Here is a 105,852-nt window from a genome sequence, read left to right on the forward strand (position 1 = left end):
AGACAAAACAGGCACCGCCCCTGTCCGCCGACCGTGTCCGCGCAGGCTGGCAGGGGCGTGGACGGGGTGGTGATAGCGGGGATCACCGCCACCGGCTTCTGGGGTCTGTGACCCCACGCCCCCGTTCCCATTTGGCAGCCAAGTTCCACGGCCAGGAGTCTCCCGCCCGCCCTGCTCGCGCACCCCCGGCCCCGGAACGAACCTGCCGATCACCGCGACGAACCGGATGACGCCACGCCCGCGCCCACGCCCACCCACACCCCCACCACCCGGCGGCCGCCGCCCCACCCGGCGTCCGTGCGAGACGCGACCGCGCCCCCACCCGACCCCACGGCGCGAACGCAGCCGACCCCGGGGCCCGTCACCGGCCCGGGCCACCGCCCTTCCGGGCCGCTCGCCTCGCTCCAGCCCGACACTGACCGAGAAGCGAGCGGCCCTACGGTCACCTGCGAACCGCGTCCACAGCGGCCGACGTCTCCTGGGCGGCCGGAGTCTCGTACCCCGCCACCACCCACCCCGCCGAACCCGAGCCCGAATCCGCCACACCTTCCCCCCGCCGGTCCACAGCCCAAGCCACGCTCGCGACGCCCAGGCCGAGGACCGCGAGGGCGGCGCCCGCCAGGGCCGGGGACGTCGTGCCGAAGCCCGCCGCGAGGGCGAGGCCGCCGATCCAGGCGCCGCCGGCGTTCGCCAGGTTGAAGGCCGCCTGGTTGGCGGAGGAGGCGAGGGAGGGGGCCGCGGCAGCCTTCTCCATCACCATCAGCTGGAGCGGCGAGCCGGTGATGAACGCCGCCATGCCGAGGAGGGCCACCGCGAGCGCCGCGCTCCACTCCGCCCGCATCAGCAGCGGGAAGAGCAGCAGGACGGCCCCGAGTGCGGCCAGGCCGCCGAACAGCGTGCCCCGCAGGGAGTGGTCCGCCAGGCGGCCGCCCAGGAGGTTGCCGGCCGTGGCGCCCACGCCGAACAGCGCGAGCAGCAGGGTCACGTTCGTCTCGGCGTAGCCCGCCGCGTCCGTCAGCATCGGGGTGACGTAGCTGTAGGCCGCGAAGAGCGCGCCGAAGCCCGCCACCGTCGTACCGAGGGCCAGCCAGACCGGGAGGGAGCGCAGAGCGGCCAGCTCGCCGCGCAGGCCCGTCGGAGCCGCTCCGTGCGCCCTGTCGTGCGGGATGAGCAGCGCCAGCGAGGCGATCGCGGCCAGGCCGATCACGCTCACGCCCAGGAACGTCGCCCGCCAGCCGAGGTGCTGGCCGACCAGCGTCGCCACCGGCACACCCGCGATGTTCGCAACGGTCAGGCCGAGGAACATCAGGGACACGGAGCGCGCCTTGCGCTCCGGCGGGACCATCCCCGTGGCGACGACGGCGCCCACGCCGAAGAACGCGCCGTGCGGCAGGCCGCTGAGGAAGCGGGCAGCCAGCAGGGAGTCGTTGCCGGGGGCGAACGCCGACAGCGCATTGCCCGCGACGAACAACGCCATCAGGGCGATCAGGACGGTGCGCCGGGACATGCGCGCGGTGAGCGCGGCGAGCAGCGGGGCGCCGATGACGACGCCCAGCGCGTACGCCGAGACCAGGTGCCCGGCGGCGGGGATGGAGATGTGCAGGTCGTCCGCCACGTCGGGGAGCAGCCCCATCATCACGAACTCGGTGGTGCCTATGCCGAAAGCGCCGACGGCCAGAGCGAGCAGGGCCAGGGGCATGGAGAGCCTGTGCCTTTCCAGGTCGGAGAGCGGAGTTCCGTACAGCCTATTCCATATGTTCAGCTACGGAACAAAGTCTCCCGGGCCCGGTATTCCAGCGGGTTACGACGACGTGTCGAGCTTCATACGGGCCGCCACCGGAAGGTGGTCGCTGCCGGTGCGCGGCAGGGTCCAGGAGCTCACCGGATCGACGCCCCTGACCATGATCTGGTCGATCCGCGCCATCGGGAACGACGCCGGCCAGCTGAACCCGAAGCCGCTGCCCGCCGCGCCCTGCGTGGAGCGCAGCTGGGAGGTGACGGCGTTGAGCGAGCGGTCGTTCATCGTGCCGTTGAGGTCCCCGAGGAGGACGACCCGCTTCAGGGACTCGTCGGCGATGGCCTCGCCGAGCGCGTCGGCGCTGGTGTCCCGCTGCCGGGCCGTGAAGCCGGCCTTCAGCTTCACCCGGACCGAGGGCATGTGGGCGACGTAGACCGCGATCGGACCCTGGGGGGTCGCCACGGTGGCCCGCATCGCGCGCTCCCAGCCGAGCTTGATGTCGACGGCCCTCACGTCGGTCATCGGGTACTGGCTCCACAGCCCGACCGTGCCGACGACCGCGTGGTACTTGTACGTCGGCGCCAGCGCCTTCTCGTAGACGGGTACGGCGGAGGCGGGCAGCTCCTCCAGGGCCAGCAGCTGGGCGCCCGAGCCGGCCACGTCGCGCGCGGTCGTGGCCGGGTCGGGGTTGTCGGCGTTGACGTTGTGGGTGGCCACCATCAGGTCGCCGCCGGAGCCCGTCTTGTCGGTGAGCAGCCCGCCGAAGAGGTTCAGCCAGACGATCGCCGGGAGCAGCACGGCGAGGACGGCGGTCGCCGACTTCCGGACCAGGCCGAGGACCAGCAGCACGGGGACGGCCAGGCCCAGCCAGGGCAGGAAGGTCTCCGAGAGGCTGCCGAGGTTGCCCACCCCGTTGGGGATGTGCGCGTGCAGGAGCATCACCAGAGCGAGCAGCAGGGCCAGTACGGCGAGGACGATGCCCCGTCGCCAGATGCCCGCGTCGCCCCGCCAGCCCGCCGCCAGGCGGCGTGTCAGGCGTCGAAGCCGGGATCCCGGACGCTCGGGCCCCGAGCCGCCGTCGTCCGTCTCCGTCATGTACGCCTGCTGCGCCATACCGTCTGCCTCACTGCCTGCCGTGCACACACCGTCGCCCCCGTGCCTCTTCCGACCCTAGGGGATGATCGGCTCCGTTCCGCCGTCCCATGACGGCCGTACGGAAGACGAGGACGAACGAAGCGGGGCTGGGAGTTCCGTTCCGCCGTGCGACACGTGAGGTCTGTGACGAAACGCGCACATACGTGCTACGAGGCTGTGGAGCTGACGGGTCGTAGGCCGGCCAGGACCGTGTCCACGATCTCCTCCGCCAGCCCCTCGGGCAGGTCGGCGTCGGGGCGCATCACGGTGCGGACGAGCATGGGGCCGATGAACAGGTCGTTGGCCAGCTCCGGGTCGATGTCCGGCCGCAGTTCGCCGCTGCGCTGCCCCCGGCGCAGCACCTCCATGGCGAGCACGCGGCGGGGCGTTATGACGCTGGCGTGGTACGCCGCCCAGATCTTGGGGCTGCTCTTCATCTGGGCGTACACGTTGTGCAGGATCACCGACGAGCGGCTGGCCAGGCCGCGTTGGCGCAGGGTCTCCAGCAGGGCGACGAGGTCGCCGCGCATGGAGATGCCGGGCAGCACGGGGTCGGGCGGTTCGGCGGCGCGCATGACGTCGACGAACAGCTCCTCCTTGCCGCTCCAGCGGCGGTAGATCGTGGCCTTGCCGACCCCCGCGGTCCGCGCGATGCGCTCGATGGAGAGTTCGGCGAGCGGGACGCCTTCCTCCAGGAGCTTCATCACGCCTTCCAGGATGGCGCGTTCCACGGCCTCGCTGCGGGGCCGGCCCCGGGCGGGGCCGACCGGGCGGGGCCGGCTGTCGGCAAGGCTCACGTCGTTTCCGTCCTTCCGGTGTGCTGCGGGGATTGTCCCGCAGCGACCTTCCTTTCCTCTGGACGCTCGCTGGACGACCGCTGGACGACCGCCGGACGCCTCAGTCCGCGGCGGCGACCAACTCGGCCTCCCGCTCGCCCTGCTGACCGGCCGGCGGCTTGCCCGGCAGGAAGAGGGCCGTCACCACGGCGCCGACGAGCGCGACGCCCACGCCGCACAGGGCGGTGACGTGCATGGCGTGCAGGAAGGAGGCGTCGGCGGGGTCGACGAGGGCCCGGCCGCGCGGGCCGAGCTTCTCGGCGATGCCGAGGGTGGCCTCGATGGACTCGCCGGCCTTGTCACGCAGGGCGGCCGGCAGCGGGCCGAGCTTGCCCTCGATGCCGTTGCGGTAGGCGGCGGACAGCACCGAGCCGAGGACGGCGATGCCGAGGGCGCCGCCGACCTGGCGGAAGGTGTTGCTGAGCGCGGAGGCGGAGCCGGCCTTCTCGCGCGGCAGGGCCTGCATGATGACGACGGAGGTCGGCGTCATGATGTGCGCCATGCCGGTGCCCATGAGGAAGAAGACGATCTCCAGCAGCCAGATCGGGGTGTCGGCCTCGAACGTGGCGAACGCGCCCAGCGTGGCCGCGATCAGCACCAGGCCGGCGGTGGTGGTGGCCTTGTTGCCGAACCGCTCGACGACCAGCCGGGCGCGCGGCGCGAAGATCATCTGGGCGGCCGCCAGCGGCAGCATCAGCAGGCCGGACTGCAGCGGCGAGTAGCCGCGCACGCTCTGGGTGTAGAAGACCGAGAAGAAGGTGACTCCCATCAGCGCGAAGAACACCAGCGCGATGGCGGCCATGGCGGCCGAGAAGACCTTGTTCTTGAAGTAGCCGACGTCGAGCGACGGGTGGTCGCTGCGCTTCTCGAAGACGACGAAGGCAGTGAGGACGACGAGACCGGCGGCGATGGTCGCGAGGACGGTCGTGTCGGTGAAGTCGGCCAGCTGGCCGCCCTTGATGATGCCGTAGACGAGCAGGACCAGGCCGACGACGGACAGGACCACGCCGACGGGGTCGAGGCGGCCCGGGTGCGGGTCGCGGGAGTCGGGCACCAGCCACAGCATCAGCGCGAGCGCGACGATCACGATCGGCACGTTGATGAGGAAGACCGAGCCCCACCAGAAGTGGTCCAGGAGCGCGCCGCCGGTGATCGGGCCGATGGCGATGGCGAGCCCCACGCCGCCCGCCCAGATGCCGATGGCCTTGGGCTGCTCCTCGCGCTCGAAGACGTTCATCAGCACGGCGAGGGTGGCCGGCATCACGAAGGCGGCACCGAGGGCCATCAGGGCGCGGAAGGCGATCAGCTGGCCGGGGCTGCTCGACTCGGCGGCCAGGGCGGAGCCGACGCCGAACACGGCGATGCCGGCGAGCAGCACCTTCTTGCGGCCGAGGCGGTCGCCGACGAGACCGGCGGTGAACAGCAGGCCGGCGAAGACGAGGGTGTAGGCGTTGATCGCCCACTCGATCTGGCTCTGGGTGGCGCCGAGGCCGGTCGGTGCCGGGGTGGAGATCGTCTTGATGGCGACGTTCAGGATCGAGTTGTCGAGCACCACGATCAGCAGGCTCAGCATCAGCACGCCGAGGATCGCCCAACGGCGCCGGTGCACAGCTTCCGGTATCCGGGAGGCAGGGACGGAGGTTGTCATGTGTTCGAGCGTACGACCATTCCGATACGATACCGTCTCGTATCTTAATTTCTTTACTCAGCCCTTACTACGGCTGGGTTTCACCGGTTCCGAAAGGGATCACAGGGGGCCCCTCTGGCCGTGACTGGCACGAGGTGCCACCATGGACTCGATCCGGGGACGCCGTCAGGGCGCCTCGAGATGACTGAAGGAGCCGTTGCCATGACGCAGCTTTCGGCTGCCCAGAACAAGCCTTCCGACGGCAGCAATGCGCTGTACGGGGGGAAGGGCACTCGCCGCATCACCGTCCGCGACATCGCCCTCGCCAAGGAGCGGGGCGAGAAGTGGCCCATGCTCACCGCCTACGACGCGATGACCGCGTCCGTCTTCGACGAGGCCGGGATCCCGGTGATCCTGGTCGGCGACTCGGCGGGCAACTGCCACCTCGGGTACGAGACCACCGTGCCCGTCACCCTCGACGAGATGGCGGTGCTGTCGGCGGCCGTCGTCCGCGGCACGACCCGCCCCCTGATCGTCGGCGACCTCCCCTTCGGCTCCTACCAGGAGGGCCCGGTGCAGGCGCTGCGCTCGGCGACCCGGCTGGTGAAGGAGGCCGGGGTCGGCGCGGTCAAGCTGGAGGGCGGCGAGCGGTCGCACGAGCAGATCCGGCTGCTGGTGGAGTCCGGCATCCCGGTGATGGCCCACATCGGGCTGACCCCGCAGTCCGTCAACGCGATGGGCTACCGCGTGCAGGGGCGCGGCGAGGAGGCGGCGCAGCAGCTGCTGCGGGACGCGAAGGCCGTGCAGGACGCGGGCGCCTTCGCGGTGGTCCTGGAGCTGGTGCCGGCGGAGCTGGCGGCCGAGGTGACGCGGGTGCTGCACATCCCGACCGTGGGCATCGGCGCGGGTCCGGAGACGGACGCGCAGGTCCTGGTGTGGACCGACATGCTCGGGCTCACCTCGGGCCGGGTGCCGAAGTTCGTGAAGCAGTACGCGAACCTCCGCGAGGTGATGACCGGCGCGGCCAAGGCGTTCGCCGAGGACGTCGTCGGCGGCGCGTTCCCGACGGAGGCGCACTCCGTCCACTGATCCACCGTCGCACCAAGGACAGCCCGCCGATCTTCCCCCGTCGGCGGGCTGTCCCTTTTACGGTCCCCTCACGTTCACGGCCCCCTCGCGGCCGGCCGGAGCGCTCTCGGAAACCCGAAGCTTTGGCCTCAACTTGCCTGTGATCAAAGGCAGTTGAAGTGAACCTCTTGTAACGGTGTGGCGTCGAAAACGCCAGGAGACCCACCAGGCCCCTGGGGCGGTGGTGCACTTGACGGTGTGGGACGTCTCACATCGGGGGGAACGTGCAATGGCCCAGACACAGACGATCTGTTCCGGATGTTCCACCGCCACCGTGCCCGGAGCGGCCTTCTGCGGCAGCTGCGGGAGCGCGCTGACCGTCGCCGGCACCGTCGGCGCGGCGCGCCCGGCACCGGGCCGGACCGTCCCGCGCTGGAGCGGCGGCCGGGACCTGACCCGGTACATGTGCGCGGCCGTCTACCTGGACCGGAGTTACGCCGACTCGCTCATCAGGGACGTCGCCGCCGAGCCGCACCTGGGCGTGGCACCGGCTCCCGGCTGCGACGTGCCGGTGGTGCTGCGGTACGCCTACGAGGCCAACGCCCGGCGGCACGCCCGGGACCTGCTCCTGGCGGCCGAGTTCCTGGTGCTGCTCGTCGGCCTGCTGGTGCTGGGCAGCGCCCTGACCGTGTTGCTGATGCTCGTGCTCGCCTGGCTGACGACGCTGGTGTTCGCGCTCTCCACCCAGTACGGCGAACGCCTCCAGCGGCTGCGCCCGGACCGGTTCGACCCCGCGCAGGCGCCGCCGCCGCCCAATGAGTCCGCCGCCGGCCGGCTGCGCCAGATCGACGAGTACGCCCAGGGCAACCTCAGCGTCTACAGCGGCTTCTCGCCCTTCACCGGATACGGCCAGGAACTCGACTCGTGGTCGCTGGTCTTCGACGTGACCAGCTCGGGCCGCGAGGGCGTCACCCCCGCGGAATTCGACGTGACCGACCTGTACGCGCATGTGGCGCGCCGGGTCGGCGAGCTGTCCCTGCCCTGTCTGGAGATCGAGGAGCGGGTCTTCGTGGAGGGGTCGGCGCTGCTCGGCGACCCCCGCTTCCTGCCGGACGCCCTCGGCCGCCCCTTCGCCCGGATCGGCGCCGAACGGGTGGAGGCGCTGAAGCGGGCCCCGGAGGAGACCGCCCGCGTCTATCTGGTCACCCATTCCTCCGGCTGGGGCGGCGAGCTGGTGACCTCGGTGTTCCTGCGGCTGGTGCGCTCGGACTCCAATCTGTTCGTCGAGGCCGTGCCGACCGTGCTGTGCCCGCTGCTGGACCGCTACCGGACCATCGACGGCCTCATGCCCAGCCCCTCACTACGGGAATTCCTCGCGATGATGTTCCAGAACGTCGCGAGCATGCCCTTCGTGCTGCTCGCCTCGCCGGTGCGGGCGGTCACGGGCTTCTTCCCCGACTTCCGGATGCGCAGCCGGCTGAAGAAGCAGCACCGGCAGATCACCCGGCTGAAGATGTTCGACTACGGGGCGCGCCACAGCGTGCGGCAACTGGCCTCCGGCACGGACCACCGGCGGTACTTCCAGAAGGCCGACTCCGGCATGGTCCTCAAGACCGTCGAACGGCGGATCCTGGACGCCCTCGTGGAGTTCGCCCTGGAGCACGACATCGACGCGGGCGACCTGATCAGGCGCCAGGAGACCATCATCAACAACGGCATCATCGCCACCGCGGGGGCGAAGGTCGAGTCGAGCGCGGTCGCTTCCGGCGACAAGTCCCGGATCCAGACCATCCTCAAGAAGATTCCGCTGCCCAACACGGACTGACGACACACGGACCGACGACACACGGCCCTACGACGACCGTGAACGAGAACGAACGGGGACCGGCATGGACGGACGCAGCAACGACGGCGTCATCGCCACGGGAAACGCCCAGGTGAGGAACGCGGTGGTCGCGAGCGGCAGCAACGCGCGCGTCGACTTCCGCGTCACGGAGCGACAGGAGGCCCCGGCCGCCGACGGCAGGCAGCCGACCCCGCAGGAGATCAGTGAGCTGCTGGCCCGGTTCGTGGAGGTCCTGCGCGGCTCGGACCACCCCGAGCGGGACGATCTGGCGGAGTTCGCCGAGGACGCGCGCGAGGAGCTGGCCGCGCCCGAGCCCCGTACCGGGAAGCTGCGCCGGGTCGCGAAGGCGCTCGTGGAGGCGGTGCCCGGCTTCACCGCGCTGGCCTCCCTCGCCGTGACGATCGAAGAAGCGATCCGCGGGCTCTAGGCGGAGGCGAATCCATGCACTTCTGCGTTCACTGCGGCGTGCGTATCGAGAACGCCGCACAGCAGGTCTGCCCGAACTGCGGGGCACCGTACCCGGCCGGGCGGCCGGCCGAGCCCGCCGACGGGGACAGCTTCGTGCGCGTGGGCGCCACGCGCCTGCCGACCTGGCTTCCCTGGGCCCTGGCTGCCGTCCTCGTCGCCGGCGGCGTGACGCTCGGGGTGGCCTTCGCCAACCGCTCCGACACCTCCTCGGCGGGCGACTCCCCGGCCGGTCTGGTGTCCCCGCAGACCTCGTACGGCGGCTGGAGCGTCACCCCGACCCCCTACGAGGACGGGTCCGGCACGGACGAGCCCTACCCCGGCGGCACCTACTCGTCCGACGACGGCGGCCCGGACACCGACACCCCCGGCCCCGCCGAGGAGACCTCGCAGGACTCCGAGGACGCGAGCACGGTCGTCACGTCCTACTACGACCTCCTCAACGCGGGGGACTACTCCGCGGCCTGGGACATGGGCGGCTCGAACCTCTTCAACGGCTCCTACGCGAACTGGGTGGCCGGCTTCCGCACCACGGCCCACGTCGACGTCACGACCTCCGACGACGGCTACGGCGAGGTCGGCGTCGCCATCCGGGCGACCCAGACCGACGGCTCGGTGCGGAGCTTCACCGGCACCTACAGCGTGCAGGACGGCAAGATCGTGGGCGCCCGCATCCGGGAGGGTTCGTAGCGTCCGACCTGCGCGGAGCAGGCCGCCGCCGGTGCCGTCCGGTGCGTGTCGGCGGTCTGTCGGTGGCCTGTCGGCGGCCTGTCGGCCGTTTGTCGGTGGGGGCTGGCACTGTCTTCCGCATGACGCGAATCGATGACAACCCCGCCGGCGCGAGCCACGCGGTGACGGTGCGGGGACTGGTCAAGCACTACGGCGAGACCAAGGCACTGGACGGTGTCGACCTGGACGTGCGCGAGGGCACCGTGATGGGCGTGCTCGGCCCGAACGGCGCCGGCAAGACCACCCTCGTGCGGATCCTGTCCACCCTGATCGCCCCGGACGCCGGACGGGCCACCGTGGCCGGCTACGACGTCGTACGGCAGCCGAGGCAGCTGCGCCGGGTGATAGGGCTGACCGGTCAGTACGCCTCGGTGGACGAGAAGCTCCCCGGCTGGGAGAACCTGTACATGATCGGCCGGCTGCTGGACCTGTCCCGCAAGGACGCCCGCGCCCGCGCCGACGAGCTGCTGGAGCGGTTCTCCCTGACGGAGGCGGCCAGGCGGCCCGCGAGCACCTACTCCGGCGGTATGCGGCGCCGGCTGGACCTCGCCGCCTCGATGATCGGGCGGCCCGCGGTCCTCTACCTGGACGAGCCGACCACCGGTCTCGACCCCCGTACCCGCAACGAGGTCTGGGACGAGGTGAAGGCCATGGTCGGGGACGGGGTCACCGTGCTGCTGACCACCCAGTACATGGAGGAGGCCGAGCAGCTCGCCTCCGAGCTGACCGTGGTGGACCGCGGCAAGGTCATCGCCACCGGCGGCATCGACGAACTGAAGGCCCGCGTCGGCGGCCGTACCCTGCGCGTCCGGCCGGTCGACCCGCTGGAGCTGCGCCCGCTCGCCGGCATGCTGGACGACCTGGGCATCACCGGGCTCGCGGCCACCACCGTGGACGCCGAGACCGGCACCCTGCTGGTGCCGATCCTCAGCGACGAGCAGCTGACCGCGGTGGTCGGCGCGGTCACCGCGCGCGGCATCACCCTCTCCTCCATCACCACCGAACTGCCCAGCCTGGACGAGGTGTTCCTGTCCCTCACCGGCCACCGCGCCAGTGCCCCGCAGGACGCCGAGCCCGCCGACGCCCGCCAGGAGGTCGCCGTATGAGCTCCCACCCGTCGCCCACCACCACCCTGAACGAGGCGCTTCGCGCCGCTCCCCCGACCACCGCCCCCGCCCCCACCGCCTCCGACGTCCGTATCCCGCTGCGCGGGCATCTGCGGCACACCGGCGCGCTGATCCGCCGCAACCTGCTCTGGATCCGCCAGGACCCGGAGTCGATGTTCGACGCGCTGCTCATGCCGATCGTCTTCACGCTGCTGTTCGTGTACGTCTTCGGCGGCTCGATCGGCCAGGCGCTGGGCGGCGGCCAGGAGCGTTATGTGCAGTACGTGATCCCCGGCATGCTCGCGATGATGAGCATGACCCTGTCGCAGGGCGTGGGCACCGGGTTCAGCCAGGACTTCAACAGCGGTGTGATGGACCGGTTCCGCACGCTGCCGATCGGCCGCGGGTCGGTGCTGTTCGCGAAGATCGCCGTCGAACTGGCGCGGATGCTGTTCGCGACGGTCATCCTGATGGTCGTCGCCGTCCTGGTCGGCTTCCACATCCACCACTGGGCGGGCCTGTTCGCGACCGTGGGCCTGTCCGCGCTGTTCGCCTCCTCGATCATGTGGGTGTTCCTCACCCTCGGTGTGATGCTGAAGAGTGCGCAGTCGGTGCAGGGCGTGGGCTTCCTGGTGCTGTTCCCGCTGCAGTTCGGCTCGTCGATCTTCGCGCCGACCAAGTCGATGCCGGGCTGGCTGCAGGCCTTCACCGACTACAACCCGCTGTCGACCCTGGCGGACGCGGCCCGCGGGCTGATGATCGGCGGGCCGGTGGCGCACGACCTGTGGGTGACCGTGGGCTGGTCGGTGGCGATCACCGCGGTCATGGCGCCGGTCGCCATCCACAAGTTCCGCACCAAGAGCTGACGTAACGCCGTGCCTCAGACCAGGGCGGTGGCCTCCGCGAGGGAGAGGCCACCGCCCTCGGCGTACGCGGCCCGGTAGGCCGGCTCGCCGAGGTTCTCGCGGATCCGGGCCTCGGTGAGGTCGTGGATCCTGCGCTCCACCCCGGACAGGACGTGGCCGGGCGGCAGCAGGGCGTCGGCGGCGCCCAGGCAGCGGGCGGCGTCGACGGCGCGGCCGCCGCCGTCGAGGCGGGCGAGGCCCGTCGCCGCGACCGTCAGGCAGATGGAGTCCAGGTGCGGGGCGATGGTCCGGCTCAGCGGGTCGAGGGCGAGGCGCAGCGCCTTCCGGCTCCGCTCCAGGGCGTCCTCGGCGCGGCCGTCGATTCCGTCCAGCCAGGCCTCCTGCACCAGGATCATGGCGTCGAAGACGACGAAGTGCGCGATCTTGAACTCCTCGCGCAGCCGGCGCAGCTGCTCCCGCGCCTCGGCGGTGCGGCCGGTCAGGCCGAGCCAGCAGGCGAGGAACAGCCGGGCGGCGGGCATGGACTCGTTGAGGTAGCCCTCCTGGCTCGCGATGACCTCCCGGAGCAGGCGCTCGCCGTCCTTCAGGTCGCCCGCCTCCATGAGGGCGTTGCCGAGGCGGGCGCGGAGGATGGCCATCTGGCCGCGGGCGCCGAGGCGTTCGGCGTGCTCCATGGCCGCCCGGTAGTCGTCGGCGGCCGCGCGGTAGGCCCCGCGGCGCTCGTGCGCCTCGCCGCGGGCGGACAGCGCCTCGGCGGTGCCCCAGCCGTCACCGAGGCGGCGGAAGATCTCCAGCGCCTCCTCGGCGTCCTGGGTGGCGCTGCCCGCCCAGTCGGCGCGGTTGGCGAGGAGGTTCGCGCGCAGCTGCAGCGTCACGGCCAGTTCCTGTTCGAACCCGGGGGTGTCGCGGCAGGTCTGGACACAGGCGTCGATGACGGTCCACATCTGCTCGGCGCCGCCGGTCAGCATGACGGCGAAGAACCAGAGCAGGCCGGGCACCCGGCAGGTCTGCGGCAGCCCGGGCTCGTAGGTGGCCACGATGGCACGCAGCTTTGCCTGCGCCGCGGGCGTCTGCCACGACTCCAGGTCGTGGTCCATGCAGGAGAGATGGGCGAGATGGACGCCGCGCCGGGCCTCGGCGAGGATCTCGCCGGTGTACGGCGGCGGGGCATCGGTGCAGCGCTGCCACAGGGGCGGGGCGGGCCGTACGGGTTCGGCGAAGGGGTCGGGGCCGAGCCCTATGACCTCCTCGCACCAGACACGGGTCTCGATGCGCTGGTCCCGCATCTGCCAGAAGATCACCATGGACAGCACCAGGCACAGCGCCTCCTGCTCGTCCCGCGCGGCGACGGCGTGCCGCAGGGCGGTGCGCAGGTTCTCGTACTCCAGCTCGAACCGGTCGATGGCGGTGCGCTGTTCGGGGCCGCGCAGCAACGGATCGGTGGTACGGGCGAGTTCGCGGTAGTACGTCAGATGGGCGTGCTCCGCGTCGGCGCGCCGGCCGGTCTCGTCCAGCCGCTCGCCCGCGTACTCGGCGACGGTCTCCAGGAGCCGGTAGCGCATGCCGCCCCCGGCGCCGCCGGCCGGCGAAGGCCCGGCCACCACCAGGGACTTGTCGACCAGGGAGCCGAGCGCGTCCAGGGCGGCCGGACCGCACACGGCCTCGGCGGCGGGCAGGTCGCAGCCGCCCGCGAAGACGGACAGCCGGGCGAGGACGTCCCGTTCGTCCGTGTCCAGCAGCTCCCAGGACCAGTCCACGACGGCCCGCAGGGTCTGCTGGCGGGGCAGGACGGTGCGGCTGCCGGAGGTGAGCAGCCGGAAGCGGTCGTCGAGCCGGTCGGCTATCTGGCGCGGGGTCAGCATGCGCAGGCGTGCCGCCGCCAGTTCGATCGCGAGGGGAAGTCCGTCGAGCCGCCGGCAGATCTCGGCGCAGGCGCCGGGGTCGTCGTCGGTCCGGAAGCCGGGCCGGGCCGCGGCGCCCCGGTCGGCCAGCAGCCGCAGCGCGACCGGTTCGGGCAGCGGTTCCACCGGGCGGAGCAACTCACCCGGCACGCCCAGCGGTTCCCGGCTGGTGGCGAGGACGGTCAGCTCCGGGCAGCGGGCCAGCAGGCGCTCGGCGAGACGGGCGGCCGCCTCGACGACGTGCTCGCAGTTGTCCAGGATGATCAGCATCCGGCGCCGGGCGCAGTGTTCCACGATCCGTTCGAGGGGGTCGTCGTACCGGTCGGCGACCGCGCGCATGCTCTCGGCGCCGGCGCCGTGCAGCACCGTCTCGCGGGCGCCGATCGCGGTGAGCACGGCCTGGGTCACGGCCTCGGGGTCGTCCACGGGGGCCAGTTCGGCCAGCCACACCCCGTCCCGGACGGTGGGCCGTACGGCCTCGGCGGCCTCCTGGGACAGCCGGGTCTTCCCGGCGCCGCCGGGCCCGAGCAGGGTGACCAGGCGGGCGGCGGCGAGATCGGCGCCGATGGCCTCGATGTCGGCTTCCCGGCCGACGAAGGAGGTGAGGCGGGCGGGCAGGTTGCCGAGGGCGGGCGCGGGCCGCGGCGCCGGGGGCGGTTCCTCGGCCAGCAGCTCGGCGTGCAGGGCGCGCAGCTCGGCGCCGGGGTCGGAGCCGAGCCGGTCCGCGAGGAGCTGCCGTACGTCCTCGTAGGCGGCGAGCGCCTGCGCAGGGCGGCCGGTGTCGCGCAGGGCGCGCAGCCGCAGCGCCTGCAGCGGCTCGTCGAGCGGGTGGCCGTCGCACAGGGCGGTCAGCTCGGGCAGCGACTGCTCGGCGTGCCCGAGGGCGAGGGCGGCGGTGTGCCGGGCGCGCAGGGCGTCGACGCGGCGGGTCTCCCAGCGGGCCGCCTCGGCGGTGTGCTCGGGCAGGTCGGCGAGGGCGGGGCCGCGCCACAGGGCGAGCGCGTCGTCCAGGACGACGGCGGCCTTGGCCGGGTCGCCGTCGCCGAGCGCGCGCAGGCCGTCGCCGGTCAGCCGCTCGAAGCGGCCGAGGTCGACGTCGTCGGGGGCGGCGGTGAGCCGGTAGCCGCCGTCGGCGGAGGCGACGGCGTCCGCGCCGAGGGCCCGGCGCAGCCGGCCGACGAGCGCCTGGAGCGCGCCTGCGGCGTCGGCGGGCGGGTCGGCGCCCCACACCTCGTCGACCAGCACGCCGACGGGGACGGTCCGCCCGGCCCGCAGCGCGAGCACGCTCACCAGGGCACGCAGCCGCGCCCCGCCGACCGGGACGGCCGTGCCGTCGGGGCGGAGTACCTGGGTGGTGCCGAGCAGGGAGAAGCGCACGGGGTCCATTGTCTCCGGAGCCGTCAGGGGCGGTCACCGGGTTCGTCCGGCGTGGCGCCGGGGTCGTCCGGGTCGTCGGGGTCGTCCATGTCGTCGGGGAGGTGGGAGATCCGCAGGACGTGTGCGGTGTCCGGCGCGTCCAGGGTGACGAGGGCTCCGCAGGTGCGGCGGACCCGGCCCAGGCCGTCCACCGTGCCGCGGTCCACCTCCTCGAACCACTTCGGGCAGCTCTCGACGGGCTCCAGCGTGACGGTCCCCGGTACCGCTTCGAGGGTGCGCCCCGTGCCCCGGAAAGCCAGCCCCTCCTCCAGCTGCACCGGTTCCGGAGCGGAGGCGGGCACGTGGAAGCTGTACTCCTCGTGGACCAGGTCGACGGCGCGGACCCGGCCGGCGGTGGGGCGGTCGGGACCGCCGTGGTTCTCCACCCACGCCTCCGCGCCGTACCCGTCGTTCTCCCGCCGGTCCTCCTCGGGGTAGGCGACCAGCTTCCAGGCCACCTCGTCACCCACCGTGAACGGTGTTCCGCAACAGCCCATCTGCCAGTCCTCGTAGAACACCCTCATCAGTGGCATGCCCCCAGCTTCCAGGAACCGAACGGCGATCGCGAGACGTTTCCCCCAGGAGTCCGCGGCCGGTACGGTCGCACTCCCGACCGTCCCCGGCCGCACAGGAGTACGTCCATGACCACCGCCACCACCCGTCACGGCGACCGGAGGGTCAGCCCCGTGTTCGTGGGCATCCTGGCCGTGACCGCGGTGACCGGCTGGGCCACCTGGACCGGGTTCGCCGCGCAGCCGGGCCTCGCGGTGTTCCTGTTCGTGACGGCGGCCTGGCTCGTCTCCCTGTGTCTGCACGAGTACGCGCACGCGCGCACGGCCCTGCACAGCGGTGACATCACGGTCGGCGCGAAGGGCTACCTCACGCTGAACCCGCTGAAGTACACGCACGCCCTGCTGAGCATCGTGCTCCCGGTGCTGTTCCTGATCATGGGCGGGATCGGTCTGCCGGGCGGCGCTGTGTTCATCGAGCGGAACCGCATCAGGGGCCGCTGGCGGCACAGCCTGATCTCGGCGGCGGGCCCGCTGACGAACGTCCTGTTCGCGGCGGTGTGCACGGCGCCCTTCTGGCTGCACGCCCTGGACGGGGTGCCGGGCGGCTTCCGCAACGCGCTGGCGTTCCTGGCCCTGCTGCAGGTGACGGCGGCGATCCTGAACTTCCTGCCGGTGCCGGGGCTGGACGGCTACGGGGTGATCGAGCCGTGGCTGTCGTACGGCGTGAAGCGGCAGGTGGAGCCGTTCGCGCCGTTCGGGCTGCTGTTCGTGTTCGCGCTGCTGTGGCTGCCGTCGGTCAACGTGGTCTTCTTCGACGGGATCGATGCGATCCTCCGGGCCCTCGGCGTGGACGACTTCTCACAGGCCTGCGGCCACGCGCTCTACCAGTTCTGGAAGGGCACCCCGGAGATCTGCACGATCAGCCCGTGACCGAGGTGTCCCGCCCGCCGGCGGCCCGGCCGCGCTTCACGTAGTACCAGGTCATGTTCGACGACAGGCCCGCCAGCAGCACCCAGACGATCCCCAGCCAGCTGCCCTGGGCGAAGGAGACGACGGCCGCGGCCACGGAGAGTGCGCAGACGGCCAGGGTGTAGAGGGCGATGCGGGGCATGGGGTCGGCTCCTTGCGGGGGACACTGCTACGGCGACCAGTGTCCCCCATCGGCCGGGGCGGCTCACACGTCGGTCAGGCGCAGCCCGGCGTGTGCCTTGTACCGGCGGTTGACGGCGATCAGGTTGGCGACCAGCGACTCGACCTGGTGGGCGCCCCGCAGCCGGCCCGCGAAGATCCCCCGCATGCCGGGGATGCGCCCGGCGAGGGCCTGCACGATCTCGACGTCGGCGCGCTCCTCGCCGAGCACCATCACATCGGTGTCGATCTGCTCGATCGCGGGGTCCTGGAGCAGCACGGCCGACAGGTGGTGGAAGGCGGCGGCGACCCGGGAGTCCGGCAGCAGGGCGGCGGCCTGCTCGGCGGCGCTGCCCTCCTCGGGCTTGAGCGCGTAGGCGCCCTTCTTGTCGAAGCCGAGCGGGTTGACGCAGTCCACGACGAGCTTGCCGGCCAGTTCCCCGCGCAGCGACTTCAGCGTGTCGCCGTGGCCGTCCCACGGTACGGCGACGATCACGATGTCGCTGCGGCGGGCGGTCTCGGCGTTGTCGGCGCCCTCGACGCCGTGGCCGAGTTCCTCGGCGGCGGCCCGGGCCCGCTCGGCGGCCCGGGAGCCGATGATCACCTTCTGGCCGGCCCGGGCGAGCCGGTAGGCGAGGCCCTTGCCCTGCGGTCCCGTGCCGCCGAGCACGCCGACGACGTACCCGGAGACGTCGGGCAGGTCCCAGGGGTCCTTGGCGGGGGCCTTGGCAGGGGTCTGTGCGCTGTCGGTAGAGGTCATGGGGCGACTCTACGTCCGTGTCCGGGGCGGCACCGGGTCAGGTGAGCAGGTGGACCGGCAACCGGCGGAAGGTGATCGTCTCGTAGGCGCCGAAGTCGCCGGTCTCGTAGAGGAGTCCGACCGTGTCCGTGTCGACGCGGACCAGGTCGGAGTAGGCGGCGGGCAGCCCGTCGACGGTGAGGGCCGTGCGCCAGGTCGTGCCGCCGTCGGCGGAGGCGCGGATCGTCATCAGGGCGCGGTAGGCGGGGTCGGCGGGGGCGGAGAACAGGAGCAGGTCGGGGTCGCGGAGCTGCAGGACGGAGGCCTCGCAGACGGGGGCGGTGAGGCCGGCCTGGGGGCGGAAGCGTTTGACGAGGGTCCTGCCGCCGTCCCCGGAGTGGGCGTCGGCGCGGTTGCCGGGGGCGGGCGAGTCGTTGCGGGTGTTGAAGTAGACGCGGCCGTCGGGGAGTTCGGCGGCCGTGGTCTCGTTGACGTTGATGTACCCGTCGGTGTTCTCGTCGAGGTAGCCGAGGTACCAGCTCTCGCCGCGGTCGTCGCTGAGCAGGCGGTGCCCGCTGTTGTACCTGGCCTCGGCGCCGGTGTCGGTGCCGGTGGGCGGCAGGGTGTGGTTGGCGGGGACGAGGACCCGGCCGCCGCTGAGCTGGAGGGCGTGCCCGGGGGTGGTGGCGTACCAGCGCCAGCCGGGTTTCCGCACCTGCGCGGTGATCTCCTTGGGCCGGGACCAGGTGCGGCCGTCGTCGTCGCTGTGCTGGACCCAGACCCGGCGGCCGTCGGCGTCCTTGACCTGGCCGCGCAGGATGGCGGCCTCGGTGGCGGAGGCGGCGGCCCGGACGTGGACGAGCAGGATCCGGCCGGTGTCGAGGACGACGGGGGCGGGGTTGCCGGCGAGGTTCGTCCCGTTGCTCGCGGCGACCTGGAGCGGACCCCAGGTGCGGCCGCCGTCCGTGGACCGCTTCAGCACGATGTCGATGTGGCCGTGGTCGGCCGCGGAGGCGACGCGGCCCTCGCAGAAGGCGAGGAGGGTGGGGCGCCGGGTGGCGACGACCGCGGGGATGCGGAAGCTCGCGTAGCCCTCGTGGCCCGCGCGGAAGGGGGTGCTGACCTCGGTCATCGGCGGCTCCTCGGCGGTGGGCGCGGATCGTACGGGGATCGGTGACTGTCCCCACGTCGGGCGAATTCGGGGTGAACTCCACGTCACAAGTGGCCGGTTGCGGCAGGATGCGGGCCCATGGACGCCGTACGGGTCGCGTTGCTGCGGGAAGTGCTGGCCGGAACGGAGTGGCTGGGGGCCACCCGGAGATTCGCGGGGGTGCTGCGCGGGTCGGTGGTGGCGCACGGGGGCGGGCTGCTGCTGGTGGGCACGCCCGCGTACGAGCCCTGGCATCTGGCCGCGCACCTGGTGGACGAGGCGGCGTGGTCGGGTACGCCGGAGCTGGCGCCGACTCTCGTGCGGCATCACGCGCGTCCCTCGGATCCCCCGCATCTGGCGGTCGGGCCCGGGCGGATCGAGGCGGCGCGCCGGGGCGAGACCCTGCTGGTCGTGGCGCCCGAGGAGCCCGCGGCGCTGCTGGAGCGGGTCCACTCGGCACGGCGGACGGGGGCCACGGTCCTGGCTCTGGGCCCGGGCGGCGGTGAACTCGCGGCCATGGCGCACGACATGCTGGCCGTGCCCGACGCGGCGGAGCTGGACCTGGACACCGTGCAGCACCTGGTCAGCGCGGCGGCAGGAGAGAACGCGGGCCCCCCGAGGGCCCGCCGGGGTTTCCGGGACCGTCTGGCACGGCTGGCGGAAGCCCTGACGGCACCACCGCCTGCCCCTTGGTGATCCCGCGGGGCGGGAAAACCGGTTGCCCGTGATCTGCGGGCGGCCGAGCATGCCTCAGTGAGCCGAGCCCTTCTCCCCGACCTCTCGCCCTGGAAGGCGTCCCTGGACTTCCGGCGGCTGTGGATGTCCGGTCTGATCAGCACCTTCGGCAGTTTCCTGACCTTCGTCGCCCTCCCCGTCCAGCTGAAGGACCTCACCGGCTCCGCGGCGGCGGTTGGCGCGATCGGTGCGGTGGAGCTGCTGCCGCTCCTCGTGTGCGGTCTGTACGGCGGTGCCCTCGCCGACGCCCTGGACAAGCGGAAGCTGATCGTCTGGACCGAGGCCGGCCAGGGCCTGCTCAGCGCCGCCCTGCTGCTCGACGCGCTGCTCCCGCACCCCGCGGTGTGGCCGCTGTACGCCGTCGCCGCCCTCTCCTCCGCCCTGGTCTCGGTGCAGCGCCCGGCGCTGGACTCCCTCTGGCCCCGGATCGTCGCCCACGACGACATGCCCGCCGCGGCCTCCCTGAACTCGCTGCGCTGGACCGTCGGCGGAGTCGCGGGACCGGCGGTCGCGGGCGTGGTCGTCGCCTACGCGGGCCTGGGCTGGGCGTACGCCGCCGACCTGCTGACCTTCGCCGTCTCGCTGGCGTACCTCGTGCGGATCGCCCCCTCCCCCGCCTCGCACGAGGCGTCGAAGCCCTCGCTGCACGCCGTCCTGGAGGGCGCCCGGTACGCCTGGAGCCGCAAGGAACTCCTCGGCACCTATGCCGTCGACCTCGCGGCGATGTTCCTGGCCATGCCGCTGGCGGTGCTCCCCTTCCTCGCCGACGAGCTGCACGCCGCATGGGCGCTGGGGATGATGTACGCCGCCGTCCCGGCCGGGGCCCTGCTGGTGAGCCTCACCGGCGGCTGGACCTCGCGGGTCCACCGGCACGGGCTGATGGTGGTGCTGTCGGCAACGGGGTGGGGTCTGGCGGTGGCGGCGGCCGGAGCGTGCGGGAACGTGTGGCTGGTGCTGCTGTTCCTCACCGTCGGCGGCGGCTTCGACATGGTCAGCGGGATCTTCCGGGCCGCGATGTGGAACCAGACGATCCCGGACGAGCTGCGCGGCCGGCTCGCCGGGATCGAGCTGCTGTCCTACTCGGTCGGCCCCCAGCTGGGCCAGGTCCGGGCGGGTGGCCTCGCCGCCCGGTTCGGGGTCCGGGCCTCGGTCTGGTCCGGCGGACTGGCCTGCGCGGGCGCGATGGGCCTGCTCGCGCTGTGCCTGCCGCGGCTGATGACGTACGACGCCCGCACCGACGAACACGCGGTGCGGATGCGCGAGCGGCGCGCCGCCGTGCGGGTGTGACCGCTCGTCACCCCTCGTCGTCGCCGTCGCCCGCCGCGGGCGCGTCGTGCCAGCGCGGGTCGTTCTCCCACTGGAGGTTGCGCTCGGCGGCGGTCTCCATCGCCTGCTGGGCCTCCTGCGGGGAGGCGTACGGCCCGAAGCGGTCCTTGCCCGGGCAGTCAGGGCCCTCCTCGACCTTCTTGTGCTCCAGGCAGTAGTACCACTCGCCCGGCTTGCCGACGGTGCGCTTCTTGAACAGGGCCATGGGCAGCTCCTCTCGCCACCGACATGTTCCCCCATGTCCGCTCGATAGACTCGTCGGCATGTCTGGCCAGTCGCTGCTCGTCCCAGGGGAGCTGTCTCCCACCCGTTCGGTACCCGGAAACATCCGCCGCCCCGAGTACGTCGGCAAGCCCGCGCCGACGCCGTACACCGGGCCGGAGGTGCAGACCCCGGAGACCATCGAGGCGATGCGGACCGCCGGCCGCATCGCCGCGCAGGCGATGGAGGAGGCCGCGAAGATCATCGCGCCCGGTGTGACCACGGACGAGCTGGACAAGGTCGCCCACGACTACATGTGCGACCACGGCGCCTACCCGTCCACGCTCGGCTACCGCGGCTTCCCGAAGTCGCTGTGCACGTCGGTCAACGAGGTCATCTGCCACGGCATCCCGGACTCGACGGTCCTCAGGGACGGCGACATCGTCAACCTGGACGTGACCGCGTACATCGGCGGGGTGCACGGCGACAACAACGCCACCTACCTGGTCGGTGACGTGGACGAGGAGTCCCGGCTGCTGGTGGAGCGGACCCGGGAGTCCCTCACCCGCGCGATCAAGGCGGTCAAGCCGGGCCGGCAGATCAATGTCATCGGCCGGGTCATCGAGTCCTACGCCAAGCGGTTCGGCTACGGGGTCGTCCGTGACTTCACCGGTCACGGCATCAGCTCGTCGTTCCACTCGGGCCTGATCATCCCGCACTACGACAGCCCGCACGCGACGACGGTCATGCAGCCCGGCATGACCTTCACGATCGAGCCGATGCTGACGCTGGGCACGCACGAGTACGACATGTGGGACGACGGCTGGACGGTCGTGACGAAGGACCGCAGGCGGACCGCGCAGTTCGAGCACACGCTCGTGGTGACGGAGACGGGTGCGGAGATCCTCACCCTGCCGTGACGCCACGCCCGGCCCGGGCCCGCTCTCCCCGGAGAGCGGGCCCTTTTTCCTGCCCCGGTTCCGGTTTCCTGCCCGGTTCCGGTTTCCTGCCCCGGTCCGGCCCCTGATGTTTTCCCGACGTCCCGTCGGTAAACTTACCGACAGGACGTCGGTATCGAGGAGTGTTCAGGAGTGCCCATGGAGTCGTTCTCGTCCCTGATCCGCACCGCCTCCCACGAGCAGCACGTGGCGGCGGAGACCTCGACGTTCATGAGCGACCTGCTCGGCGGCCGGCTGGGCGTGGACGCGTACACGCGCTACACCGAGCAGCTGTGGTTCGTCTACGAGGCGCTGGAGAGCGCGGCCGGGCGGCTGGCGCCGGATCCGGTGGCGGGGCCGTTCGTGCGGCCGGAGCTGTTCCGGCTGCCCGCGCTGGAGCGGGACCTGGCGCATCTGCGGGGGCCGGGGTGGCGGGCGGACCTGAGCGCCCTGCCCGCCACCCGGGCGTACGCGGACCGGGTGCGGGAGTGCGCCGAGCGCTGGCCCGGCGGTTACGTGGCCCACCACTACACCCGCTATCTGGGCGACCTGTCCGGCGGCCAGATCATCCGGGGCACGGCGGAGAAGACCTGGGGCTTCGCGAAGAAGGGCGACGGCGTCCGCTTCTACGTCTTCGAGGGCATCGCCAACCCGGCCGCGTTCAAACGCGGTTACCGGGAGCTGCTGGACTCGATAGCGGTGGACGAGCTGGAGAGGCAGCGGGTCGTCGGGGAGTGCAAGCGGGCGTTCGCGCTGAACACCGACGTCTTCCGGGCCCTGAGCGAGGAGTTCCCGCTCAGCGCCTAGAACCGGCACAGCGCGCCTGGCGCACCTAGCGCTCCAGGACGACCCGTCCGCCGACCTCCACCCAGCCGTGCGGCTGCGGGGCCGTCAGAATCTGGGAGCCCCGGCCCTGCCTGATGTTGAGGGCGCGGCCCAGCCGGTCGGTGAGGAGGAGGGCCGCCGCGCCGGTCGCCTCGTCCTCCTCGATGCCGTCGTCCCGGCCGGGGAAGGCGCGGGCGCGGATCCGGCCGGCCGCCTCGTCCTCCCAGGCCCAGGCATAGACCCACTCGCCGGGCGGGGGTACGTCGAGCGCGTCGACCTCGGCGGCGGTGGCGTACCGGCGCAGGGTGCGGGGCGGTGCCCACTCCGCCCGTGCCTCGATCCAGCTGAACTCGCCGTCGAGCCGGGTCCCGACGACCCCGGCCGGGGTGACCAGTTCGGGGACGTCCAGCAGCCAGGCGGTGCCGACGCAGGGGTGGCCGGCGAAGGGCAGCCGCAGGCTGGGCGTGTAGATGTCGATGACACCGCGCTCGGGATCGTCCACGAACACGGTCTCGCTGAAGCCGAGCTTGCCGGCCAGCGCCTGCCGGTCGCTCCGCTCGGGCAGGACCGAGCCGTCGCGGACGACGCCGAGTTCGTTGCCGTAGCCGCCGTCCGGTCCGCAGAAGACGCGGAGTACGTCGTAATCAGTCACCGTGAAATTGAAACATCGCGGCCCGCGCGAGCGCGTCCCAGGCGGGGGTGCCGCCGGTGAGGGGCGTCTCCTCCGTGCGGGCCGCGGCCACGCTTGCGGCGCCGGACGCGCCGAACGGTCAGCGCACGCGCCCCAGGTGGATGACGGTCACACGGACACGGCGGTCACTGATCTCGTACATCACCCGGTATACGCCGACGTGGATGCGCAGCAGATCCGGGCTCCCAGATGACCTCGTATCTCACGCCTCGCCCTCACCGAACACGCGCCGGTAGGCCTCGTCGTGCGGAACGCCGGCGTCCTCGGCCCGGGCCTGGCGCGCGCGGTAGGCGGCCAGCGCCCGCAACTCTTCCAGTTCCAGGGCGTCGGCGGGACTGACCAGTATCGCGACGCCCCCCCAGCCCGCACACCCGGCGTGAGACCTGAATCACCACCCCCCGGGGTATAGGTGAGGTAAGCCTCAGGTAAGTTAGGGCAGCCTCACCACACCAGATCCGCCAGGAGCCCGCATGCGAGCCGTCCGACTGACCGTCACCGCCGCCACCGCCGTGGCGGCTCTGACCGCCCTCTCGGCCTGCACCGCGAAGAGCGATGCCAAGGACGGTGACGCCATCCAGGTCACCGCGGCCGACTCGAAGTGCGACACCTCCGCCACGTCGGTCCCGGCCGGCCAGGTCACGCTGAAGATAGAGAACAAGGGCGCCAAGGCGACCGAGGTCGAGATCCTGTTCCCGGACGACCGGATCGTCTCCGAGAAGGAGAACATCGGGCCCGGCACCAAGTACACGCTGACCGCCGAGGTGAAGGCCGGCTCGTACGAGATCGCCTGCCGGCCGGGGATGAAGGGCCACGGCGTCCGGCAGAAGCTGACCGTGACCGGCTCCGGCACCGCGGCGAAGCGCGACCCGAGGCTGGACCGGGCCGTCGCCGAGTACCGGCAGTACGCCCAGGACCAGGCCGACGAGACGCTGCCGCGGGTCGAGACCTTCGTGAAGGCGGTCAAGTCCGGCGACCTCGACGCCGCGAAGAAGGCCTACGGCCTCTCCCGCCTCGGCTGGGAGCGCACCGAGCCGGTCGCCGAGTCCTTCGGTGACATCGACCCGAAGGTCGACGTCCGGGAGGACGGCCTGGAGGGCGGCCAGAAGTGGACCGGCTGGCACCGGCTGGAGAAGGCCCTCTGGCAGGACAAGAAGATCGGCGCCGAGGAGAAGGGCCTCGCCGACCAGCTGGTGAAGGACCTCAAGGACTGGCAGGGCCGGGTCGGCAAGGCCGAGATCACCCCGACCTCCATGGCCAACGGCGCCAAGGAGCTGCTGGACGAGGTCGCCACCGGCAAGGTCACCGGCGAGGAGGACCGCTACGCGCACACCGACCTGGTCGACTTCAAGGGCAACGTCGAGGGCGCGCAGAAGGCGTACGAGCTGCTGAAGCCGGTCGCCGCGAAGAACGACCCGGCGCTGACCGGCGAACTGGACAAGCAGTTCGCCGCGCTGAACACGCTGCTCGACAAGTACCGCTCGGACAGGACGGGTTACGACTTCGTCTCCTACGACAAGGTCACCAAGGGCCAGCGCAAGGAGCTCTCGGACGCGGTGAACGCGCTCGCCGAGCCCCTCTCCAAGCTCGCCGCCGCGGTGGTGAAGTGATCATGACCGACACCAACGGCAGCGGCAGTCCCTCGCGCCGGGCGCTGATCGGCTGGGGCGGTGCCGGGCTCGCGCTCGGGGCCGCGGCGGCCGGGGGCGCGGTGGCCATGGCCAAGGCGGGCGACGACGTGGACCCGGTGGCCGCCGAGGCGGGTGGCGCGGTGGAGTTCCACGGCGCCCACCAGGCCGGCATCGCCACCCCGGTGCAGGACCGGCTGCACTTCGCCGCGTTCGACGTGAAGACCGAGGACCGCGCCGAGTTCGTCCAGCTGCTCAAGGACTGGACCGCGGCGGCCCGGCGGATGGCCGCGGGCAAGCCGGTCGGCGAGGGCGCGTACGGCGGGCTCGCCGAGGCCCCGCCGGACGACACCGGCGAGGCGCTCGGGCTCAAGCCGTCCCGGCTGACGCTGACGATCGGGTTCGGGCCCTCGCTGTTCGAGAAGTTCGGCCTGAAGGACGAGCGGCCGGCGGCCCTGGTCGACCTGCCCAAGTTCCCCGGTGACAACCTGGACCGCTCCCGCACCGGCGGCGACCTGTGCGTCCAGGCCTGCGCCGACGACCCGCAGATCGCCGTGCACGCCATCCGCAACCTGGCCCGGATCGGCTTCGGCAAGGTCGCCATCCGCTGGTCGCAGCTCGGCTTCGGCAAGACGTCGTCGACCACGCCGGACGCGCAGACTCCGCGCAACCTCATGGGCTTCAAGGACGGCACCCGCAACATCGCGGGGACGGAGACGGACCGCCTGGGCAAGTTCGTGTGGGCCGCCGACGGGGACGGTCCCGGCTGGATGACCGGTGGCTCGTACCTGGTCGCCCGGCGCATCCGGATGAACATCGAGACCTGGGACCGGACCTCTCTGCAGGAGCAGGAGGACGTGTTCGGACGGGACAAGCGCGAGGGCGCCCCGGTCGGCAAGGCCAAGGAGCGCGACGAGCCGTTCCTGAAGGCGATGAAGCCCGACGCCCACGTCCGGCTCGCCCACCCCGACTCCAACGACGGGATCACGATCCTGCGCCGGGGCTACTCCTTCACCGACGGCACCGACGGCCTCGGCCGCCTGGACGCCGGCCTGTTCTTCCTGGCCTACCAGCGGGACGTGCGCCACGGGTTCATCCCGCTGCAGCGCAGGCTGTCCGCGCACGACGCGCTCAACGAATACATCCAGCACGTGGGTTCGGCGGTGTTCGCGGTACCTCCCGGTGTCCGGGACGCGGACGACTGGTGGGGCCGCACGCTGTTCTCGAAGGAGGCGTAGCCCGTGTTCTCCAACTACCTGATCGGCCTGCGCGAGGGCCTGGAGGCGTCGCTCGTCGTCTGCATCCTGATCGCCTACCTGGTCAAGACCGGCCGCCGGGACGCCCTGCGGCCGATCTGGACCGGCATCGGCATCGCGATCGCCATCGCGATGGGCTTCGGCTGCGCCCTCGAATTCGGCTCCCAGGAGCTGACGTTCCAGGCGCAGGAGGCCCTCGGCGGCTCGCTGTCGATCGTGGCCGTCGGGCTGGTGACCTGGATGGTGTTCTGGATGCGGCGCACCGCCCGGCACCTGAGGTCGGAGCTGCACGGCAAGCTGGACGCGGCCCTCGCCATGGGCACGGGCGCGCTGGTCGCCACCGCGTTCCTCGCCGTCGGCCGGGAGGGCCTGGAGACCGCGCTGTTCGTGTGGGCGTCGGTGCACGCGGCGTCCGACGGCACTCCGCGCCCGCTGGTCGGCGTGGCGCTGGGTCTCGCCACGGCCGTCCTGCTCGGCTGGCTGTTCTACCGGGGCGCGCTGCGGATCAACCTGGCCAAGTTCTTCACCTGGACCGGCGGCATGCTGGTCGTCGTCGCGGCGGGCGTGCTGGCGTACGGCTTCCACGACCTGCAGGAGGCCGACTGGGTGCCGGGCCTGACGCACCTGGCCTTCGACATCAGCGGCACCATCCCGCCGGACAGCTGGTACGGCACGCTGCTGAAGGGCGTGTTCAACTTCCAGCCCGACCCGACGGTGCTCCAGGTCACGGTGTGGCTGCTGTACTTGGTCCCGACGCTCGCCGTCTTCCTCGCCCCGGTAGGGTTCGCCTCCGGAAAGGGGAAGGTGAAGCAGCCTGATGAGCAGGGAACGCAGCCGTCGAAGGCTACGCGGGCGTGAGCGGAACGCACTCATAGCGGCCTCGCTGACCGCTTTGTCGCTGACGGCGAGCGGATGCGTGGTGGTGCACGGGGAGCGGGAAGTGCTCCCCGCCGCCACCCGCGCCGAGGCCGCCAGGGCGCTCACCGCGTTCACGGACGCCTACAACAAGGCCGACAAGGCCTACGACAGCTCCCTGGACGCGCCCTACGTCACCGGTGCGCTCGCCGACATCGACCGCGCCCGGCTGAAGGCGGGGCACGCCAACAGCCCGTCGGGCAACGCGAACCACACGCCGCTGAAGCTGACGGACGCGAAGTTCACGATCCCCGAGAAGGCCGGCTGGCCCCGCTGGTTCGTCGCCGACACCCGGGCGAACAAGGCCACCGGCTTCCGCTGGCTGCTGGTGTTCACCCGGGACGGCCTGGGTGAGCGGTGGCGGGTGGCGTACCTGACGCTGGTACGGCCCGACGCCGTACCGGAGTTCAAGACCGGCGCGAACGGCTTCGCCGAGGCCGTGCCCGCCGACTCGGCTCAACTGGCGGTACGCCCCGACGCGTTGAGCAAGAGCTACGCCGGCTATCTGAAGAGCGGCGGGAAGACCTTCGCGGACGGCGGGAGCACCAGCGCTCTGCGCGCGGACCGCAGGAAGCAGGCCAGCAAGCCCGGACTGGTGCGGCAGTACATCGACGAGCCGCTCGGCCACGGCGCCTACGCGCCGCTGGCGCTGCGCACGGCGGACGGCGGGGCGCTGGTGTTCTTCACCACGCACCACTTCGAGAAGCAGACCGCCGCCGCGGGCACCTCCGTACCGGCTCCCAACAGGGACGTGCAGGCCCTGACGAAGGGCGAGGTGACGCAGTCCCTCACCCTGGAGTCGATCTCCGCCGAGGCCGCGCTGGATCCGGTGGGCAGCGGCCAGGTGCGGGTGGTGGGGCAGGTCCAGGGACTGACCGCCGCCCAGGGCGAGTGATCCCGCGCCCCGGTGTTCCGTGCCGTGGGCGCTTTCGGTGCCGGGGGCTTACTCGGTGCCGCGGGCGCGCTCAGTGCCGCGGGCGCGCTCAGTGCCGCGGGCGCGCTCAGTGCCGCAGGGGCCAGGCCGCGCCCTGCTGCTCGGTTCCCGCTCCGGCGTGCCGGGCGCAGGCGTCGGTGAGCACCTCCAGCAGGCTCAGCGGATCGGGCAGCGGATGCTCGAGGCCGCGCGCCCAGCGCACCTGCCGGTCGTCGTCGCCGGGCAGCCGGGCGGGCGGTACGAGGACGTAGGAGCCCCGGCAGTGCCAGCGCAGGCCGGGGTGCTCGTCCATGGTCTCGGGGTGGCAGTCCAGCTCGCAGGGCCACCACTCGTCCTCGTCCTCGGGGGTGCCGCGGGTGAGGGTGAAGAACAGCATGCGCCCGTCGTCGCTCTCGGCGACCGGACCGACCTCGACGCCGGCGCCGAGCAGCCGGTCCAGGGCCTCCCGGCCGGCCGCCAGGGGGACGTCGAGGACGTCGTGGACCATGCCGGTGGCGGTGATGAAGTTGGCCTGCGGCTGGTGCCGGGCCCAGCGCTCGATCTGGGCGCGGTCGGTGGTGGACTGGGTCTGCCAGGCGAACGACACCGGGTGCCGGGCCGGGGTGGGACAGCCGACGCGGTCGCACGAGCAGCGGTAGCCGGGCGCGGGGTGCGCGGCGGGGGCGAGCGGCAGGCCCGCCGCGGCGGCGAGCAGCAGCAGGGATTCACGCCCGCCGGGGTCGGCGGCCTGCTTCGGACGGCGCCCCAGCAGCCACTGGGAGAGTTTGCCCTGCCGGCCGCTTCGGCCGCCGAACGTCGCGCTCATCTGTCCCCTCGGCCTGTTGTTGCCTCGCTGGTGTGCGGACAGCATGCCCTATCGTCCCATCTTCGTGTGCTTCGGGGGGTCGCGGGGCGGGAGAGCCGTCCCGTACCGCCACGTCGTCGTCACGAAGCGTCACGATCGGTCACGAAGAGGGGTCTTCCGGTGGCCATGCGTCACCCCAGTCGACGTCCCGGGCCGCCTTGTACAGGTCGCCGTGGCGCTTGGTGACCGTCGTCCGGCTCAGCCGCTCGTCGCTCTCGCACAGGTCGAGGAGGACCTGCCCCTTGCGGATCTGGGGGCGGCGGACCACGCGGGCGGGGGCCGGGCGGGCGGGCAGCCGGGTGGCGGCGACGTAGGAGAACTTCTCGTCCTCGTAGGCCAGGGAGCCGCCCTTGACCTGGCGGTGCAGGGAGGAGCGGCCGACCCGGGCGGAGAAGTGGCACCAGTCCTTGCCCGGTTCGATGGGGCAGGCGGCGCTGTGGGGGCAGGGGGCGGCGACGCGGAAACCGGCCCGGATCAGGCGGTCGCGGGCCTCGATGACCCGGGCGTAGCCGGCCGGGGTGCCCGCCTCCACGATCACGACGGTCCGGGCGGCGCCGGCGGCGGCGTCGACGAGGGCGGTGCGGTCGGCCGTGGAGAGTTCGTTGAGGACGTACGACACCGTGACGAGATCGGTGCTCTCCAGGGTGAGGTCGGCGCCGATCCGGGCGCGCTGCCAGCGGGCGTCCTTCAGGGCCGGGTTGGCCGCGGCGATCTCCCGGCCGAGGGCCAGGGCGGGCTCGGCCCAGTCCAGCACGGTGACGGCGCGCTCGCCGGGCCAGGTCGCCTCGACGGCCCAGGTGGCGGCGCCGGTGCCGCCGCCGACGTCGACGTGGCCGGCGGGGGACCAGTCGGGTACGGCGTCCGCGAACGCCGCGAGCGCCGAGCGGACCGCCTCGAAGGTGGCGGGCATGCGGTACGCGGCGTAGGCGGCGACGTCGGCGCGGTCGCGCAGGATGGGGGCGTGGGTGGGGGTCTCGCCGCGGTAGTTGGCGATCAGCCTCTCCACCGCTCCGGCGGCCTGCTTGGGCGGGAGTCCGTCGAGCAGCTCCGCGAGGGTGCTCCGGAGGGTGTCGTTCACCTGCCGATTGTATGGCTGGGCGGTCCCCCCGCCGGACCCGCCGGCCGGCCGCCGCGGGCTCAGATCACCGCCCTGGCCAGGTGGGTCGCCAGTGCCGCCCGCGGGGCGCTGTCCGGTGGCCGGCGCCTCGGGTGGACGGTGTTGGCCAGCAGCACCAGGAACGTGTCCGTCACCGGGTCGATGACCAGGGAGGTGCCGGTGAACCCGGTGTGGCCCGCCGCGCCCCGGCCCGCCAGCTCGCCCATGAACCACGGCTGGTCCACGGCGAAGCCCAGCCCGGGCGGGGTGAGGAGCAGCTCCACGAAGTCGGGGCCGAGGATGCGGGCCGGCCCGTAGGAGCCGCCCGCGAGCAGGGCCCGGCAGAAGACCGCCAGGTCGGGCGCGGTGGAGAACAGGCCCGCGTGCCCGGCGACCCCGCCGAGCGCCCAGGCGTTCTCGTCGTGGACGACGCCTCGCAGCATCCCCCGGTCCGCCTTGGCCCACGGCTGCCGCTGGTCCTCGGTGGCCGCGGCGCCCGGGCACGGTCCGAAGGCGGTGGAGGTCATGCCGAGCGGCCGGGTGATGCCGTCCTGGACGAGGACGTCGAGGCCGCGCCCGGTGAGGCGCTCCAGCACGCTCTGGAGCAGGAGCGTGTTCAGGTCCGAGTACAGGTGGGTGCCCGGCCGGGCCGTCGGCGCCTCGGCGCGCAGCAGGTCCAGCCGGGTGGCGTCGTCCGGGCAGTCGTACAGCGGGAGTTCGGGGCGCAGGCCGGAGGTGTGGGTGAGCAGCTGTCGCACGGTGATGCCGTGGGCGGCCGCGGCGTGGAAGTCGGGCAGGTAGTCGCCGACCCGGGCGTCCATGCCGAGGGTGCCGCGCTCGATCTGCTGCACGGCGGCGACGGCGGTGAACAGCTTGGTGAGGGAGGCCAGGTCGAAGGGTGTGTCGAGGGCGGCCGGGACGCGGGCGGCGGACGGCAGTTCGACACCGTTGTCGGTCTCGGGGTCGTAGCCGGAGTAGCGCACGGCCCAGCCCGCGGCCTCGGCCACGGCGATCACGGGTCCGCGGCCGGCCAGCACGACGGCGCCGGCCGCCCAGGGGCGTTCTCCGGCGGTGAGGGCGTGCACCTCGCCGACCAGGTGCGCGAGTGCGGCGGGGTCCAGCCCCGCCCGTTCCGGTGCGTCGGCGCGCAGTCTCGGTGCGCTCAGTTCTCGTCTCCCTCCGACCCCGCGCGGGTGTTCCCCCGCATATGCCAGGGACGGCACATTCCCACGAAGCAGGCCACCGCGACCAGTGCTCCCGCCAGCTGGACGACGGCCATGGGGACGGCGGTGTGCTCACCGGCCACCCCGACGAGCGGGGAGGCGACCGCGCCGACGAGGAAGGAGGAGGTGCCGAGCAGCGCGGAGGCGGCGCCGGCGGCGTGCCGGGTGCGCAGCAGGGCGAGGGACTGGGCGTTGGGCAGGGTGATGCCCATGGCGGACATCAGGACGAAGAGGGCGGCGGCGACGGGGACGAGGCCGACGTCGCCGAGGGCGCCGGTGGCGATCAGCAGCAGGGCGGTCGCGGCGAGCACGATCACCGTGAGGCCGGTGGCGAGGACCTTGTCCAGGCTGACCCGGCCGACGAGCACCTTGCCGTTGATCTGCCCGGCGGCCACCAGGCCGACGGAGTTCAGGCCGAACAGCAGGCTGAAGGTCTGCGGGGAGGCGCCGTAGATCTCCTGGATCACGAACGGGGACGCGCTCACGTAGGCGAACAGCGCGGCGAAGGCGAAGCCGCCGGCGAGCATGTAGCCGGTGAAGGGCAGGTCGGCGAGGAGGCCGCGCATCGAGCGGAGGGCCTCCCCCACGCCGCCGCGGTGCCGCTCGGCCGGGGGCAGGGTCTCGGGCAGCCGCAGCCGGACGAGGACGCCGAGCAGCACGCCGACCACCGTGAGCACGACGAACACGCCCCGCCAGTCGGTCACCCGCAGGATCTGCCCGCCGATCAGCGGCGCCACGATCGGGGCGGCCCCGGATATCAGCATCAGGGTGGAGAAGAAGCGGGCCATGGCCACGCCGTCGTACAGGTCGCGTACGACGGCCCGGGCGATGACCACGCCGGCGGACCCGGCGAGCCCCTGCACGAGCCGGAAGGCGATCAGGGTCTCGACGTTCGGGGCGAGGGCGCACAGGGCGGTGGCGAGGAGGTAGCCGGCGATGCCGGCGAGCAGCGGGCGGCGGCGTCCCCAGCGGTCGCTCATCGGGCCCACGACCAGCTGTCCCAGCGCGAGGCCGGCCATGCAGGCGGTGAGGGTGAGCTGGACGGTGACGGCGGGCGCGTGCAGGGAGCGGGTGACCTCGGGCAGCGACGGCAGGTACATGTCCATCGCGAGCGGGGTGGTGGCGGTGAGGCCGCCGAGGAGGAAGGTGACGAGCGGGCCGGTGGGCGGGCGTCCGGTGGCCCGTGACCGGGTGGAGGCGGCCGCCGGCTCCGCGCGAGGTGTCGGTGCCGCCGCGTGCTCGTGCATGCGTCCCCTCCCTTGTCTTCCCCTGCCTGAAACCGCCTGTCGGGCCCGGCCGGCACCTATGCTCTCAGCTCGTACACACTGCCGAGGCACAGTTGAACGAGGGCGGGGCGATGGCGGAGCGGAACGTGCGGTGGGGGATCCTGGCGACGGGCGGGATCGCGGCGGCGTTCGCGGCGGACCTGGTCGATCTGCCGGATGCGGAGATCACGGCGGTGGCCTCGCGCAGCCGGGAGTCGGCGGAGGCGTTCGCCGAGCGGTTCGGGGTGGAGCGGGCGTACGGCGACTGGGCGTCGCTGGCGGCCGACCCGGACATCGATGTCGTGTACGTGGCCGCCCCGCACGTGGCGCACCGGCCGGCGGTCGGGCTGTGCCTGGAGGCGGGGCGGAACGTGCTGTGCGAGAAGCCGTTCACGCTGAACCTGCGCGAGGCGGAGGAACTCGTCGCGCTGGCCCGCGAGCACGACCGCTTCCTGATGGAGGCGATGTGGATGTACTGCAATCCGCTGGTGCGGCGGCTGCGGGAGCTGGTGGCCGGCGGGGCGATCGGCGAGGTGCGCACCGTGCAGGCGGACTTCGGGCTGGCCGGGCCGTTCCCGCCGGCGCACCGGCTGCGGGATCCGGCGCTGGGGGGCGGGGCGCTGCTGGATCTCGGGGTGTACCCGGTGTCGTTCGCGCAGCTGCTGCTCGGGGAGCCGGACGGGGTCGCCGCGAGCGCGCTGCTCTCGGCGGAGGGCGTCGACCTGCAGACGGGCGTGACGCTGTCCTGGGAGAGCGGTGCGCTGGCGTCCCTGCACTGTTCGATCGTGGGCGGTACGGGCGGCACCGCCTCGGTGACCGGCTCCCGCGGCCGGATCGACGTGCCGGGGGGCTTCTTCCATCCCGAGCGTTTCGTGCTGCACCGCGACGGCCGTGACCCGCGGGAGTTCACCGCCGACCCCGCCGACGGGCCGCGCACCAGCCTGCGGCACGAGGCGGTGGAGGTCATGCGGGCGCTGCGGGCGGGCGAGAAGGAGTCGCCGCTGGTGCCGCTGGAGGGCACCCTCGCGGTGATGCGCACGCTGGACGCGGTACGGGAGCGGATCGGGGTGCGGTATCCCGGGGAGAGCGCGCCGGCCGGGCGGGCGGCTTCCGGTGAGGCTCTGGCAACCGTCGCCGGATAGCCGTATGGCGGACACCTGATTCCGCATGGCGGACTCTGCGCCTACGCTGCGGAGCCATGACTGACAGGCAATCGAAGATCGCGGTGGTGACCGGCGCCGGTTCCGGCATCGGCCGGGCCGTCGCCGTGGAGCTGCTGCGCCACGGCTGGTCGGTGACGCTGGCGGGCCGGCGGACCGGGACGCTGGAGGAGACTGTGGCGCTGGTGCCGGAGGGCACCGGGCTCGCCGTGCGCACGGACGTGTCCCGGCCCGAGGAGGTGGACGCGCTGTTCACGGCGGCCGTGGAGCGGTTCGGCCGGGTGGACCTGCTGTTCAACAACGCGGGCACCTTCGGGCCGGGCGGCGTCCCCGTCGAGGAGTTGTCCTACGACGCGTGGCGGCACGTGGTGGACACGAACCTCAACGGCGCCTTCCTGTGCGCGCAGGCCGCGTACCGGAGGATGAAGGAGCAGGATCCGCAGGGCGGCCGGATCATCAACAACGGCTCCATCTCGGCGCACACGCCCCGCCCGCTCTCGGTCGCCTACACCGCGACCAAGCACGCGCTGACCGGCCTGACCAAGTCGCTGTCGCTGGACGGGCGGCCGTACCGGATCGCGGTCGGGCAGATCGACATCGGCAACGCGGCCACCGACATGACGGCCCGGATGCAGACCGGCGCACTCCAGGCGAACGGGGAAGTAGCCCCGGAACCGGTGATGGACGTGGCCGACGTGGCACGCACCGTGCGGCACATGGCGGAGCTGCCGCTGGAGGCGAACGTGCAGTTCGCGACGGTACTGGCGACGACGATGCCGTACGTCGGGCGGGGCTGACTCCACTTCCACAAACGGAATTTCAACGTCCGCGGTATTGCGGCCGGTCGAGCACGTATGCTCAACTTTCCTCCACGAGAGCTTCACAGTTGGAGCACGTGGATTCCGGAGCCATACCGAGGGGGGAAGCGGCGGCCGTTCCACCGGACCGGAGTTGGGGGTGGACCTCGCGCGTGCCCGCGGGGTACACACCGGTCGAGGGAACGGCCGCCGCACAGCTCAACGGCGGTGCCTGCCGCCCGCCTCCGCCGGTTCCGCCGCCGCCTCCGCCTGGGGTTCCGTGGCCGTCACCCTGCGCCGCCGCTTCAGCGCCCAGGCCCCGGCCGCTCCCAGCAGCAGGGCCGTACCCGCCGCACCCTCCACCAGCCGCCCGGCCGAGGGGCCGCGGGGCGCCGAGCCGGGTGCGCCGGCCGCGGCGCGCGCCGTCGTCCGCTCCCCCGGCGCCGGACTCGCGCTCGCCCCGCCCTCGCTGAGCGGTTCGACCAGCGTGCCGACCGCCTGAGCCGTGCGCCCGCGTCCGAAACCCCAGTCGAGGAGCGCGGCGGTCTGTTCGTAGACGGCGTTGCTGCCGGCGACCGGGTGCATCACGGTGACCAGCAGGGTGCGCCCGCCCCGGCTGGCCGCGCCGGTGAAGGTGTTGCCCGCGTTGCTGGTGTAGCCGTTCTTCACGCCGATCAGGCCGTCGTACGTCTTCAGGCCCCACGCCCCGGTCAGCAGGCGGTCGGTGTTCTGGATCTGGAAGGTCTTCTTGCCGCCCGCCGGGAAGTCGGCGGTCCGCGTGCCGCAGTAGCCGCGGAAGTCGGCGTCCTTCAGGCCGTGGCGGGCGAACAGCGTGAGGTCGTACGCCGAGGAGATCTGCCCCTTGTGGTCGAAGCCGTCGGGGCTGACCACATGGGTGTCCAGGGCCTGCAGGTCCGCGGCCTTGGCCTGCATCTCGGCGACCGTCTTCGCGATGCCGCCGTTCATGTGGGAGAGCACGTGCACGGCGTCGTTGCCGGAGCGCAGGAACACGCCCTGCCACAACTGCTCGACGGTGTACGTGATGCCGGGCTTGATGCCGACCAGACTGGAACCGGACGGAACATCCGAAATATCGGCATCCTTGACCGTGTAGCGCTCGGTGCGGTCGAACTTCTTCAGCACCGTGTCCGCGAACAGCATCTTCAGTGTGGAGGCGGGCGCGAGCCGCCGGTGCGCGTTGAACGAGGCCAGCACCTCGCCGCTCTCACCGTCGGCGACGAGCCACGCGCGGGCGTCGAGCTTCTTGGGCAGCCCGGTGGCACCGCTCACCTGGACACCGCCCCGGGCGAGCCGTTCGCCTCCGACGACCGTGGCGGCGGAGGCCTCGGTGGCCGTGGACAGGGGAAGGGCGGCGGCCGTCAGTCCGAGGACGGCACGCCGGCTGAGCCGGGAACATTCGCGCACCCCGGGACCGTACACCGCGCCGAGCAGCGGTTTCCGCGACGTGGGCCACGACGGCCGGGAATTTGCCGCGTTATGAAAATCCGATGAGTTCCGCCGCTTTCTCAGGTTCGCCGACGAACCCACCGGCAACCTCGACGAGGGCACCCGCGACGACATCATGGCCCTGCTGGAGGGTCTGTGGCGGGAGCACGGGCCGCCCTTCGTCATGGTCACCCACGACTCCTCGATCGGCCGCCGCGCGCCGCGCCCGGCCACCATCGAGGCGGGGCGGATCACCCTGACCGAGCGGGGCGGCCGGCCGTACGCGGGGGTCAACTCCTCGGGTACGTGACGGAGTCCGGCACGCGCGCCGACAGACCGCGGGGGCGGCCGTCAGGCCTGCCCGGTCTCGAACCGCGAGATCCGTCCCTCGTCGTCGATCTCGAAGCGCCACCTGGTGCGCATCTCGCCCCAGGTGTCGTTGCGGTAGTGGGCGAGGAGGGCTCGGCCGCCGTCGGACTCGTTGTCGACGTCCAGATGGCCGTGGGAGGAGAAGATCTCCTGGTCGATCCACTCGGCGAGGTCACGGTCCTGGCCGTCGTCGGACATGGTCGCGCCCGGCGTCAGGAGGGACATGAAGCCGTCGCGGTCATGGGAGTTGACCGCGTTCACGAAGGCGCGGACGGCCGGTTCGCTGAGCTTGGCTGGCTGAATCGTCATGGCGTCAGGCTCACACCGCTCCCCCGGCCCCGCCACCCGAACGCCATCCAGGACGCGCCCGGCGGTGTGAGAGGTGCGACGGTGGAAACGCGGGAGGGACCTGTCCGCCTGTGTCCGCATCTGCCTGCAGGGGAGTCACCGTGAGCTGTTACGACCGACGTGATATGGGCCTGCTCCTGCTCCGGCTGGGGACCGGCGGGGTGCTGGCCGCGCACGGCGCGCAGAAGCTGTTCGGCTGGTTCGGCGGGCACGGTCTGGAGGGCACCGGCCAGTTCATGGAGTCCGTCGGCTACGCGCCGGGCCGGGCGAGCGCCACGGCGGCGGGCCTCGCCGAAGCCGGCGGCGGCACCCTGCTCGCCCTGGGCCTGGCGACCCCGGCGGCGGGCGCGGCGGCGGCCGGCGCGATGGCGGGGGCGGCGGCGGTCCACATGCCCAACGGCTTCTTCGCCCAGGAGGGCGGCTACGAGCACGCGGCGAGCCTCGGCCTCGCGGCGGCCGGCCTTGCCGTCTCCGGCCCCGGCCGTCTCTCCCTCGACCACGCCCTCGGCCATGTCTTCGACCGCGGCTGGATGGTGCCGGTGGCCCTCGGGGTCACGGCGGCGGCCACGGCCGTGGTGGTCGGGGCACGCAACCGGCGGTGCCGGGCGAAGCGGGAGGGCGAGCAGGAGGCGCTGTTCGAGGAGTTCGAGGAGTAGCCGACGGCCGTCCCCGACGGCATGGGACGCTGAGCCGCATGACCGACCGCGACTGCGACCGCGCCCCCGCCCTCTGGCCGACCGTCGACGACCTCTGGTCCCGCCTGGAGGCCGCCCAGCAGGACCGGGGCCGAGAAGGCGTCCTCCTCCGCGTCCTCAAGCTGTCGGAGGAGGTCGGCGAGGTCGCGGAGGCGGTCATCGGCACGATCGGCCAGAACCCCCGCAAGGGCATCACCCACACGTGGGAGGACGTCCAGGCGGAACTGTGCGACGTGGCGATCACGGCCCTGGTGGCTTTGCGCACGCTGACACCGGAGGCGCGGGAGGTGTTCGAGCGGCAACTGGAGCGGGTCCGGGACCGGCCGCTGGGGCCGCCGGCCTGAGGCGCGGATCCTCGGCAGTTCACAAAGACGATCCCGCAGAGGAATTTGCGTTCTGGTTCGACGGACCGGCGATACGGTAGAGGATCTTCGCGTACAGCATTGTGGCCGCGGCAATGACAGTAGGAACCACGGCCAGAGCAAGCACGCCAAGAAGCACAGGCCACTGGCGCATGCCGCTGTCGCAGGGACTGTAATCCTGGGCGGGATGGAACAGTGGCGCCCGGCACTCGACTCCGCCGGCCTCGTACCCGATAAGGAGTAGGTACAGAAACCAGCCCCACATACCCATCGTCACGAGCGCCCACGCAAGCGACCACTTTTCTAGTCGGTCGGCATCTCTCAGGCATTGCTCGTCGCGCGATTTTCCAGGTGGCGGTGGCACCTGCCTTTGCTCATTCACGGCCAGCCCCTTCCTTGCTCGCCAGCATGATTCTGGTGGACGTCACCCCAGGCCACCTAATTGGTACAGTGGAACTTCTTGGTTTCGCGAGGGACGAATTCGTTGACAAAGCTCTGGAGTTTCTTGTAGCCGGTGGGGGTGTTCTCGACGCGGTCACCGAAGAAGTCGACCCCGAAGGACATGTATGCGGTCCGAGACGTGCAGGTGGCCCGGACCACAGCGCCGTTGCTTCCGATCGCCGCATGCCCCGGAAAGGAGACGGCCCGCTCGGCGGCGTACTTGTACGGTGCCGCTGAGGCCTTCCAGTCCGCCGGGTCCGGGGTCCGGTCCCAGCGTGTGATAGCGACGAACAGCACCCGGTTGCCGCCGGCACTCAGGGCACAGCCCGCACCCTGCTGACCCTCCAAGGCCGTGTACGTCTGCTTCACGGATCCGTTGTCCGGAATGAGTGGTGACAAGGCCCTCTTCGGCACCGAGACCTTGCAGAAGTCCGCGGGGACGGTGGCGCGGGTGCTGCAGCCCACCGCCGCTGCCATGACGATGCCGCACAACAGTGCCGCCACCATGCGCCTCGTTGGCATCACTGAGCTCCTGCCCTGCCGCGGGCCAGGGCATTGCCGTTGTTGGCCGATGTGTTGATCTGGTCGTACATGCCCTGTCCGTGCGAGTAGTCGGTGTGGGTGTCGGCCCAGTGGGAGTTCGTCGCGTACCACTGGTTGGCAATGGCGTTGAGCTGGTTCTGGCGATGGTGGAAGGTCGCCTGACTGTCGCTCGTGAGCTTGTCCGCCTGATGCTGCTGTTCGTCCATGATCCAGGCAGTGGTAATGACGTCGGATCCGCGCTGCAAGGCGTCACCGTAGACGGGGACGAAGTTCAGCATTCCACCGGTGAGGTGGTAGCTCCATGCCTTGTCCCACGTGTAGTCGTGCTGGTCGCCCTTGAGTGCCAGGTACCGGCCCTCCTCCATGAAGCCGACCGCGGTGCCGGCCGCGTGGAGGGTGTCTTCCGGTTGTCGCGTAGGGTCGTGAATGTCGTCCATGATCGCGTAGTTCATACCCGTGTGAAGCAGGTTGTAGGAGTCCTGGCTCCGCGATATCTGCTTCGTCATCTCCAGCACCTGGTCACGGTTTAGGTTCGGGCCGTGGGAGGGATGCCGATCGCCACTCGGGTCACTCATCGCCACGTACGTCTCATGACCGTGATTGGTCATGATCTTCGCCAACTCAAGCTGGGGCTTGACCTCGTGCAGCGTGTCCGCCGCGTGGCCGAGCCATTTGCCCGCGTTCTCGCTGTAATCGCCCAAACTCACTGTGGTCAGCGCTGCTTGGTAGCACCAGGCCCGGAACGCTGCCCCACCCTCGCCCTCCCACTCGACCGCCATACTGTGGGTCTGCAGATCGCCGCCGATCTCCTTGATCGTCTTGGCGGCTTCCTTCAACAGCTCACCGAGACCACTGGCTGTCGGCCCGTCGGCCGACTCGACCATGGCCCACAGCTGTTCGGGGTCCTGGAGCAGGAACCGCTCCTGCTTGACCGTCTCCCACATGCGGCTGGCGAAGTCAGACATGGAGCCCCACCGCCTTCCCTGTCGAGACCATCCCGTCGCTCTGTCTCATAACCACGGACATCACAAGTCACCTGCCTGCGAGTCCGACGTGGAGCCGTGTCGGCCATGGCCGGGCACATCCGCCCTGCCGCCTCCGTGTCCGTTTGCTCCCGGCTGGGCGTCATCGACAGCCAGCTTGTCGGCCTCGACACGGATGCGGTGCAGGCGATCGCGAACGTCGGCGTCGAGATTGTGATAGTTGCTCTTCGACGCGTCGACCGTGACCATCAGCCCCTCGATCTGCAGCGCCAGCATCTTGGACAGGCGCTCCAGCTGGGAATGCACCTGGGTGTAGGCGCCGTGGAGAGCGTCGGCTTCATCGAAGTTACCCAACCGCCCCGTCGGCAGGGAGCCGTCCGCGATCCTGTGTGGGGCGGCCTTCGACTTCTCCAGCCGAGTCAGAAGATCGTTCACCCGGTTCTTGAAGGTAGTCAGAGTCTCGGCCTCGACCCGCAACTCCTTGGCCATGATGGCACCAGCACTTGCGATGGGGCCGATGCCGGACACAGCCAGCGCGCCGGCCGCCGATTCCAGCGCAGCCTCAGTTGCCTGCGGATCCCCCGTGTGGTCCGCCATCGAGTCCTCCCCCGTGCGGTCAGCTCTCAGCAGCACCTCGGCCACTGGCTTGTGGTGCCCCTGCCATCCCCATCCGTAACAGAAGCGACTCAGGGACGATAGTCGTGATCTTGCCTGGTCACGGAATTTTGACGCCGCCCGTAGCCCGCTACTGACCGGAATGCGACCATGCCGTACGTCACAGTCACGCCGCTGCCTCCGTCCAACTCCTTGTTGCACCCAGAAGCGGTGCAGGGGAGGCGTCCGCCGTCAGACTCAGGGGCGTCTCGCGAATGGCTGGTACGGAAGGAGCCCCTGCCTCCGACGGAGTTGGCTCGGTGGAATCCTCTGCTGGTGCCGCCCACCGGGACATGTCCGGCGGTGCATCACGAGCAGCCACCACAGCGAAGCCGATGGCCACCACGATCAAGGCGAAGCCTATGGAGTTTTGCGGGTGTACTCGTAGCGGTTCGTCCCCCACTTGCTCCGCTTGAAGACGGGCTCATTGTCGTCGAAGCGCACGGCTGCAACCGTATTGCGAGCGCTCGAAGCACTTGAGGGAGGGGGTCGATTGCACAGCGATGCGATGGCCATCGCCACCGGCCCCAAGTCAGAGGGGGGACTTTCCGTGCCTGACGCGGCAAGCCTTTCCCAGGCAAAGCCGCAGGGGGCGGCAGACGAGTCGGGCTGTACGCCGGGTTCTGTTCCGAGGGGGTCTCGCGATCCCCTCGGCGACGGCCATCCATCTAGGACCGGTGTTGCCACCGGTCTCGTGCGGTCTACCCGCGGACTCGGGTGGGCAGCCCTCGAACGTCCGCGCAGAAACACCGGGGTGTTTCCTTTTGACCTTGCTCCAGGTGGGGTTTACCTAGCTGCCCAGGTCACCCTGGGCACTGGTGGTCTCTTACACCACCGTTTCACCCTTACCGAGGACCGAGGTCCCCGGCGGTCTGCTTTCTGTGGCACTGTCCCGCGGGTCACCCCGGGTGGCCGTTAGCCACCACCCTGCCCTGTGGAGCCCGGACGTTCCTCGGGAAGCCCCCTAGGGGGACTCCACGCGGCCGCCCGCCCGGCTCGTCTGCCGTGCCGACCATGGTACCGGGCGGGCGGGACGTCGCGGACCGGCGGCCGTCGCCAGCACGGAGCCGGTCAGGATCAGGGCGAAGGCCACCAGGACCGTGGGGGTCAGCGGCTCGTTCAGGAAGGCGGCGCCGGCCGCCACCGCGACCGCCGGGTTGACGTATGTGATCACCGTCGCCCGGGTGGGGCCGGCCTCCTTGATCAGCTCCAGGAAGGCCACGAAGGCGACGGCCGTGCAGATCACGCCCAGGCCGGCCAGCGCGGCCAGGGCCGGGCCGGAGGGCACGGCGGACGGGCGGGTGAGGACGGCGACGGGGGCGTAGACCAGCGCCGCGAGGGTGAGGCAGGCCGCCGTCAGGTGCAGGGACGGGACCTCCTTCAGGCGGCGGGCGGCTATCAGCGGTGCCGTCGCGTAGCCCAGGACCGTCAGCAGGACCTCGGCCAGGGAGCGGGCGTCGCCGCCGGTCAGGTGGGGAAGGGTGAGGACCGTGACGCCGGCCAGGCCGAGGGCCAGGCCCGCGAGGCGGCGGGCTCCCAGGTGTTCGCTGCCGCCCAGCAGCCGTCCCGCGATCACGCCCACGATCGGCACCCCGGCGATCAGCAGGCCCGCCGTGGAGCTGGACAGGTGCCGTTCGGCATCGGTGAGGGTGAACCAGGGGATCAGGATCTCCAGGCACGCGAAGGCCAGCATGGGACGCCAGTGGGTGCGTACGGTGCGCGGCAGGCCGCCCTGGCGCGCGGCGAACGGGAGCAGCAGGAGCGCGCCGAGCGCACAGCGCGTGAAGACCACCACCGGCGGGGACACCTCGTCCACCGCCACCTTGATCATCAGGTAGGGGATCCCCCACACCACTCCCATGAGGGAGAACAGGAACCAGCCACGTGCAGTCATGCGGCGAGTGTCGGCCGGATCAACCCTGGACGTCTTGAACGCTGTTGCGGTAGGCCGCCGGCGTCACCCCCAGCACCCGGCGGAACCAGCGGGTGAGGTGCGCCTGGTCGGCGAAGCCGACGAGCGGGGCCACCTCGGCGGGACGCAGCCCGGCGGCGAGCAGCGCGCGGGCCCGGCTCACCCGGTACTGGGCGAGCCAGGCGTACGGCGGTATCCCCATGGTCGTACGGAAGGCCCGCAGCAGCTGGTAGCGGGACAGGCCCAGGTCGGCGGCGAGGCAGGCCAGCGGCGGCGGGTCGGTGAGTTCGTCGGCGAGGCGGTCGCGGACGGTCAGGGCGATCGCGCCGGCGCCGGGGATCAGGTCGGCCCCGGCCCGGGCCGTGGAGTGGCGGCGGGCCAGGGCCGTCAGCAGCCAGGGGATGCGGGACTCGGCCTCCAGCGGGTCGGGGCAGGCGCTGAGCTCGGTGTGGGCGCGGCGGAGGGCGGCGGCGAGCTCGGGGTCCTCGAGGAGGGGCTCGCGGAAGTACGGCAGCCCGCCGAGGATGCCGTCGGTCAGCAGGGACGGCTCGGCGTACAGGGCGCGGTAGGCGTAGCCGTCGGTGGCGTTGCCGGGGCCGCCGGTGTGCATCTCGCCGGGGTCGAGGACGACGATCGTGCCCGGCCCGGTGCGGATGTGGCCGCCCCGGTAGGCGATCACCTCGCAGCCGCCCACGCACACGCCGATCGTGTACTCCTCGTGCGCGTGCGGGGCGTACACGTGGCGTCGGAAGCTCGCCGTCAGCAGGTCGAGCGGGGGTCCGACGGGACCCAGTCGCGCCCTCGTCCACAGCGCCTGTTCCGCCATCGGGCACCCCCTCGCCTGTCGTCCGCCGACGGGTGCAACGCCGCCAGGGCCCGCTTCCATCCCCCTCCACCCCCGGGCCCGACCCGGCCCGGCCCGGTCGAGGAGGAGGCCGGGCGCGCGGAGGCCCGGCTCGGCCCGCGGCGGGGCGCGGGCGGCACGCCGTACGCTGTCGCGGAGGTCTACGTGAGGAGTACGTGTTGCTGGTCCTGCTGCCGCCCTCGGAAGGCAAGGCGAGCGCGGGGGAGGGTGCCCCGCTGGAGCTGTCGTCGCTGTCTCTGCCGGGGCTGACCGCCGCGCGGGAGGCCGTGCTCGGGGAGCTGGTCGAGCTGTGCGCCGGGGACCCCGACCAGAACGAGAAGGCGCGCGAGGTGCTCGGGCTGAGCGAGGGACTGCGCGGCGAGGTCGCGAAGAACGCCGGACTGCGCACGGCGGGCGCCCGCCCCGCCGGCGAGATCTACACCGGTGTGCTCTACGACGCCCTCGGCCTGGCCTCGCTGGACGCGGCGGCGCGGCGGCGCGCGGCGGACTCGCTGCTGGTGTTCTCCGGGCTGTGGGGCGCGGTGGGGCCGGCGGACCGGATCCCCTCCTACCGCTGCTCGATGGGGGTGAAGCTGCCGGGTCTGGGCGCGCTGGCCGGGCACTGGCGGGCGCCGATGGCCGAGGTGCTGCCCGAGGTGGCCGGGGAGGGCCTGGTGCTGGACCTGCGCTCCTCCGCGTACGCGGCGGCCTGGAGGCCGAAGGGCGAGGTCGCCGGGCGGACGGCGACCGTACGGGTGCTGCACGCGCCGACCCGGAAGGTCGTCAGCCACTTCAACAAGGCGACGAAGGGGCGGATCGTCCGGAGCCTGCTGTCGGCCGGGACCGCGCCCGAGGACCCCGCCGAGCTGGTGGAGGCGCTGCGGGAACTCGGGTACGTGGTGGAGGCGGAGGCGCCGGGGAAGGCCGGCAAGGCGTGGTCGCTGGACGTGCTGGTGGAGGAGATCCACTGAGCTCATTGCAGCATGTGCAACGTTCATTGCGTATGCTGTAGCTGCTGGGCACGATGAGGACATGACCTCGCCGCTGCCCTCGCCCTCCGCTGCCTCCGTGCTGGATCTCGCGCCGGTGGTGCCCGTGGTGGTGCTCGCCGACGCCGCCGACGCCGTACCGCTGGCGCGGGCGCTGGTGGCCGGGGGGCTGCCCGCGATCGAGGTGACCCTCAGGACGCCCGCGGCACTGGACGCGATCCGTGCGATCGCCGGTGAGGTGCCCGGGGCGGCGGTCGGGGCGGGTACGGTCCTCTCGCCGGAGCAGGTGCGCGCGTGCGCGGCGGCCGGGGCCCGGTTCCTGGTCAGCCCGGGGTGGACGGAAGGGCTGCTGGACGCGATGCGGGGGTCCGGGGTGCCGTACCTGCCCGGGGTGTCGACCGCCTCGGAGGTCGTCGCGCTGCTGGAGCGCGGGGTGCGGGAGATGAAGTTCTTCCCGGCGCAGGCGGCGGGCGGTACGGCCTATCTGAAGTCGCTGGCGGGACCGTTGCCGCAGGCCCGCTTCTGCCCGACCGGCGGGATCGGCCCGGCGACCGCTCCGGAGTACCTCGCCCTCCCCAACGTCGGCTGCGTGGGCGGCAGTTGGATGGTCCCGGCGGATGCGGTGGCCGCCCGGGACTGGGCGCGGATCGAGGAGCTGGCGCGGGGCGCCGCCGGCCTCAGGGGCGCAGGTGGGACGTGTCGTTGAAGAGGCGGACGCTCGCGTTGCCGTCGGCGTAGTACGCCACCGCCGAGAGGGAGGCGGCCGACAGCTCCATGCGGAACAGGGAGGCGGGCGGGGCACCGAGGGCGAGGCGGACGAAGGTCTTGATCGGGGTGACGTGGGTGACCAGCAGGACCGTGCGGCCCGCGTGGGCCGCGACCAGCTTGTCCCGGGTGGCCGCGATCCGGGTGGCCGTCTCGGAGAAGCTCTCGCCGCCGCCGGTGGGGTGCGCCTCCGGGTCGCCGAGCCAGGCGTTCAGGTCCTCGGGGTGACGGTCCCGGACCTCGCCGAAGGTGAGGCCCTCCCAGGCGCCGAAGTCCGTCTCGCGCAGACCGTCCTCGACGGCGACGTCCAGGCCGAGGCGGGCGGCGACGATGCCCGCCGTCTCGCGGGTGCGGGCCAGAGGGGAGGCGACGACGGCCTGGACGGTGCCGCGCCGGGCGAGCGCCTCGGCGACCCGGCGGGCCTGCTCGCGGCCGACGTCGGAGAGGGAGGGGTCGGTGCCGCCGCTGCCGGAGAAGCGTTTCTGAGGGGTCAGGGGGGTCTCGCCGTGGCGGAGGAGCACCAGGGTGGCGGGAGCGCCGAGGTCGGGGGCACTGCTCCAGCCCGGGGTGGAGACGCGCTGCTCCGTGGGGGCGTCGGTGGCCGGGCGCGGCTCGGTGGGGGCGGCAGGGCGGCGCTCGGTGGGCGTGGCAGGGGCCTGCTCGACGGGAGGTGCCGCCTTCTGCGGGACGGGCGCCGTCGTGGCGGCACGGCCGCCCGCGGCGGCGGCCGCGTCGGCCGCTCGTCCCTCCGCCAGCGCCGCACGGGCCCTGGCCGCGCCCGCCGCCGCGTCTCCCGGCGGGCCGGACGGCTCGGGAACGGCCGGCGGAGCGTCCAGGGCCGCCCTCGACTCCGCCGGGGACCACTGCCTGCCCTTCACCCCTGCGTCCATCGCCTCGTTGGCCAGGCGGTCCGCGTGCTTGTTCCGCTCACGGGGGATCCACTCGTAGGTGACCTGGGCCGACGGGAAGACCGTCCTCGCCTCGGCCGCCAGGGGCTTCATGTCGGGGTGCTTGATCTTCCAGCGGCCCGACATCTGCTCGACGACCAGCTTGGAGTCCATCCGGACGTGGACCACGGCGGACGGGTCCAGGGTGCGGGCCGCGCGCAGGCCGGCGAGCAGGCCCCGGTACTCGGCGACGTTGTTCGTGGCCACGCCGATGTACTCGGCGGACTCCACCAGGGTCTCCCCCGTCGCCGCGTCGCTCACCACGGCCCCGTAGCCCGCGGGCCCCGGGTTGCCCCGCGACCCGCCGTCGGCCTCGACGATGAACTCCCGCACCCCACAGGCCCCTTGTCTACCGACGTCTACAGACCGGACTCGGCCGTGCGCACCAGGATGCGGCGGCAGTTCTCGCAGCGCACCACGGTGTCGGGGGCCGCCGCGCGGACCTCGTTCAGCTCCGTGATCGCCAGCTCCTGGCGGCAGCCCTGGCAGGTACGGGCGTACAGCTTGGCGGCGCCGATGCCGCCCTGCTGCTCGCGCAGCTTGTCGTAGAGCTTGAGGAGGTCGGCGGGGACGGAGGCCGCGACGACCTCGCGCTCCTTCGCCACCGAGGCGGCCTCGCCGTCGATCTCCTCGAACGCGGCGGCCCGGCGGCCGCCCGCGTCGTCGATCTTCGACTGGACGGAGCCCACCCGCTCGGTCAGCTCGCTCACCCGCTCCTGCGCGGCCTCGCGGCGCTCCATGACCTCCAGGACCACGTCCTCCAGGTCACCCTGCCGCTTGGCGAGGGAGGCGATCTCGTGCTGGAGGTTGGACAGGTCCTTGGGCGAGGTGACCGCGCCGGAGTCCAGCCGCTGCTGGTCCCGGGCGGCGCGCTGGCGCACCTGGTCCACGTCCTGCTCGGCCTTGGTCTGCTCGCGGGCCGTGTCGCTCTCCTGGGTCTGCGCGGCCACGAGCAGGTCGCGCAGCTGCGTGAGGTCCTTGGTCAGCGACTCGATCTCGGCGTGCTCGGGCAGCGACTTCCGCTTGTGCGCGAGCTGCTGGAGACGGACGTCGAGGGCCTGGACGTCGAGGAGTCGGATCTGGTCGGCGGGCGCGGCGTTCAGTTGGGGGCTCCCAGGTTCAGCTAGAGGTGGTGGACGCCGCGTGGGCGGTCCAGGGGTCGGTGACCGTCTTGGAGACGTGGACGCGCAGGTCCCAGCCGTGACGGTCGGAGATCTCGTCGAGCTGGCTCGCGGCCAGCTCGCACCAGGGCCACTCGGTGGCCCAGTGCGCCGCGTCGAGCAGCGCGAGGGGGCTCTGGGCCACCGCCTCGGAGGCCGGGTGGTGGCGCAGGTCGGCGGTGAGGAAGGCGTCGACACCGGCCGCGCGGACCTGGTCGAAGAGACTGTCGCCGGAACCGCCGCTGACGGCGATCGTCCGGACGACGGCCTCGGGGTCGCCGGCCACCCGGATGCCCTGCGCGGTGGCGGGCAGCCGCTCGGCGGCGCGGGCGGCCAGCTCGCGCACGGTGAGAGGGTGGTCGAGTTCGCACACGCGGCCGAGGCCCCGACAGCCCTGCGGGTCGGCCGGGTCCGGCACGAGGGGGCGTACGACCCGGAGGTCGAGCGCGCCGGCCAGGGCGTCCGAGACGCCCGGGTCGGCCGTGTCGGCGTTGGTGTGGGCGACGTGCAGCGCGATGTCGTTCTTGATCAGCGTGTGCACGACCCGGCCCTTGAAGTGGGTCGCCGCCACCGTCGTCGTACCGCGCAGGTAGAGCGGGTGGTGGGTGACCAGCAGGTCGGCGCCGAGCTTCACCGCCTCCTCGACGATCTCCTGCACGGGGTCGACGGCGAACAGGACCCGGGTGACCTCCTGATCGGGGTCGCCCACGACCGTGCCGACCGCGTCCCAGGACTCGGCCCGCTCGGCGGGCCAGAGGTTCTCCAGCGCGGCGATGACTTCAGACAGACGGGGCACGGGGAAAAGGCTACCTGGCTGTTCGGCGGGGCCGCACCGGAACCGTCCGGCGTCCCGCTCAGCACAGCACCCCCCGCTTCCTCAGAGGAATCGCTTCTGCGCCACCCGTATGTGTGAAGTGGGCGACCGCCGGTCCCACGGCCGTGCGTACGAAAACTAGCTTCGTCGCCGGAGGTGACCGAACGATGACCGCCTGTGCGACCGAACCCCCGTCGACCGGTGCCGCGGACGGCTCGACGGCCTGCGCCATCACGGCGGACGGCGCGTACGCGGCCCGGCTCGCGCCGGCCGGTGACTGCTGGTTCCCGGAGCGCTGGACGCTGGACGGCCCGGAACCGTACGCCGTGCCGCTGCCCGGCAACCAGCCGGAGGAGCCGGGCACCGAGGTGCAGCCCATGGGCGACGGCCGGGTGCTGATCCACCGGCTGGCCGAGGGCCGGCACGTCTTCTCGCTGCTGTACCCGACCGGGCCCGGCACCGGCGAGCTGCCGCTCGGCGCGGTGCAGTGCCCGGAGCCCGGCGCCCGGCTGAGGCTGCTGCCGCCGGCGCCGGGGGGCGTGCGGGCGTACGCCCTCGCCGTCGGCCCGCGCTCCGCGACCGTCTGGCTGGTGGCGGGCGGGGCCCGCGGTCCGGAGCGGGTCGCCGAGGTGCCGGGGCGCTGCGCGGGCGGGGTCTGGCTGGACCGCGGCGGGCGGATGCTGGCGCTGGACCGGGAGCTGGGCGGCCGGACCAAGACGGTGGTGGTGGACCTGGAGCGCGCGGAGGTCTCGCCGCTGCTGCAGATCGCGGACGGCAGCGACGACCGGCTGCTGCTCGCCGACCCCGACAGCGGGCTGCTGCTGATCTCCTCGGACGCGCCCTGCCCCGGACGGGAACGGTTGGGCTGGGGCGTGCTCGGCAGCATGCTGCCGGTGCGCTTCCCGGAGTGTCTGCGGATGCCGGACTGCGCGGTGACGCCGTTCGCCGTCCAGCCGGGGCAGGTGCTGATGCCGGAGAACTGCGCGGTGGCGCTGCGGGTCGACGGCGCGTTCGGCAGCTGGGTCGGCATCTGGCGGCCGGCCGAGCGGCGGGTGCGTCATCTCCCGTCCCCCGAGGGGTGGTTGGCGGGGGCCGGGCTGTGGACGCGGGACGGGGTGCTGCGGCTGCCGTACGCGACGCGGGAGACTCCGTGCGGCGTGGCGGAGCTGCCGGTGCCGAGGGGGGAGACGGGGGCCACGGGGGCCGCGGGCGGTACGGCCGCCGCGGTGCCGGGGGAATCGGGGGGCGGGGGCCTGGGGGATCCGGTCCCGGACGGTACGGCTGCCGGGGTGCCCGAGGCGCCCCGGGAGGGGGCGGAACCGCATCCTCCGGAGCCTGCGGTGGCGCGTCCTGTGCCGTTGCAACAGGCACCCCTGGGACGTCTTGTAACGAAGTAGTGCCGGTTGGCGTGTGCGCCTGGATTCGGCCCGCGGTGTGCCGGTTACACTCGCCCGGCTGTACGAAAGATCATGTTGACGGGGTGAATACGTCCGATGAGCGACACCAGCACGACGGAGCAGCTGTCCGCCGATTCTCACGAGGCTGCCGGCCACGGCCGGCACCGGGGCGCGGTATCGGCCCAGGAGAACGAGACGGCTCCGCACGGCCGGCACCGCAAGCCGGCACAGGAGGCCGCAGAGGCGGCCGCCTGACGGTGGTAACGGAAGAGGGGGCGCCGGCCGGCGCCCCCTCTTCCCTTTCCTCCTCTTCCCTTTCCTCACCCGCGTTTCAACCCCAGCACCTCCGCCGCCGCGAAGGTCTCTCCCGGGGGCCGGTCCGCGTAGTGCGGGGTCAGCAGTGCGTCGAGTTCGTCGTACGTGAACGTCTCCTGCTTGCTGTCGAACTTCGCCTGCACCCGGGGACGTTCGACGATCGCCACCATGCCGCCGTGCACGACGAGCAGCTGTCCGTTGATCCGGGCGGCGGCCGGTGCGGCCAGGTAGCCGACGAGGGGGGCGACATGCTCCGGGGCCAGGGGGTCGAGGCCCTCGTCCGGCGCCCGCAGGCCGGCGAAGACGTCCTCGGTCATCCGGGTCCGGGCGCGCGGGCAGATGGCGTTGGCCGTGACGCCGTACTTGGCGAGGGCCAGGGCGGTGGACGTGGTCAGGCCGACGATCCCGCCCTTCGCCGCGGCGTAGTTGGGCTGGCCGGCGGAACCGGCGAGGAACGCCTCCGAGGAGGTGTTCACGATCCGCCCGTACACCGGCCCCCCGGCCGCCTTGGCCCGCTCCCGCCAGTGCGCGGCGGCGATCCGGGTCGTGTTGAAGTGCCCCTTGAGATGGACGCGGATCACCGAGTCCCACTCGTCCTCGGTCATGGAGAAGACCATGCGGTCGCGCAGGATGCCCGCGTTGTTCACGAGGACGTCCAGCTTGCCGAACGCGGCGATCGCCAGCCGGACGAGGTCCCCGGCCTGCCCGGGGTCGGCGACGTCCCCGGTGTGCGCGAGGGCCTCGCCGCCGGCCGCGCGGATCTCGGCGGCGACCTGTTCGGCGGGCCCCGCCGACGCCTCGCCGGACCCGTCCCGCCCGGGCTGCCCGTAGTCGTTGACGACGACGGCCGCGCCGAGCCGGGCGAGTTCCAGGGCCTCGGCCCGGCCGAGCCCGCGCCCGGCACCGGTGACGACGGCGGACAGTCCTTCGAGAGGCAGTGACATTCCGCTCCGCCCTCAGATCTCGATGCAGGTGCGCAGGGCCGTCCCGGACCGCATCCGGTCCAGGGCCTCGTTGATCTCCGCCAGCTGCACCCGGTGGGTGATCAGCCCGGCGAGGTCGACGCGCCCGGCCCGCCACAGGGCGATGGTGCGCTCGTAGGAGCGGATCACGTCGCCGCCGCCGTACAGGGAGGGCAGGATGCGCTTCTCGTCGAAGAACAGCTCGAACATGTTGAGCTGCAGGAAGTCGTCCATGGCACCCGCGCCGACCACGACGAGGGTGCCGCCGCGCCGGGTGTTCTCGTAGGCGGTGCGGGCGGTGGCCGACCTGCCGACCACCTCGAAGACGTAGTCGAAGCCCTCCCCGCCGGTGACCCGCTGCTTGGCGTCGGCCAGCTCCTGAGGGGCGACGGCCTGCGTCGCCCCGAACCTGAGCGCGGACTCGCGCCGGGAGGCGACCGGGTCGACGGCGACGATCTCGGCGGCGCCCTTCAGCCGGGCCCCCTGTACGGCGGAGATGCCGACGCCCCCGCACCCGATGACGGCGACCGACGAACCGGCCTCCACGTCGGCCGTGTTGAGGGCGGCCCCGAGCCCCGTGGTCACCCCGCAGCCGATCAGCGCGGCGATGTCGTACGGCACGTCGTCCGGGATGGGCACGGCGCAGCCGGCGTCGACCACGACCTCCTCGGCGAAGGTGCCGGTGCCCGCGAAGCCGAAGACGTCGCCGCCGGAGCGCCGGAAGTTCGGGGTGCCCGCGTTCATGAACCCGGCCAGGCACAGCTCGGTCTGCCCGCGCCCGCAGGCCGGGCAGGCCCCGCAGGCCGGCAGCCAGCACAGCACGACCCGGTCGCCGGGCTTCAGGTGCCGTACGCCGTCGCCGACCTCCAGGATCTCGCCGGCGCCCTCGTGGCCCGGCACGAACGGCGCGGGCTGCGGCAGCACCCCGCTCATCGCGGACAGGTCCGAGTGGCACAGCCCGGTGGCCCGCACCCGGACCCTGACCCTGCCGGGGCCGAAGCCCACCGCCTCGACGTCGTCGTGGACCTCCAGCTTCTCCTGGCCGATCTCGTGCAGTACGGCTGCGCGCATGCTGCGGCTCCCCTCAACTGCTCACTGGATCAAGAGTGTTCGACGATCGTGTCGGCGAGGACCGGCGCGTCCCGGCGCTCCACGGCGCTCACGGCCACCCGGACGCTCCCCTCCTGGCGCCACATGCGGATGCGCAGGGTCTCGCCCGGGTACACCACCCCGGCGAACCGGGTGCCGTAGCCGCGGACGCGGGTGACGTCGCCGCCGAGCAGCGTGTCCACGACCGCCTTCAGCGTGATGCCGTAGGTGCACAGGCCGTGCAGGATGGGCCGCTCGAAGCCGGCGAGCTTCGCGAACTCGGGGTCGGCGTGCAGCGGGTTCCAGTCGCCGGAGAGGCGGTAGAGGAGGGCCTGGTCCTCGCGGATCGGGCGCTCGACGGTCCGGTCCGGGTCACCGGTGGGCGGGTCCAGTCGGGTGGCGGGGCCGCGGTCGCCGCCCCAGCCGCCCTCGCCGCGGACGAAGATCTGCGAGTCGTTGGTCCACAGCGGCCCGTCGGGGTCGGCGACCTCGGTGCGCAGGACCAGGATGGCGGCCTTGCCCTTGTCGTACACGGCGGCGAGCCGGTTGGCCGCGGTCGCCGTCCCCTCGGCCGGGATGGGGCGGTGGATGCGCAGCGTCTGCCCGCCGTGCAGGACCTTGGCGAGCTCGACCTCCACGCCGGGCATCGACAGGCCGCTGATCACCCCGGGCGCGCCGGAGCCCGCGACGGTGGCGAAGCTCGGCAGGACGTGCAGCCGGGACTCCAGGGTGTAGCGCAGCTCGTCGGGGTCGGTGGCGGGGGTGCCCGCGCCGATGCCGAGGTGGTAGAGCTGTACGTCCTTCGTGGTCCAGGTGATCTCGCCGGTGCGTGGTTCGGCGGCGAGGGCCTTGGCTGCGTCGATGGGCATGGGACTCCTGGGGGATCTCAAGACCTCGGCACGACCGTCCGCACCGTCGGCCGCACCGAGGTCGTCCATGGGCGGATCTAGAACGCGTTCCATTCCGGCGCCCTCTGTATAGCCCAGTGCTCCGCACTTGGGAAGGCTCCTGACGCCGTGTCAGTTCGCGTCGGCGGTGACATTTGTCCTGCCCGAGTCCGTACATGCGCATCTGCCGGAGCCGGGGCCCGGCTCCGTAGGGTTCGGTTCGTACGCTGCGCCGTCGCACGACCGCACGGCGGGGACCGTCCGATCGGGGGGATCAGGAACATGACCTGGGCACGGAGAATCCGCTGCCACATACGGGCGCTGCGGGCCGAGCGGCGCCGGTGGCGGGCCGACATCGAGCGCTTCCGGGCCGCGCAACGGGCCGCCCGCAAGCAGGGGAAGCACCCGGACCTCGACCATCCGGGCCCGCCGCCCACCGGCTTCGCCCTGCTGCCCTGGCTGCTGATGGGGATGGGGGCCTTCTCCAACGTCCTCCAGGGCAGGACCCCGAACCCGTGGATCGGCGGCCTGGGCCTGCTCGCCTTCAACTCGCTCTACATCTACGTCACCTTCCGCTCCTTCGACCGGAACAAGCGCGAGGCGGTCTCCACCCGGGTGGCGCTGGCGCTGGCGGGCCTGCTGACCACGGGTCTCGCCCTCGGGTACGGCGGTGACTGGCTGATGTTCTTCCCGCTGCTCGGGCTGGCGGCGGGAGCCTCCCTGCGCGGCCCCTGGCTGGGCCGTACGGGCCTGCTGCTCTCGGTGTACGCGGGTGCCGTCTGCTACGTCCGCGACGGCTGGGGCACCGCGTCGAGCATCGGCTACGCCACCTTCATCTCCAGCATGGTGACCGCCGCGATCCTCGGCCTGTCCGAGGCCGTGCGGGAACTGCGGGCCGCCCGTGAGGAACTGGCCCGGCGCGCGGTGGAGAAGGAGCGGCTGCGCTTCTCCCGCGATCTGCACGACCTGCTCGGGCACACCCTGTCGGTGATCGTGGTGAAGTCCGAGGCGGCCCGGCGGCTGGCCGCGCGCGACCTGGACGCGGCGCTGGGGCAGATCACGGACATCGAGTCGGTGGGCCGGCAGGCGCTCACCGAGATCCGCGAGGCGGTGACCGGCTACCGGGAGGGCAGCCTCGCCACCGAGCTGACCCGGGCCCGCTCGGCGCTGTCCGCGGCGAGCGTGACACCGGTGGTGCGCGAGTCGGGCGCGCCGCTCGCACCGCAGACGGAGGCGCTGCTCGGCTGGGTGGTGCGGGAAGCGGTCACCAACGTCGTCCGGCACAGTGACGCCGGCCGGTGCGAGATCACCGTCGAGAGCGGCGGCGAGCGGGCCCGGCTCACCGTGACCGACGACGGCTCGGGCCGGGCCGCCGGCCGGCCCCGGGAGGGCATCGGCGGCACGGGCCTGAAGGGGCTGACCGAGCGCCTCGCGGCGGCGGGCGGCTCGCTCACGGTCGGCCCGTCGCCACGCGGCGGTTTCACGGTGACCGCCGAACTCCCGCACCGGTCGGCGGAGTCCGCCGAGGCGGTGACTACGGCGCCCAGGGCGGGGCGACCGCCCAGCTGACGTCGTCGGTCCACGACGTGGTGCTGTCGAAGTCGTCGGAGCCGCCGTCGCTCGCTATGTACAGGTTGTAGTCGTAGTGGCGCAGATAGCGCGTCGGGTAGTTGTACGAGGCGAACGAGGTGCCGGTGCCGCTCTTGCCGGTCTGTGGGCAGAAGGTGGCGTCGGCGCGGAACTGGGCGGTGCCGTCCATGGGCTGCCGGTGGAGCTTGTAGTCGTAGTGGCGCAGGAAGTCGCCGGGGTGGTTACGGGACTCGAAGGAGACGCAGGAGCCGCTCGCGAGTCCTCGGCGGACGATCCAGGTCGCGTCGCTCCTGTCCAGGCTCGAACTGCCCGACGTGATCGGGGAGAGCACGCCCGCGTCGTTCTGGTGGCGGACGTAGTCGGCGGTGCAGCAGGAGGTGGTGGCGCGCAGCGAGATCTCCGAGCCGGGGGTCAGCGTGCCGGTGCTGCCGGTGGCGCCGCCGTAGCCGACGGAGACGATGTCGGCCTGGACGGCGTCGTCGGCGGCGTCCGTCGGGATGCCGGAGGTCATGACGCCCTCGAAGAAGGAGCCGATGGAGCCGTTGCTGTTGTCACCGCCGGTGCCGAGGACGATGGCGCCCTCCTGGTGCATCGGCGCGTAGCCGCCGGCGGTCGGCTCGCCCCCGGAATAGGTGGTGGTCAGCCGGCCGGATTGGGCATTTCCATATTTCAGCGCGAAATGGTTCTGCCCGTTGTTCTTCAGCAACGCGGTCACGAACGGCAGCGGCCCGGTCCCCGTGTTCGAGGTGTTCCTGCTGTGTCCGGCGTCGGACTGGAACAGCCCGTTCTCCAGGTCGGCCTGCACCCAGGGGCCCTGCCCGTAGCAGGGCGAGAACCAGCACTCGGTGCCGAAGTTGATGGCGTCCATGTGACCGTTGCCGGTGTCCTTGTTGTTCGTCTCGGCGTTGCCGTAGTCGAAGCAGCAGCGGTTGTTGACGTGGGTGCCGGACGTCACCATGTACATCCCCTCGGCCTGCCCGTTCACGGCCACGCCCGAGGTGGAGTCGTCCCGGTAGCCCATTCCGGCGGAGATCTCCAGGCCGTAGACCTGGTGGCCGCCGACGGTCACCGGCAGCGCGTCGGCGGGGGCGCCGACGTCGGCCGCCCCGGCCCCGCCCGCGCCCTCGACCGTGAGGTCGTTGTGGCGCGCGGACTGGTCGTAGATCCCGGTGATGACGCAGGTCGTGCCGGAACAGAAGGAGTCCTGCGCGGCGGCGTTCGCGTAGCCGCCGGCGGACAGCAGCCCGATGTCCTTCGTGGCGCCGTCCGAGGCGCGCTTCACCTGGTAGAGCGAGCCGTTGTACGCGGAGTACAGCGCCCTGACCAGGCTGTGCGCGGCGACGCAGGGGGTGCCGGCGGCGCCGTAGACGTCACAGGGCAGCGCACTCGCGGCGGCGGCCGGGGATGCGCCGGTGCCGAGCAGCAGCCCGGCGAGGGCGGCGCAGACGGCGAGCACGGAGAGGACGGCGTTTCTGATCCGGCGGGGGCCGGAGCGGGGGGTTGTCGAGAGCACGGTGCACCTCGGGTTCGTCGGGGACAGCGTCCGTTCGGGTTCGCCTGTCCGATATCTCGGACGGCGTTCGATCGAAATACCGAACCAATTCGCCTGGTTGAATTACCGTGGATTCCTGGAAATGCACCGGAGATTGTTTTGGCACCGGCCGGTCCCGTCAACCCCCGGTGCGCCGAAAAGACGGAGTCTTGGCCGACGCCGCCTGCCGGCGCGCCCGCGGCCGTACTCTGAGCCCATGAACGAGATGCCCCGGGAGCACCGGCCCGCCACGTCCGTCCGGGTGCTGCTCGCCGAGGACCAGGGCATGATGCGCGGCGCTCTCGCCCTGCTGCTCGGCATGGAGGCGGACATCGAGGTGGTGGCCCAGCTGGCCTCGGGCGACGCCATCGTGGACTCCGTGCTCACCCACCGGCCGGACGTGGCCCTGCTGGACATCGAACTGCCGGGCATGAGCGGCCTCGACGCGGCGGCGGAGCTGCACCGGCAGGCGCCCGACTGCCGGGTGCTGATCCTCACCACCTTCGGCCGGCCCGGCTATCTGCGCCGGGCCATGGAGGCGGGGGCCGCCGGGTTCCTCGTCAAGGACGGGCCCGTGGAGGAACTGGCCGCCGCCATCCGGCGCGTGCTCACCGGGGAGACCGTGGTCGACCCGGCGCTGGCCGCCGCCGCCCTCAGCGCCGGGCCCAGTCCGCTGACGGCCCGGGAGTGCGACGTGCTGAAGGCGTCGGCCGACGGGGCGACCGTCGCCGACATGGCCGGCCGGCTGCATCTGTCCGAGTCCACCGTGCGCAACTACCTGTCCTCGGCGATCGGCAAGACCGGCACGAGGAACCGGGCGGAGGCCGTACGGGAGGCCCGGCAGCAGGGGTGGCTGTGACCTACCGGATCACTTCCGCGCCCTGGTAGGCGGTCCCCGCCGGCGCCGTGCACGCGAACCACTCCACCGGCGAGCCGGCCACCGCCTGGGGCTCGACCACCGTGCTGGTGCCGTCCTTCCAGCCGCACTCGACCTGCCGGGCGGTCAGGGCGACCGTGCCCACCACGAGCCGTTCGGGACCGTCGGTGTCCGCCGCGGCCAGGGGGACCGCCCCCGACATCATGTCCTTGCCGGTCAGGGCTTCCCACTTCTCGACCGTGTTGAAGATCATCGCCCTGAAGGGGTGGTCGCCGTAGTACAGGCCCGAGTAGTACGAGGTCTTCCCGACCAGGTGCGGGCTGTCGGGCAGCCCGTGCGACTCGATGCCGAACTTCCGCATCGCGGACCGCTGCACGGCCGCCTCCGTCCCGTCCCGCGGCGCTCCCCACACGGCCACGACCACCCGCCAGCGGGTGCCGTGGTCCGTGCCGCGCGCCAACTCCGTGACCTGCGGCTCGTAGACGTACCGTGCCTCGGGCGCGGACGGCCGCGTCGCCACGGGCCGCCCTGCGTCGCCGTGGCCGCCCGGCACCCCCGCCACCGCCAGGGTCGCCCCCGCCGACCCCGCCAGCACCAGGGCGGTGGTGGTCGCCATCGCCCAGCGGCGGGCCCTGCGCCGCCGGCCGCCGCGGATGACCGCCTGCACCGGGGCCGTGCCGATCTCGACCCCGTCCGCCGCGTCCGCGAGGAGGAGGGCGAGGTCCGTCTGCGTCATGTCGGTCATCAGGTGGTTCTCCCGGTCCGCGCTCATCACTTCCGCCCTCCGTACGTCACCGTGTCGGCCAGTCCCGGCAGGGCGCGGAGCTTGGCGATCCCCTTGGCCGCGTTGCTCTTCACCGTGCCGACCGAACAGCCCATCGCCTGAGCCGTCTGGGTCTCCGTCAGGTCCTCCCAGTAGCGCAGGACCACCGCCTCCCGCTGCCGCACGGGCAGGTGGGCGAGCGCCTGGAGCAGCGCGCCGCGGTCGTCGGCCTGCGCGATCCGGTCCCCCGTGTCGGCCACCTCGCGCACCAGGCCCGCGTCGTCCCGCGGGGCCAGGAACTCCTTCAGCCTTCTGCGGTGTCTGCGCGCATGCGCGTTGATCATCACCCGCCGTACGTACGCCTCCGGGTCGTCGGCGGCGCCGACCTTGCGCCAGGACGCGTAGACCTGTTCGAGCGTCGACTGGACCAGGTCCTCGGCGGCGTGCTGCTCCCCCGTGAGGAGGAATGCCGTACGCATCAGCCGCGGCCAGCGGCCGACCATGAAGCTCTGGAACTCCTCGTCCCGAGCCTTCTTCCCGTCCCCCATGAACACCTCCTTGATGTCAGAAGGAGTCCATGAGCGGCCCGGACCGTTGCCTCCCGTCACGGATCCGGCGCAGACGAGTTCTCGTCCGGCCCCCGGCCCACCAGCCGGGACAGCGGTCCCACCCGTGCGGGTCCCAGCCCTGGACGTACTCGCTGCCGCAGGCGACGGCGCAGCCGTCCGGGGCTGCCGCCGCGCCTCACTTCCGCGGCAGCCACACCCGGATCAGCACCGCGCCGGCCAGCAGCACCGCCGTGCTCGCGCGGAACGCCAGCGCGTAGCCGTCCGTCAGCGCCGCCGGGCCGTCGCCGCTGCCGGTGCCGGCCGCGGCGATCGTGGACATCACGGCGAGTCCGAGTGAACCGCCCATCGTACGGGAGGTGTTGATCAGGCCGGAGACCACACCGGCCTCGCCCGGTGCCGCCCCCGAGGTGGCCAGCGCGGCGAGCGGGGTCGCGGCCAGGCCCGCGCCGAGCATCATCAGCACCCCCGGGATCATGATCGCGGGGATGTACGCCTCGTGCGCGCTCATCGTGGACTGCCAGCCGAAGCCGGCCGCGGCCACCAGCGTGCCCCCCACCGCCACCGACCGCGCGCCCGCCGCCCGCATCAGGCGTGGCGCCAGCTTGGAGCCGACGACCACGGCGAGCGAACTGGGCACGAGGGCGAACCCGGCCTCCAGCGGTGTGTAGCCGAGCACGTTCTGGGCGTACAGCGTCATGAAGTACCACATGCAGAACATGGCCGAACCGGAGACGAACATGGCCGCGTTCGCCGACGCCACCGAGCGCACCCGGAGCAGGCCGAGCGGCATCAGCGGGGCCGCCGTACGCGCCTCGGCCAGCAGGAACGCGGCGATCAGCAGCAGTCCGGCGAGCAGCGGCAGCAGGGTCGCCGCCGCGCTCCAGCCCTGCGCCTCGGTCTGCGCGATGCCGTAGGCCAGCGCCGCGAGGCCCGCCGTCACCAGCAGCGCGCCCGGCAGGTCCAGGCGCCGCCCGTCCCCCGCCCGGCTCTCCCGGAGCCACAGCACCGAGCCGGCCAGCACCACCGCGCCCACCGGCACGTTGATCAGCAGCACCCAGCGCCAGGACGACAGGTCCACCAGCACCCCGCCGACCAGGCCGCCGGCGGCCCCGCCCCCGGCGCCCACCGCGGTCCAGGTGGCGATGGCCCGGGCGCGCGCCGGCCCCTCCGGCACCGCGGAGGTCAGCAGGGTCAGCGTCGACGGGGCCAGCACCGCGGCACCCAGCCCCTGTACGGCCCGCGCCAGCAGCAACTGCCAGCCGTCCTGGGCCAGTCCGCCGCCCAGCGAGGCCAGCGTGAACAGGGCGAGGCCGACGAGGAACATCCGCTTGCGGCCGTAGAGGTCGCCGGCCCGGCCGCCCAGCAGCATGAAGCCGGCGAAGGCGATGGCGTAGGCGTTCACCACCCACTGCAGACCGGAGGTCGTGAGCCCGAGGTCGGCCCGCATCGAGGGCAGGGCGACGTTCACGACGGACACGTCGAGCACGACGAGGAACTGACCGGCGCAGGCGAGGGCGACCACCAGCCAGGTCGGGGGTGCGGTGCGGCGGGATATGAGGGGTGGGGTGACGGCGGATTCGAGCATGGGTGTCATGGTCTCAACCCGCGGACGGTCCTGGCATCGGCATTTCGGACCAGCGCGGGATGGGCCGTACGGCCTACACCCGCCGCAGCACCGTCACCACCGCCGCCCCGCCCAGCCCGATGTTGTGCGCGAGTCCCACGCGCGCACCCGGCACCTGGCGCTCCCCCGCCTCTCCCCGCAGCTGCCACACCAGTTCCGCGGTCTGGGCCAGCCCGGTCGCGCCGAGCGGGTGTCCCTTGGAGATCAGCCCGCCGGACGGGTTCACCACCCACCGGCCGCCGTACGTCGTCGCGCCCGACTCGATCAGCTTGCCCGACTCGCCGGTCGCGCACAGGCCGAGCGCCTCGTACGTCAGCAGCTCGTTGACCGAGAAGCAGTCGTGCAGCTCGATCACGTGCACGTCCTCGATGCCGAGCCCGGCGCGTTCGTAGGCCTGCCGGGCAGCCTCCCGGGACATCGGCTGCCCGACGACGTCGATGCAGGAGCCGGACGCGAAGGACTCCTCGGTGTCCGTGGCCATCGCCTGCCCGGCGATCTCGACCAGGCCGTTTGCCGGCCGTCGCCCGGCGAACCGCTCGGAGACCACCACGGCCGCCGCCGCGCCGTCCGAGGTCGGCGAGCACTGGAGCTTGGTCAGCGGACGGTGGACGGTACGGGAGGCGAGGATGTCGCCGACCTCGTACACGTCCCGGAACTGGGCGTAGGGGTTGTGCGCGGAGTGCCGGTGGTTCTTGGCGGCGACGGCGGCGAGCTGCGCCTCGGTGGTGCCGTACCGCTCCATGTGCTCGCGGGCCGCGTCACCGAAGATCTGCGCGGTCGGCGGGGTCGCCTCGAAGCCGTGCCGGGCGGCCATGACGCCGTAGTGCCGGGCCACGGGGGAGGTCCGGAAGTCCCCGCCGTCCGCCCCGCCCCCGAGCGCGCCCTTCTTCATCTTCTCGAAGCCCAGCGCCAGCACGCAGTCGGCCGCGCCGCCCTCGACCAGCTGGCGGGCGAGCATGAGCGCGGTCGCGCCCGTGGCGCAGTTGTTGTTGACGTTGTAGACGGGGACGCCGGTGAGACCCAGCTCATACGCGGCTCGCTGACCGGCCGTCGAGGGCTGGAAGCAGTAGCCGACGGGAACCTGTTCCACATCGGCGTACGTGACGCCCGCGTCCGCCAGCGCCGCGCTCCCCGCCTCCCGCACCATGTCCCAGTACTGCCATGAACGCGTCTCGGGCTTCTCGAACCTGGTCATCCCGACCCCGGCGACATAGGCCTTCATGGCGCAGGAGACTAGAACCTGTTGCAGCAATGCACCAGACCCTCACCCAGATTCCTGACGTAACGTCAGAAACCCATGGGCCGGTCAAGAATCGATTAGAGGCCCGAAGCAACGGAATAGTTGCCTGTGCATACGAGGTTTACCCGGCACTTATGTTCACGGGAGGCCTCACTCAATGACTGACACGACGACCGATCAGCCCGCTCGGCGACCGAGCGGCGCCGTGGTCCCGGTGCTCGCCTTCGCGGGCATCGTGGTCGCGGTGATGCAGACCCTGCTCGTGCCGGTCATCAAGGACCTGCCGCAGCTGCTGGACACCGCCCCCTCCAACGCCACCTGGGTCCTGACCTCGACCCTGCTGTCCGGCGCCGTCGCCACCCCGATCATGGGCCGCCTCGGCGACCTGTACGGCAAGCGGCGCATGCTCATCCTCAGCCTCGCCGTGATGGTGGTCGGCGCCCTGGTCAGCGCCCTCACCAGCCAGCTGCTCACCATGATCGTGGGCCGCACCCTGCAGGGCTTCGCCATGGGCGCGATCCCGCTCGGCATCGGCCTGATGCGCGACATGCTGCCGCGCGAGAAGCTCGGCTCGGCCATGGCCCTGATGAGCTCCTCCATAGGCGTCGGCGGCGGCCTCGCGCTGCCCGCCGCCGCCCTGGTCGCCCAGCACTCGAACTGGCACGCCCTGTTCTACGGCGCCGCCGGCCTCGGCGCCGTCGCCATCGTCCTCACCCTGCTCGTCGTGCCCGAGTCCCCGATGCGCGCGGAGGGCTCCTTCGACCTGCTCGGCGCGATCGGCCTGTCCACCGGCCTGGTCCTCCTCCTGCTGCCCATCACCAAGGGCAGCGACTGGGGCTGGTCCTCGGGTACGACGCTCGGCCTGTTCGCCGCGTCCGTCGCCGTCCTCCTCCTGTGGGGCCTGTTCGAGCTGCGCGTCCAGGCGCCCCTGGTCGACCTGCGCACCACCGCCCGCCCGGCCGTGCTCTTCACCAACCTCGCCTCGATCATGGTCGGCGTCGCGTTCTACGTCGTCTCCCTGGTCCTGCCGCAGCTGCTCCAGCTGCCGAAGGCCACCGGCTACGGCCTCGGCCAGTCCATGGTCGTCGCGGGTCTGTGCGTGGCCCCGCTGGGCCTGACGATGATGTTCACGGCCCCGGTCTACGCCCGGCTGTCCGCCAAGTACGGCCCGAAGACCACCCTCATCATCGGCCTGCTGATCATCGCGCTCGGCTACGGCGGCGGCCTCGGCCTGATGGACGCGGCCTGGCAGACGATCGTCACCTCCGTGGTCCTCGGCGCCGGCATCGGCCTCGCCTACTCCTCCCTGCCCGCGCTGATCGTCGGCGCGGTCCCGGCCTCGGAGACCGGCGCGGCCAACGGCCTCAACACCCTGATGCGGTCCATCGGCACGTCGGTCTCCAGTGCCGTCATCGGCATGGTGCTGGCCAACACGGCGGACAACGTGGGCGGCATCGCCGTCCCGACCATGCACGGCTTCCGGGTCTCCTTCCTGATCGCCACGGCCGCCGTCGCCGCGGGCCTGCTGCTCGCGCTGTGCCTGCCGAAGGCCGGCCGGCCGGCTCGGCAGCAGCACACGCAGCTGCGGGCCAGCAGCGAGGAGGACGCTTCGCTGGAGCGGGCCGAGGAGGTGCTGCGGGGCTTCCGCGGCCGGGTGCTGGGTGCCGACGGTTCCCCGGTCGCCCGGGCCAAGGTGACCCTGATCGACCGGCGGGGCCGGCAGGCGGGGGCGGCCGTCTCCGACGAGGACGGCGGCTATGTGCTCGCCGTGCCGGCCGAGGGGGCGTACGTGCTGGCCGCGAAGGCCTCCGGCCACGGGCCGCTCGCGTCCTCCGCCACGCACTCCGGTGAGGAGCGCGCCGTCGAGCTGGACCTCTCCCTGCCCGGGGAGACTGTGCACGCCTAGAAGCTCCCCGCACCCCTTCCGCACGCACCCCCTGTCGAACACTCGGCGGGGGGTGCGGCAGCATGGGCGCTCACACCGTCGTACGACCGGAAGGCCCCCTGATGTCCGCGCCCTCCCCCAAGCCCGAGATCCTGGCCGCGTTCGAGGCGGCCAAGGGGTTCATGCCCGTGGACGAGGGGCTGGCGCTGTACGCGGCTGCGCTGGAGGCGGGGCGGCTCGGGCTGCCGCTGCTGGAGGTCGGCACCTACTGCGGGCGCTCCACGATCCTGCTCGCCGACGCGGCCCGGCAGGCCGGGGTCAGCGCGCTGACCGTCGACCACCACCGGGGCAGCGAGGAGCAGCAGCCCGGCTGGGACTACCACGACCCGCAGACCGTGGACCCCGAGGTCGGCCTGATGGACACGCTGCCCGCCTTCCGGCGCACGCTGTTCCGGGCGGGCCTGGAGGAGCACGTGGTCGCGCTCGTCGGCCGCTCCCCGCAGATCGCGGCGATCTGGAACTCCCCGCTCGGCCTCGTCTTCGTCGACGGCGGCCACACCGACGAGCACGCCACCGCCGACTACGAGGGCTGGGCCCCGCACGTCGCCGAGGGCGGCCTCCTCGTCATCCACGACGTCTTCCCGCATCCGGAGGACGAATTCACCGGGCAGGCGCCCTACCGCGTGTATCTGCGGGCACGCGAGTCCGGGGCGTTCACCGAGGTCACGGTGGCCGGCTCACTGCGCGTCCTGCGGCGAACGGGAGCGGGGATCTGAGGCCCCGGTTAGAGTCACAGACGTGTCGTACGTAGGCCCGGACTTCGATCCCCCGCAGCCGCGCCGGCCCCGGCGCGGCCCCCTGACCGTCGCGCTCGCCGCGCTCGTGCCCGGCGCGCTGCTCGGCTGGGTGGTGTACGAGGCGGTGGGCGGCGGTGGTTCCGGCGGCTCCGGCCATGCCGCCGCCACGTCGGCCGCGCGCACGACCGCGGCCCACTCGTCCCCGCCGGCCCGCTCCGCCTCGCCCACCGACGACGGCAAGCGGCCCCCCAAGGCGCCCGCGCCCACCGGATCCGGCCCGCTCAAGGGCAAGGTCGTCGTCATCGACCCGGGGCACAACCAGGGCAACTTCCGGCACACGGCCGAGATCGGCCGACAGGTGGACATCGGCACCAACCACAAGGAGTGCGACACCACCGGGACCTCCACCAACGCCGGTTACACCGAGGCCCGGTTCACCCTCGACGTGGCCCACCGGCTGCGCACCCTGCTCGAACAGCAGGGCGCCACGGTGAAGCTGACGCGTGACGGGGACAGCCCGCCCTGGGGGCCGTGCGTGGACGAGCGGGCCAGGATCGGCAACGTGGCGCACGCGGACGCCGCCATCTCCCTTCACGCCGACGGCTCCGCGGCGGGCAACCGCGGCTTCCACGTGATCCTGCCGGGGTCCGTGCACGCGGGTGCCGCCGACACCCGGCCGATCGTCGGCCCCTCCCGCGACCTCGGCACCCGGATCGCGGGGACGTTCCTGCGCGACACCGGTGAGCCGCCGTCCAACTACCTCGGCGAAGGTACCGGTCTCGTCACGCGTACGGACCTGGGTGGTCTCAATCTGTCAACGGTTCCCAAGGTGTTCATCGAGTGCGGCAACATGCGCGATAGCAAGGACGCGGCACTGCTGACCAGCGGCGCCTGGCGGCAGAAGGCCGCGCAGGGGATCTCTGAGGGAATCGTGAGTTTCCTGCGCGAGTCGTGACCGGCGGGCGGATGCGGCCGGACAACCGGATCTTACGGACGGTAGTGTCTAGCGACGACGAGACGACCTACGAAGGATCTGAAGTGAATATCCGCTCCCTCACTAGAGGCGACGGCGTGGTGATCGGAGCAGCGGTGGTGCTGTTCATCGCGTCGTTCCTCACCTTCCAGAGCTACTCCTTTCTCGGCTCCTCGGCCGACGGGAACGCATGGGACAGCCTGGGCATGGGCCTCGGCGTGTACATGGGCGCGGTGATCGGTGCCGTCCTCATCGTCGTCAACCGCTGCCTGCCGCAGCAGCGCAAGGTGCTCGGGCTCGACCTGGCACAGGTCGGTACCGCCTTCCCGGTCCTGACCGCCTGGGTGCTGCTGTGGTCGCTGATCGACACCCCGGACGGTGCGAGCGCCGGCGCCGGTCTCATCCTCGGCCTCATCGCCGCTCTCGTCCTCGCGGGTGCCGCCATCGCCACGCCCCAGGTCCCCGCGCTGCAGGCCGAGTTGATCCCGGCGCCGAAGCCGGCCGCCCCGCAGCCCTACGGCGCGCAGCCGCCCGGTGGTTACGGCTACCCGGGTGCGCAGCCGCAGCCGTACGGCGCCCAGCCGCAGCCGGGCCAGCCGTTCGGGCAGCAGCCGCAGCCCGCGCAGGGCGCCCCGGCACCGCAGCCGCCGGCCGGGGACTTCTCGCCGTTCTGGTTCGCCGTGCCGGTGACCCGCCCGCTGTTCGCGGAGGACGGCTCGCCGGCCCCGATCGCCGAACTGGCCCCGGGCACCTGGTACCTGGCCGTCGAGCAGCGCGGTGCCGCGCTGGTCGCGCAGACCCAGGACGGCCGTCGTGGCGTGCTCCAGGACACCTCCGGCATCCAGCGCGGCTGACCGCCCGCACCCCGCCGCAGCGACGGCCCCTCGCCCTTCCGGGCGGGGGGCCGTTGCCGTACAGTCGCCTCCCATCAGTGAACTGACGGTTCGTCAGGAGGCAGGCGCATGCGGCTCGGTCTCGCACTCGGATACTGGGGACGCGGTCCGGACGCCGGTCATGTGGCGCTCGCGCGGGAGGCGGAGCGGCTCGGGTACCACTCGGTGTGGACGGCGGAGTCCTGGGGCTCGGACGCGTTCACGCCGCTGACCTGGATCGCCGCCCACACGTCGACGATCCTGCTGGGTACGGCCGTTGCCCAGATGGCCGCCCGTTCGCCGGCCGCCACCGCGATGCACGCGCTCACCCTGGACCACCTGTCCGGCGGGCGGACGATGCTGGGGCTCGGCCTGTCGGGGCCGCAGGTGGTGGAGGGCTGGTACGGCCGTCCGTTCCCGAAGTCGCCGCTGACCGCGACCCGGGAGTACGTGGACGTCGTACGCCAGGTGCTGCGGCGCGAGGCGCCGGTGGAGGTGGACGGGCGGTTCCACCCCCTGCCCTACCGGGGTCCGGACGCCACCGGGCTCGGCAAGCCCCTGAAGCCGATCACGCACCCGCTGCGTCCCGGCCTCCCCGTCCTGCTCGGCGCGGAGGGCCCCCGGAACGTCGCCCAGACGATCCGCATCGCCGACGGCTGGCTGCCGCTGTACTGGGCGCCGAGCCGGCCCGAGGTGTACGGGGAGGCGGTGCGGAAGGTGCCGGAGGGGTTCCTGGTGGCGCCGATGGCCCGGGTGAAGGTGTGCGAGGACGTGGCCGAGGGGCTGCTGCCCGTGAAGGCCATGCTCGGCTTCTACATCGGCGGGATGGGACACGCGGCGCGCAACTTCCATGCCGACCTCATGGCCCGCATGGGGTACGAGGAGGAGGCGCGGCGGATCCAGGAGCTGTTCCTGGCGGGCCGGCGCATGGAGGCCGTGCTGGCCGTGCCGGACGCCTTCGCCGACGAGATCTCGCTCGTCGGGCCGCGTGAACGCATCGCCGAGCGGCTGCGGTTGTGGCGGGCGGGCCCGGTGACCGACCTGCTGGCCCTCTCACCGGACCCGCACACCCTGCGGGTGCTGGCGGAGCTGAACGCTTAGGGCCTTTCCTTCGGATCAGGCCGGCTCCGGCCGACGGGGCTTTCCGGCCGACCCCGCGATTCCGGCAAGATCCGAAGGAGAGGGCCTAGCTGCCCTTGGTGAGCTGGGAGGTCGTGGGCACCTTGTCCTTGACCGGGGCACCGGCGCTGTTCCCCGCGTCCTTCACCTGGTTGATGATGTCGTCGAAGGAACTGGCCGCGTTCTCATCGCCCTTGCGGAGCTTGGCGGGCAGGTCCTTCAGGGCCGCGATGCCCGCGCTGAGCGGTGCGAGGGCCTTGGCCAGCGTCGGGTCGCCCTGGGCGTTCTTCTTGGCCGCCTTGAGCCGGTTGTAGGTGAAGGCGCCGGCGAGAGCGGCCTTGACCAGAGCCGTCTTGCGGCCCTTGGCGCCCTTCTTGAACTTGCCCGCCTTCCAGGGCTTCACGATCCACTGGTACGTCGCGCCCGCGGCGAGGCCCGCGTCCAGCACGAAGCGGGTCTTGGCGAACTTGCGCTTCTCCGCGGACGTGGTCGGGCTGGGGGTGTCGGCGGCGGGCGCGGCCTGCGTCGCCGAGGCGGCCTTGGTGGTGCCGGTCGTGTCGCTGCCGCCGCACGCGGTGGAACCGGCCAGCAGGGCGCAGCACAGAGTGAGCGCCACGCAGAGGCGCCGTATGGGTACGGGCACGGGGTCCTCCGGACTTGTCCTCCCCGAGCGGTCTGCTTCCTCCGGAAGCCTCACCCGGGGCGGTCATCCGCGCCACCCGGCGGCAGCCGTACGGGTTTCACCGCGCGCCGCCCGGCAATCCGCAAGGTATGTCCCCTCGATATCGCAACGGTGCGAATCAGGCCGGCACGGTCGTCGCGGTCGTCGCCGACGTCATGGCTGTGATCCTCGGCCTGTGGATCCTGATGTACCTGCTGGACGCGAACCGGGCGAACAGCCTGGTCCAGTTCGTCCACGACGCCGCCGCCTGGCTGGCCGGCTGGTCCCGTGACCTGTTCACCTTCGACAAGGCCTGGGCCCGCGTGGTCGCCGGCTACGGCCTGGCCGCCGTGGTCTACCTGTTCATAGGCCACGCCATCGCCAACCGCATGCACCGCCACTGAAGCGCCCCGCAGGGGCGCGGGGAACTGCGCGGGCGGCCGCAGCGGACCCGCGGCCGGACGCGCGGTTCCCGCGCCTCGGCGGAGCCCTAGCAGCAGTCGGGGTCCAGGCCCGCCGGGAGGCCGGTCGCGCCGAAGACCGTGCACGTGGCCTCGTGGCCGCCCAGGGCGGCGACCGCCAGCAGCAGGGAGCCCGCCGTCCAGGTGGTGAGTTCGCGCGGCCAGATCGCGGCGTCCTCGAAGACGTAGCCCGTCCAGTACAGGCCGCTCTCCGGATCGCGCAGGTGCTGAATGGACTGAAGGATGTCCAGCGCGCGGTCCGACTCCCCCACCGCCCACAGGGCCAGGGCGAGTTCGCTGGACTCGCCGCCGGTCACCCACGGGTTGGGCACCACGCAGCGCACACCGAGGCCGGGCACGACGAAGCGGTCCCAGGACTCCTCGATGCGGGCCTTGGCCTCCGTCCCCGTCAGCGCCCCGCCGAGGACCGGGTAGTACCAGTCCATCGAGTAGCGGTCCTTGTCGAGGAACCGTTCGGGGTGGCGGCGGATCGCGTGCCGCAGCGCGCCGACCGCCAACTCCCAGTCCGGCTGCGGCTCTTCCCGCTGCTCGGCGATGGCCAGTGCGCAGCGCAGCGCGTGGTGGACCGAGGAGCTGCCGGTGAGCAGCGCGTCCGCGGTGGGCGTGCCGTCGTCCTCGCGGCGCCAGCCGATCTGACCGCCGGGCTGCTGCAGCCCCAGCACCCACTCCACGGCCGCGTACACGCACGGCCACAGGCGGTCCAGGAACGTGTCGTCACCGGTGGAGAGGTAGTGGTGCCACACGCCCACGGCTATGTACGCGACGAAGTTCGACTCGCGGGCCCGGTCGGTGACGTCGTCGTGGGCGCCGTCCAGATAGGCCGCGTACCAGGAACCGTCCTCGTTCTGGTGGCGGGCCAGCCAGTCGTACGCCCGCTCCGCCGCCTCGTGTTCGCCGGCCGCGTCCAGGGCCATCGCGGCCTCGGTGTGGTCCCACGGGTCCAGATGGTGCCCACGGAACCACGGGATCGCGCCGTCCTCCCGCTGCACGGCGAGGATGCCGCGGACGGTCGCGGCAGCCTGCTCGGCGGTGAGGACCCCGGGCAGGACGAGGTGTTCTGTCCGGGGAGTGGTCACTTGGCGGCCGCCTCGTCGGCGAGACGCGGAAGGTGCGGCTTGGTCGCGTAGACCACGAAGCTCTTGCCGATCAGCGGGTTCAGCGCCTGCTCGGCGACCCGCGTCGCGAGCGGCTTCTTCATGATGTCCCAGACCAGCAGCTTGTGGTACGCCCGCACCGGCAGCGCCTTGTCGTTGTCGACGCCGAACGCGCACTTCAGCCACCAGTACGGCGAGTGCAGCGCGTGCGCGTGGTGGCTGCCGTACGGCTTCAGGCCGGCCTCGCGGATCTTCCCGACCAGTTCGTCGGCCTTGTAGATGCGGATGTGGCCGCCCTCGACCTCGTGGTAGGCGTCGGACAGCGCCCAGCAGACCTTCTCCGGGCCGTAGCGGGGCACGGTGACGGCGATGCGGCCGCCGGGCTTGAGCACCCGCACCATCTCCGCGAGCACCCCCTTGTCGTCGGGGATGTGCTCCATCACCTCGGAGATGATCACGACGTCGAAGGACTCGTCCGGGAAGGGCAGCGCCAGCGCGTCGCCCTCCATGGCGGTCGCGGTGGCCCCCTCCGGTGCCTCCCCGGCCTCCTTCATCGCCGCGAACCACTTGGCGACCTCGCGGATTTCCTCGGCGTTCTGGTCGAGGGCCACGACCTGGGCGCCGCGCCGGTAACACTCGAAGGCGTGCCGGCCGGCCCCGCAGCCGAGGTCCAGGACACGGTCGCCGGGGGCGAGCGGGAACCGGGAGAAGTCGACGGTCAGCACGTGGCCCTGCTTTCGGAGGAGACGCCTGCAACACTTACCGGGGCCGCGGAGCGGCCGGGAGTCTGGGCCGCGGAGCGGCTGTCGGCCGCCGCGGCCCGGCGGGGGCCGGCGGAGCGGGCGATGGCCTCGCGGTAGCGGGCGACGGTCCCCTCGGCGGCGCGGGCCCACGTGAAGTGTCTCAGCACCCGCTCACGGCCCGCGCGGCCGAGCCGCACCCGCAGCTCACGGTCGCCGAGCAGCCGGCCGAGCCCGGCGGCCAGCGCGCCCGCGTCGCCGGGCGGTACGGCCAGGCAGGTCTCCCCGTCGCGGCCGGCGACCTCGGGGATCGCGCCGCCGGTCGTGGCGACCAGCGGGGTGCCGGTGGCCATGGCCTCGGCGGCGGGCAGCGAGAAGCCCTCGTACAGGGAGGGCACGCAGGCGACCTCGGCCGAGCGGATCAGGTCGACCAGCTCGGCGTCGGAGATGCCCTTGACGAACTCGACGGCGCCTTCGAGGCCGTAGCGCTCGATCGCCGTGGCGACCGGACCCTCCGTGGGCCGCTTGCCGACGACGACCAGGTGGGCGGCCGGGTGCTCGGTGCGCACCTTGGCGAGCGCCTCCACGAGGAAGACCAGGCCCTTGAGGGGCACGTCGGCGCTGGAGGTGGTGACGATCCGGCCCGGCACCTCGGACACGGCCGGATTCGGCGCGAACAGATCGGTGTCGGCGCCGATGTGGACGACGTGGACGCGGTCGTCGCGGACGCCGAGGTGGTCCACGATCTCCTGCCGGGAGCTGCCCGAGACGGTGAGGACCGAGGGCAGCCGGCGGGCGACGCGCTTCTGCATCCGGGTGAAGGCGTACCAGCGGCGCACGGACAGACGGCGCTGCCGGCCCTCGGCCGCGTCCAGCTCCAGCTGCCGGTCGACGGTGATGGGGTGGTGGATGGTGGTCACCAGCGGGGCGCCGATGTCCCCCAGCAGCCCGTACCCGAGGGTCTGGTTGTCGTGGACGACGTCGAACTCACCGCTGCGGGCGCGCAGATGGCGGCGGGCGCGGAGGGAGAAGGTGAGCGGCTCGGGGAAGCCGCCGGTCCACATCGTCGCCACTTCGAGGGCGTCGATCCAGTCCCGGTACTCGTCCCGTCGCGGGGTGCGGAAGGGGTCGGGCTGGCGGTAGAGGTCGAGGCTGGGCAGCTCGGTCAGCTTCAGCCGGCCGGCGTGGTCCACGCCCTCGTCGAGGACGGGGTACGGCTGGGAGCCGATGACCTCGACCCGGTGGCCGAGGCGAGCCAGCTCACGCGAGAGGTGCCGTACGTAGACACCCTGACCGCCGCAGAACGGGTTCCCTTTGTAGGTGAGGAGCGCGATGTCGAGCGGTCGCTCGCCGTCGGACGCGGGTTCCTCCTGGGCACCCGCTTCCCGGGCCTCAGCGGTCACTCCGTGCCCCCTTCTGCCTGCACTGTCCCGCGAGACTACGCGGGACGCTAATCTAGAACAAGTTTCAGACTTGATCGTTCAAGAGGCTCTGAATCTACCGGCAGGTAAGGGCGCTGTGAGCGGTGGATCGGGTGATTCGCGCCACGGCGCGCGCCCCTGCCATGCTGTCTGATCACGTGCCCTACAGACGCCCTCACAGACTGTCACGGAACGGGACCCATGCCTGCGGAATCGAAGGTCGAAGCCAGCACGGTCCGGCCCACGCCGTCCCCGGCGTCTCCGCTCACCGAGCGGCAGGAGGCCCGCCGCCGCAGGATCCTGCACGCGTGCGCCCAGCTGGCCAGCCGGGGCGGTTTCGACGCGGTGCAGATGCGTGAGGTCGCCGAGTCCTCCCAGGTCGCCCTCGGCACCCTCTACCGCTACTTCCCCTCCAAGGTGCACCTGCTGGTCGCGACCATGCAGGACCAGCTGGAGCACATGCACGGCACCCTGCGGAAGAAGCCCCCGGCGGGCGACCGGGCCGCCGAGCGGGTCGCGGAGACCCTGATGCGGGCCTTCCGGGCGCTGCAGCGCGAGCCGCACCTGGCCGACGCGATGGTCCGCGCGCTGACCTTCGCCGACCGCAGCGTCTCGCCGGAGGTCGACCAGGTCTCGCGGCAGACGACCCTGATCATCCTGGACGCGATGGGCCTGGACGACCCCACCCCCGAGCAGCTCTCGGCCGTCCGGGTCATCGAACACACCTGGCACTCGGCGCTCATCACCTGGCTGTCGGGACGGGCTTCCATCGCCCAGGTGAAGATAGACATCGAGACGGTCTGCCGCCTGATCGACCTGACGGAACCGGGCGCCGCGCACTCCGCGCGCTGACGCCCGGCCGTCGGTTCAGTCCTCGGGCGGGAACACCGCCTCCCCGCTGTCCGGCAGCGTGATCACGATCGCCTCCACCGGGCAGCTCTCGGCCGCCGTCAGGACGTGCTCGCTCGCGTCGGTGTCCGGCTCGACCGGGTGGGACTGGCGGGCGGAGTCGAGGCGGAAGCCGTCCGGGGCGTGGTGGAGGCACTGGGCCGAGCCGATGCACACGGACCGGTCGACCTCGACGTGCCAGCGGTCGCCCATGGCCTACGCCCCCGCCGGCAGGTGGATCATCTTGTGTTCGAGGTAGGCGCCGTACCCCTCGGGGCCGAACTCCCGCCCGAGCCCGGAGTTCTTGTAGCCGCCGAACGGGCCCAGCATGTCCAGGCTGAAGGTGTTGACCGAGTAGGTGCCGGTGCGCACCTGCCGGGCGATCTCGACGCCGCGTTCGAGGTCGGCGGTCCACACGCTGCCGGACAGGCCGTAGTCGGAGTCGTTGGCGATCTTCACGGCCTCGGTCTCGTCGCCGTACGGCAGCAGGCAGATCACCGGGCCGAAGATCTCCTCGCGGGCGATCCGCATGGAGTTGTCGACGTCGCCGAAGAGGGTCGGTTCGACGTACCAGCCCCGCTCCAGGCCCGCCGGACGGCCGCCGCCGGTGAGGACCTTGGCGCCCTCCTCCTGGCCGATCCGGATGTAGTCGAGGTTGCGCCGCTGCTGCCGCTCGGCGACCAGCGGGCCGACCTGGGTGGCCGGGTCCAGCGGGTCGCCGACCTTCAGCGCGCCCGCCGCCTGCGCGAAGGCGTCGGCGAACTCGTCGTAGCGGGCACGCGGGACGAGGATGCGGGTCTGGGCCACGCACGCCTGTCCGTTGTTCATCCAGGCCGCCGGGACGATGCCGGCCACGGCCGTCTGCAGGTCCGCGTCCGCGAGGACGAGCGCCGCCGACTTGCCGCCCAGTTCGAGCGTCACGCGGCTGAGGTTGCGGGCGGCCACCTCCATCACGCGCCGGCCGGCCGCCACCGAGCCGGTGAAGGAGATCTTGTCGACGCCGGGGTGGCCGACCAGGTACTCGCTGACCTCCCGGTCGGCGGGCAGGATCGACAGCACGCCCTCGGGCAGCCCGGCGTCCCGTGCGATCTCGCCCAGCAGATAGGCGTCCAGCGGCGACTCCGGGGACGGCTTCAGTACGACCGTGCAGCCGGCCAGCAGGGCGGGCGCGAGCTTGGCGGCGGCGACGAACTGCGGGACGTTCCAGGGGACGACGGCCGCGACCACACCGACCGGTTCCCGGCGGACGAGCAGCGGGCCGAGCACCCCGTCCCGGCGCTCCTCGTGGTTGAAGTCGCGAGCGACCGTGATCGCCGAGTCCCACACCATCATCGCGCCGAGCGCCTGGGCGAGGACGCTCCAGGAGTACGGGGAGCCGTTCTCGGAGGAGATCACGCGGGCGATCTCCTCGTGCCGGGCGGCGATGCCGTCCTTGATGCGGGTGACGACGTCGATCCGCTCCCCGAGCGAGGCGCGCGGCCAGGGCCCCTCGTCGAACGCGCGGCGCGCCACGGCCACCGCCCGGTCGACGTCCGCCCGCGAGGCGTGCGGCACCCGTCCGATGGCCTCCTCGGTGTGCGGCGAGATCACGTCGATGACGTCCGTGCCGAGGGGATCGGTCAACTCCCCGCCGATGAACAGCTGTCCGTGTTCCACGAGCTGGGTCATGGCCGCCCGCCTCCCGCCGTTACGGTTTCTGACGCTGTTTCAGAACTGATATCAGTTCTAGTTATCGGGGGCAATGGCCGGCACCCCGTGGGCGCACCCCGTGTGACAGCGGCGTACGGAACCTGTCACAGGGCTCGTACCGCCGGGGGCCGTCGCTTCCCCAGCGCCCCGGCAGGTGGGACATTTACCGGCCTGAGCGGCCCGCGACGGGCCGTGGGGAGGGAACGGGGTGGACACCTTGACGCACCGACAGCACCGCACGGGCAGAACCGCCGACGAGATCGAGGAGACCGAAGAGGTCCGGAGAACCGGCAGGGCCGGCACGCCCGGCACTTCACGGGGGCGCCGGGCGGCGGTGTCCGCCGCCGTGCTCGCCATGGCCGTACCGCTGACCCTCGGCGCCGCGGGGGACGCGGGTGCGGCGGGGGACCACTCGATCGTGTTCGCCCGCTACACCGCGGCGGCGCCCGTCGAGGACCTCTACGCGATCTCCCCCGGCGGGGGTACGCCCGTCGCCCTCACCCACACCCCCACCGTCAGCGACGTGATGCCCACGTGGTCCCCGGACGGCAAGCGGGTGGCCTTCGTGCGCTACGGATCCGGTGGCGCCGTCGACGGCATCTGGACGATGAAGTCCACGGGCGGCGGCCTGAAGGCCGTCCCCGGCACCAAGGGCGCCTCCGACCCGGCGTGGTCGCCGGACGGCAAGCGGCTCGCCTTCGCCAAGCCGGTCGGCACCCAGCGCGAGATCTACGTGGCCGACATCGACGGCACCCCCGCCACCCGGCTCACCCACGACGCGGCGGACGACCTGCACCCGACGTGGTCCCCGGGCGGCACGTACCTGGCCTTCAACCGGGCGGACTCCGGCGGACACAGCAGGGTGATGCGGATCCGGCTGTCCACCCTGGCCCAGACGGCGGTCACCGGACCCGGCTCCCACGACTGGACGCCCGACTGGTCGCACACCGACCGGATCGCCTTCAGCCGCGTGGACTCCTCGGGCTTCGCCCACCTCTACGTCGTCCGTCCCGACGGCACCGGAACGCACCGCATCACCGCGGCCCGCCTCAACGACAAGAACCCCTCGTGGTCCCCGGACGGCGGCCGCCTGGTCTTCACCCGGGGCGGTGCCGACGACGGGGACCCCGAGCACCTGTGCCTGGTACGGGCCGACGGCACCGGCCTGAAACAGCTCACCAAGACCGACTCCCACGACCTTCAGGCGGACTGGCGCCCGTAAGGGCCGGGGTGTGGGTCAGCGGCAGTAGCGGTGGTAGGCCGTGCTGTAGCCCTGCTTGTAGCCGTCGACGTATCCGTGCGCCCACGAGGAGTCGTGGCCGCGCGCGTAGCCGGATCCGTAACCGCCCCGGTGGCAGTCGGAGCGCGCGTCGGAGAAGCCGTCACGGAAGCCCTGCCGGAAGCCCTGGCGGTAGTGGTTCTCCGCCGGGGCGACCGTCGCGGAACTCACGTGCGTCGCGGGAGGGGACGCGGACGCCGGCTGGGCGCTCAACGGCATGAGGGCGACGCCGGCCGCCACCAGGGTGGAGCCGAGGGCAGCGGCCCTCTTGAAAGTCCTTCGCTGCATGAGCTCTCCCCAAGTACGCCTGTATACCGTAATTCCACCCTAACGGGCTGAAAGAGTGATGCAACCTGACGCCCCATGCGCGGACGGAGGTGGCAGGGGCCGCGGGGCCCGCCGATGGCCGACGGCTTAAAGTCGCCCCCATGGGTGGGGAGACCGGGGCGCGGAGCGCTCGAAGAGCCAAGCGCCGTACGTGCCTGAAGTGCGACGGGCCGCTGCCGGAGAGCACGCGGCCCGTACCGCGCCTGTTCTGCTCGTGGCGGCATGCGGCATCGGGCGCGCTGATGAGCGTGTTCATCGCCGTCGTGCTGATCGCGCGGCTGTCCCACTTGTGGGCGCTGTTCGACTGAGGCGGCCGGGGCCGAGCCCTCCTCGCACTGTCTGACGCAGAGTCAGTTCGGCTTATAGTGAGCAACGGCCGTGCGGCCGTGGGGCGGAGGAGTCATGACGAAGACGCCGGGAACGTTCGATCACGGCGGGGGCGTGCGGTCCGTGCGGGTGCCCATCCCGGACAACCCCCTCGGACACACGCTGGTGTACGTCGTGGACACCGACCGGGGTCCGGTGCTGGTCGACACCGGCTGGGACGACCCCGCCTCCTGGGAGGCGCTGGCGGCGGGCCTGGCGGAGTGCGGTACGTCGGTGGGGGAGGTGTACGGGGTCGTCGTCACCCACCACCACCCCGACCACCACGGGCTGTCTGCGCGGGTGCGCGAGGTCTCCGGCGCCTGGGTGGCGCTGCACGCGGCGGACGCGGCGATCGTGCGCCGGGCGCGCGAGACCCGGCCCGAGCGGTGGTTCGCGTACATGGCCGCCAAGCTGACGGCGGCCGGTGCGCCCGAGGAGCACGTGGCGCCCTTGCGCGCCCCGCGCACCGGCCGCACCCTGCCCGGCCTCTCCCCCGCCCTCCCCGACCGGGAGATCGTCCCCGGTGAACTCCTCGACCTGCCCGGCCGCCGGCTGCGCGCGATCTGGACCCCGGGTCACACGCCCGGCCATGTCTGCCTGCACCTGGAGGAGGAGCACCCGGGCCGGCTCGGCGGCCGGGGGCGCCTGTTCAGCGGCGACCACCTGCTGCCGCGGATCACCCCGCACATCGGCCTGTACGAGGACCCCGACGACGCGACCGTGACCGACCCCCTCGGCGACTACCTCGACTCCCTGGAGCGGATCGGCCGGCTCGGCCCCGCCGAGGTCCTCCCCGCGCACCAGCACGCCTTCACCGACGCGCCCGGCCGGGTACGGGAGTTGCTCGGCCATCACGAGGAGCGCCTGGCCGGCCTGCTGGCCCTGCTCGCCGAACCCCTCACCCCCTGGCAGCTCGCCGAGCGCATGGAGTGGAACCGCCCCTGGGCCGACATCCCGTACGGCTCGCGCAACATCGCGGTCTCGGAGGCCGAGTCCCACGTGCGCCGCCTGGTGAAGCAGGGCCGCGCGGAACCGGTACCGGGGAGCGAGCCGGTGGCGTACATCGCGGTGTGATCCGGTCGCGGCCCAGGAGACGCACCTGTCAGACAGGCCCCATGGACCCTCTGAGCAGTCTCGTCGCCCAGCACGCCTGCGAGCGCCTGATCGTGGACTTCGTGCACCGGCTGGACCTCGGCGAACCGGCCTCCGTGGCCAGTCGATGACCCGGGGCCCGTCGGGGGTCAGCATCACGTTGTCGGGATGCGGATCGAGATGGAGCACCCGGGCATCGGGGGCGGACACGTCCCGCCCCGGCACGGCGTGCAGTTGCCGCAGCAGCCGGGCGAGCAGCGCACCCGCCTCCTGGGGTCCGGTCCCGCCGGAGGCGAAGGCACTCAGCAGGGTCGGCCCGGACAGCCGCTCCAGCACCAGATCGGTGCGCGAGCCGGAGGGCCGCCCCCGGGGCGCCGGATACCCGTGCCGTCCTACGTACGTCATCACGGCCCCCTCGGCGGCCGCCCCCTCGCGGTCCCGGCGCAGCACCCACGCGTCGTCGATCTCGTACACGTCGGCCGAGCGGCCCGAACCCAGCAGTCTCCCCGTCGTCATGGGCGTGACCCTGGTCACCGCCGCCATGTGCCCACAGCCACCCGTCGGGCCGTCGGCGGCTGCCGGTAAAGTGGCGGCGTCGTCATCACACCCGTACGGGGGGAAGCCGGTGCAATTCCGGCGCTGACCCGCAGCCGTGAGCCGCCGCAGGGCGGTGAGCCGGAACGCCCCGGGCGGGACGTTGACCGGCTCATGTGCGTCGGCGGCCCGCCGCGCACCGCACCGTCGAGGTCTACGGAGCCGAGCCGCCCGGGGTGACCCGTGCGCTGCCCGGCTCCCCGCAGGAGAGGCAGTCGCCGACCATGAACGTCCGCCGCAGTGCCGCGGCTCTCGCCGCCATAGGCGTGCTGGCCGCCGCCGCACCCGCCATGGCCGCCGGCCCGTCCCCTTCGCCGAAGGTCGCGATCCCGTCCGGGCTGTACGGCAAGAGCGACCCGACCTACGACGGCGTCTGGCGGCAGTCGCTGACCCTGATCGCCCAGCGCACCCTCGGCTACCGCCCGGCCGCCGAGGCCGTGGACTGGCTCACCGGCCAGCAGTGCGCGAGCGGCGCCTTCGCCGCCTTCCGTGCCGCCCCCGCCAAGGCCTGCGACGGCAAGGTCATGGTGGACACCAACAACACGGCCGCCGCCGTCCAGGCGCTGCACGCGGTCGGCGGGCACGGCGCCGCCGTCGAGAAGGCGGTCGCCTGGCTGAAGTCCGTGCAGAACAAGGACGGCGGCTGGGGCTACTCCCCCGGCGGCGCCAGCGACACCAACTCCACCGCCGTCGTGATCGGCGCGCTGACCGCCACCGGCGCGAACCCGGCGGACGTCCGCACGGCGGGCAAGTCCCCCTTCGACCTGCTCTCGGCCATGTCCGTCCCCTGCGACCACCCCGACGGCGGCGGCCTCGCCTTCCAGCCGGACAAGAAGGGCAAGCTGTACTCCAACGCGGACGCGACGGCCGCCGGAGTGCTCGGCGCGCTCGGCAAGGGGTTCGTCGCGGAGGCCGGCAAGGCGCCCGCGGGGGGCAAGTGCGCCGCCGGCGACCACCTCACCGCGGCCCAGGTCGCGGACAACGCGGGCGCGAACCTCGTGCGGGCCGTCGCGCACACCGGCCACCTGGACTCCACGCTGCCCGGCGCCGAGGACCAGCCCGACTTCGGCAACACCGCGGACACGGTCGTCGCCCTCGCCGCGAACGGCCGGACCGAGCAGGCGAAGACGTCGTACGCCTGGCTGGAGAAGAACGCCACGCAGTGGGCCACGCAGAGCGGCCCGGCCGCCTACGCCCAGCTGATCCTCGCCGCGCACGCGGTCGGCGCCCAGCCGGGCGACTTCCACGGCACCAGCCTGGTCAGCTCCCTCAACTCCCTCGGCCCGGCGCCGCACATGGAGCAGGCGGCCGAGCGGAAGGCGAAGTCGTCCGACGACGGCAAGAACACCGGTGTCTGGTGGATCGTCGGCATCGGCCTCGTCGCGGGCATCGGCGTCGGCTTCCTGTTCAGCGGCCGGAAGAAGCGGCAGCCGTGACCGCCGTCCGCCGTGCCGCGCCCCTGCTGCTCGCCGCGCTCGCCCTGCTGGCCGGCGCGGCCGGCGCGCACGCCACCGGCTACCGGTACTGGTCCTTCTGGGAGCGGTCCGGCGGCCACTGGACCTACGCCACCCAGGGCCCGTCGACGGCACGGCCGGACGACGGCGCCGTGGAGGGCTTCCGGTTCGCGGTGAGCGCGGACTCGGCGGACGCGAACCGGCCCCGCGGCACGGCGGACTTCGGCACGATCTGCGCGGGCACGCCCGCCGAGCCGGGCAGGAAGCGGGTGGCGCTGGTGCTCGACTTCGGCACCCCGGGCGACGCACCGTCCGGGGAGACCCCGCCCGGCCGCCGCACGGCCTGCGCGCGGGTCGCCTCCGACGCGACGACCGCGCAGGCGCTGGCGGCGGTGGCCAAGCCTCTCCGCTACGACACCAACGCCCTGCTGTGCGCGATCGCCGGGTATCCGGAGAAGGGGTGCGGGGAGCAGGTGTCGACGGGGACGACGGGAAGGACGGGGAAGACGGGTGATTCCGACGGCCCCGCGAGCTCCGCGAACTCCGCCGCGCACAAGGGCGGTTCGGACAGCGGGCCGTCCCTCGGTCTGCCGATCGGCGCGGGGGTGGTCGCCCTCCTGGCGGGCGCGGCGGTGTGGCAGGCCCGACGGCGACGCGGTGACTCCGTCTAGCCGGGGCCCGGCGGGAGCCGGTCGCCGTGGTTCCGTCCACCCCGGCGCCTGGTGGCTCTGGGCGCTCTGTCTCGGGACCGCGGCCACCCGCACCACCAACCCCCTCCTGCTCGCCCTGCTCATATCCGCGTCCGCCTACGTCGTGGCGACGCACCGCTCCCCCACCCCCACCGCCCGGTCCTACACCGCCTTCGTCAGACTCGCCCTCGCCGTCCTCCTCATCCGCCTCCTCTTCGCCACGGCGCTCGGCTCGCCCATCCCCGGCACGCACACCCTCCTCACGCTCCCCGAAGTGCCGCTCCCGCACTGGGCCCAGGGCATCCGTCTGGGCGGCGAGGTCACCGCGGAGGCGCTCCTCTTCGCCGCCTACGACGGCCTGAAACTCGCCGCGCTCCTCATCTGCGTCGGTGCGGCCAACGCCCTCGCCGCCCCCGCCCGCCTGCTGAAGTCCCTCCCGGGCGCGCTGTACGAGACGGGTGTCGCCGTCGTCGTCGCCCTCACCTTCGCGCCCCACCTCGTCGCCGACGTGCGGCGGCTCCGTGCCGCCCGCCGCCTGCGCGGCCGCCCCGACCGGGGTCTGCGGGGCCTGCTCCAGGTCGGGCTGCCGGTCCTGGAGGGCGCGCTGGAGCGGTCGGTGGCGCTCGCCGCCGCGATGGAGGCACGGGGGTACGGCCGTACCGCCGAGGTCCCCGCCCGCGTCCGGCGTACGACGACCGCCCTCACCCTCGGCGGTCTGCTGGGCGTGTGCGCGGGAACGTACGGGCTGCTCACCGCGGAGGGCGGCACGTACGGGCTGCCGGTGCTGCTCGCGGGTGTGGCCGCCGCGCTCGCGGGGCTGCGGCTGGGCGGCCGGCGTTCCCTGCGCACCCGGTACCGGCCCGATCCCTGGGACGTGCGCGCCTGGCTGGTCACGGGCTCGGGTGCCGCGGTCGCCGCGCTGCTCACGCTCGCCTCCGCCCGCGACCCGGAGGAGCTGCACCCGGGTGTCGTCCCGCTCGTCGCGCCCACGCTGCCGCTCTGGCCCGCCGCGGCCGTCCTGCTCGCCCTGCTGCCCGCCTTCGCCGTACCCAAGCCCCCCACGGACCTCAAGGAGCCGTCGTGATCCGCTTCGAGGACGTCGGCGTGACGTACGACGGTGCGGCCGGTCCCACCGTCCGGGGCATCGGCTTCGAGGTGCCCGAGGGCGAACTGGTGCTGCTCGTCGGCCCGTCCGGGGTCGGCAAGTCGACCGTGCTCGGCGCGGTCAGCGGGCTGGTCCCGCACTTCACCGGCGGCACCCTGAGCGGACGCGTCACGGTGGCCGGCCGGGACACCCGTACGCACAAGCCGCGCGAACTCGCCGATGTCGTCGGCACAGTGGGGCAGGATCCGCTGGCCCACTTCGTGACGGACACCGTGGAGGACGAACTCGCCTACGGGATGGAGTCGTTGGGGCTGGCTCCGGAGGTGATGCGGCGCCGGGTCGAGGAGACCCTGGACCTGCTGGGTCTCGCCGGACTGCGCGACCGCCCGATCGCCACCCTCTCCGGCGGGCAGCGGCAGCGCGTCGCGATCGGTTCCGTGCTCACTCCGCACCCCCGGGTGCTGGTGCTGGACGAGCCGACCTCGGCCCTGGACCCGGCCGCCGCGGAGGAGGTGCTGGCGGTGCTGCAGCGGCTGGTGCACGACCTGGGGACGACGGTCCTGATGGCCGAGCACCGCCTGGAGCGCGTGGTCCAGTACGCCGACCGGGTCGTGCTCCTGCCGGCGCCCGGCGAGCCCCCGGTCGTCGGCACCCCGGCCGAGGTGATGGCCGTGTCCCCCGTGTTCCCGCCGGTGGTGGACCTGGGGCGGCTGGCGGGCTGGTCCCCGCTTCCGCTGACCGTGCGGGACGCCCGCCGTCGCGCCGGTGAGCTGAGGGAGCGCCTCGCCGCGTCGGCACCCGCGGGGCCGCGGGGGCCGGTCGCACAGTCCCCCGCGCCCCTCCGGGAGGCCGTCCGCCGCCCCCTGTTCCGCCGCCGCACCACCCCCGCTCCCGAACCCCGGCGCGCACAGGCCGCCGAAGTCCACGCCCTCTCCGTCCGCCGCGACGGCATCACCGCCCTGCGCCGCCTGGACCTGACCGTCACCCCGGGCGAGACCATCGCGCTCATGGGCCGCAACGGCGCCGGCAAGTCCACCCTCCTCGGCTCCCTCGTCGGACTGGTGCCCCCCACCTCCGGCACCGTCACCGTCGGCGGAGCCACCCCCCACCGCACCGCCCCCCGGGACCTCGTACGCCGCGTCGGTCTCGTCCCCCAGGAACCACGGGACCTCCTCTACGCCGACACGGTGGCCGACGAGTGCGCGGCGGCCGATCACGACGCGGGAGCCGCACCCGGAACCTGCCGGTCCCTCGTCTCGGAACTGCTCCCGGGCGTCACGGACGACACGCACCCCCGCGACCTCTCCGAGGGCCAGTGCCTGGCGCTCGCCCTGGCCGTCGTGCTGACCGCCCGCCCACCCCTGCTGCTGCTCGACGAGCCGACGCGGGGCCTGGACTACGCGGCCAAGGCGCGCCTGGTGGCCGTGCTGCGCGAGCTGGCCGCCGAGGGCCACGCGATCGTGCTGGCCACGCACGACGTGGAGCTGGCCGCCGACCTCGCGCACCGGGTGGTGCTGCTGGCCGAGGGCGAGGTGATCGCGGACGGGCCGACGCAGGAGATCGTGGTGTCGTCGCCGTCCTTCGCACCGCAGGTGACGAAGATCCTCGCCCCGCAGCGGTGGCTCACCGTGGCCGACGTACGCGAGGCCCTCGCGTGAGCGCCCCCCGGCTGCACGCCGTCCGTCTCGGTCCCCGCGCGCTCGCCGCCCTGGTGCTGGTCAGCGCGGTCGGCGTGGTGGCGTTCGGCTGGCCCTTCCTCGCCCCGCCCTCCTCCGGGCTGAGCGCGCACGCGCAGGACGCGCCGTGGCTGTTCGCCGGTCTGCTGGTGCTGCTGGTCGCGGTGGTGGCGGCGACCCTCTCCGAGTCCGACCTCGGGCCGAAGGCGGTGGCCATGCTCGGCGTGCTGGCCGCGACCGGGGCGGCGCTGCGCCCGATCGGGGCGGGGACGGCGGGGATCGAGCCGATGTTCTTCCTGATGGTGCTCAGCGGCCGGGTGCTGGGGCCGGGCTTCGGGTTCGCGCTGGGCTCGGAGACGATGTTCGCGTCCGCGCTGCTCACGGGCGGGGTCGGGCCGTGGCTGCCGTTCCAGATGCTGGCGATGGGCTGGTTCACGATGGGCGCCGGGCTGCTGCCGTGGCCGGTCCGGGCGCGCGGCCGGGCGGAGCAGGTGCTGCTGGCCGGGTACGGCTTCCTGGCGGCCTTCGCCTACGGCACGATCATGAATCTGGCCGGCTGGCCGTTCCTCGGTGCCGCGGCCTCGGACATCTCCTTCGACGCCCATGCCTCGGTCCCGTCGAACCTGGCCCGTTTCGTGGCCTACTGCGCGGCCACCTCCCTCGGCTGGGACCTGGGCCGGGCGGTCTGCACGGTGGTGCTGACCCTGGCGCTGGGCCCGGCGGTGCTGCGGGCGCTGCGCCGGGCCACGCGACGGGCCGCGTTCGAGACCACGGTCACGTTCGACCGCCCCGAGCGGCGACCGCTGGGTGAGGACGCGGCTTCGCACGGTGAGCGGGCCGGTGAAGCGCCCCACATGACCCAGGTCACCTACGACGCCGGATCGTAGCCCCCTTTGCCCGATATGCACCTTCTAACACCGCCGCTGACCTGCGGTTGGAGAGCCACGTCACACGGCCGAGGTGCGCCGCCGATCCGGCCACAACTAGTAAAAGGGGGCATTGCGGACGGATTTCCGGCCTGCTTGTCTGGACGACGTCGCCAGGCGCCACGAGCCCACAGGGCCGCGGCGCCGACGCATGCGGCCACAGCACGTGGTCCTTCCCTTGCGGGCGATCCCCTGTCCCCGACGCAAGAGGTTCTCCGTGTCCGTCTCCTTCATCCGTCGCATCGCCGCCCCGAAGAAGGCCCTCACCACCGTCGCCGTGGCCGCCGCCACCGCCGGTATGGCACTGACCGCGGCGCCCGCCCATGCCGCCGCCCCTGCCACGGCCTCCTCCGCTCAGGCGATCGCGCACAAGATGATCCCGGACGCCGCGCAGTTCAACGCGTTCAGCAAGATTGTCTCCCACGAGAGCGGCTGGAACCCGTCGGCGACCAACAGCTCCTCCGGCGCCTACGGCCTGGTCCAGGCCCTGCCGGGCTCCAAGATGGCCTCGGCCGGCTCCGACTGGAAGACCAACCCGGCCACCCAGATCAAGTGGGGCCTGGACTACATGAAGTCCCGCTACGGCAGCCCGGCGAAGGCCTGGAGCTTCTGGCAGGCCAACGGCTGGTACTAATCCGCCCCTCCCGCCCGGCCGCCGCCGAACCAGCGCGCGATCCCGGCCAGGGCCGCCCGGTACGACCCGTTGTGGTCGACGGCCCCCATGTCGAGCACCCGCACCCTCGCCCCCCGTTCGGCGAGGGTGCGCGCGCATGTCCGGGCGTTGCCGATCGGCACGTCGGTGTCGTCGTCACCGGCGTACAGCCGCACCGGCACGTCCGGCTTCCAGTCGCAGGTGTGGTCGTTGGCGCGCGTGGCCTCGAGCAGCCCTCCGGTCGGGTGGGCGAGCTGGCGGTAGAAGTCGTCCGTCAGCAGTGCCTTCACGTTCGGCGCGAGCTGCCGGACGATGTCCTCGTCCTCGTGCCGCCCGTCGAAGAGGCCCTCCACGCGCGCGGCGTAGGGCTGCCGGAACACCTCGGCCGGGTCCTTGTAGATGGGGTGCAGCCGGTTCTGCGCGACGAGGAAGTAGGAGAGGTAGAACACCCCGCTGATGTCGTTGACGCGCCCGTCGGTGAGCGCGGGCAGCTCGGTGCCCCGCAGGTCGTACGGCCCCGCCACCGGTGCGACCGCCTTCAGCCGGAAGCCGGGCGCGTCCCCGCCCTGCACCGCCCGCGCCACCGCCATCGCGACCTGCCCGCCCTGCGAGAACCCGGTCACGTACAGATCGTGGTTCACCGTGCGCCCCAGCCGTCCGGCCGCGGTGCGGGCGGCCCGGAGCATGTCCACGGAGGCGGTCACCGAGGAGCGCGTGTCCATGTACGGGTGCAGTCCGGGCCCCTCGCCCAGCCCGAGGTAGTCGGGGGCCGCCACGGCGTGCCCGGCGGAGGCGAAGAGATACGACTGGGCCCGGGCGTCCTCGGCGACGGAGGGGGCGTAGGCGCGGTCGGACATGGTGCCGTGCGTGTCGGAGACGAGTCCGAGGCTGCGCCCGCCGCCCACGGGGAGGGTGAGCAGCCCGGTGGCGGTGGTGGGCCGGCCGTACGGGTCCACCGTGCGGTACGTCACCCGGTACGCCCGGACGCCGTGGCGCAGCGAGTCGGTGCCGATGTGCTGGGCGGCGAGCTGCCGGGCGATCTCCGCCTTGCTGTGCGCGGCGACGGGGACGACGGAGACGACCTCGCCTCTCCCGCCCGCCGGACGCCCGTCGGCGGCGAAGGCCGCCGGAGCCGCGCCGGCACCGACGAGCACCAGGGCGGCGAGCCCGGCCGCCATCCCCTTGCGTACACCCCAACTGGACGTCCGTGCCGTTGACTTGAGCGTGTCCTGTGTCATGTCCCGAACGCTACGGAAGACACGCTCGGCGGGAACATCCGAGATCCCCCCGCGCCCGTGGTGGAGTTGTCACCACCCTGTCCGTCGGGCCAGCCGGAGGAACGATGCCCACGCCGCCCACGCCGCCCGCGCCCGCGACCCCGGACGAGCACGAGCGCGGGGTGCGGCTGGTGGCCGTCCTGCTGATCCTGACCGTGGTGAGCGGGCTGATCGACGCCGTCAGCTATCTGGGCCTGGGCCGGGTCTTCACGGCCAACATGACCGGCAACGTGGTGGTGCTGGGCTTCGCGGCGGCCGGCGCGCCGGGATTTTCGGTCCCGCACACCGCCACCTCCCTGGTCTGCTTCCTGCTGGGCGCGGTGGTGGGCGGCAGGGTCGCGGCCCGCTTCGGCGGAGGCTCCCGCCGCACCTGGGCGCGCCTGACCCTGGCGGCGGAGGCGATCCTGGTCGGCGGCTCGGCGGCGGTGGCCTTCGTCTGGCCGGGCACCACCGGCACCCGGTACGCCCTCATCGCGCTGACGGCCTTCGCGATGGGGCTGCGCAACGCGACGGTCCGCAAACTGGGCGTCCCCGATCTGACCACGACGGTGCTGACGATGACCCTAACCGGCCTGGCCTCCGAGTCCCGGCTCGGCGACGCCACCGGCCACCGCTCCCCGCGCCGCACCGCCTCGGTGATCGCGATGCTCGCCGGCGCCTTCCTGGGCGCCTGGCTGGTCCTGCACCAGGGCCTGGCCCTCCCGCTGCTGCTCGCGGCCCTGGCGTCGGGGGTGCTGGCACTGGTGGCGTCGGGGCGGGAGTGAGGGGCGTGGACCTCGGGGGAGGCAGGAACGGGGCGTGGGGAACGAGGGCTCCTGCCTCCCTCGGGGTGGGCCGGTGCGGTCAGCCGGCGGTGACGCGGAGTTCCTTGACGCCGTTGATCCAGGCCGAGCGCAGCCTGCGGGGATCGGCGGCCAGTGTGAGGCCGGGCATCGCGTCCGCGAGGGCGTTGAAGATCAGGTCGATCTCCAGGACGGCCAGGGACTTGCCGAGGCAGTAGTGGGGACCGCCTCCGCCGAAGCCCAGGTGGGGGTTGGGGTCGCGGGTGATGTCGAAGGCGTCGGGGTCGGGGAAGACCTCGGGGTCGTGGTTGGCGGAGGCGTAGAACAGGCCCACGCGGTCGCCCTTGCCGATGTGCACGCCGCCCAGTTCCGTGTCCTGGGTGGCCGTGCGCTGGAAGGCGTTGACCGGGGTGGCCCAGCGCACGATCTCCTCGGCCGTGGTGGCCGGCCGCTCGCGCTTGTAGAGGTCCCACTGGCCGGGGTGGGTGAGGAAGGCGTGCATGCCGTGGGTGATGGCGTTGCGGGTGGTCTCGTTGCCGGCCACCGCGAGCATCAGCACGAAGAAGCCGAACTCGTCGGAGTTCAGGTTGCCTTCGTCCTCCGCCGCCACGAGCGTCGTCACGATGTCGCGGGCCGGGCACCGCTTGCGGTCGGCGGCCATGTTCATGGCGTAGGCGATGATCTCGGCGGCCGACTCGGCGCCGACCTCCTCGGTGATGGCGTACTCGGGGTCGTCGTAGGCGATCATCCGGTTGGACCAGTCGAAGATCTTCGACCGGTCCTCCTGGGGCACGCCGATCAGCTCGGCGATGGCCTGGAGGGGCAGTTCGCAGGCGACCTCGGTGACGAAGTCGAAGGGCCCCGAGCGGCTCCGGGCGCCCGCCACGATCGCCTCGGCACGGGCGCGCAGCCGGTCCTCCAGCGCACGGATCGAGCGTGGCGTGAAACCCCGCTGCACGATCTGCCGGACCCGGGTGTGCTCGGGCGGGTCCATGTTCAGCAGGATCAGCCGCTGGGCGTCGATCGCGTCCCGCTGGATGTGCTCGTTGAAGCGGATGATCGCGGTGTTGAGGGTCGAGGAGAACAACTCCGGGTGCGTGGAGACGTACTTGACGTCGGCGTGCCGGGTCACCGCCCAGTAGCCCTCGTCCTGGAAGCCGGCGGCGTTCCCCGGCTGCGGTATCCAGCGGACCGGTTCGGTACGGCGCAGTTCGGCGAACTCCGGCAGGGGCACGCGGCGGTGCAGCAGATCGGGGTCGGTGAAGTCGAACCCGTCGGGCAGCGCTGGACAGGGCATCGGCGGTCTCCTGCCATCTGACGGACCATCAGCGGGTGCCGTGAACGTAGTAACGGGTTCTACAACTCGCAAGAGGTACGGCACGGCCAATCCACTGCAAGACCCTTGCGGTGACGGACGTCACGTCAGCAGACTGCACCCAGAACTAGAACGCGTACTAGTTCTGGAGGAGAGCCCTCTCGGAGAGGACCCGCACCCATGGCCGCCGAACCCGTGATCGTCGAAGCCGTACGGACCCCGATCGGCAAGCGCGGCGGCGCGCTCGCCAATCTGCACCCCGCCTACCTCCTTGGCGAGACCTACCGCGAACTCCTCGGCCGCACCGGCATCCCCGCCGACGCGGTCGAGCAGATCGTCGGCGGTACGGTCACCCACGCCGGCGAGCAGTCCATGAACCCCGCGCGCACCGCCTGGCTCACCATGGGCCTGCCCTACGAGACCGCCGCGACGACGGTCGACTGCCAGTGCGGCTCCTCCCAGCAGGCCTCGCACATGGTGGCCAACATGGTCGCCGCGGGCGTGATCGACGTCGGCATCAGCTGCGGGGTCGAGGCCATGTCCCGCGTCCCGCTGGGCTCCGGCTCCAAGCACGGGCCGGGCAAGCCGTTCCCCGACGAGTGGAACGTCGACCTGCCCAACCAGTTCGAGGCGGCCGAGCGGATCGCCCGCCACCGGGGCCTCACCCGGGAGGACGTGGACGCCCTCGGCCTGCGCTCGCAGGAACGCGCCGCCCTCGCCTGGGCCGAGGAACGCTTCAAGCGCGAGACGTTCGCCGTCCAGGTCCCCACCACGGAGGACGAACAGCACGCCGGGCAGGGCATGTGGCGCCTGGTCGACAAGGACGAGGGCCTCAGGGACACGTCACCGGAGGCGCTGGCCGGCCTCAAGGCGGTGATGCCGAAGGCGGTCCACACGGCGGGCAACTCGTCCCAGATCTCCGACGGCGCGGCGGCGATCATGTGGGCGTCGAAGCGGATGGCCCGCGCCCTGAAGCTGAAGCCCCGGGCGCGCATCGTCGCCCAGGCGCTGGTGGGCGCCGACCCGCACTTCCACCTGGACGGCCCCATCGACGCGACCCGGGCGGTGCTGGGCAAGGCGGGGATGTCGTTGAAGGACATCGACCTCGTGGAGATCAACGAGGCGTTCGCGTCGGTGGTGCTGAGCTGGGCCCAGGTCTTCGAACAGGACCTGGACAAGGTCAACGTCAACGGCGGTGCGATCGCCCTCGGTCACCCGGTGGGCGCGACCGGCGCCCGCCTGATCACCACCGCCCTGCACGAACTGGAGCGCGTGGACAAGGAGTTCGCGCTGATCACCATGTGCGCGGGCGGCGGACTGGCTACCGGGACGATCATTCAGCGCCTGTAGCGGCCCAGTGCACGAAGGTGGAGAAGGCGGCGGGGTCGAGGGTGAGGATCGGTCCCGCCGGGGTCTTGGAGTCGCGCACGGCAATGGCTGCGGCGGTTTCGGCCACCTCTACGCAATCACCGCCCTGGTCGCCGCTGTAGCTGGACTTACGCCACTTGCTCTCCATAGCGGTCCTCCATCACCCGTCGGATCAGCCCCGCCGAGTCCTTGATCGAGAGCGCGGCGGCTCGTAGATGATCGTAACGGAGCGAGCAGTCCTTGACGGTGTCCGGATTCGCGGTCGGATGCCCGCTGCTGTAGCCCTCGGTGTAGACGATGCTGGGGTCGTCGGCGAACCGGTAGACATTGAACGAGCCTTGCAGACCCGGGTGTTCTCCGATCGCGTACGGCAGGATCTGCACGTTGACCCGTGGGTCCTCCTCAAGGGTCAACAGGTGAGCGAGTTGCTCACGCATGACCTCCCGACCGCCGATCTCCTGGTGCAGCGCGGCCTCACTGAGCACCATCCAGAAGACCGGCGGCTCCTGCTTCTCAAAGATGCGTTGGCGAGCGAGCCGAACGGCCGCCCGGTCCTCCAGATTGTCCTGGTCCAGCACTCCGAGCACCGCACGGACATAGGACGGAGACTGCAGCAGGCCATGGACCATGTGGGTCTGGAACGTGCAGATCTCCACTGCTCGCGCCTCCAGCTCCGCCACCTGCCGAAACCAGGCCGGAAGTTGACTTCGCATCACCAGCGGATGGAGCCGGGACAGTAACCCGCCCGTCCCCAGCGCCGCGTCCGCCCGTTCGCTGAAGTCGAGCGTCGGCAGCTTCCGGGCGGTCTCCACCTGGCCGACGAGCGACCCCGTGAAGTTGATGATGTCCCCCAGTTGCCGCTGGGTCAGCCCCGCCGCCTCCCGGCACCGCCGCAGCTCGAAGCCGTAGTAGTCGAGCGGTGAGGCGCCCGGGTCGAGGGTGTTGATGTTCACCACGGCAAGTCCCCTCTCGGACCCGTTGTGTTCAGAACGTAGCCCAGCGTAGTGATCCGAGGTCAGCCTCGTCCTGTGAACCTGGACATTCCCCACACCCCCCAGTACCGCCTGCACCTCACCGTCGGCGAGCACTCGGTGCACCACATCCGCCGCATCGTCCGCTCGCTGCTCCACGAATGGGAGCTGACGGAGCTGACGTTCGCCGTGGAGCTGGGCGTGAGCGAGCTGGTCACCAACGTCGTACGGCATGTGCCGGATCGCCGCTGCACGGTCCTGCTCGCCCGGCAGACGGCGGGCGTTCGGGCCGAGGTGGCCGACGGCTGCGCCCGGATCCCGCTTCTCGACCTCGACGTGGACCAGGACGCGGAATGCGGTCGCGGCCTAGCCCTGCTGGACGCCGTGGTCGACAAGTGGGGCGTCTCGCCGGCCGGGAGCGGAGGCAAGGCGGTCTGGTTCGAATGCGGGACGGGCTGACGCCCGCCGGGTGCGGAACGAAGGAGCCCCCGCCGGCGGGCAGGGGCTCCGTGCGCCGAGAGGCACTCAGGCCATTTGCCCGGCGGGCGTCTGCAGGGTCTCCTGGGGGACGGTCTGCGTGCCCTCGTTGTTGGGCGTGGTCTGAGTGCCCTCGTTGTTGGGCGTGGTCTGCGTGCCCTCATTGTTGGGCGTGGTCTGCGTGTTCGGAGGGTTCTGCGTGTTCGGCTCGTTCTGTGTGTTGGGTGCGTTCTGCGTGTTCGGCTCGTTCTGTGTGTTGGGTGCGTTCTGAGTGTTCGGCGCCGTCTGCGTATTCGGTGCGTTCTGAGTGTTCGGCGCCGTCTGAGTGTTCGGCGCCGTCTGTGTATTCGGCGCGTTCTGCGTATTCGGCGTGTTCTGCGTGCCCTGGTTGAACGACCCGTTGATGTTTGTGTTGGTGTTCGTGTTATTGGTTATGTTACTGACGTTGTTGGTCGTCTGGTTGACGACTTGATTCACCACCGACGCCGGCAGACCGAGGCTCTGCGCCTTGGCCTGTGCGGCCGCCACACCCTGTTGCTTGGCCTGCTGCGGGGTGGCGCCCCGGTTTATGGCCGCTTGCGCAGCGGCCGATCCGGCCGACACGGCCTCGGACGCCTGTGCCGAGTTCCCGGAGGCGGACGAGGACCCGCCCGTGCCTCCCGCGCACGTCACGGAACCTATGGAGAAAGGCCCTGTTCCCGAGACGGACGTCGGTCCGATACTGCCGCTGGAAGACGAATTCACGCTCTCCCCGCCGGGCGAGACGGTGAAACTTCCGTTGTTGGCGAAGCCGTTGCCCGTCAGGCTCCCCCCGGATACCTGACAGCTCTGGGCCGGGACAGCGGAGGCCGACTCCACCGTGCCGACCGTCATCCCTCCGACCAGCACAGCCATGGCGGCGGCGCTCAGTACTGCATTCCTTCGCATGAAGCTCTCCTTCGCTGGGGCCATATTTCAGCGACCGGAGACGTTTCCGTCCGGATAACAGCACGCTAACTCCGCTACCCTGCCGGTGCATCTAGGGTTGCAGGCACCAGTGGCGGGTATTAGCCTGCCTCAACTCGCGTCATGGCGGCCCGTTTTCTGTTTAGCGCACAATTTCCGGGCCCAGCCGAAGTGCAGGGAGGGCATCGCCGCGTACTGGTTGGTGAGCGCGGGTGAGCGAGCCGTAGTCCGGCTTGGCGAAGTCCTGGACGCCGTGGACGGTGCCGATGACGCCGAGGGCGGGCATCAGGCGCGGCGGCGCCAGCGGGAAGAGCCAGAAGCCGATCAGGGCGAGGAAGGTGGCGAAGCCGAGGCAGGTGCGGGCCCAGCGGTAGTCGGCCGGGCGGCGCCAGTAGAGGACGGCGAGCACGGTCAGCGGGACGACCAGGTGCAGGGACTCGTAGGAGAAGTCGAAGAACCCGCGCAGCCGGCCGATCTTCGCCACGGCGTGGTTGACCGCGTGCTCGACGTCGATGTGCAGGACGCGTTCGAGGCCGAGGACGAGGCGGCCGTGGTACTCGGCGGTGGACCGGCCAGCGGCGGTGGTGCCGCCGCCGGCCGCGTGCCGGACCTGCTGGTAGACGGCGTACGTGACGCGGATCAGCAGCAGCTCCAGGAGCAGGTTCGGGCGGGTGAGCGCCCGGCGGAGGAAGGGCAGGAGGGGCACGCGGCGGAAGCGGGCCGGTACGGCCGGGGCGTACTGCGTGGGGATGGGGTCCCGGCAGTACGGCGAGGTGCGGGACAGGAAGGGGACGAGCAGCACCCACAGCGGCTGGTGCTGCCAGGCGGCGGGCGAGACGAGGACGACGGCGCAGCCGGTGACCGCCACGGCGAGCAGGAGCCGGCCGTCGTGGGCGAGGCGCACCGCGCGGCGCAGGGCGTGGGCGGCGACGGCGGTGCCCAGCAGCAGGAAGAGGGCGATCTCCAGAGGGCCGGTGAGGCCGAGGCGGAGCAGGACGCCGTGCAGGGACGGGCTGCCGAAGGCATCCATGGGGTGCACCCAGTGGATGCGGGCGTCGTGCGGCAGCGCGGCCGGCTGGAGGGCGGCGGCCAGGCCGAGGCTGACGGCGACCGCCGTCGCCGTCGGGAACGCGTCCGCCGGTCGCCCGCCGTACCCAACGAGGCTTTTTGCACCTTTTATTCGGATAACAGTAGCCGCAGACGCGGGCGGTTGCGCATCCGGGGCGCGACAAGGATCACAGCGGAAGGCGCGAATGATCTGCTCGAAGTGGGCAGACGTCCCTGCATACACGGCATTTAGCTGCACTATGCATCGAAGTGCCTACGCGACGTAACAGGCAAAACACTGTCTATGGTCGCTTTTCGGCCCGTCGCACGCCACCGCCGCCGTCCGGGTCGCGTCCCTGTCCCCGTCGAAAGGCAGGCGAGCTTCGTTTTGGCCACCGCCACAGCCGTCACCCCGCATCTGAAGACCCGCCGGGCCACCAAGGCCCGCGACGTCACCGTCACCGACCCCGCGCTCGTCAAGCGTGCCGTCAAGGCGGCCGCGCTCGGCAACGCCATGGAATGGTTCGACTTCGGCGTCTACAGCTACATCGCGGTCACTCTCGGCAAGGTCTTCTTCCCTTCCGGCAACCCGACCGCGCAGCTGCTGTCGACGTTCGGCGCCTTCGCGGCGGCGTTCCTGGTCCGCCCGCTCGGCGGCATGGTCTTCGGTCCGCTGGGTGACCGCGTGGGCCGCCAGAAGGTCCTCGCCCTCACCATGATCATGATGGCGGCGGGCACCTTCGCCATCGGCCTGATCCCGTCGTACGGCACGATCGGCGTCGGCGCCCCGCTGCTCCTGCTGGCCGCCCGCCTGGTGCAGGGCTTCTCCACCGGCGGCGAGTACGCGGGCGCCTCCACGTTCATCGCCGAGTACGCCCCCGACAAGAAGCGCGGCTTCTTCGGCAGCTGGCTGGAGTTCGGCACGCTCGCCGGCTACATCGGCGGTGCGGGCCTGGTCACGGTGATGACCGCCCTGCTGTCCTCCGGCGACCTCACGTCCTGGGGCTGGCGGATCCCGTTCCTGGTGGCGGGCCCGATGGGCATCATCGGCCTGTATCTGCGGATGCGGCTGGAGGAGACCCCGGCGTTCGCGGCGGAGATGGAGAAGGTCGAGGCGGCCCGTCCCAAGGTGCCGCTGCGCGAGATGATCACCGGGCAGTGGAAGTCCCTGGTCATCTGCATGGGCCTGGTGCTGGTCTTCAACGTCACCGACTACATGCTGCTGTCGTACATGCCGAGCTACCTGACGAGTGAGCTGAAGTACGACGAGACGCACGGCCTGCTGGTCGTGCTGGGCGTGATGGCCCTGATGATGATCGTGCAGCCCTTCGCGGGCGCCCTGTCCGACCGCGTCGGCCGCCGTCCGGTGATCGCGGCCGGCTGCGCGGGCTTCCTGCTGCTGTCCGTCCCGGCGCTGCTGCTGATCCGCCAGGGCAGCCTGCTCGCCGTCGCGCTGGGCATGGGGGCGCTGGGTCTGCTCCTGGTCTGCTTCACGGCGGCCATGCCGGCCGCGCTGCCCGCCCTCTTCCCGACGCGGGTGCGGTACGGGTCCCTGTCCATCGGGTTCAACGTGTCGGTGTCCCTGTTCGGCGGGACGACTCCGCTGGTCGTGACGGCGCTGATCGGGGCGACCGGGAACATGATGATGCCCGCGTACTACATGATGGCCGCGGCCGTCGTGGGCGGGTTCGCGGTGTGGCGGATGTCGGAATCCGCTGGACGGCCGCTGCCCGGTTCCGCGCCCTCCGTGGAACAGCGCTGATCGTCGCAGGGACTCCTGCGGGGCGCCAGGAACCGTTTACAGGTTCATGCCGTCTGTTGCCCTGTGAAACGCGCCCGCATCCTGACCCTGGTCCTCGGTCTCCTCGGTATTCAGCTGAGCTGGCTCATCGCCCCCGCCTACGCCTGTGGGTGCGGGGCGATGCTGCCGGACCCGGCCCGCCGGATCGCCGTCTCCGACGAGCAGTCCGTGCTCCGCTGGGACGGGCGCCAGGAGCAGATCGTGATGCGGCTGACGGTGAACGGGGACGCGCGGCACGCCGCCTGGATCATGCCCGTCCCGCACCGGGCGACCGTCCGCCTCGGCGACCCCGCCCTCTTCGACCAGCTGGCCGACGCCGTCGCCCCCGTGCACCGCACCCGGTACCACTTCTGGCCGGGGAACGGCGACTGGCCCTTCGCCGACGGTGCCGCGGCCGGTGACGCGGCGCCGCCCCCCGCGGCAGGCAGCGTCGGCGTGGTCGACCGGCAGCGGCTCGGCCCGTTCGACGTGGCCCGGCTCACCGCCACCGACCCCGCCGCCCTCGACCGCTGGCTGCGCGCCCACGGCTTCACCTTCCCGGACCGGCTCAGGTCCGCCCTGCATCCGTACGTCGACCAGCGCTGGGAGTACGTCGCCGTCCGCCTCGCCCCGAAGACGAAGGACACGCCGCTACGGGGCGCGCTGCAGCCCCTCCGCCTCGCCTTCGCCGCCGACCGTCCGGTCTACCCGATGCGGCTGTCCCGTCTCGCGAGCATGCCGCAGTCCCTCGGCCTGTACGTACTCGCCGCGCACCGGATGCGGACGCGCACGGCCATCGGAGGCCTGCCGCCCGAGACCCTCTTCGCGGGCCGCCTCGACACGCGCAAGGGCGCCCTCGGCGAGCTGGCCGCCGGCACCCCGTACCTGACGGCCCTCACCCAGCGGTTCCCCTACCCCGACCGCATCTCCGGCGACCACGAGCTGCGCCGGGCCCCCGCCGACACCCCGGTCCGGCAGGTGATCTACGACGACGAGCTGCGCCGGGTCGCCGGCATCCCGGCGTGGGTCCTGACGCTCGGCGGCGGCCTGCTGCTGGTGGTCGCGGCCGTCGCCGTGGTCGTCGTACGACACTCCCGGCGGCCGGTGACTCCCCCGCCGCCCGTGCAGCCGCCGCCTCCGGTCACCCCGCAGACGCCCCTCGGCTGAGACGATGCAGGGGGACAGGCAGACACTCGGGAAAGGCAGCAGGCCATGAGCGGGTCGCAGCAGCTCTGGGACGACGTCGACGACTACTTCATCAGCCAACTCTCCCCCGACGACGACACGCTGCGGGCGGCCCTGCGCGACAGCGAGGCCGCCGGGTTGCCGCAGATCGCCGTCACGGCCGCCCAGGGCAAGCTGCTGCACCTGCTCGCCCAGCTGCAGGGCGCGCGCACGGTCCTGGAGATCGGCACGCTCGGCGGGTACAGCACCATCTGGCTGGCCCGTGCCCTGCCCGAGGACGGCAGGCTGATCTCACTGGAGTACAGCGCCAAGCACGCCGAGGTGGCCACCCGCAACCTCGCCCGGGCGGGCATGGACCGGGTGGCGGAGGTGCGGGTGGGCCCGGCACTGGAGTCGCTGCCCAAGCTCGCCGACGAGAACCCCGCCCCCTTCGACCTGGTGTTCATCGACGCCGACAAGGCCAACAACGCGCACTACGTGGAGTGGGCGCTCCGGCTCACCCGCGCGGGCAGCCTGATCGTGCTCGACAACGTGGTGCGCGGCGGCCGGATCGCCGACGCGGGCAGCGGCGACCCGGACGTGGTCGGCACCCGTGCCGCCCTCGAACTGATCGCCACCCACCCGCGGCTGACCGGCACGGCGATCCAGACGGTGGGCGCCAAGGGCTACGACGGGTTCGCGCTGGCCCGCGTGCTCGGCTGAGCATGCTCGGCCGGGCGTCAGGCCTCGTGGTAGAAGCCGACGTTGACGCTGCGCGGCGCGGTGCGGTCCTGGACGATGATCTCCCCGGACCCGCCGCGCGGCAGCGCCACCACCCCGCCGTACGGCACGGTCTGGGCGTACTCGCCGACGATCAACCGTACTTCGGACGCCGGGTCGGCCTGCGAGCCGCGCAGCCAGGACAGCTGCCAGCCGCCGTCCTGGCCGCACAGGAACTCCAGGTGGACGCGGGAGACGAACAGCCAGTCCTCCGGGGTGACCAGCCGGCACACGGCCGCGTCCCGGCCGACCCGCAGCGCGGCGCCCGGCTCGCTCGGGGCCTCGGCCATCGACATGCCGGCCGTGGCGCCCGCGTCGGCCCCGGAGACGGTGGCCATGGTCAGTTCGAGCACGCGTGTTCCCCCTGTGACGTCCTTGCACGGTGGCTGGATCGCCGTACCGCCGCCGCATGATAAAACGCCCGGCCGGGTGGCGTCCGGCACAATGGGTTCATGACCGAGCGAAAGCCACCGGGGGTGCCGTTCGAGTCCTGGGTGGACAAGCAGATACGGGACGCACAGGCGCGCGGCGAGTTCGAACGGCTGACCGGCGCGGGTGAGCCGCTGCCCACCGAGCTGGAGACCGGCTACGACGAACTGTGGTGGGTGAAGCGGAAGATGGCCCGCGAGGGGCTGGCCGTGCTGCCGCCCGCGCTGGCCCTGCGCAAGGAGGCCGAGGACGCGCTCGTGGCGGCGTACGCGGCCCCGTCGGAGCGGATCGCACGGAAGATCATCGAAGAGGTGAACGTCCGGATCCGCGACATGATGTTCAAGCCGCCGCCCGGCCCGCCGCTGGGGAAGAAGCCGTACGACGTCGAGGAGGTCGTGCGCGAGTGGCGGCAGCGCAGGGCTGCCGCCACGGGTGAGGTGCCGGGGTCAGAGGTGTAGCAGACGCCCGGCCAGTTCCCGGTAGTCGCGCAGGGCCAGCCGCAGCTGCTCGGTGTCGGTCTCCGAGCCCGGGCCGCGGTCCTCGGTGCCCTCCCAGGACCTGCGCAGGGTGCGGCGCCGCCGGTCCACGGCCTCGGTGAAGCGCGTGGCGATCTCCTCCAGCGCGTGGTCGGCCTCCGCCACGGCCTCCCGGGGCTCGTCCACGAATCCGGCGACCAGCTGCCGTATCCGCTGGTCCCACTCGTCGGTCTCCTCCAGGGGCAGCAGGGGCGAGCCGGTGCCGGAGGGGGCGGTGTCGCTCTCGCCGACGGTACGGCTCCCGGTGCCCGGGGTGCCGGGCGCGGCCGGCCAGGCGTCCGCGGCCCGCGAATCGGTGGTGGCCGCCTCGCGCCCGGTGACCTCTCCGAGGTACGGCGCCCCGAGTCCGTCGTCGGGCATCGTCCCGCTCTCGTCGGCGCCCGCGCCACGCCCGGGAGGGGCCGCGGGGTACCGGTCGCCGTCGCCGGAGCCCCGGATCCCGGTCCCGGCGCCCTGGGTCCCGGACCCGGCGCCTGCGGTACCGGCGCTTGCGGTGCCGGCCGCGAGGCTCTCCGTTCCCGGACGCAGCCCCTCCGAGCCCGTCCGTGCCTCCGCGCGTCCGCCGGCCGCACCTTCACGCATCACGTCCTCGCGGCCACCGGCCGCCCTCCCACCCGTCGCCCGCCGGGGTGCACCGGCGCCCGGCGCCCCCGTGTGGTCGTCCTCCGGGGCCCAGTCGTCCGCCGTCAGGCCCTCGCGGCGGCCCGGTGCGGCGGACGGCATCCCCTGTTCCTTCGGTTCTCCGGGGAGCCGCTCACCCGGCCGGGGTTCCCTCGGGATGCGGCGGCCCGGTGTCGCGTCCTCCGGTGCCCACTCGTCGTCCGGCGTGCGCGGGTACCGCTCGCCGCCGGGGCCGGTCCTGCTGTCCGACATGGCGCTCAACTCTCCTTCGGTCGGCTCCGGTGCGCGGCCCACGGCATGTGGGACCGAGCGTGGGAATGCGTGCCCGGACCGGCCTTGTGACCGTCGGCCGTGCCCGAGGGGGCGCGGTGGCGGCCGCTGTCCTGGCTCGGGCCGGACAGGTCGTCGAAGAGGGCGCGGGCACCGACCAGGGCCGTACGCATCTCCTCGGTCCCGGCGCCGGTCTCGCTCATGCCGCCGTTCGCCCCGGTGCGGGCCACCCGGTGGACCTGCCGGTAGCCGTCGACGTGGTCCGCGTGGTGCACGGACAGCGCGGCGAGCTGCTCCTCGTAGCGCCCGCCGTCGGGGTAGCCGCGGACGGACGCGAGCTCCGCGAGCAGCTGGTCGGCCTCGGCCACGGCCTGCCGCGGCGAGTCGACGAAGTGTTCCTGGACGACCGTCCAGCGGGCCGTGTACCGCTCGCGCCCCTCCGCGTCCAAGGGGCGTTCCCGCAGCTCGCCGTGGCGTTCGACGCGCTCGGCCAGCTCTCGTTCGGCGGCCTTGGTGTCCCCGTCGTGCAGGGCCACCGCCCGCTCGTACTCGGGCCCGAAGCGCCGCTTGAGGCTGGGCCCGCCGCGCCGGGTCCGGCCGCGCAGGATCAGGGCGGCCGCGAGTACGACCACGACCGCCACGATCACGATCAGCGCGATGATCATGCCTGTGGACATGGTTGCCTTCCGCATCGGGCCGGCCCCGCTGGCCGGCTCCCCTTTCGGGTGACCCGGAAGGCAGCCCACAAACGGCGGTCAGTCCGCGAACCGGCGCAGCCCGGTGACGGACCAGACGGTCCTGATCCGGCCGTCCGCCACGTCCAGCAGGTCGATCCCGCTCTTCTGGACGCCGTCCGCCAGGGTCACGTACCAGCCGCAGGCGACCCGGCCCGTGGCGGAGTCCACCGCCGGTGTCCCGTCGGCGGTGTACCGCAGGCCGGGCCGGGCCTCCCGGAAGGCCCGGACGTAGTCGGTGATCCCGGCCGGACCCCGCACCTCGTCGGTGGCGGCGTTCGCGGGGTCGTTGCCGAAGCGGATGCGGAAGCCGGGCGCGAGGAAGGCCTCCGGGTCGCCGAAGTCCCCGTTCCACAGGGCGGTCCAGCGGTCGAAGAGGGCGATGCCGGTGTCGGTGGTCAGCGTGGTGGCGGTGTGCGTGGTCGATGTCATGGCCTCAGCCTCCGCCCCGCCCGCGACACCCCCCTGTCGGTGATCGGCGTCACATCACCGCCGCCTGCGTCACATCACCGCCGCCGCGTCGAGCGGTACGACGTCGGAGCCGAGCGTGTCGAGCGCGGCGAGGTCGACGGTGCGGTGCGGGGCCCGCTGGTCCAAGGCCGTCACGGCGCGGACCCGGTCCAGCCGGAAGCCGCGCGGGGCGTCCCGCAGCCGGCACCAGGCGGCCAGGTACCAGTGCTCCTCGCCGCCCAGGAAGCCGAGCGGTTCGACGTCCCGGGCGGTGACCCGGCCCGCCGCGGCGGCGTACTCCAGGCGCAGCACCCGGCCCGCCGTCAGCGCCTCCCGCAGCGCGGCGGGGACCGTCGGCCCGGCGGGCCGCGCCGGGCGGGCCGCCGGGACGAGCAGCCGTACCCGCTCGGCCAGCTCGGCCGCCGCCCGCCGCTCCCGCTCCGGCATGACGGCCAGCACCTTGTGCAGCGCGCTGCGCGCGTCCGCGGCGAACGGCGTCCCGGCGAGGGCGTGCAGCCCCACGGCGAGGGCGGTCGCCTCGGCGGGGGTGATGGTCAGCGGCGGCAGGGTGCGGCCCCGGTCGAGGACGTACCCGCCGCTGCGGCCCGGCTCGGCGTGGATCGGCAGGCCGGTCTGCTGCAGCGCGGCCAGGTCCCGCTCGATGGTGCGGACGCTGACCTCGAAGCGCCGGGCCAGCACGCGGGCACTGCGGGGGCGGGGAGCGGCGGCGCGCAGCTCCTCGACGAGGGCGTAGAGACGGTCGGTGCGGTTCACGGCGGCCAGTCTCGGGGAAATTCCCTCGGCGGCGGGACGGCGGGCGCCGACAATGGCCGGCATGACGTGGACCATCGCCCCGGAACCGTACGACTCCCCGGTCGCCGCCGCGCTGTGGCGGGCGTACTACACCGAGGTCAGCGACCGCTGGTACCTGCTGCACGAGGGCCGGCGCACCGACCCGGAGGAGCTGGAGCGGCAGGTGGCGGCCGCCACCGGGTCCGAACTCGCGCCGCCCTGCGGCCGGTTGCTCGTCGCCCGGTACGACGGCGCACCGGCCGGCTCGGCGGGCGTACGGCTGCTGGACGCGGACACGGCCGAACTCACCCGGGTCTTCGTGATCGGGGAGACGCGCGGCAGGGGCGGGGCCGCGCTGCTCGTGGCCGCCGCCGAGGAGGCCGCCCGCGCCCTCGGCGCCCGCCGGATCGTCCTCGACACCCGCTCCGACCTGGTCGAGGCCCGCGCCCTGTACGCCCGCCTCGGCTACACCGAGACCGGCCCGCACAACGACGACCGGTACGCCGAACACTGGTTCCGCAAGGAGCTGGTGACGGCACCGGCCGTGTGAGTCGTGTGAGTCGTACGGGCCGTGCGGGCCGTGCGGGCCGTGCGGGCCGTGCGAGTCGTACGGGCCGGGCGAGTCGTGTACGCCGTGCGAGTCGTGTGAGCCGATGCGGGTCGTGCGGGTCGTCAAATGACCTTCGGCACGGTGCCGTTGTGCGGTCGCTCCCGCTCCGAGCCGCACAGTTCGCCGGTCAGCTCCTGCACCAGCTTCGTCAGGTCGGTCGAGCGGCCCGGCTGCCACCAGTCGCCGAGCAGTTCGGCCAGGGACTCCTCACGGGCGGCCGCCAGCCGTTCGGCGACCGCGCGGCCGGACTCGGTCAGCACCAGCTCCAGCCCCCGGCGTTCGGCGAGGTGCCGTTCCTCTACCTGGCGGGCGGCGGCCATGACCGCCTGGAGCGGGACGGGGCTGCGCTCGGCGAGCACCCCCGGCTCGACGGAGCCGTACTTGCGGATGCGCAGCAGCACCCAGCTCGCGGCGGGCAGCAGGTCGTATCCGGCCCGTTCGGTGATCTCCCGGTAGACCTCGCGGCGGCCCTCCCGGGTGCCGAGCAGGGACAGGGCCCGGCCGCACTCGTCGTAGGAGGACCGCTCGACCGGGTTGGGCGGGATGGTCTCGGAGACGTCCGGCGCGATGACCGAGCCGCGCAGCCGGTCCTCCTTCAGGAACCAGGCCAGCACGAAGCCGAGGAGGGCGACGGGGGCGGCGTAGAGGAAGACGTCGGTGATGGCGGCCGAGTAGGCGTGCAGGGCCGCCGGGCGCAGGGCGGGCGGCAGGCCGGCGATGCCGCGCGGGTCGGACTTGAGGGCGTTCGCGGTGGTGCCGGGCGGCAGGTTCACGCCGTGGAAGGCGGCGGCGAGCTTGTCGCCGAGGCGGCTCGCGAAGACCGTGCCGAAGATGGCGACGCCGAAGGAGGCGCCGATGGAGCGGAAGAAGGTGGCGCCGGAGGTGGCGACGCCCAGGTCCTCGTACGACACCGCGTTCTGCACGATGAGGATGAGCACCTGCATGACCAGGCCGAGCCCGAGACCGAAGACGAAGAAGTAGACGCTCATCTCGGCGGTGGAACTGTGCTCGTCGAGCCGGTGCAGCAGGAGCAGGCCGATGGTGGTGACGGCGGTGCCGGTGACCGGGAACACCTTCCAGCGGCCGGTGCGGCTGACGATCTGCCCGGAGAGGGTGGAGGTCAGCAGCAGCCCGACCACCATCGGCAGCATGTGCACTCCGGACAGCGTCGGTGAGATGCCGTGCACGACCTGGAGGAAGGTCGGCAGGTACGTCATCGCGCCGAACATGGCGAAACCGACGATGAAGCTGATGACGGCGGCCAGGGTGAAGGTGCGGATGCCGAACAGCTTCATCGGCAGCACCGGTTCGGCGGCCCGGCGCTCCACGGCGACGAACGCCACGGCCAGCGCCACGCCCAGCACGGCGAGCCCGATGATCTGCGCCGACCCCCACGCCCAGGTCGTACCGCCCAGGGAGGCGACGAGCACCAGGCAGGTGGCGACGGCGGCGATCAGGAACGTGCCCAGATAGTCGATGACATGGCGGGCGGTGCGGCGCGGGATCTGCAGGGAGGTGGCGATCACGGCGAGCGCGACGATGCCGACGGGCAGATTGACGTAGAACACCCAGCGCCAGCTCAGATGCTCGGTGAACACCCCGCCGAGCAGCGGCCCCAGCACACTGGTCGCTCCGAAGACGGCCCCGAACAGCCCCTGGTAGCGACCGCGTTCACGGGGCGGCACGATGTCGCCGACGATCGCCATCGACAGCACCATCAACCCGCCGCCGCCCAGCCCTTGCAGCGCCCGGAAGCCGATCAGCTGGGGCATGTTCTGCGCCATGCCGCACAGCGCCGAGCCGATCAGGAAGATCACGATGGCGGTCTGGAAGAGCCTCTTGCGCCCGTACTGGTCCCCGAGCTTGCCCCACAGCGGGGTCGCGGCGGTCGAGGCCAGCAGGTAGGCGGTGACCACCCAGGACAGGTGCTCCAGCCCGCCGAGGTCGCTGACGATGGTGGGCAGCGCGGTCGACACGATGGTCTGGTCGAGCGCGGCGAGCAGCAGCCCGAGCAGCAGGGCGCCGATGGAGACGAGGACGTTGCCGGGGACGTGCTCGCTGCTGCGCACGTCCTTCGCCGCGCCGTGCGTGTCCAGGGTCATGGAGACCTCCCCGGGGCTCGGGTGCACCTCTTCCATGGTGGTGGGAGTCACCGTTTATGGCCTGTTGAGACCTGCGTTTCCGGCGGCGGCTGTGGAGAAAGTGCGCATAGTCTCTGAAGTTCGTGAGGGGAGGGGACGAACACGTGAGTGAACCGAAGGGCCACACGTGCCCGGAGTGTGGGGCGCCGAGGGGTGCGGACCACACCCCGTCGTGCGACTGCACCGAGCGGGCGTCCGAGGCCCTGCGCGAGGCGCGGACGGCGGAGGCGGCAGCGGCAGAGGACTTCGACCCCCTGCGGATACGGCCGTACGTCGGGATGCAGACCCCGACACCGCCCTCCGAGGATGCCGAGACGGCGGCGACCGCAGGCGGGCTCGGGACGACGGAGAGGCCTGCCGAGAGGCTCGGTGCGGCCGAGGCCGCCGGCGGGCGTGGCTCGGCGGAGACGGTTACCGGCAGGCTCGGGACGGCGGAGGCCATCGGCGGGCCTGACGCGGCGGAGACGGTTACCGGCGGGCTCGGACCGGCCGAGACGGGCGACGCCAGGCTCGGCGCGGCCGAGGCCGCCGGCGGGCCTGACGCGGCGGAGACGGTTACCGGCGGGCTCGGACCGGCGGAGGTGGGCGACGGCAGGCTCGGTGCGGCGGAAAGGGCCGGCGGCGGGCTCGGGGCGGCGGATACGACCGCCAACGGGCCCGGCCCGGCGGAGACGGTCGGCGGGCTCGGGACGGCGGAGGCCGCCGGCGGGCCTGACGCGGCGGAGACGGTTACCGGCGGGCTCGGACCGGCGGAGGCCGGCGACGGCAGGCTCGGTGCGGCGGAAAGGGCCGGCGGCGGGCTCGGGACGGCGGATACGACCGCCAACGGGCCCGGCCCGGCGGATACGACCGGCAGCCTCGGGACGGCGGAGGCCGCCGGCGGGCCTGGCACGGCGGATACGACCGCCAACGGGCCCAGCCCGGCGGAGACGGGCGACGCCAGGCTCGGTGCGGCGGAAAGGGCCGTCGGCGGGCTCGGGGCGGCGGAGGCGGCCGGTGGCGGGACCGGCCCGGCGACGGCGGCCGACTACGGGCTCGGTGCGGCGCACCCGGTGGAGGGTGCGCCCGGTGCGGACGTGCCTCGCGCGGCGGAACCCGGGGGCGACGGACGTGGTGAGCGCGAGGAGGAGCGCAGACGGTCCGGAAGCCGTCGTACGGTGCTGCTGTCGGTCGCGGGGGCCGGGGTGGCCGTCGTAGCGGCGGCCGGCGTCGCGAGCGGGCTGTTCGCCTACCACACGCCGACCCGGGAACGGGCGGCCCAGGAGGTCAGGCAGAGCGTGCCGGACGTACCGGCCCCGGCCACGACGTCACCGCGGCGGCCCCCCGTCTCGCCGCCCCGCTCCCCCGCACCCTCCGCGCCCCCGTCCACATCGGCCGCCGCGAGCCCGTCCGCCACGCCTTCGGCCTCGCCGTCCCCTTCCCCGTCCGGCTCGGCGTCCAGCGCCCCGTCCCCCACTCCGAGCACGAAGACCTCCGCCGCCCCCCGCACCACTCCCGCCGCCGCCCCGGTACTGCAGCGCGGCGACTCCGGCCCGGAGGTGACGGAACTCCAGCTGCGGCTGCGGCAGTTGAATCTCTACGTCGGCCAGACCGACGGCGTCTTCACGCGCGCGGTGGAGGACGCCGTGCTCAACTACCAGCTGGCCCGGGGCATCCGCGGCGACACCCTGGGCGTGTACGGGCCCGCGACACGGGCGGCTCTGGAAGGAGAGACGTCGGACCCCTGAGGGACCCCGGGGCCGGGGGCGCTAGCCCACGTGCAGCCGGAGCAGTCCCTCGCCCGCGTCCTCGACCCGCACCTGCGTGAGGTCGCGTACGACCACGTCAGGACCGTGCGAGGCGGCCCGCGGCCCGACCCCCACGACCCGCATGCCGGCGGCGCGCCCCGCCGCGATCCCCGCACCGGAGTCCTCGAAGACGACACATTCCGAGGGATCGACGCCCAGCTCGGCGGCCCCCTTCAAGAACCCCTCGGGATCGGGCTTGCTCGCCCCGACGGACTCGGCGGTGACCCGCACCTGGGGCAGCGGCAGCCCGGCGGCGTTCATGCGCGCGGTGGACAGGGCCACGTCCGCGGAGGTCACCAGGGCGTGCGGCAGGCCGCGCAGGGCGGCGAGGAAGGCGCTCGCACCGGGGATCTCGATCACGCCGTCCATGTCGGCGGTCTCCGCGGCGAGCATGCGGGCGTTGTCCGCGAGGTTCTGCTCCATGGGCCGGCAGGGCAGGAGGAGGGCCATGGAGGCGTGCCCCTGCCGGCCGTGCACGACCTTCATCACCTCGTCGCCGTCCAGCCCGTGCCGCTCGGCCCAGTGCCGCCAGATGCGCTCCACGACGGCGTCCGAGTTGACCAGGGTGCCGTCCATGTCGAGCAGGAGGGCGCGGGCGGTGAGGACGGTGGGCAGGGCGGTGGTGGACGTGGCGGTGGCCGTCATGGGCAGCTCCAGGAACGAATGGCCCCGTGAACGGGAGGAACAAGGCGGCCCCGCCCGCCGGTCAGGGAAAACGGGCGGGAGCCACTTTGTTTCTCTACGGTACAAAACCCGGGCGGCTCCCGCCACCACCCCCGGCGAGGGTTCACCCGCCGTTCAGCTCAGCCGGCCACGGCCTCGTACAGGCTCCACACGCCGAGCGCGAGCATCAGCAGCGCCGCGATCTGCGTGATCAGCCGCAGCGGCACCCGCTTCATCAGGGCCTTTCCGCCGACGATGCCCAGTCCGGCGACGGCCCACAGGCCGAGCACCGCACCTAGGCCGACGGAGATCGGGTCGTCGTAGCGGGCGGCGAGGTTGGCGGTCATGATCTGGGTGAGATCGCCGAACTCTGCGACCAGGATCAGCATGAAGCCCGTCCCCGCGACCTTCCAGAAGGACTGGTCGGCGGGCTTCTTGATCTCCTCCTCTTCCTCGCCCTTGTGCAGCAGGAGCATCGCGGGACCGCCGAGGAAGAGGACGCCGGTGATCGCGTGCACGATCTGCTGGGGCAGCAGGGTCAGCACGCTGCCGGCCGCGACGGCGAGCACGACGTGCACCAGGAAGGCGGCGGCGACGCCCGCGAAGACGTAGCCGGCGCGGTAACGGGTGCCGAGGACGAGGCCGGCGAGCGCGGTCTTGTCCGGCAGTTCGGCGAGGAAGATGACGCCGAAGACGAGCGCCGTCACGGTGATGCTGATCAAGGTCCCTCAATCGGTCGGGCTGCCCCACCGAGAGTGTGGTACGTCACGCGATGACACCTCGGCACGGCAGCGCACTGGGCGCCCGTGTCGTGGGACGCGGGCGTGCACTGCTTGCCGAAGGTCTCGCTGGCGGCCCTCGAAACGACTCGAAGTCCCGCCTCCGGGCGCCGGCTCAGCCTGGCTGAGCAGTATGTCGACGGTCCGGCGAAGAGCTACTCCCCTTCTGCGCCTCCCATAGTACGGGACGCAAAAGTTCGACTGTGGACCTTGTCGTGACATGCACACGTCACTAGATTCTCATCGAGCGCTCACCCTCCGGCAACACGACCCCGCGAGCATTCCCTCGCTCGCGCTTCAACGCCCTCACCTCGCAAGGGAGTTTGCATGCCCGGCCGCTCTCGTGTCTACGCGCGTCGACGGCTGAGCGCACTCCGCTCCCCACAGTCCCGGCCGGTCTGCTCGACGGCCGACAGCAGCACCTCTTCCCGCATGTCATGCCCATGACCCCACAGGAGAACCCCATGCGCTCCGTCGCCCGCATATCAACCGCCTCCGCCGCCGCCCTCTCCCTGGCCATCAGCGGGCTCATCCTCGGTGTCAGCGACGGTACCGCGCAGGCCAGCACCTGTTCCCAGAGCTACCTGCCGCTGCCCGACTCGCACTGCACCCCGGGCGCCTACAACCCGGACGTGACGCAGTCGACCATCGGCTCGACGATCTGTGTCTCCGGGTGGACCAGTACGGTCCGCCCCTCCACCAGCTACACCAACGGCTTGAAGGCCCAGGGCATCACCGACTACGGCTACTCGGACACCAGCATGTCCGACTACGAAGAAGACCACCTGGTGCCCCTGGAACTCGGGGGCGCCCCGAAGGACCCGGGCAACCTGTGGCCCGAGCCGCACTACGGTAGCCCGACCGCCTCCACCAAGGACGGCGTCGAGACCAAGCTCAAGAACGCCGTGTGCGCCGGTCGGATCACCCTGTCGGCCGCACGCACCGCCATCAAGACCAACTGGACCACCGCACTCCAGGTCACCGGGATCGGCTGACACAGGGCGCCGACAAGCGGACGTCGAGCGGGCCGAGGACGACCTGACCCGGGCGGACGTACGCGGACTCCTGCCACCCCTCCCCCGCCTTCGCGCGGGCAGCCGACTGCCGCATGCGATGCCACCGAAGGGGCGCGATGCAGAGAGCGG

At 72.6% G+C, this 105,852-nt stretch carries 104 protein-coding genes, 1 other RNA gene, 4 pseudogenes and 1 riboswitch; of the genes and pseudogenes, 53 read left to right on the forward strand and 56 right to left on the reverse strand.

All coding sequences use genetic code 11. The features are described 5' to 3' along the window. Window positions 1–442: 442 nt before the first annotated feature. The 4 genes from AB0N17_RS29520 to AB0N17_RS29535 form a co-directional block, all read right to left on the reverse strand. Window positions 443–1,699 carry an MFS transporter gene (locus AB0N17_RS29520; RefSeq protein ID WP_366014584.1) on the reverse strand — a complete coding sequence of 419 codons (1,257 nt, stop codon included), beginning with the start codon at window positions 1,697–1,699 and terminating at the stop codon, window positions 443–445. 102 nt (window positions 1,700–1,801) lie between these two features. After that, complete coding sequence (locus AB0N17_RS29525) at window positions 1,802–2,851, reverse strand: endonuclease/exonuclease/phosphatase family protein (RefSeq protein WP_366014585.1); 1,050 nt, start codon at window positions 2,849–2,851, stop codon at window positions 1,802–1,804. A 188-nt stretch (window positions 2,852–3,039) separates the two neighbouring features. Then, entirely contained in the window at window positions 3,040–3,669 is a 630-nt protein-coding gene (locus AB0N17_RS29530) for a TetR/AcrR family transcriptional regulator (RefSeq protein WP_366014586.1), read from the reverse strand. 100 nt (window positions 3,670–3,769) lie between these two features. Then, window positions 3,770–5,356: an MFS transporter gene (locus tag AB0N17_RS29535; protein WP_366014587.1), complete on the reverse strand. Its 1,587-nt coding sequence runs from the start codon at window positions 5,354–5,356 to the stop codon at window positions 3,770–3,772. A 201-nt stretch (window positions 5,357–5,557) separates the two neighbouring features. Here AB0N17_RS29535 and panB point away from each other — a divergent pair, with 201 nt between their 5' ends. The 6 genes from panB (at window position 5,558) to AB0N17_RS29565 (ending at window position 11,415) form a co-directional block, all read left to right on the forward strand. Then, a complete protein-coding gene (gene panB, locus AB0N17_RS29540) occupies window positions 5,558–6,424 on the forward strand; it encodes a 3-methyl-2-oxobutanoate hydroxymethyltransferase (protein ID WP_366014588.1) in 867 nt (288 codons plus the stop codon). A gap of 268 nt (window positions 6,425–6,692) precedes the next feature. Further along, window positions 6,693–8,228, forward strand: coding sequence for a zinc ribbon domain-containing protein (locus AB0N17_RS29545; protein ID WP_366014589.1), 1,536 nt, complete (start codon window positions 6,693–6,695; stop codon window positions 8,226–8,228). Between the two features lie 64 nt (window positions 8,229–8,292). Then, complete coding sequence (locus tag AB0N17_RS29550; protein WP_366014590.1) at window positions 8,293–8,676, forward strand: hypothetical protein; 384 nt, start codon at window positions 8,293–8,295, stop codon at window positions 8,674–8,676. Between the two features lie 14 nt (window positions 8,677–8,690). Continuing rightward, window positions 8,691–9,404 (forward strand): zinc ribbon domain-containing protein, encoded by a 714-nt coding sequence (locus AB0N17_RS29555; RefSeq protein ID WP_366014591.1) that lies wholly within the window; start codon window positions 8,691–8,693, stop codon window positions 9,402–9,404. Between the two features lie 119 nt (window positions 9,405–9,523). After that, window positions 9,524–10,549 (forward strand): ATP-binding cassette domain-containing protein, encoded by a 1,026-nt coding sequence (locus tag AB0N17_RS29560; RefSeq protein ID WP_366014592.1) that lies wholly within the window; start codon window positions 9,524–9,526, stop codon window positions 10,547–10,549. Continuing rightward, window positions 10,546–11,415 (forward strand): ABC transporter permease, encoded by an 870-nt coding sequence (locus tag AB0N17_RS29565; protein ID WP_366014593.1) that lies wholly within the window; start codon window positions 10,546–10,548, stop codon window positions 11,413–11,415. Before AB0N17_RS29560 ends, AB0N17_RS29565 begins: the two co-directional genes overlap by 4 nt. A 14-nt stretch (window positions 11,416–11,429) precedes the next feature. Here AB0N17_RS29565 and AB0N17_RS29570 read toward each other — a convergent pair whose 3' ends face one another. Next, entirely contained in the window at window positions 11,430–14,702 is a 3,273-nt protein-coding gene (locus tag AB0N17_RS29570; protein WP_366014594.1) for a BTAD domain-containing putative transcriptional regulator, read from the reverse strand. Between the two features lie 14 nt (window positions 14,703–14,716). After that, a complete protein-coding gene (locus tag AB0N17_RS29575; protein ID WP_366014595.1) occupies window positions 14,717–15,265 on the reverse strand; it encodes a DUF6578 domain-containing protein in 549 nt (182 codons plus the stop codon). 108 nt (window positions 15,266–15,373) lie between these two features. Here AB0N17_RS29575 and AB0N17_RS29580 point away from each other — a divergent pair, with 108 nt between their 5' ends. Then, a complete protein-coding gene (locus AB0N17_RS29580; protein WP_366014597.1) occupies window positions 15,374–16,174 on the forward strand; it encodes a site-2 protease family protein in 801 nt (266 codons plus the stop codon). On the opposite strand, the gene AB0N17_RS29585 is transcribed toward AB0N17_RS29580, so the two are convergent. The 3 genes from AB0N17_RS29585 to AB0N17_RS29595 form a co-directional block, all read right to left on the reverse strand. Further along, window positions 16,164–16,355 (reverse strand): hypothetical protein, encoded by a 192-nt coding sequence (locus tag AB0N17_RS29585; protein WP_366014598.1) that lies wholly within the window; start codon window positions 16,353–16,355, stop codon window positions 16,164–16,166. The two genes, AB0N17_RS29580 and AB0N17_RS29585, sit on opposite strands and share 11 nt — an antisense overlap. A gap of 63 nt (window positions 16,356–16,418) precedes the next feature. Beyond that, window positions 16,419–17,132 (reverse strand): NADPH-dependent F420 reductase, encoded by a 714-nt coding sequence (gene npdG, locus AB0N17_RS29590; protein WP_366014599.1) that lies wholly within the window; start codon window positions 17,130–17,132, stop codon window positions 16,419–16,421. A gap of 37 nt (window positions 17,133–17,169) precedes the next feature. Continuing rightward, window positions 17,170–18,243, reverse strand: coding sequence for a sialidase family protein (locus AB0N17_RS29595; protein ID WP_366014600.1), 1,074 nt, complete (start codon window positions 18,241–18,243; stop codon window positions 17,170–17,172). 117 nt (window positions 18,244–18,360) lie between these two features. Between AB0N17_RS29595 and AB0N17_RS29600 the strand changes: the two genes are divergently transcribed. Next, window positions 18,361–18,957, forward strand: coding sequence for a hypothetical protein (locus AB0N17_RS29600; protein WP_366014601.1), 597 nt, complete (start codon window positions 18,361–18,363; stop codon window positions 18,955–18,957). Window positions 18,958–19,014: 57 nt separating this feature from the next. Further along, on the forward strand, window positions 19,015–20,283 hold the full coding sequence (locus AB0N17_RS29605; RefSeq protein WP_366014602.1) for an MFS transporter: 1,269 nt from the start codon (window positions 19,015–19,017) through the stop codon (window positions 20,281–20,283). Between the two features lie 7 nt (window positions 20,284–20,290). Here the strand turns inward: AB0N17_RS29605 and AB0N17_RS29610 are convergent, their stop codons facing one another. Beyond that, on the reverse strand, window positions 20,291–20,527 hold the full coding sequence (locus AB0N17_RS29610; protein WP_366014604.1) for a hypothetical protein: 237 nt from the start codon (window positions 20,525–20,527) through the stop codon (window positions 20,291–20,293). A gap of 58 nt (window positions 20,528–20,585) precedes the next feature. On the opposite strand from AB0N17_RS29610, the gene map reads away from it, so the two are divergent. After that, window positions 20,586–21,443, forward strand: coding sequence for a type I methionyl aminopeptidase (gene map, locus AB0N17_RS29615; RefSeq protein WP_366014605.1), 858 nt, complete (start codon window positions 20,586–20,588; stop codon window positions 21,441–21,443). A 177-nt stretch (window positions 21,444–21,620) separates the two neighbouring features. Further along, window positions 21,621–22,268 carry a biliverdin-producing heme oxygenase gene (locus AB0N17_RS29620; RefSeq protein ID WP_366014606.1) on the forward strand — a complete coding sequence of 216 codons (648 nt, stop codon included), beginning with the start codon at window positions 21,621–21,623 and terminating at the stop codon, window positions 22,266–22,268. A 25-nt stretch (window positions 22,269–22,293) separates the two neighbouring features. On the opposite strand, the gene AB0N17_RS29625 is transcribed toward AB0N17_RS29620, so the two are convergent. Further along, window positions 22,294–22,938 (reverse strand): PhzF family phenazine biosynthesis protein, encoded by a 645-nt coding sequence (locus AB0N17_RS29625; protein ID WP_366014607.1) that lies wholly within the window; start codon window positions 22,936–22,938, stop codon window positions 22,294–22,296. 509 nt (window positions 22,939–23,447) lie between these two features. Here AB0N17_RS29625 and efeO point away from each other — a divergent pair. Genes efeO through AB0N17_RS29645 form a run of 4 tightly spaced genes read left to right on the forward strand, consistent with a single transcriptional unit; the run spans window position 23,448 to window position 27,668 of the window. Beyond that, window positions 23,448–24,584: an iron uptake system protein EfeO gene (efeO, locus tag AB0N17_RS29630; RefSeq protein ID WP_366014608.1), complete on the forward strand. Its 1,137-nt coding sequence runs from the start codon at window positions 23,448–23,450 to the stop codon at window positions 24,582–24,584. Between the two features lie 2 nt (window positions 24,585–24,586). Continuing rightward, complete coding sequence (efeB, locus tag AB0N17_RS29635; protein WP_366014609.1) at window positions 24,587–25,840, forward strand: iron uptake transporter deferrochelatase/peroxidase subunit; 1,254 nt, start codon at window positions 24,587–24,589, stop codon at window positions 25,838–25,840. 3 nt (window positions 25,841–25,843) lie between these two features. Next, window positions 25,844–26,716, forward strand: a complete 873-nt coding sequence (gene efeU / locus AB0N17_RS29640) for an iron uptake transporter permease EfeU (RefSeq protein ID WP_366014610.1) — start codon at window positions 25,844–25,846, stop codon at window positions 26,714–26,716. Further along, entirely contained in the window at window positions 26,676–27,668 is a 993-nt protein-coding gene (locus tag AB0N17_RS29645; protein ID WP_366014611.1) for a hypothetical protein, read from the forward strand. The genes efeU and AB0N17_RS29645 overlap by 41 nt, the downstream gene beginning before the upstream one ends. 106 nt (window positions 27,669–27,774) lie before the next feature. On the opposite strand, the gene AB0N17_RS29650 is transcribed toward AB0N17_RS29645, so the two are convergent. From AB0N17_RS29650 to AB0N17_RS29665, 4 genes are all read right to left on the reverse strand, one after another. Continuing rightward, window positions 27,775–28,512 carry a bifunctional DNA primase/polymerase gene (locus AB0N17_RS29650; RefSeq protein ID WP_366014612.1) on the reverse strand — a complete coding sequence of 246 codons (738 nt, stop codon included), beginning with the start codon at window positions 28,510–28,512 and terminating at the stop codon, window positions 27,775–27,777. Between the two features lie 139 nt (window positions 28,513–28,651). Further along, a complete protein-coding gene (locus tag AB0N17_RS29655) occupies window positions 28,652–29,629 on the reverse strand; it encodes a small ribosomal subunit Rsm22 family protein (protein WP_366014613.1) in 978 nt (325 codons plus the stop codon). Window positions 29,630–29,688: 59 nt separating this feature from the next. Beyond that, on the reverse strand, window positions 29,689–30,870 hold the full coding sequence (locus AB0N17_RS29660) for a serine hydrolase domain-containing protein (RefSeq protein WP_366014614.1): 1,182 nt from the start codon (window positions 30,868–30,870) through the stop codon (window positions 29,689–29,691). After that, window positions 30,810–32,117 (reverse strand): multidrug effflux MFS transporter, encoded by a 1,308-nt coding sequence (locus AB0N17_RS29665; protein ID WP_366014615.1) that lies wholly within the window; start codon window positions 32,115–32,117, stop codon window positions 30,810–30,812. Before AB0N17_RS29665 ends, AB0N17_RS29660 begins: the two co-directional genes overlap by 61 nt. 110 nt (window positions 32,118–32,227) lie before the next feature. On the opposite strand from AB0N17_RS29665, the gene AB0N17_RS29670 reads away from it, so the two are divergent. Together AB0N17_RS29670 and AB0N17_RS29675 are read left to right on the forward strand one after the other, a co-directional pair. Beyond that, window positions 32,228–33,277 (forward strand): Gfo/Idh/MocA family oxidoreductase, encoded by a 1,050-nt coding sequence (locus AB0N17_RS29670; protein ID WP_366014616.1) that lies wholly within the window; start codon window positions 32,228–32,230, stop codon window positions 33,275–33,277. Between the two features lie 56 nt (window positions 33,278–33,333). Further along, on the forward strand, window positions 33,334–34,092 hold the full coding sequence (locus AB0N17_RS29675; protein ID WP_366014617.1) for an SDR family oxidoreductase: 759 nt from the start codon (window positions 33,334–33,336) through the stop codon (window positions 34,090–34,092). A 219-nt stretch (window positions 34,093–34,311) separates the two neighbouring features. On the opposite strand, the gene AB0N17_RS29680 is transcribed toward AB0N17_RS29675, so the two are convergent. Beyond that, the gene (locus AB0N17_RS29680; protein ID WP_366014618.1) at window positions 34,312–35,517 is read right to left on the reverse strand and encodes a serine hydrolase; all 1,206 of its coding nucleotides are present in this window, start codon (window positions 35,515–35,517) and stop codon (window positions 34,312–34,314) included. Window positions 35,518–35,626: 109 nt separating this feature from the next. Between AB0N17_RS29680 and AB0N17_RS29685 the strand changes: the two are divergent. Further along, a pseudogene (locus AB0N17_RS29685) lies at window positions 35,627–35,848 on the forward strand (hypothetical protein); the annotation flags it as partial. A 41-nt stretch (window positions 35,849–35,889) separates the two neighbouring features. On the opposite strand, the gene AB0N17_RS29690 reads toward AB0N17_RS29685, so the two are convergent. Further along, window positions 35,890–36,216: a nuclear transport factor 2 family protein gene (locus AB0N17_RS29690; RefSeq protein WP_366014619.1), complete on the reverse strand. Its 327-nt coding sequence runs from the start codon at window positions 36,214–36,216 to the stop codon at window positions 35,890–35,892. Window positions 36,217–36,356: 140 nt separating this feature from the next. Here AB0N17_RS29690 and AB0N17_RS29695 point away from each other — a divergent pair, with 140 nt between their 5' ends. Further along, entirely contained in the window at window positions 36,357–36,911 is a 555-nt protein-coding gene (locus AB0N17_RS29695; RefSeq protein ID WP_366014620.1) for a DoxX family membrane protein, read from the forward strand. A gap of 38 nt (window positions 36,912–36,949) precedes the next feature. Beyond that, window positions 36,950–37,294: a MazG-like family protein gene (locus AB0N17_RS29700; protein ID WP_366014621.1), complete on the forward strand. Its 345-nt coding sequence runs from the start codon at window positions 36,950–36,952 to the stop codon at window positions 37,292–37,294. 19 nt (window positions 37,295–37,313) lie between these two features. Here AB0N17_RS29700 and AB0N17_RS29705 read toward each other — a convergent pair whose 3' ends face one another. The 7 genes and pseudogenes from AB0N17_RS29705 to AB0N17_RS29735 all read right to left on the reverse strand — a co-directional run bounded on the left by AB0N17_RS29705 (window position 37,314) and on the right by AB0N17_RS29735 (window position 42,671). After that, complete coding sequence (locus AB0N17_RS29705) at window positions 37,314–37,694, reverse strand: hypothetical protein (RefSeq protein ID WP_366014622.1); 381 nt, start codon at window positions 37,692–37,694, stop codon at window positions 37,314–37,316. Between the two features lie 56 nt (window positions 37,695–37,750). Then, window positions 37,751–38,260: a hypothetical protein gene (locus tag AB0N17_RS29710; RefSeq protein WP_366014623.1), complete on the reverse strand. Its 510-nt coding sequence runs from the start codon at window positions 38,258–38,260 to the stop codon at window positions 37,751–37,753. A 14-nt stretch (window positions 38,261–38,274) separates the two neighbouring features. Beyond that, window positions 38,275–39,261 (reverse strand): hypothetical protein, encoded by a 987-nt coding sequence (locus AB0N17_RS29715; RefSeq protein WP_366014624.1) that lies wholly within the window; start codon window positions 39,259–39,261, stop codon window positions 38,275–38,277. 60 nt (window positions 39,262–39,321) lie between these two features. Beyond that, the gene (locus tag AB0N17_RS29720) at window positions 39,322–39,921 is read right to left on the reverse strand and encodes a hypothetical protein (protein ID WP_366014625.1); all 600 of its coding nucleotides are present in this window, start codon (window positions 39,919–39,921) and stop codon (window positions 39,322–39,324) included. Between the two features lie 608 nt (window positions 39,922–40,529). Then, window positions 40,530–40,932: RNase P RNA component class A (gene rnpB / locus AB0N17_RS29725), an RNA gene on the reverse strand. Window positions 40,933–41,047: 115 nt separating this feature from the next. Beyond that, window positions 41,048–41,827 (reverse strand): annotated as a pseudogene (locus tag AB0N17_RS29730) (DMT family transporter); the annotation flags it as partial. A gap of 19 nt (window positions 41,828–41,846) precedes the next feature. Further along, a complete protein-coding gene (locus tag AB0N17_RS29735) occupies window positions 41,847–42,671 on the reverse strand; it encodes an AraC family transcriptional regulator (RefSeq protein WP_366014626.1) in 825 nt (274 codons plus the stop codon). A gap of 197 nt (window positions 42,672–42,868) precedes the next feature. On the opposite strand from AB0N17_RS29735, the gene yaaA reads away from it, so the two are divergent. Then, a complete protein-coding gene (gene yaaA / locus AB0N17_RS29740; RefSeq protein WP_366014687.1) occupies window positions 42,869–43,660 on the forward strand; it encodes a peroxide stress protein YaaA in 792 nt (263 codons plus the stop codon). A gap of 61 nt (window positions 43,661–43,721) precedes the next feature. Beyond that, the gene (gene eda / locus AB0N17_RS29745; RefSeq protein WP_366014627.1) at window positions 43,722–44,384 is read left to right on the forward strand and encodes a bifunctional 4-hydroxy-2-oxoglutarate aldolase/2-dehydro-3-deoxy-phosphogluconate aldolase; all 663 of its coding nucleotides are present in this window, start codon (window positions 43,722–43,724) and stop codon (window positions 44,382–44,384) included. On the opposite strand, the gene AB0N17_RS29750 is transcribed toward eda, so the two are convergent. From AB0N17_RS29750 to AB0N17_RS29760, 3 genes are read right to left on the reverse strand one after another with little or no spacing between them, the layout of a single operon-like run. Next, a complete protein-coding gene (locus tag AB0N17_RS29750) occupies window positions 44,356–45,723 on the reverse strand; it encodes a bifunctional RNase H/acid phosphatase (RefSeq protein ID WP_366014628.1) in 1,368 nt (455 codons plus the stop codon). The genes eda and AB0N17_RS29750 overlap by 29 nt on opposite strands. Window positions 45,724–45,749: 26 nt before the next feature. Next, on the reverse strand, window positions 45,750–46,493 hold the full coding sequence (locus AB0N17_RS29755) for a C4-type zinc ribbon domain-containing protein (protein ID WP_366014688.1): 744 nt from the start codon (window positions 46,491–46,493) through the stop codon (window positions 45,750–45,752). Window positions 46,494–46,509: 16 nt separating this feature from the next. After that, window positions 46,510–47,346, reverse strand: coding sequence for a Nif3-like dinuclear metal center hexameric protein (locus AB0N17_RS29760; RefSeq protein ID WP_366014629.1), 837 nt, complete (start codon window positions 47,344–47,346; stop codon window positions 46,510–46,512). Window positions 47,347–47,531: 185 nt separating this feature from the next. Here AB0N17_RS29760 and AB0N17_RS29765 point away from each other — a divergent pair, with 185 nt between their 5' ends. After that, on the forward strand, window positions 47,532–48,761 hold the full coding sequence (locus tag AB0N17_RS29765; RefSeq protein ID WP_366014630.1) for a hypothetical protein: 1,230 nt from the start codon (window positions 47,532–47,534) through the stop codon (window positions 48,759–48,761). 96 nt (window positions 48,762–48,857) lie between these two features. After that, on the forward strand, window positions 48,858–49,016 hold the full coding sequence (locus AB0N17_RS29770) for a hypothetical protein (protein ID WP_366014631.1): 159 nt from the start codon (window positions 48,858–48,860) through the stop codon (window positions 49,014–49,016). Window positions 49,017–49,081: 65 nt separating this feature from the next. Here AB0N17_RS29770 and AB0N17_RS29775 read toward each other — a convergent pair whose 3' ends face one another. The 3 genes from AB0N17_RS29775 to AB0N17_RS29785 are packed head-to-tail and all read right to left on the reverse strand — an operon-like array spanning window position 49,082 to window position 51,996. Then, complete coding sequence (locus AB0N17_RS29775; protein WP_366014632.1) at window positions 49,082–50,020, reverse strand: 3-oxoacyl-ACP reductase; 939 nt, start codon at window positions 50,018–50,020, stop codon at window positions 49,082–49,084. A 12-nt stretch (window positions 50,021–50,032) separates the two neighbouring features. Further along, the gene (locus AB0N17_RS29780; protein WP_366014633.1) at window positions 50,033–51,109 is read right to left on the reverse strand and encodes a Zn-dependent alcohol dehydrogenase; all 1,077 of its coding nucleotides are present in this window, start codon (window positions 51,107–51,109) and stop codon (window positions 50,033–50,035) included. A gap of 29 nt (window positions 51,110–51,138) precedes the next feature. Beyond that, complete coding sequence (locus AB0N17_RS29785; RefSeq protein ID WP_366014634.1) at window positions 51,139–51,996, reverse strand: MaoC/PaaZ C-terminal domain-containing protein; 858 nt, start codon at window positions 51,994–51,996, stop codon at window positions 51,139–51,141. A gap of 300 nt (window positions 51,997–52,296) precedes the next feature. Between AB0N17_RS29785 and AB0N17_RS29790 the strand changes: the two genes are divergently transcribed. After that, complete coding sequence (locus AB0N17_RS29790) at window positions 52,297–53,583, forward strand: sensor histidine kinase (protein ID WP_366014635.1); 1,287 nt, start codon at window positions 52,297–52,299, stop codon at window positions 53,581–53,583. On the opposite strand, the gene AB0N17_RS29795 is transcribed toward AB0N17_RS29790, so the two are convergent. After that, a complete protein-coding gene (locus tag AB0N17_RS29795; protein ID WP_366014636.1) occupies window positions 53,549–55,117 on the reverse strand; it encodes an alpha-L-arabinofuranosidase B in 1,569 nt (522 codons plus the stop codon). The two genes, AB0N17_RS29790 and AB0N17_RS29795, sit on opposite strands and share 35 nt — an antisense overlap. Before the next feature lie 235 nt (window positions 55,118–55,352). On the opposite strand from AB0N17_RS29795, the gene AB0N17_RS29800 reads away from it, so the two are divergent. Next, a complete protein-coding gene (locus AB0N17_RS29800; RefSeq protein WP_366014637.1) occupies window positions 55,353–55,994 on the forward strand; it encodes a response regulator transcription factor in 642 nt (213 codons plus the stop codon). A gap of 1 nt (window position 55,995) precedes the next feature. Here AB0N17_RS29800 and AB0N17_RS29805 read toward each other — a convergent pair whose 3' ends face one another. The 4 genes from AB0N17_RS29805 to AB0N17_RS29820 all read right to left on the reverse strand — a co-directional run bounded on the left by AB0N17_RS29805 (window position 55,996) and on the right by AB0N17_RS29820 (window position 60,190). After that, entirely contained in the window at window positions 55,996–56,784 is a 789-nt protein-coding gene (locus AB0N17_RS29805; protein WP_366014638.1) for a hypothetical protein, read from the reverse strand. After that, window positions 56,784–57,323, reverse strand: a complete 540-nt coding sequence (locus tag AB0N17_RS29810) for a SigE family RNA polymerase sigma factor (protein WP_366014639.1) — start codon at window positions 57,321–57,323, stop codon at window positions 56,784–56,786. The genes AB0N17_RS29805 and AB0N17_RS29810 overlap by 1 nt, the downstream gene beginning before the upstream one ends. Before the next feature lie 196 nt (window positions 57,324–57,519). Beyond that, a complete protein-coding gene (locus tag AB0N17_RS29815; RefSeq protein ID WP_366014640.1) occupies window positions 57,520–58,929 on the reverse strand; it encodes an MFS transporter in 1,410 nt (469 codons plus the stop codon). Window positions 58,930–59,002: 73 nt separating this feature from the next. Then, a complete protein-coding gene (locus AB0N17_RS29820) occupies window positions 59,003–60,190 on the reverse strand; it encodes a lipid-transfer protein (RefSeq protein ID WP_366014641.1) in 1,188 nt (395 codons plus the stop codon). 175 nt (window positions 60,191–60,365) lie between these two features. Between AB0N17_RS29820 and AB0N17_RS29825 the strand changes: the two genes are divergently transcribed. The 5 genes from AB0N17_RS29825 to AB0N17_RS29845 all read left to right on the forward strand — a co-directional run bounded on the left by AB0N17_RS29825 (window position 60,366) and on the right by AB0N17_RS29845 (window position 65,836). After that, window positions 60,366–62,114 (forward strand): MFS transporter, encoded by a 1,749-nt coding sequence (locus AB0N17_RS29825; RefSeq protein WP_366014642.1) that lies wholly within the window; start codon window positions 60,366–60,368, stop codon window positions 62,112–62,114. Window positions 62,115–62,215: 101 nt separating this feature from the next. After that, window positions 62,216–62,869, forward strand: coding sequence for a class I SAM-dependent methyltransferase (locus AB0N17_RS29830; RefSeq protein ID WP_366014689.1), 654 nt, complete (start codon window positions 62,216–62,218; stop codon window positions 62,867–62,869). A gap of 22 nt (window positions 62,870–62,891) precedes the next feature. Continuing rightward, window positions 62,892–63,845 (forward strand): N-acetylmuramoyl-L-alanine amidase, encoded by a 954-nt coding sequence (locus AB0N17_RS29835; RefSeq protein ID WP_366014643.1) that lies wholly within the window; start codon window positions 62,892–62,894, stop codon window positions 63,843–63,845. A gap of 83 nt (window positions 63,846–63,928) precedes the next feature. After that, entirely contained in the window at window positions 63,929–64,717 is a 789-nt protein-coding gene (locus AB0N17_RS29840; RefSeq protein WP_366014644.1) for a hypothetical protein, read from the forward strand. Window positions 64,718–64,825: 108 nt separating this feature from the next. Then, window positions 64,826–65,836: an LLM class F420-dependent oxidoreductase gene (locus AB0N17_RS29845; RefSeq protein WP_366014645.1), complete on the forward strand. Its 1,011-nt coding sequence runs from the start codon at window positions 64,826–64,828 to the stop codon at window positions 65,834–65,836. Window positions 65,837–65,921: 85 nt separating this feature from the next. Here the strand turns inward: AB0N17_RS29845 and AB0N17_RS29850 are convergent, their stop codons facing one another. Next, a complete protein-coding gene (locus AB0N17_RS29850) occupies window positions 65,922–66,497 on the reverse strand; it encodes a hypothetical protein (RefSeq protein ID WP_366014646.1) in 576 nt (191 codons plus the stop codon). 128 nt (window positions 66,498–66,625) lie between these two features. On the opposite strand from AB0N17_RS29850, the gene AB0N17_RS29855 reads away from it, so the two are divergent. Then, the gene (locus AB0N17_RS29855) at window positions 66,626–66,919 is read left to right on the forward strand and encodes a hypothetical protein (RefSeq protein WP_366014647.1); all 294 of its coding nucleotides are present in this window, start codon (window positions 66,626–66,628) and stop codon (window positions 66,917–66,919) included. 86 nt (window positions 66,920–67,005) lie between these two features. Here AB0N17_RS29855 and AB0N17_RS29860 read toward each other — a convergent pair whose 3' ends face one another. Genes AB0N17_RS29860 through AB0N17_RS29870 form a run of 3 tightly spaced genes read right to left on the reverse strand, consistent with a single transcriptional unit; the run spans window position 67,006 to window position 70,234 of the window. Then, the gene (locus AB0N17_RS29860) at window positions 67,006–68,073 is read right to left on the reverse strand and encodes a prenyltransferase/squalene oxidase repeat-containing protein (protein ID WP_366014648.1); all 1,068 of its coding nucleotides are present in this window, start codon (window positions 68,071–68,073) and stop codon (window positions 67,006–67,008) included. Then, window positions 68,070–68,816: a class I SAM-dependent methyltransferase gene (locus tag AB0N17_RS29865; protein ID WP_366014649.1), complete on the reverse strand. Its 747-nt coding sequence runs from the start codon at window positions 68,814–68,816 to the stop codon at window positions 68,070–68,072. The genes AB0N17_RS29860 and AB0N17_RS29865 overlap by 4 nt, the downstream gene beginning before the upstream one ends. After that, window positions 68,810–70,234 carry a glycosyltransferase family 4 protein gene (locus AB0N17_RS29870; protein WP_366014650.1) on the reverse strand — a complete coding sequence of 475 codons (1,425 nt, stop codon included), beginning with the start codon at window positions 70,232–70,234 and terminating at the stop codon, window positions 68,810–68,812. The genes AB0N17_RS29865 and AB0N17_RS29870 overlap by 7 nt, the downstream gene beginning before the upstream one ends. Window positions 70,235–70,453: 219 nt before the next feature. Here AB0N17_RS29870 and AB0N17_RS29875 point away from each other — a divergent pair, with 219 nt between their 5' ends. Continuing rightward, window positions 70,454–71,104 carry a TetR family transcriptional regulator gene (locus AB0N17_RS29875; RefSeq protein WP_366014651.1) on the forward strand — a complete coding sequence of 217 codons (651 nt, stop codon included), beginning with the start codon at window positions 70,454–70,456 and terminating at the stop codon, window positions 71,102–71,104. A gap of 15 nt (window positions 71,105–71,119) precedes the next feature. Here AB0N17_RS29875 and AB0N17_RS29880 read toward each other — a convergent pair whose 3' ends face one another. Continuing rightward, window positions 71,120–71,353, reverse strand: coding sequence for a ferredoxin (locus AB0N17_RS29880; RefSeq protein WP_366014652.1), 234 nt, complete (start codon window positions 71,351–71,353; stop codon window positions 71,120–71,122). Between the two features lie 3 nt (window positions 71,354–71,356). Then, window positions 71,357–72,808 (reverse strand): aldehyde dehydrogenase, encoded by a 1,452-nt coding sequence (locus AB0N17_RS29885; RefSeq protein ID WP_366014653.1) that lies wholly within the window; start codon window positions 72,806–72,808, stop codon window positions 71,357–71,359. A gap of 229 nt (window positions 72,809–73,037) precedes the next feature. Here AB0N17_RS29885 and AB0N17_RS29890 point away from each other — a divergent pair, with 229 nt between their 5' ends. Next, window positions 73,038–74,051 (forward strand): hypothetical protein, encoded by a 1,014-nt coding sequence (locus tag AB0N17_RS29890; protein ID WP_366014654.1) that lies wholly within the window; start codon window positions 73,038–73,040, stop codon window positions 74,049–74,051. A gap of 15 nt (window positions 74,052–74,066) precedes the next feature. Here AB0N17_RS29890 and AB0N17_RS29895 read toward each other — a convergent pair whose 3' ends face one another. Beyond that, the gene (locus AB0N17_RS29895) at window positions 74,067–74,396 is read right to left on the reverse strand and encodes a hypothetical protein (protein WP_366014655.1); all 330 of its coding nucleotides are present in this window, start codon (window positions 74,394–74,396) and stop codon (window positions 74,067–74,069) included. Between the two features lie 140 nt (window positions 74,397–74,536). Between AB0N17_RS29895 and AB0N17_RS29900 the strand changes: the two genes are divergently transcribed. The 8 genes from AB0N17_RS29900 to AB0N17_RS29935 all read left to right on the forward strand — a co-directional run bounded on the left by AB0N17_RS29900 (window position 74,537) and on the right by AB0N17_RS29935 (window position 82,971). After that, entirely contained in the window at window positions 74,537–74,743 is a 207-nt protein-coding gene (locus AB0N17_RS29900) for a hypothetical protein (RefSeq protein WP_366014656.1), read from the forward strand. 94 nt (window positions 74,744–74,837) lie between these two features. Further along, window positions 74,838–75,875 (forward strand): MBL fold metallo-hydrolase, encoded by a 1,038-nt coding sequence (locus tag AB0N17_RS29905; protein WP_366014657.1) that lies wholly within the window; start codon window positions 74,838–74,840, stop codon window positions 75,873–75,875. Window positions 75,876–76,508: 633 nt separating this feature from the next. Next, window positions 76,509–76,579, forward strand: a riboswitch (cobalamin riboswitch). Window positions 76,580–76,711: 132 nt separating this feature from the next. Beyond that, window positions 76,712–77,923 carry a prenyltransferase/squalene oxidase repeat-containing protein gene (locus AB0N17_RS29910; RefSeq protein ID WP_366014690.1) on the forward strand — a complete coding sequence of 404 codons (1,212 nt, stop codon included), beginning with the start codon at window positions 76,712–76,714 and terminating at the stop codon, window positions 77,921–77,923. Next, a complete protein-coding gene (locus tag AB0N17_RS29915) occupies window positions 77,920–78,612 on the forward strand; it encodes an SCO2322 family protein (RefSeq protein WP_366014658.1) in 693 nt (230 codons plus the stop codon). Before AB0N17_RS29910 ends, AB0N17_RS29915 begins: the two co-directional genes overlap by 4 nt. Then, window positions 78,599–79,714, forward strand: coding sequence for a CbiQ family ECF transporter T component (locus tag AB0N17_RS29920; RefSeq protein ID WP_366014659.1), 1,116 nt, complete (start codon window positions 78,599–78,601; stop codon window positions 79,712–79,714). Before AB0N17_RS29915 ends, AB0N17_RS29920 begins: the two co-directional genes overlap by 14 nt. Then, window positions 79,711–81,393: an ATP-binding cassette domain-containing protein gene (locus tag AB0N17_RS29925; protein ID WP_366014660.1), complete on the forward strand. Its 1,683-nt coding sequence runs from the start codon at window positions 79,711–79,713 to the stop codon at window positions 81,391–81,393. The genes AB0N17_RS29920 and AB0N17_RS29925 overlap by 4 nt, the downstream gene beginning before the upstream one ends. Further along, entirely contained in the window at window positions 81,390–82,298 is a 909-nt protein-coding gene (locus tag AB0N17_RS29930; protein WP_366014661.1) for an ECF transporter S component, read from the forward strand. Before AB0N17_RS29925 ends, AB0N17_RS29930 begins: the two co-directional genes overlap by 4 nt. A 256-nt stretch (window positions 82,299–82,554) precedes the next feature. Further along, the gene (locus AB0N17_RS29935; RefSeq protein WP_366014662.1) at window positions 82,555–82,971 is read left to right on the forward strand and encodes a transglycosylase SLT domain-containing protein; all 417 of its coding nucleotides are present in this window, start codon (window positions 82,555–82,557) and stop codon (window positions 82,969–82,971) included. On the opposite strand, the gene AB0N17_RS29940 is transcribed toward AB0N17_RS29935, so the two are convergent. Further along, entirely contained in the window at window positions 82,968–84,227 is a 1,260-nt protein-coding gene (locus AB0N17_RS29940) for an alpha/beta hydrolase (RefSeq protein WP_366014664.1), read from the reverse strand. The genes AB0N17_RS29935 and AB0N17_RS29940 overlap by 4 nt on opposite strands. Before the next feature lie 104 nt (window positions 84,228–84,331). Between AB0N17_RS29940 and AB0N17_RS29945 the strand changes: the two genes are divergently transcribed. After that, on the forward strand, window positions 84,332–85,030 hold the full coding sequence (locus AB0N17_RS29945) for a YoaK family protein (RefSeq protein ID WP_366014665.1): 699 nt from the start codon (window positions 84,332–84,334) through the stop codon (window positions 85,028–85,030). A 79-nt stretch (window positions 85,031–85,109) separates the two neighbouring features. Here AB0N17_RS29945 and AB0N17_RS29950 read toward each other — a convergent pair whose 3' ends face one another. Beyond that, entirely contained in the window at window positions 85,110–86,345 is a 1,236-nt protein-coding gene (locus AB0N17_RS29950) for a cytochrome P450 (protein WP_366014666.1), read from the reverse strand. Window positions 86,346–86,543: 198 nt separating this feature from the next. On the opposite strand from AB0N17_RS29950, the gene AB0N17_RS29955 reads away from it, so the two are divergent. Further along, window positions 86,544–87,713 (forward strand): steroid 3-ketoacyl-CoA thiolase, encoded by a 1,170-nt coding sequence (locus tag AB0N17_RS29955; RefSeq protein WP_366014667.1) that lies wholly within the window; start codon window positions 86,544–86,546, stop codon window positions 87,711–87,713. Here the strand turns inward: AB0N17_RS29955 and AB0N17_RS29960 are convergent. Together AB0N17_RS29960 and AB0N17_RS29965 are read right to left on the reverse strand one after the other, a co-directional pair. After that, entirely contained in the window at window positions 87,697–87,879 is a 183-nt protein-coding gene (locus AB0N17_RS29960) for a DUF397 domain-containing protein (RefSeq protein WP_366014668.1), read from the reverse strand. The two genes, AB0N17_RS29955 and AB0N17_RS29960, sit on opposite strands and share 17 nt — an antisense overlap. Then, entirely contained in the window at window positions 87,860–88,687 is an 828-nt protein-coding gene (locus tag AB0N17_RS29965; RefSeq protein ID WP_366014669.1) for a helix-turn-helix transcriptional regulator, read from the reverse strand. Before AB0N17_RS29965 ends, AB0N17_RS29960 begins: the two co-directional genes overlap by 20 nt. Before the next feature lie 72 nt (window positions 88,688–88,759). On the opposite strand from AB0N17_RS29965, the gene AB0N17_RS29970 reads away from it, so the two are divergent. Continuing rightward, entirely contained in the window at window positions 88,760–89,161 is a 402-nt protein-coding gene (locus tag AB0N17_RS29970) for an ATP-binding protein (RefSeq protein ID WP_366014670.1), read from the forward strand. A gap of 66 nt (window positions 89,162–89,227) precedes the next feature. Here AB0N17_RS29970 and AB0N17_RS29975 read toward each other — a convergent pair whose 3' ends face one another. Both AB0N17_RS29975 and AB0N17_RS29980 read right to left on the reverse strand, forming a co-directional pair. Then, a complete protein-coding gene (locus AB0N17_RS29975; RefSeq protein ID WP_366014672.1) occupies window positions 89,228–90,106 on the reverse strand; it encodes a hypothetical protein in 879 nt (292 codons plus the stop codon). 177 nt (window positions 90,107–90,283) lie between these two features. Then, window positions 90,284–91,208 (reverse strand): annotated as a pseudogene (locus AB0N17_RS29980) (phosphatase PAP2 family protein); the annotation flags it as partial. Between the two features lie 351 nt (window positions 91,209–91,559). On the opposite strand from AB0N17_RS29980, the gene proP reads away from it, so the two are divergent. From proP to AB0N17_RS29995, 3 genes are all read left to right on the forward strand, one after another. Continuing rightward, complete coding sequence (proP, locus tag AB0N17_RS29985) at window positions 91,560–92,933, forward strand: glycine betaine/L-proline transporter ProP (RefSeq protein WP_366014673.1); 1,374 nt, start codon at window positions 91,560–91,562, stop codon at window positions 92,931–92,933. Between the two features lie 63 nt (window positions 92,934–92,996). Further along, a complete protein-coding gene (locus AB0N17_RS29990; RefSeq protein ID WP_366014674.1) occupies window positions 92,997–94,118 on the forward strand; it encodes a DUF2330 domain-containing protein in 1,122 nt (373 codons plus the stop codon). Between the two features lie 45 nt (window positions 94,119–94,163). Continuing rightward, window positions 94,164–94,838, forward strand: a complete 675-nt coding sequence (locus AB0N17_RS29995) for an O-methyltransferase (protein WP_366014675.1) — start codon at window positions 94,164–94,166, stop codon at window positions 94,836–94,838. Window positions 94,839–94,855: 17 nt separating this feature from the next. Here the strand turns inward: AB0N17_RS29995 and AB0N17_RS30000 are convergent, their stop codons facing one another. Beyond that, window positions 94,856–95,248: a hypothetical protein gene (locus tag AB0N17_RS30000; protein ID WP_366014676.1), complete on the reverse strand. Its 393-nt coding sequence runs from the start codon at window positions 95,246–95,248 to the stop codon at window positions 94,856–94,858. Window positions 95,249–95,347: 99 nt separating this feature from the next. On the opposite strand from AB0N17_RS30000, the gene AB0N17_RS30005 reads away from it, so the two are divergent. Beyond that, a complete protein-coding gene (locus tag AB0N17_RS30005) occupies window positions 95,348–95,782 on the forward strand; it encodes a DUF1992 domain-containing protein (protein ID WP_366014677.1) in 435 nt (144 codons plus the stop codon). Here the strand turns inward: AB0N17_RS30005 and AB0N17_RS30010 are convergent. The 4 genes from AB0N17_RS30010 to AB0N17_RS30025 form a co-directional block, all read right to left on the reverse strand. Then, window positions 95,771–96,733 carry a hypothetical protein gene (locus tag AB0N17_RS30010; protein ID WP_366014678.1) on the reverse strand — a complete coding sequence of 321 codons (963 nt, stop codon included), beginning with the start codon at window positions 96,731–96,733 and terminating at the stop codon, window positions 95,771–95,773. The two genes, AB0N17_RS30005 and AB0N17_RS30010, sit on opposite strands and share 12 nt — an antisense overlap. A 5-nt stretch (window positions 96,734–96,738) precedes the next feature. Continuing rightward, window positions 96,739–97,428, reverse strand: a complete 690-nt coding sequence (locus tag AB0N17_RS30015) for a hypothetical protein (RefSeq protein ID WP_366014679.1) — start codon at window positions 97,426–97,428, stop codon at window positions 96,739–96,741. 78 nt (window positions 97,429–97,506) lie between these two features. Further along, window positions 97,507–97,917: a nuclear transport factor 2 family protein gene (locus tag AB0N17_RS30020; protein ID WP_366014680.1), complete on the reverse strand. Its 411-nt coding sequence runs from the start codon at window positions 97,915–97,917 to the stop codon at window positions 97,507–97,509. A 69-nt stretch (window positions 97,918–97,986) separates the two neighbouring features. After that, complete coding sequence (locus AB0N17_RS30025; RefSeq protein ID WP_366014681.1) at window positions 97,987–98,772, reverse strand: YafY family protein; 786 nt, start codon at window positions 98,770–98,772, stop codon at window positions 97,987–97,989. Between AB0N17_RS30025 and AB0N17_RS30030 the strand changes: the two genes are divergently transcribed. Then, on the forward strand, window positions 98,771–99,277 hold the full coding sequence (locus AB0N17_RS30030) for a GNAT family N-acetyltransferase (protein ID WP_366014682.1): 507 nt from the start codon (window positions 98,771–98,773) through the stop codon (window positions 99,275–99,277). The two genes, AB0N17_RS30025 and AB0N17_RS30030, sit on opposite strands and share 2 nt — an antisense overlap. Before the next feature lie 122 nt (window positions 99,278–99,399). Here AB0N17_RS30030 and AB0N17_RS30035 read toward each other — a convergent pair whose 3' ends face one another. Next, window positions 99,400–101,439 (reverse strand): MDR family MFS transporter, encoded by a 2,040-nt coding sequence (locus tag AB0N17_RS30035; RefSeq protein ID WP_366014683.1) that lies wholly within the window; start codon window positions 101,437–101,439, stop codon window positions 99,400–99,402. 143 nt (window positions 101,440–101,582) lie between these two features. On the opposite strand from AB0N17_RS30035, the pseudogene AB0N17_RS30040 reads away from it, so the two are divergent. Together AB0N17_RS30040 and AB0N17_RS30045 are read left to right on the forward strand one after the other, a co-directional pair. After that, window positions 101,583–101,759: pseudogene (locus AB0N17_RS30040) on the forward strand (peptidoglycan-binding protein); the annotation flags it as partial. Next, entirely contained in the window at window positions 101,757–103,205 is a 1,449-nt protein-coding gene (locus AB0N17_RS30045; RefSeq protein ID WP_366014691.1) for a peptidoglycan-binding protein, read from the forward strand. The pseudogene AB0N17_RS30040 and the gene AB0N17_RS30045, both read left to right, overlap by 3 nt. A gap of 21 nt (window positions 103,206–103,226) precedes the next feature. Here the strand turns inward: AB0N17_RS30045 and AB0N17_RS30050 are convergent, their stop codons facing one another. Together AB0N17_RS30050 and AB0N17_RS30055 are read right to left on the reverse strand one after the other, a co-directional pair. Next, window positions 103,227–103,910, reverse strand: a complete 684-nt coding sequence (locus tag AB0N17_RS30050; RefSeq protein WP_366014684.1) for an HAD-IA family hydrolase — start codon at window positions 103,908–103,910, stop codon at window positions 103,227–103,229. A gap of 158 nt (window positions 103,911–104,068) precedes the next feature. Continuing rightward, window positions 104,069–104,650, reverse strand: a complete 582-nt coding sequence (locus tag AB0N17_RS30055; RefSeq protein ID WP_366014685.1) for a TMEM165/GDT1 family protein — start codon at window positions 104,648–104,650, stop codon at window positions 104,069–104,071. A gap of 521 nt (window positions 104,651–105,171) precedes the next feature. Here AB0N17_RS30055 and AB0N17_RS30060 point away from each other — a divergent pair. Further along, entirely contained in the window at window positions 105,172–105,702 is a 531-nt protein-coding gene (locus tag AB0N17_RS30060; protein WP_366014686.1) for a hypothetical protein, read from the forward strand. Window positions 105,703–105,852 lie beyond the last annotated feature (150 nt).

This window comes from Streptomyces sp. NPDC051133 (assembly GCF_040682635.1).
Classification (GTDB): Bacteria; Actinomycetota; Actinomycetes; order Streptomycetales; family Streptomycetaceae; genus Streptomyces.

What these genes read in the sequence shown, in the direction of transcription:
- AB0N17_RS29520 (WP_366014584.1), bottom strand. Translation starts at nt 1,699, where the DNA reads ATGCCCCTGGCCCTGCTCGCTCTGGCCGTCGGCGCTTTCGGCATAGGC.
- AB0N17_RS29525 (WP_366014585.1), bottom strand. Translation starts at nt 2,851, where the DNA reads ATGGCGCAGCAGGCGTACATGACGGAGACGGACGACGGCGGCTCGGGG.
- AB0N17_RS29535 (WP_366014587.1), bottom strand. Translation starts at nt 5,356, where the DNA reads ATGACAACCTCCGTCCCTGCCTCCCGGATACCGGAAGCTGTGCACCGG.
- panB (WP_366014588.1), top strand. Translation starts at nt 5,558, where the DNA reads ATGACGCAGCTTTCGGCTGCCCAGAACAAGCCTTCCGACGGCAGCAAT.
- AB0N17_RS29545 (WP_366014589.1), top strand. Translation starts at nt 6,693, where the DNA reads ATGGCCCAGACACAGACGATCTGTTCCGGATGTTCCACCGCCACCGTG.
- AB0N17_RS29550 (WP_366014590.1), top strand. Translation starts at nt 8,293, where the DNA reads ATGGACGGACGCAGCAACGACGGCGTCATCGCCACGGGAAACGCCCAG.
- AB0N17_RS29555 (WP_366014591.1), top strand. Translation starts at nt 8,691, where the DNA reads ATGCACTTCTGCGTTCACTGCGGCGTGCGTATCGAGAACGCCGCACAG.
- AB0N17_RS29560 (WP_366014592.1), top strand. Translation starts at nt 9,524, where the DNA reads ATGACGCGAATCGATGACAACCCCGCCGGCGCGAGCCACGCGGTGACG.
- AB0N17_RS29565 (WP_366014593.1), top strand. Translation starts at nt 10,546, where the DNA reads ATGAGCTCCCACCCGTCGCCCACCACCACCCTGAACGAGGCGCTTCGC.
- AB0N17_RS29570 (WP_366014594.1), bottom strand. Translation starts at nt 14,702, where the DNA reads ATGGACCCCGTGCGCTTCTCCCTGCTCGGCACCACCCAGGTACTCCGC.
- AB0N17_RS29575 (WP_366014595.1), bottom strand. Translation starts at nt 15,265, where the DNA reads ATGCCACTGATGAGGGTGTTCTACGAGGACTGGCAGATGGGCTGTTGC.
- AB0N17_RS29580 (WP_366014597.1), top strand. Translation starts at nt 15,374, where the DNA reads ATGACCACCGCCACCACCCGTCACGGCGACCGGAGGGTCAGCCCCGTG.
- AB0N17_RS29585 (WP_366014598.1), bottom strand. Translation starts at nt 16,355, where the DNA reads ATGCCCCGCATCGCCCTCTACACCCTGGCCGTCTGCGCACTCTCCGTG.
- npdG (WP_366014599.1), bottom strand. Translation starts at nt 17,132, where the DNA reads ATGACCTCTACCGACAGCGCACAGACCCCTGCCAAGGCCCCCGCCAAG.
- AB0N17_RS29595 (WP_366014600.1), bottom strand. Translation starts at nt 18,243, where the DNA reads ATGACCGAGGTCAGCACCCCCTTCCGCGCGGGCCACGAGGGCTACGCG.
- AB0N17_RS29600 (WP_366014601.1), top strand. Translation starts at nt 18,361, where the DNA reads ATGGACGCCGTACGGGTCGCGTTGCTGCGGGAAGTGCTGGCCGGAACG.
- AB0N17_RS29610 (WP_366014604.1), bottom strand. Translation starts at nt 20,527, where the DNA reads ATGGCCCTGTTCAAGAAGCGCACCGTCGGCAAGCCGGGCGAGTGGTAC.
- map (WP_366014605.1), top strand. Translation starts at nt 20,586, where the DNA reads ATGTCTGGCCAGTCGCTGCTCGTCCCAGGGGAGCTGTCTCCCACCCGT.
- AB0N17_RS29620 (WP_366014606.1), top strand. Translation starts at nt 21,621, where the DNA reads ATGGAGTCGTTCTCGTCCCTGATCCGCACCGCCTCCCACGAGCAGCAC.
- efeO (WP_366014608.1), top strand. Translation starts at nt 23,448, where the DNA reads ATGCGAGCCGTCCGACTGACCGTCACCGCCGCCACCGCCGTGGCGGCT.
- efeB (WP_366014609.1), top strand. Translation starts at nt 24,587, where the DNA reads ATGACCGACACCAACGGCAGCGGCAGTCCCTCGCGCCGGGCGCTGATC.
- AB0N17_RS29645 (WP_366014611.1), top strand. Translation starts at nt 26,676, where the DNA reads ATGAGCAGGGAACGCAGCCGTCGAAGGCTACGCGGGCGTGAGCGGAAC.
- AB0N17_RS29650 (WP_366014612.1), bottom strand. Translation starts at nt 28,512, where the DNA reads ATGAGCGCGACGTTCGGCGGCCGAAGCGGCCGGCAGGGCAAACTCTCC.
- AB0N17_RS29665 (WP_366014615.1), bottom strand. Translation starts at nt 32,117, where the DNA reads ATGCACGAGCACGCGGCGGCACCGACACCTCGCGCGGAGCCGGCGGCC.
- AB0N17_RS29670 (WP_366014616.1), top strand. Translation starts at nt 32,228, where the DNA reads ATGGCGGAGCGGAACGTGCGGTGGGGGATCCTGGCGACGGGCGGGATC.
- AB0N17_RS29675 (WP_366014617.1), top strand. Translation starts at nt 33,334, where the DNA reads ATGACTGACAGGCAATCGAAGATCGCGGTGGTGACCGGCGCCGGTTCC.
- AB0N17_RS29690 (WP_366014619.1), bottom strand. Translation starts at nt 36,216, where the DNA reads ATGACGATTCAGCCAGCCAAGCTCAGCGAACCGGCCGTCCGCGCCTTC.
- AB0N17_RS29700 (WP_366014621.1), top strand. Translation starts at nt 36,950, where the DNA reads ATGACCGACCGCGACTGCGACCGCGCCCCCGCCCTCTGGCCGACCGTC.
- AB0N17_RS29710 (WP_366014623.1), bottom strand. Translation starts at nt 38,260, where the DNA reads ATGGTGGCGGCACTGTTGTGCGGCATCGTCATGGCAGCGGCGGTGGGC.
- AB0N17_RS29715 (WP_366014624.1), bottom strand. Translation starts at nt 39,261, where the DNA reads ATGTCTGACTTCGCCAGCCGCATGTGGGAGACGGTCAAGCAGGAGCGG.
- AB0N17_RS29735 (WP_366014626.1), bottom strand. Translation starts at nt 42,671, where the DNA reads ATGGCGGAACAGGCGCTGTGGACGAGGGCGCGACTGGGTCCCGTCGGA.
- eda (WP_366014627.1), top strand. Translation starts at nt 43,722, where the DNA reads ATGACCTCGCCGCTGCCCTCGCCCTCCGCTGCCTCCGTGCTGGATCTC.
- AB0N17_RS29765 (WP_366014630.1), top strand. Translation starts at nt 47,532, where the DNA reads ATGACCGCCTGTGCGACCGAACCCCCGTCGACCGGTGCCGCGGACGGC.
- AB0N17_RS29770 (WP_366014631.1), top strand. Translation starts at nt 48,858, where the DNA reads ATGAGCGACACCAGCACGACGGAGCAGCTGTCCGCCGATTCTCACGAG.
- AB0N17_RS29775 (WP_366014632.1), bottom strand. Translation starts at nt 50,020, where the DNA reads ATGTCACTGCCTCTCGAAGGACTGTCCGCCGTCGTCACCGGTGCCGGG.
- AB0N17_RS29780 (WP_366014633.1), bottom strand. Translation starts at nt 51,109, where the DNA reads ATGCGCGCAGCCGTACTGCACGAGATCGGCCAGGAGAAGCTGGAGGTC.
- AB0N17_RS29785 (WP_366014634.1), bottom strand. Translation starts at nt 51,996, where the DNA reads ATGCCCATCGACGCAGCCAAGGCCCTCGCCGCCGAACCACGCACCGGC.
- AB0N17_RS29790 (WP_366014635.1), top strand. Translation starts at nt 52,297, where the DNA reads ATGACCTGGGCACGGAGAATCCGCTGCCACATACGGGCGCTGCGGGCC.
- AB0N17_RS29800 (WP_366014637.1), top strand. Translation starts at nt 55,353, where the DNA reads ATGAACGAGATGCCCCGGGAGCACCGGCCCGCCACGTCCGTCCGGGTG.
- AB0N17_RS29805 (WP_366014638.1), bottom strand. Translation starts at nt 56,784, where the DNA reads ATGAGCGCGGACCGGGAGAACCACCTGATGACCGACATGACGCAGACG.
- AB0N17_RS29810 (WP_366014639.1), bottom strand. Translation starts at nt 57,323, where the DNA reads ATGGGGGACGGGAAGAAGGCTCGGGACGAGGAGTTCCAGAGCTTCATG.
- AB0N17_RS29815 (WP_366014640.1), bottom strand. Translation starts at nt 58,929, where the DNA reads ATGCTCGAATCCGCCGTCACCCCACCCCTCATATCCCGCCGCACCGCA.
- AB0N17_RS29820 (WP_366014641.1), bottom strand. Translation starts at nt 60,190, where the DNA reads ATGAAGGCCTATGTCGCCGGGGTCGGGATGACCAGGTTCGAGAAGCCC.
- AB0N17_RS29825 (WP_366014642.1), top strand. Translation starts at nt 60,366, where the DNA reads ATGACTGACACGACGACCGATCAGCCCGCTCGGCGACCGAGCGGCGCC.
- AB0N17_RS29830 (WP_366014689.1), top strand. Translation starts at nt 62,216, where the DNA reads ATGTCCGCGCCCTCCCCCAAGCCCGAGATCCTGGCCGCGTTCGAGGCG.
- AB0N17_RS29845 (WP_366014645.1), top strand. Translation starts at nt 64,826, where the DNA reads ATGCGGCTCGGTCTCGCACTCGGATACTGGGGACGCGGTCCGGACGCC.
- AB0N17_RS29855 (WP_366014647.1), top strand. Translation starts at nt 66,626, where the DNA reads ATGTCCCCTCGATATCGCAACGGTGCGAATCAGGCCGGCACGGTCGTC.
- AB0N17_RS29875 (WP_366014651.1), top strand. Translation starts at nt 70,454, where the DNA reads ATGCCTGCGGAATCGAAGGTCGAAGCCAGCACGGTCCGGCCCACGCCG.
- AB0N17_RS29880 (WP_366014652.1), bottom strand. Translation starts at nt 71,353, where the DNA reads ATGGGCGACCGCTGGCACGTCGAGGTCGACCGGTCCGTGTGCATCGGC.
- AB0N17_RS29885 (WP_366014653.1), bottom strand. Translation starts at nt 72,808, where the DNA reads ATGACCCAGCTCGTGGAACACGGACAGCTGTTCATCGGCGGGGAGTTG.
- AB0N17_RS29895 (WP_366014655.1), bottom strand. Translation starts at nt 74,396, where the DNA reads ATGCAGCGAAGGACTTTCAAGAGGGCCGCTGCCCTCGGCTCCACCCTG.
- AB0N17_RS29900 (WP_366014656.1), top strand. Translation starts at nt 74,537, where the DNA reads ATGGGTGGGGAGACCGGGGCGCGGAGCGCTCGAAGAGCCAAGCGCCGT.
- AB0N17_RS29905 (WP_366014657.1), top strand. Translation starts at nt 74,838, where the DNA reads ATGACGAAGACGCCGGGAACGTTCGATCACGGCGGGGGCGTGCGGTCC.
- AB0N17_RS29910 (WP_366014690.1), top strand. Translation starts at nt 76,712, where the DNA reads ATGAACGTCCGCCGCAGTGCCGCGGCTCTCGCCGCCATAGGCGTGCTG.
- AB0N17_RS29940 (WP_366014664.1), bottom strand. Translation starts at nt 84,227, where the DNA reads ATGACACAGGACACGCTCAAGTCAACGGCACGGACGTCCAGTTGGGGT.
- AB0N17_RS29945 (WP_366014665.1), top strand. Translation starts at nt 84,332, where the DNA reads ATGCCCACGCCGCCCACGCCGCCCGCGCCCGCGACCCCGGACGAGCAC.
- AB0N17_RS29950 (WP_366014666.1), bottom strand. Translation starts at nt 86,345, where the DNA reads ATGCCCTGTCCAGCGCTGCCCGACGGGTTCGACTTCACCGACCCCGAT.
- AB0N17_RS29955 (WP_366014667.1), top strand. Translation starts at nt 86,544, where the DNA reads ATGGCCGCCGAACCCGTGATCGTCGAAGCCGTACGGACCCCGATCGGC.
- AB0N17_RS29960 (WP_366014668.1), bottom strand. Translation starts at nt 87,879, where the DNA reads ATGGAGAGCAAGTGGCGTAAGTCCAGCTACAGCGGCGACCAGGGCGGT.
- AB0N17_RS29975 (WP_366014672.1), bottom strand. Translation starts at nt 90,106, where the DNA reads ATGCGAAGGAATGCAGTACTGAGCGCCGCCGCCATGGCTGTGCTGGTC.
- AB0N17_RS29995 (WP_366014675.1), top strand. Translation starts at nt 94,164, where the DNA reads ATGAGCGGGTCGCAGCAGCTCTGGGACGACGTCGACGACTACTTCATC.
- AB0N17_RS30005 (WP_366014677.1), top strand. Translation starts at nt 95,348, where the DNA reads ATGACCGAGCGAAAGCCACCGGGGGTGCCGTTCGAGTCCTGGGTGGAC.
- AB0N17_RS30010 (WP_366014678.1), bottom strand. Translation starts at nt 96,733, where the DNA reads ATGTCGGACAGCAGGACCGGCCCCGGCGGCGAGCGGTACCCGCGCACG.
- AB0N17_RS30015 (WP_366014679.1), bottom strand. Translation starts at nt 97,428, where the DNA reads ATGTCCACAGGCATGATCATCGCGCTGATCGTGATCGTGGCGGTCGTG.
- AB0N17_RS30020 (WP_366014680.1), bottom strand. Translation starts at nt 97,917, where the DNA reads ATGACATCGACCACGCACACCGCCACCACGCTGACCACCGACACCGGC.
- AB0N17_RS30030 (WP_366014682.1), top strand. Translation starts at nt 98,771, where the DNA reads ATGACGTGGACCATCGCCCCGGAACCGTACGACTCCCCGGTCGCCGCC.
- AB0N17_RS30025 (WP_366014681.1), bottom strand. Translation starts at nt 98,772, where the DNA reads ATGCCGGCCATTGTCGGCGCCCGCCGTCCCGCCGCCGAGGGAATTTCC.
- AB0N17_RS30035 (WP_366014683.1), bottom strand. Translation starts at nt 101,439, where the DNA reads ATGACCCTGGACACGCACGGCGCGGCGAAGGACGTGCGCAGCAGCGAG.
- AB0N17_RS30045 (WP_366014691.1), top strand. Translation starts at nt 101,757, where the DNA reads ATGCAGACCCCGACACCGCCCTCCGAGGATGCCGAGACGGCGGCGACC.
- AB0N17_RS30050 (WP_366014684.1), bottom strand. Translation starts at nt 103,910, where the DNA reads ATGACGGCCACCGCCACGTCCACCACCGCCCTGCCCACCGTCCTCACC.
- AB0N17_RS30060 (WP_366014686.1), top strand. Translation starts at nt 105,172, where the DNA reads ATGCGCTCCGTCGCCCGCATATCAACCGCCTCCGCCGCCGCCCTCTCC.